This is a genomic window from Kitasatospora sp. NPDC040550 (genome assembly GCF_055594965.1).
Genome location: NZ_JBVIWC010000005.1, coordinates 120,031 through 234,095, shown reverse-complemented (window position 1 = coordinate 234,095; position 114,065 = coordinate 120,031). Strand labels below are relative to the sequence as shown.

Sequence of the window (114,065 nt, the reverse complement as noted above, 5' to 3'; positions counted from 1 at the left end):
CTGCCGCGCCAGGCCGAACGCCCAACCGTGCAGCGCCGCCTTCGCGGCCGCGTACGAGCCCGCCGAGTGCGGGCCCGCGCCACCGCGCTGGGCGGCCGCCGAACTGATCACCACCAGCCGCCCGCCGGGCCGGCGCAACACCCCCTGGAGCGCCGTGGTCAGTAGCACGGCGGTCAGCAGGTTGGTGTCCAGGTCCCGCCGCCAGGACGCGGCCAGCGCGGCCAGGCCGTCGTCCTCGGGCGGGGTGATGATCGCGCCCGCGTTGTTCACCAGCACGTCCACCGGGCCGAGTTCGGCGATCCGGGCGGCCACCCGCTCAACCGCCGCCGGATCCGCCAGGTCACCCGCCAGCGGCACCACCGACCCCGGCCCGGCCGTGCGCTCGATCGCCGCCCGGGCCTCCTCCAGCACGGCGGCCCGGCGCCCCAGGACCACCACCCGGCACCCGTCCCCGGCCAGCCGGGCGGCGATCGCCCGCCCGATCCCCGTCCCGCCGCCGGACACCACCGCGAGCCGCTGCCGGCGCTCCGTCACCGCTCACAGCTCCCCGTCGTAGTAGGCGCGCATCAGCTCGGTCGACCACGCGGGCTGCCGGAGCCCACCGCGCGGGCCGAACTCGGCCAGGTACGGCTTGATGTCGAGCACCGGCGTGCCGTCCACCGCGTCCAGGCCGGTGACGTGCAGGTCCAGCCCGTCCACCCGGACCAGCTCGCAGCGCGAGACCCCGAGCCGGTTGGGCCGGTTCTTCCCGCGCTGGGCGAAGATGCCCACCAGCGGCCAGTCCGTGTTGCCGCGCGGGTGCCGGGCGCCGGTCTCGACCCTCTCCTCCGGGACCCGGTCGAAGCGGTAGACCACCTCCAGGTGCGAGAAGTCCGCCAGCCCGTACAGCGCCTCCTCGGTGAACTGCCCGGCGTCCAGCCGGATCACCGCCGCGACACCGCCCCACCCGTCGTCCCGCACGTCCTTCCGGCCACCCACCACGTGGGCCACCGGACGCACCGTCATGTCCGCCATGCCGTCTCCCCTTCGACGTCGAACGCTCCACCCGGTACGGTAGCGAGCCGCACACGGGAACGATCAAGGGGGGCGGGGCCTGGGCGGGCCCTGTTCGCCGCGCCGGCCCCCCACCGGGGCCGTCCGACGCTCCGGGGCTCAGGCCGCCGGCCGCGCCGCCATCGCGATCAGGTCGTGCGCCCGCAGCACCCGCCCGCCGGAGCCCGGCAGGGGCACGTGCAGCGGCTCGGTCACGCCTGGCCCGGGGTGACCGGCAGGGCGCGCTTGTGCTCGGTGCGGCGGTAGTGGCCGAGGACGGTGTCGAAGACCTGCTCGCTGACCGGGCGGCCCTCCAGGAAGTCGTCCAGGTCGCCGTACTCGACACCGAGGGCGTCCTCGTCGGGCTTGCCGGGGGCGAGGTTCTCCAGGTCCGCGGTGGGGACCTTGCCGACCAGCTCCTCGGGCGCGCCCAAGTGGGCGGCCACCGCGCGGACCTGACGCTTCGTCAGACCGGAGAGCGGCATCACGTCGGCCGCTCCGTCACCGAACTTGGTGAAGAAGCCGACGGCCGCCTCGGCCGCGTGGTCGGTGCCGACCACCAGGCCGCCGCTCGCCCCCGCGGCCGCGTACTGGACGACCATCCGCTGGCGGGCCTTGACGTTGCCGCGCACGAAGTCCTCGTGGGCGTGGTCGCGGAAGGTGACGCCCGCCGTCAGCAGGGCGTCGAAGGCGGCGTCGGTCGCGGGCTTGACGTCGACCGTCAGCACCTCGTCGGCCCGGATGAAGTCGAGGGCCCGCTGGGCGTCCGCCTCGTCCGCCTGGACGCCGTACGGCAGCCGCATGGCCGTGAAGGCCACCTGGTGCCCCTCGGCGCGCAGCCGCTCGACGGCGAGCTGGCAGAGCCGCCCGGTGGTGGTGGAGTCCACGCCGCCGCTGATCCCCAGCACCAGGGTGCGGGCGCCCGAGGCCCGCAGCTGGTCGGCGAGGAAGGCGATCCGGCGCTCGGCCTCCTTCGCGGGGTCGGTGACGGGCACCACTCCGAGGGCCAGGGCGATCTCGCGCTGGACGGCCGCGGGCAGGGTTTCGGTCATGGTCGGGCTCCTTCGGGTCGGTACCACGCCATCATCCACCCCGGCCGCACCGCGCCCCGCCTCAGGGTGCCGTCCCGCCGCCCCCGCTCCCGTCCGCCCCGGGCGCCGGGTGCCGCAGGATGTCGAGCACCAGTTTGCCGTCGACCGTCTCCTGGGCGACCAGCAGGGCCGCCAACTCGTCCAGGTGGTGCCGGTGTTCGCGCAGCAGGCCGAGGGCCCGCCGCTCGGCGCCGCGGAGCAGCCCGGCCACCGCCTCGTCCACCGCGTGCTGGGTCTGCTCGGAGTACGGGCGGCGCAGCAGGTCGTCGGGGTGGTCGCCGAGGTACTGCGGGGAGCCGCTGGAGTAGCCGACCGGGCCGAGGTCCGGGGAGAGGCCGAACTCGCGGACCATCCGGGTGGCCACCGAGGTGGCGTTGGCGAGGTCGTTGGCGGCGCCGGTGGAGCCCTCGCCGAAGACGACCAGTTCGGCGGCGCGTCCGCCGAGCTGCACGGTGAGCAGGTCGTTCAGGTAGCTCTCGCTGTACAGGTGCCGTTCGGCCTCGGGGAGTTGCTCGGTGGCGCCGAGGGCGACCCCGGCGGGGAGGATGGTCACCTTGGCGACCGGGTCGGCGTGCTCGCACAGCGCGGCCATCAGCGCGTGCCCGGACTCGTGGACGGCGACGGAGTGCCGCTCCTCGGGCAGCAGCGCGTTGGAGGACTCCCGGCGGCCCAGCAGCACCCGGTCGCGGGCGTCGTCGAGGTCGGCGGCGGTGAGCGTGGACCGGTCGGCGCGCACGGCGTTGATGGCGGCCTCGTTGACCAGGTTGGCGAGGTCGGCCCCGGAGAAGCCGGGGGTGCCGCGGGCGATCCGGTCCAGGTCGGCGTCGGGGGCGAGGGTCTTGCCGCGGGTGTGCACGGCGAGGATGGCGGCCCGTTCGGCCTGGTTGGGCAGCGGCACGACGACCTGCCGGTCGAAGCGGCCGGGGCGCAGCAGGGCGGGGTCGAGGGCGTCCGGCCGATTGGTGGCGGCGATGACGACGATGCCGGTGCTCTGGTCGAAGCCGTCCATCTCGGAGAGCAGCTGGTTGAGGGTCTGCTCGCGTTCGTCGTTGCCGCCGATCCGGGTGCCGCCCGCGCGGCGTCCGCCGACGGCGTCGATCTCGTCGATGAAGACGATGGACGGCGCGCGCTTGCGCGCCTCGTCGAACAGGTCGCGGACCCGGGAGGCGCCGACGCCGACGAACATCTCGACGAAGCCGGAGCCGGTGACGGACAGGAAGGGCACCGAGGCCTCGCCGGCGACCGCCCGGGCGAGCAGCGTCTTGCCGGTGCCCGGCGGGCCGACCATGATCACTCCGCGTGGCCCCTTGGCCCCGGCGGCGGCGTAGCGCTCCGGGCTGCGCAGGTAGTCGACCACCTCGCTGACCTCCTGCTTCACCCCCTCGTAGCCGGCGACGTCGGCGAAGCCGGTGGCGGGCCGCTCGGCCTCGATGATCTTCGCCCGGGAGCGGCCGATGGCGCTGAGCCCGCCGCCGAGCGAGCGCGCGGCCAGCCGGCCGGACCAGAGGAACAGCCCGCCGAAGAGCAGCAGCGGCAGGAACAGCAGCAGGGTCGACCAGATGGAGCTGCCACCGGACCGGCTGCCGGTGACGTTCACGTGCTGGTCGGAGAGCGCCTTGCTGAGCTGGGAGGTGTCCAGGGCGGTGGGGATCTGGCTGGTGAACCGGGTGCCGTCCTTGAGGGTGCCGGACACGCCGCCGGTGTCGCTGACGTCCACGGTCTGCACCTGGCCGGTGTCGACCCGGTTGAGCAGGTCGGTGTAGCCGTAGCGGGGGCCGGTCGCGGCGGGCTTGGCGAGCAGCACCAGGAGCAGCAGGGTCAGCAGCACGGCGACCGGCAGCAGCCAGCGGCGCAGCGCGGGCGGGGGCGGCTTGGGCGGGGTGCCGCCGGGGCGCTGCCCCGGTCCGCGGCCGGGGCCGCCGGGGCCGCCCCAGCCGCCGGGGCCCGGGCCCTTGCCGCCGGGCGGGGTCGCGGCGTGGCGGGCGGCACCCGGGCGCATTCGGACGATCATCCACGCTCACCGCCTCTCGGGCGCCGCCGGGACTCAGCCGGGCCCCGGCTCGGCGCCCACCCCTCCATGGTCGACCCGTCCGGCCCCGGACGGGAGCCCGAGCAGGTACCGGCGGAACGCCGCCTGCCCGGCCGGCAGCCTGCCCGGCCGCGAGTTCACGCCGCCCACCCCCGTCCCGGAGCGTGGCCCGTGGCGGTGGTGGGGCGGCGGGAGCCGGTCAGGATCAGGAGAAGTCGAGCGAACCGGTCCTGGTCCGCTTGAGCTCGAAGAACTTCGGGTAGCCGGCCAGCAGCCGGACGCCCTCGAAGACCCGCAGCGCGTCCTCGCCGCGCGGGATGGCGCTCAGCACCGGGCCGAAGAAGGCCGTGCCGTCCACGTGGATGGTCGGGGTGCCGACCTCCTCGCCGACCGGGTCCATGCCCTCGTGGTGGCTCTTGCGCAGCGCGATGTCGTACGCGGTGCTGTTGGCCGCCTCAGCGAGCTCCTCGGGCAGCCCGGCGGCGACCAGGGCCTCGCGGATGACGGTGTCGTCGGCCTCACGGTCCTGGTCGTGGAAGCGGGTGCCGAGCTCGGTGTACAGGTCGCGCAGCACGTGCTCGCCGTGCTGTTCGGCGGCGGCGATGCAGACCCGGACCGGGCCCCAGCCGGTGGTCATCAGGCGCTGGTAGCGCTCCGGCAGGTCGGTGCGGCCCTCGTTGAGCACGGACAGGCTCATCACCCGGAAGGTGAGGTCGAGTTCGCGCTGGCGGGCGACCTCCAGGATCCACCGGGAGGTGATCCAGGCGAAGGGGCAGACGGGGTCGAAGTAGAAGTCGACCTTGGGGGCGTTCTCGTTCGCTCGCGTGTTCACACGGATGATCTTAGGGGGCGATTGGACCATTCCGCAGGGCCAATCGAATACTGCCGCAGTGGGCCACTTCTCAGCTGCAGGTGGTCCCGTCCGCAGGCACCGTACCGTCCAGCAGGTAGGCGTCAACAGTCTTCTTCAAGCACGGGTTGCCGGTGTTGTAGCCGCCGTGCCCCTCGCCGTTGAGCGTGACGGTGACGCCGACGCCCGCGCCCAGCTGCTGGGCCATGGTGCGGGCGCCCTCGACCGGGGTGGCCGGGTCCCCGGTGGTACCGACCACCAGGATCGGCGCGGCGCCGGGGGCGGCCACCTCCGGGTGGTCGGCCTTGCCCGGGACGGGCCAGCCGGTGCAGCCGGTCAGGCCCCAGGCCGTGAAGGCGCCGAAGACCGGGGAGGCGGCGCGGAACTGCGGCAGCTGCTGGGTCACGTCCTGGTCGGAGTAGCGCTGCCGCGCGTCCACGCAACTGATCGCCCGGTTGGCCGCGTTGAGGTTGTTGTAGTGGCCCTGCGGGTCGCGCCCGTTCAGCGAGTCGGCGAGCTGGAGGAGGGTGTCGCCGGTGCCCGCCTGCATCGCCTCGGTGAGCCCGGAGGCCAGCGCGGGCCAGGTCTGCTGGCTGTACAGGGCACCGGCGATGCCGGTCACGGCCAGGCCCTCGGTCAGCTTCCGGCCGCTGCTGGTCGGCAGCGGCGACTGGGCCAGCTTCTGCAGCAGGTCGGTGATCCGCGCGGTGCCCTCGGCGCCGCCGCCACCGGTCGGGCAGGCGGCCGCGTCCTGGGTGGCGCAGGCCTTCATGAAGTCGTCGAGGGCGAGCTGGAAGCCCTGGGCCTGGCCGAGCGCGCTCTGCTCCGGGTCCTTCGTCGGGTCGACCACCGAGTCCAGCACGACCCGGCCGACCTCCTGCGGGAACAGGTGCGCGTAGACGCCGCCGAGCTGGGTGCCGTAACTGATGCCGAAGTAGGAGAGCTTCTGGTCGCCGAGCACCTGGCGCATCAGGTCGAGGTCCCGGGCCGCGCTCTCGGTGTCCACGTAGGGCAGCACCGCGCCGGAGTTGCGCTCGCAGGCGGCGGCGAACCGGGCGTTGCTGTCGTCCAGGGCCTTGACCTCGGTGGGAGTGTCCGGGGTGCTGTCGACGGCGGCGTTGTCGTCCGCCGCCCGGTCGTCCAGGCACTTCACCCCGGCACTGTCGCCGACCCCGCGCGGGTCGAAACTCACCAGGTCGTAGCGGGTGTTGAGGGAGGCGTAGGCGGCGGCCAGCGCGGGCAGGGTGGCCACTCCCGAGGCACCGGGGCCGCCGAAGTTGAACAGCAGCGAGCCGAGCCGGTGCTGTTCGTCCTTGGCCTTGGTGCGGATCAGCGCCAGGTCGATGGTCCCCCCGTCGGGTTTGGCGTGGTCCAGCGGGGCCTTGAGGGTGCTGCACTCCCAGTCGCTCGCCGGCGCGGTGCCACCGCCCTGCGCGGCGCTCGGGGCCGGGCAGGCCCGCCAGTCCAGCCGCTGGGCGGCCAGGCCGCCGCCGCTCGCACCGCTGACCGGGGAGGTGGGCGCGGGCTCGGCGGCGGACGGGCCGCCGCCCTGGCAACCGGAGACGGGGGCGAGCAGCAGCGCGGCCAGGCCGAGCGCGCCGGCGCCGCGGACGACGGAGGGCATGGGACGGTCCACCTCTCGGGTTGGCCGGGCGGTACTGCCGGGTGCACCGGCGCGTGGCAGGACGGCGAAAGCCTGGTGCGCCGGGGAGGCGTGCGCCCCGGCGCCCGGCACCGTCGGCGCACCACAGACCCTAGGGGCCCGGGTGCGGCGACGCCCGTCGGAGTCTCCGGACGGGGGGCGTGCGCCGGACGGGCTGCCGTCGGCCGACCGGGTGAGGGTGCGGCGGGGCCGGTGCGGGCGCACTGCCCGGGTGCGGCGCGGAGGCGGCGCGGGTACGGCCCCGGTACGGCGTGGGTGCGGCGCGGGTGCGGCGTGGGTAGGCCGCGAGCAGCCGGGGAGTCCGCCGTCGCGGGACGGCGGGGACCCGGGGCACCGTCGAAACGGAGGGCGCGTTGAGCACCGACAGCGATTTCGCCAGCGTGGACGTCTTCATCACCACCGGCCGGCAGGAGGTCCTGCTCCAACTCCGGGACGACAGGCCGGACATCGCGTGGCCCGCCCACTGGGTGGTCCCCGGCGGCCACCGCGAGCCCGGCGAGACGCCGTACCGCACGGCGGTGCGCGAACTGCGCGAGGAGACCGGGCTGGACGTGCCCGGGCTGCTCCCCTTCCACCCGGTCCTGGCCGCCACCGACCCGGAGGGCCGGCGGCGCCGCGCCTTCCACGCCCTGGTCGACGTCGACCCGGCGGAGCTGGTCCTCGGGGAGGGCCAGGAGCTGCGGCTGGCCCCCTTCGCCGAGGCCCAGCGGATGAAGCTGCCGCCCGCGCTCAAGGGGTACCTGCGGCAGCTGGAGGCGCGGCTGGCGGTCGGGCGGACGCCGGAGTGGGCGGTGGTCGACGACATCCACCGCCACCTGTCCGACCACCGGGCGACCGTCGGCCTCCCGCTGCTGCCCCTCCAGGTGGTGAAGATCCAGGAGGAGGCCGGGGAGGTCGCCGAGGCCCTGCTCGGCGTGCTCGGCGCCAACCCGCGCAAGGGCGTCAGCCACACCGTGGCCGAGCTCCAGGGCGAGCTGTGCGACGTGATCACCGCCGCCATGGTCGCGCTGCGGGACACCACGGCCGACCCGGGCGCCGTCCTCGCCGAGCACCTGGCCGGCTGGCGGCCGGTGCGGCGGGAGGAGTAGCGCACCCGCAGGGCGCGCCTGCGGCTGGTCGCGACCGGCGACGGCTCGCGACCGGCGGCGGGTCGCGACCAGCGACGGCTCGCGACCGGCGGTGCTTCCGGTGCGGGACCCGGTGCTCGGGCCCGGACGGCGGAACCCGCTCCCCGACCCCGGGTTCCGCCGTCCGGGCGCGCCCCTGGCCGGTACCTTGCTTCGCCTGCTATCTTGCATTGCATGGTACCTGGCATCGCAAGCACCGACGGTGGCGACGAGCCCGGCCCGGTCGACGGTCCGGTCGCGACCCAGCTGCGCAAGGGCGTCCTGGAGTACTGCGTCCTCGCCCTGCTGCGCGACGGCCCCCGCTACGGGGTCGAGCTGCTCCAGGAGCTCGGCCGCCACCCGATGCTGGCGACCAGCCAGGGCACCATCTACCCGCTGCTGTCCCGGCTGCGCCGCGCCGGGCTCGCCGACACCTTCCTGCGCGACTCGGCCAGTGGCCCGTCCCGCCGGTACTACACCCTCACCGAGGCGGGGCGGAACGCCCTGGCGGAGTTCACCGCGCTCTGGCCCGCCTTCCGCGCCACCATCGACCACGTCCTCGCCCCGGGAGAGCACCCGTGAACAACCCCGTCGACCACCCCCTGGTCCGCGCTCACCTCGACGCCGTCGCCCGCGGTACCGCCACGCTGCCGCCCGAGCGCCGCCGCGAACTGCTGGCCGACCTGCGCGAGCACGTCGAGGTCTCGCTCGCCGACGTCCCGCTCGACGACGACGCCGTCCGCTCCGTCCTGGCACAGCTCGGCACCCCCCGGCAGATCGCCGACGCCGCCCTCGCCGAGGAGGGGCAGACGCCGCCCGCCCCGGAGTCGGCCCGCTGGACCAACGCCACCCTCGCTCTGGCCGTCCTCGCCCTGCCGGTCTCGCTGGTCCCGGTCGCCGGGCCCGTGCTCGGCTTCGCCGCGGCCGTCGTCGCGGCCGTCCGGGTGACCAGGTCCCGTCAGTGGACGCGCCGGGAGAAGCGGCAGGCCGCCGTGCTCATGGTCTCCCCGCTGCTGCTCGTCCCCGCGATCATGGTGGCGTTCACGCTGTTCTCCACCGGCCTCACCGCTGGCACCCTGCTCGTCGCCTGTGCCCTGGGCTTCTGCCCGAGCCCGGTCGCCGCGCTCCGACTGTCCCGCGCCGCCGCTCGCGTGCGGACGGCGGACCTCCCTGCCTGAGGGTCGGGCCTCGACCGGCGAGTGGGCCGATCGGCACCCGTGCAAGGGGGTTGCGCTCGGCGGAACCTCCCGATCGGCACATGTGCGGGCGACGGGTGGCGGGCGAGGATGACGGTCATCGGGGCCCCGCCGGTGGGGCCCCGGGAGGGAGTCCCACCATGACCGCCATGACCACCATGCCCACCGTCACCGTCACCGTCACCGTCACCGTCGCACCGCTGTCGTTCCCGCCGGCGCCCCTGCGGTCGTCCCCGCAGTCGGCGCAGCCGCCGTACTCGCCCCCGCCGTACTCGCCCCCGCCGCCGGGCTCAGTGCAGTTCCAGCCCCGGCCTGCCGCGCACCACGTACGCCGGCAGCCGCGCCTCGCCCAGGACGGCCCGGGGCAGGCACAGCCCGAAGCGCCGCCCGACCGCGCCGAGGGTCCGCCGCCGCGCTACGGCGTCGGGCGCGCGCCCGGGGGCGCAGGAGGTGACGCCGTCCGCTTCCAGGACGTTCGCGGCGATCAGCTCCGGTACGAGCAGATCGGGCTGCCGGCCCCAGCGCCACCGCTCCTCCCCCAGGCCGAAGCCGCACAGCACGGCGCCGTCCCGCGCGTAGTCGAGCAGGGCGGGCGGCTGCTCTGGCATCGGCCGGAAGTGCACCACCTCCGCGCCCTCGCGCGCTATCTCGGTGAGCAGTTCGCCGCCGGTGGAGTCCCCGTACTCGATCGCGAAGGACCAACCGTCCGCCTCGCCGACCCGGATCACGCCGTCGCCGTCGTCACCGGGCCGGTAGACCTCGATGTCCAGGTCCCAGATCTCCCGCCCGCTGATCGGCCCGGTGGCGGCAGCCGGGTCGGCCCCCATCCGGCGGGCGAGTTCCTGCGGCGGGATCCCCCGGGCGAACACCACTCCGCTCACCTCGCCACCGGCGTCCGCCAACCACTGGATGCCCTCACCACCCCGCTCCTCGACCCCGCGCGAACCCTCACCGATGACGCCGATCATGACGCCCCTCCCCTCGCGCCGGCCCTGAGATGGCCAGGCGCAGCCGGTCCGCACCCTAACCGAGATCGCCGACAGCCAACGGCGAACGGCCGGGCGGAGGGGCGGCCCGAGAGGAACGCACCTGGGGCCGAGCGCCGTTGGCGCAGCGCCGTCCGCCCGGCACCACCGCCGCCCACCGCCTGCTGTCCTGGCCTCGGCGATCCGGCTGCGGTCCGCTGCGGCCGGTGCGAGGGCGCGATTTCCGCTTGCACCGCGGCAGTTCCCCCGCCACGGTTGCCGGGTTACTGCACCAGACCTCGGTCGGGTCGAGCGCATCGGCAACACGGTGCACCGGCCGGTCGGACCATGGACCTCAGCGGTGCACGACCTGCTCCGCCATCTGGAGGCCGTCGGCTACGACCACGCGCCCCGCGTGCTCGGCTCCGACTGGCCGATCGCCCCCTACCCGCCGCTGGGTGTGATGGCGGGGGCGCGCCACCGGCGCCCCACCCGCGACCTCGGCCGGCCCCCGCACAACCCCCGCCAGGCCCTCACCGCCCTGGAGGCGCTGCGCGCGATGACCGTCAACCCGGCCTTCGCGGCGGGCGAGGAGCAGGTGGCGGGCCGGATCGCGGTCGGCCACCGGGCCGACCTCACCGTCCTCGCCGCCGATCCCCTCGCCACCCCCGCCACCGAGCTCGCCGAGGTCCCGGTCCTGCTCACCGTCCTGGACGGCCGCCCCACCCACCGCGCCGACCGGCTCTGCTGACCGGGAGCACGCTGAACATCCGACACACCCGACACACCCGGAACACCCAGCACACCCGGCACAAGGGCGGACCAGCCCCCTCCCACCGCCTACCAGCAGCCCGCCCATCCGTCCAGGTGGCCCCAGGGGAACCGTCCAGGTGCCCCCAGGGGGCCTGGGTGGGTGGGGGCTTCCCCCCGAGAAACCTGGCGGCCCTCCCCAGCGCGCCCCACCCCCTCCACGGCAGAGGATTCTCTCACCGGCCCACACCGCCGGACGAATTGAACCGACGAGCCGTGGAGTAGCCATCATGACCGTGACCCGGACCCCGATCGACCGACGGACCCTGCTGACCGCCACCACGGCGACGGCGACCGCCGCCCTGCTCATCCCGGCGACGGCCGCCACCGCAGCGGCAGCCACCACCGCAGCCACCGGCCCGACGGCCTCCCGGCCGGTCCCGCAGAGCGCGACGGTCTCCGCCGAACTCGACCGGATCGCCCACCCGTTGCGCTCCACCGAGCCCGACGCCCCGGCCGCCGGGCTGCGGGCGCTGGGCGCGATGATCGGCGACGCCCGGGTGGTCGGCCTGGGTGAGGCCACCCACGGCTCGCACGAGTTCTTCACCATGAAGCACCGGGTGTTCCGCTACCTGGTCGAGGAGAAGGGCTTCACCACCTTCGCCCTGGAGGCCAGTTGGTCGGCGGGCCTGCTGGTCGACGCGTTCGTGCAGGGCCAGGGCGACGGCGACGCCCGTACGCTGGTGCGCCGGGTGATGGCCGGATCGCCTTGGCAGCGGCGGGAGTTCGCCGACCTCATCAGCTGGATGCGGGCGTACAACCGGAGCGGCCCGCAGCACCCGGTCCACTTCGTGGGCACCGACCTCGGCTTCCCCGGGATCGGCGAGCAGCCCTTCGCCGAGGTCACCGCCTACCTGCGGAAGGCCGCCCCCGCCTCGCTGTCGAGCGTCGAGCAGTCCTACGCCGCCCTGCGGCCGTTCTCCGACGCCATCGGCTACGTCAGCCGCACCCCGCTGCCCGAGCGCCGGCGCAACGCGGACCTGGCGCAGCAGGCGCTGGACCTGGTCACCGCCGCCGGCCGGGACGGCGACGCGGACTACGAGTGGGCCGTCCAGCACGCCCGCAACATCGCCCGGACCTTCGCCTTCACCACCATCCAGGTCGACGACAGCGCCTCCGTCGTCGTCGCCCAGGTGCTCCGCGACCGGGCGATGGCCGACAACACCCTGTGGTGGCAGCGCCGCCACGGCGGCAAGGTGCTGCTCTCGGCGCACAACGGCCACGTCGGCTACCGGGCCAGCGACCCGGTCCACTACCCCACGCCGCAGGGCGCCCACCTGCGCGAGGCGCTCGGCGCCGGCTACGTCGGCATCGGCTTCACCTTCGGCAGCGGCTCCTTCCTCACCGAGGCCGACGCCTTCGCCGACGACTGGCGCAGCACCACCGTGCCGCCGGCCACGCTCGGCATGAACGAGTACCTGCTCGACCGGGTCCGCCCCCGCGACTACTACCTCGACCTGCGCCAGGCCCCGCCCACCGCCCGCGCCTGGCTGGACACCGCCCGCCCCACCTACGACGCCGGCACCACCTTCACCAGCACCCCGCTGCCCACCCTCGCCCTCGGCGCCAGCTACGACGTGCTGATCCACCTCCACCGGGTCCGCGCGGCCGACAAGCTCTGAGCGCCCCTCTCCCCCGGCCTCAGCCCGCGGCGTGCACCAACCGTTCCCCCGCGGCGGCCGCTCCGGCGGCGCTCCCGGTCCCCGGTTCCACCGAGGCCGAGGCGGTCTGACATGATCGGCCCCCCATCGCTCCCGGCGGCCCCACCCGGCCGGGGGCAACGCGACGGCAAGGAACAGCGGAACCGGTCATGAGCAGCAAGAAGAGGCCGGCCCGTGGCGCCCGGCAGTCCGCCGCCGCCCGACAGTCCGCCGCCTCCCGCCAGACCACCGCGTCCCGGCGGGCCCCCACCTCCCAGCAGGCCGCCGCCGCCCGGCCGCAACCGCAGAACCGGGGCGTGGGCTTCCTGGCCCTGTTCGTCCTCGGTACGGCGACCGTCGCCCTCGCCGTCCTGGGCGGCCGGGCCGCCGGCACCGCCTTCGCCTACGCGGCCCGCCTCAGCGGCCGACCGGGCGAGCTGACCGTGGAGCGCTGCTGGGGCGACAACCCGGCCAAGCCCGGGCTGATCACCTCCTGCGCCGGCGCGTTCCGCTCCGACGACGGCCGGACGGTGGTCGAGGGCTCGCCGATCAGCGGCGCCCACCGCATCGGCGCCGTCCTCCCCGTCGAGTACGGCGACGGCGGCTCCCACAGCACGGGCCTCGCCCACGCGACGGGCGACCTGGCCGGACTGCTCGCCGTGATCCCGGTCGCCGCGTTCGGCCTCTGGCTGCTCGGCCTGGCCATCGGCACCGTACCGGCCGGCGGCCGGCTCCCGGCCGGGCTGTTCCCGCAGAACAACAGGGCAGTGCGCGCCCTCCTGTGGGCCGGCCTCGGCTGCCTGCTGGCGGCCGGCGCCTGCCTGCTGGTCGGTGCCGTCGGCTGGGCCGCGACACCCTGACCCGCCCCGCACGGGGCCAGCGGGTCGACGGCCGTGCCGGAGGCGACCGCAGCGGAAGCGGCACCCGCGCCGTACGGCCGGTCGGCCCAGTGTGCGGCCGCACGCCGTGGGCCCGTACCGCCCGGGTGCCTATCGTGGGTTGGTGACCGATCATCGCGCTGCCGGTCCCGTCGTCGGCGGGGCCGGATATCTGCTCGCCGCCTTCGCCTTCGCGGTCTGCATGACCGGGACCACCCTGCCCACCCCGCTGTACGGGCTCTACCAGGAGCGGATCGGCTTCTCCGAACTGACGGTGACGGTGGTGTTCGCCGTGTACGCCTTCGGGGTGATCGGGGTGCTGCTGCTGGTCGGGAACGTGTCCGACGCCGTCGGGCGCCGGCCCGTGCTGCTGTGCGGGCTGGCCGCCGCGGCCCTGAGCGCCGTCGTGTTCCTGGCCGCGGACAGCGTGCTGCTGCTCTGCCTGGGGCGGCTGCTGTCGGGGTTGTCGGCGGGGGTGTTCACCGGCACCGCCACGGCGTACGTGCTGGAGCTGGCACCGCCGGGGCACCGGGGCCGCGCGGGCTTCGTCGCGACGGCCGCCAACATGGGCGGCCTGGGCTGCGGCCCGCTGCTGGCGGGGCTGCTCTCCCAGTACGCGCCGCGCCCCTTGGTGCTGCCCTTCGTGGCGCACCTGGTGCTGCTCGCCGCCGCCTTCGGCGTGCTGCTGCGGCTGCCGGAGACGGTGGTCGGCGCCCGTCCGCTGCGCACCGCCCGGCCGGTCCGGCCCAGCCTGCCGCCGGAGGTGCGGCGGGTGTTCCTGCCGGCCGGGATCGCGGCCTTCGCCGGGTTCTCCCTGCTGGGGCTGTTCACCTCGGTCGCGCCGGCCTTCCTCGCCGAGGGGCTGGACGTGCACAACCGCGCTCTGGTCGGCCTGATCGTCTCGTCGGCCTTCCTGGCCTCGACCCTCGGTCAGCTGCTCGTCCCCCGGCTGGGCACCGCGCGGGCCGTGCCGCTGGGCTGCCTGGTGCTGATCGCCGGTCTGGCGCTGCTGGCGGGTTCGCTGGCGTGGGCCGTCCTGGCGCTGCTGGTGTCGGCCGCGCTGGTGGGCGGCGCCGGGCAGGGCATGGGGCTGCGCGGCGCGGTGGGCGAGGTCGCCGCCGCGAGCCCGCCGGAGCACCGTGGCGGGGCGCTCTCGGCCCTCTTCGTGGTCGGCTACTTCGGCATCTCGATCCCGGTGATCGGCGTCGGGCTGCTCACCGGGCCGCTCGGCCTGGCCCATGCGGGCCTGGTGTTCGCCGCCTGCATGGGCGTGCTGGCCGCCGTCTCCGGCGCCTACCTGCTGCGCCTGGCACGGGCCGGCGCCGCGGTCTGACCCCGGCGCCGGCCCGCGCCCGCTGGGCCGGGCCCGCGCCTACTCGGCCGGGGTCCGCGCGGCGGCCCCGGCCCGCCCGGCCCGGAGCCGCTGGCGCAGGAAGAGGGCGGCGCGGTCGAGGGCCTCGTCCGCCTCGTCGAGGACACCGGCGAAGGCCTGGAACACGTGCGGCGCGTCGGCGGTGACGTCGAGGATGACGTCCACGCCCGCCTCGCGCGCCCGCGCGGCCAGGCGGGTGGAGTCGTCCAGCAGCAGTTCGTTGCCGCCGACCTGGATCAGCATCGGGGGGAAGCCGGTCAGGTCGGCGTGCAGGACCGGGCTGAGCAGCGGCTGCCGGGGGTCCGCCCCGCCGAGGTACATGGCCCCGGTGCGGTCGAGGGCGGCGCGGGTGAAGATCGGGTCGATGCCCTCCTTGGTCCGGATGCTCTCGCCGCTCCGGGTGGCGTCGAGGCCCGGGGAGAGGACCAGCAGGGCGGCGGGCAGCGGCAGGCCCGCGTCCCGGGCGGCGAGGCAGGTGGTGACGGCGAGTCCACCGCCGGCGGAGTCGCCCGCGAAGACGATGGCGGCCGGGTCCCCGCCCCGGTCGAGGAGGGCCCGGTAGGCGCTCAGGCAGTCCTCGACGGCAGCCGGGAAGGGGTGTTCGGGGGCCAGCCGGTAGTCCGGCGAGTACGCCCCGGCACCGGTCCTGGCCACCAGGTTCCCGGTCAGCGAGAGCGCGGTCTCGGGGGAGCCGAAGACCCAGCCGCCGCCGTGGAAGTACAGGATCGTCGCCTCCGACCCGCCCTCCGACCCGTCCTCCCGAGCACGATCCGGGCCGTCCGCCGAACCGCTCCCCTCCGGTCCCCTGGGCCGGACCCGCAGGGCCGGCCGGCCGCCGAGGGTGGTCGACTCGGTGCGGATGGCGTCGTGGGGCACGATCATTCCCGCCATCAGGGCCCGGAAGCCGGCCCGGATCTCCTCCACCGACCGGGGCCCGGTGGGCGACGACTGCCGTAGCATCGCGTCGACCTGGCCGCGCTGTTCCCTGCTCATGGGCACACTCCCGCCTAAGTAGCTTCCCGTACACTATATGCCGTGGAAGATACATTGAACGGCGCCCCCTCCGCATCCGGCCTCGCCGGGTTCTTCGCCGACCTGGTTCGGTGCGAGACGCGGCTGTACAACGCCCTCAACGACCGGCTCCGCGAGCGGCACGGGATCGTCACCTCGCAGTACGAGTTCCTGGGCCACCTGCACCGCCATCCCGGGTGCCGGGTGGCCGACCTCGCCGCCGAGTTCGCCATCGGCGTCGGGGCGACCAGCAAGGGCGTCGACCGCCTGGAGAAGCTGGGGTGGGCCGCCCGCCGGCCGAACCCGGCGGACCGCCGGTCCTCGCTGCTGGTCCTGACCGACGAGGGCACCCGGCTCGTCGAGGAGGCGGAGCGGACCGTCACCGAGGGCCTGGCCGAGCTGCTCGCGGACACCCTCGACCCCGCCGCGCTGTCCTCGGCGGCCGGGGCCCTGGCCACCCTGCGCGCCGCCCTCGAACGCGGCCAGGTCGGCATCCCCACGGGCTGAACCGGCGCGGCCGTCGGGCCGGAAACGGCGACCGCGCCGGTCGTGACGACGACCGGCGCGGCGCCCCCGGGTCAGCCCGTGATCGGGCGGGTGTCCAGCCGGATGTGGTCCACCGCCCAGTACCAGTTGTTGCCCGCGTCGTACATCCGGAACTTCACGGTCACCGACCGCGCGCCCGCCGGCACCGCGAACTGCCGGACGACCTGGACGTTCTGGGCGTCCTTGCCCGCGTTGTCGTTGCCGGTGGCGTCCGAGCTGTAGAAGACCAGCCGGGTCTCCGCCCCGTTGTCGAACACCGCGGTGACGGCGGCCTTCTGCGGTGCCTCCTGGCGGTAGTGGGAGTCGAAGGCCAGGTGGAGGGTGTCGGTGCCGGCCGGGATCGGGACGGCGGGCGAGACCAGGGTGGAGTCGAAGACGCCCTTGCGGGACGGCGAGCCGGTGTCGTCCCAGTCGTCCGGGTCGGCGACGGCGACGACGCCCAGGGCGCGGGCGAAGTTGCCGCGGTCCTGCCCGGCGGGGACGGTCCACTCGCGCTTGGTGTGGAAGGTCCAACCCTGGAGCCGGACGGTGCCCTGCGGCATGCCGGGGGCGTTGACCACCGACCAGCCCTCGGGCGCCCGGGCCGTCCAGCCGAGCACGCCGCCCTCCGGCCGGAGCGCGCCGGCCAGCGACTCGAAGTCCTCGTCCAGCAGGTGGCCGGTCATCACCGGGGCCGGGCGGGCCGCGAGTTCGCCGTCCGCGACGGTGAAGCGGCCGTCGGCCAGGGCGCGGGCGGTGACCAGCAGGCGGTGGGTGGCGCCGGCGGGCAGCCGGGCGGGCGGGGTGACCTCCCAGACCGCGGTCGCGGTGGCTCCGGCGGCGAGCGCGGCGGGCGGCGCGGTGACGGCGGTGGCCGTCCAGCCGGGCGGGAGCAGCGGCTGGGCCTCGAAGCGGGTGAGCGCCTCGGCGGCGGCGAAGGTCGCGGTGACCCTGGCCGGGCGGCCGGGCAGCAGCACCGGCTCGTCGATGGTGGCGGAGGGGGCGCCGAGGGCGACGTTCACGGTGAGCGGGTCGGCCAGGCCGAGGGCCGGGTCGGTGACGGTGCGGTCGTCCCACGGGAAGCGGCCGGCGATCCGGCGGCGGAAGCCCAGGTCGTCCAGGACGCCCACCGCGACGTCGTACCAACCCTCGGGCCCCACCGTGATGTTGACGGTCCGGTCGTCGCCGGCCGGGACCCGCACCTCGCGCAGTCCGTCGCCGTAGGCGAGGTCGCCGACCAGGAAGGTCCGGGCGGTGCGCGAGCGGTTGATGACGTCGACCTCCAGCACCGTGCCGCCGCGCTCCTCCGAGAGCGACACCTCGTACGCCGAGGCGGTGTCGCCGCGCAGGTGCCACAGGGCGCCATTGGGGCCGTGCACCCGCAGGTCGTAGCCCTGCGGACCGACCTTCCAGACGTCCGACAGCCGGCTCTTCGCCGCCACCGTGTAGTACCGGGGCGCCTCCCCGGGGGCCGGGTAGAGCGCGAACACCGCGCCCTGGCGGCCCTGGTTGACGAAGTCCAGGGTCAGTTCGTCGCCCTTGAGCCGCGGCTTGACCAGCAGGTCGTACGGCGCGGGGCGGGCGGAGCGGGTGCCGCGCTGCTGCTGCGGGAAGGTCTGCGGGCTGGGCACGGTGGGGGCGGGCAGCTTGCCGGTGTCGACCACCTTCTGCCGGTTGCCGCTGGTGTCGGGCAGCTGCGGCCAGGCGGGGTTGCGACCGGAGAAGTCGAAGACCTGGGTCAGGTCGCCGCAGACCGAGCGCCGCCAGGGGCTGATGTTGGGCTCCTGGACGCCGAAGCGCTGTTCCAGGAAGCGCAGGACGGAGGTGTGGTCGTAGACGGTGGAGTCGACCACGCCACCGCGGGTCCACGGTGAGACCACCACCATCGGCACCCGTACACCCAGGCCCATCGGGTAGGGGCCGGAGACCAGGGCCTCCCCGGCGGGCAGGGCGTCGGACCAGCCGAGCGTGCCGTCGGCGGCCTTCACCCGGTACCGGCCGTCCTGGCCGACCACCCGGTGGTAGGTCTTCCCGGCCTTGCTCACCCGGACCACGACCTCGCCGTCCACCGGCACGTTGGACCTGCCGCGGCCGGCCGCCAGCGGCGGGACGGGCGGCAGCTGGTGGTCGAAGAAGCCGCCGTGCTCGTCGTAGTTGAGGATGAAGACGGTCTTCTGGAACACCTCGGGCCTGGCGGCCAGCGCCGACAGCAGCCGGGCGGTGAGGTGCTCGCCGTTCGGCGGCGCGTAGTTGGCGTGCTCGGAGAGCGCGGCCGGGGCGACGATCCAGGACACCTGCGGCAGCCGGTCGGCCCTGACGTCGGCGGTGAAGGCCTCGACCAGGGCATCGCCCATCGCGAAGGGGTCGTCCTTCTTCGCCGGGTCGCCGACGGCCCGCATGCCGCGCTCGTACAGCGGCTCACCGGGCTTGGCCCTGACGAAGGGGGCGAACCAGGCGAGCGCGTTGTCGTCGAAGTTGTCGAGCGCCTGGTAGGTCTTCCAGCTGACGCCGGCCCGCTCCAGGCGCTCGGCGTAGGTGGTCCACTCGTAGCCGCCGGGGATCTCGGTGTTGTCGGTCACCGGGGTGTCCCGCACGGTGCCGCCGCTGGTCCCGGTCATCAGGTGTTCGCGGTTGGTGTTGGTGTTGCACTGCACGGACGCGTAGTAGGCGTCGCAGACCGTGAACACCGAGGCCAGCGCGTGGTAGAAGGGCATGTCCGCGGACTCGTAGTAGCCCTGGCCGAGCCAGCCGGCGGAGCGGCGGGTGACCGAGCCGTCGGCCCGGCCGTCGTTCCAGGCGTTCATCGAGTCGACGAAGCCGAAGGCGGGCGCGCCCTGCTGGTAGGCGCTGGTGTGGGCGGCGTTCATCGCGAAGGGCAGCAGGTGGCCCTCCTTGCGGCTCGGGTCCGGCTGGTGGAACACCGAGCGCCCGTCGACGCCGCGCACGGCGGTGCGGTCCCCGAAGCCCCGGACGCCCGCCAGGGTGCCGAAGTAGTGGTCGAACGCGCGGTTCTCCTGCATGAACACCACGACGTGCTCGATGTCGGCCAGCCGTCCGGGCCGGGCCGGCGCGGCGAGCGCCTGCTGGACGCTGAGCGGGAGGGCGGACAGCACCGCGGCCGCCGCCGTGCCGCCGAGGAGGCTGCGGCGCGACAGTTCGGGCTTCGGACTCATGGGGTGGGGCTCCTTGCTGACGGACCCTGGGCCTTCGGTACCGGCCCGGGACTGGCCGTTCGTGCCAGACCCGTCAGGTCTACGAGACCGAGGTGGACGCAGCGGCGGAGTCCGGTGGCCGGCCGGTGGCCGTCAAGAAACCCGGAGCTGTACAGACAACTTGACGCCCGATGATCAACGGCCCGGCGATCGTGCCGACGGCCGCCGCCGCACCGGCGGCATCCTCTACGCTGACGCCAGGCCCGGGCAGCAGGCCCCGGCCGCCGGACCGATGCGCACCGACACCGGGGGGAACCGCGTGATCCGCGTACAGCAGCGCAGCTACACCCTGATCCCGTGGCCGTGGCGGGTGATGTCCTGGGCCCAGGCCCCCGAGGGGCTGGAGTTCACCCTCTACGACATCGTCGACCCGGCCCTGCCGCCCGTGCGCGGCGTCGAGGTGCCGGGCACCGCGGAGGAGGCCGCGCGCTGGAAGGTCGGCCACGACGCCTACCTGAGCCTGCTGCGCGAGGCCGAGGAGACCGTCCGGCACGCCCACGGCGTGCGCTGCCGGCCCGGGTTCATGGTCGACATGCGCTCGGTGCGCCTGCGCCGCTACGGCCTGCTGCCCCACCGGAAGTCCCGTTCCCGGCGGCTGTTCGCCGAGTGCCTGGACCGGATGCACACCTACGAGGAGGCCTACCGGCCGATCCTGGCCGAGATCGAGGCCCGCATCGCGGCGACCACCGCCGACACCGCCTGACCGGCGGTCGGCCGGGCTCCGCCCGCTCGGCCCGCTCGGCCGGTCAGGGCGTAGTTCCGGATCATCCAGATCCGGTGCAGCTGCACCTCGCCGCGCCGGATCGTCCGGTAGGCCTGGGCCGCGGTGGACAGGAACCGGTCGGGTACGGCGGAACGAAGCCGGCCGCGATGCCGACCGCCGACACCGCCATCAGGCCCACAGGGACCACAGGGACCACCAGCGGCGGCGGACGGTCCGGGCAGCGACTGGGTCGGACATGGGTGGAGCTCCAATCCTGTGGCGGCGAAGGGGGGTTCGGGTATCCGGCCGACGCCGTCCCCGGGCTACGGGACGATGACGACCTTGCCCGCGACGGTGCGCGACTCGGCCAGGGCGAGCGCGGCCGCGGCCTCGTCGAGCGGGAACGCGGCGGCGATCTGGGCGGTGAGCGTGCCGTCGGCGAGCAGGGCCAGCACCTGGGTGAGGTCCTCGCGCAGACGGGCCCGGAAGGCCACCGGGCGGCGCTTGCCCGCCCAGAAGTTGTAGAAGTGCGCGGACCGGCCGTTGGGCAGGTTGTTCCACAGCGCGAGCCGGGCGAACAGCTTCAACACCGGGAGCTGCGAGTTGCCGGCCTCGTCCTTGGTGGCGGCGGTGCCGTAGGAGACCAGGACCCCGCCGCGGCGCAGCAGCGCCCAGGACTGCTCCAGCCCGGCGCCGCCGACGTGGTCGAACACCGCGTCGACGCCGTCCGGCGCGAGCTCCCGGATGCGCCGGTAGAGGTCGGGGTCGCGGTAGTCGACCGGGGTCGCACCCAGGGCGCGGACGGTGTCGTGGTGCCGCGCGGAGGCCGTGCCGATCACCGTGATCCCGGCGTGCCGGGCCAGTTGGACCAGGGTCGAGCCGACGCCGCCGTTGGCGCCGAGCACGACGATCGTGCCGCCCCGGCGCACCTTGGCGGTCCGGTGCAGCATCTGCCAGGCCGTCACGCCGTTGACCACGACGGTCTCCGCGTCGGCGGCCGTCACGCCGTCCGGCACCGGGACGACGTCGGCGGCGTCGAGCAGCAGGTGGCTGGCCCAGGCGCCGGTCTTGGTGACGGCGGCGAAGCGGCGCCCGACCATCGCGGGCTCGACGCCGGGGCCGGTCGCGACCACGGTGCCGACCACGTCGTAGCCGGGCACGAAGGGGAACGGCGGCTGGTCGTAGTACTTGCCGCGGCGCATCTGCTGCTCGGCGAAGGAGACCCCGGTGGCGTCCATCCGGAGCAGGACGTGGCCCGCGCTCGGCGGCGGGAGGTCGCGGGTGCGCAGCCGGAGGCCGCTCGGCTCGACCTCGCCCGGCAGGACGACCTCGGTGGCGTGGGTGACGACGGTGGTGTTCACGGTGTGCTCCGTTCGGCTCAGTGGTGACGGTGACGGTGACGGCGCCGATGGCAGTGGCGGTGGCAGCGACGGTGGCTACGGCCGTAAAGTTACACACGTAAGCTCACGGCTGACAAGAGCTGCCGCTCGTAAGTTTTCACCTGTAAGCTCACGCCATGGGAAACGAACCGAGCACAGCCCCCGTCCGCGCTCGCAACCGTCGTGGGGAAGGCGCCCGCTTGCGCGAGGACATCGTGGCCGCCGCGGTCGAACTGCTCGACGAGGCCGGTACCGAGACCGCCGTCACCCTGCGGTCGGTCGCCCGCCGGGTCGGGATCGCCGCCCCCTCGATCTACCGCCACTTCCCCGACCAGCCGGCCATCATGCTGGCTGTGGTGCGGCAGGCCTTCGAGCAGATGGAGGCCCGGCTGCGCACCGCCGTCGACGCGGCCGACGACGACCCCCGGCAGCGGCTCACCGCCCTCTGCCACGCCTATCTGGAGTACTCCCGGGAGCACCCCGAGCGCTACCGCACCATGTTCGGCGGCGTCTGGGTGCCCGCGCTCCAGGACACCACCGTGACGGCGGACGACATGGTCACCCTCGGCCAGGAGCTGCTGCACCTGTTCGTCGAGACCCTGGAGGCGTGCGTCGCCACCGGCGCGTCCACCAGCACCGACCCGTTCGCGGACACCGTGGCCCTCTGGCTGGGCCTGCACGGACTGGCCCACCAGCGCGCGGTCACGGTCGCCTTTCCATGGCCGGAGGGCATCGCCGACCGGCTGATCGTCACGCTGGCGCACCTCAAGGCCGAGTAGCCGGGCGGCCGGACAGGCGCGGCCGGCGGGGGCAGGAGCGGGATCGGCGGGGTCGACCGATCGGTCGACCCCGCCGTACGCCGTTCCGCTGCCCCGGTCCGCCCCACCCCGCCGATGCCACGGGGCACCCCGAGCCGCCAGGCTGGTGGCGAGCACCACCGCCCCCGCCCACGAGAAGGAGCCCCACCATGACCGACCGCCCGCTGTCCCCCGCCGACCGCGCCCTGCTGGACGCCGCCGAGCACGGCGACCTCGACGCGCTCCGCACGGCCCTGGCCGCCGGCGCGAACGTCGAGGCGCGGGACGCCGAGGGCCGCACCCCGCTGCTGCGGGCCGCCTTCGCCGACCGGGTCGCCGCCGCCCGGCTGCTGGTCGGGGCCGGCGCCGACGTCAACGCCCAGGACCAGCAGCTGAACAGCCCGTGGCTGGTCACCGGCGTCACCGGCAGCGTGCCGATGATGCGCGCCCTCCTCCCCGGCGGGCCCGACCTCACCCGCCGCAACCGCTACGGCGGCGTCTCGGTCATCCCGGCCGCCGAGCGCGGCCACGTCGCCTACGTACGGGCGGTGCTCGGCGAGACCGACATCGACGTGAACCACGTCAACGACCTCGGCTGGACGGCCCTCCTGGAGGCGGTCCTGCTCGGTGACGGCGGCCCCGCGCACCGCGAGATCGTCGAGGTCCTGCTCGCCCACGGCGCCGACCCCCACCTCCCCGACGCCGACGGCGCCACCGCCCGCACCCTGGCCGAACGGCGGGGCTTCCACGACCTGGCGGCCGTACTCCGGCAGGCGGAGGAGCACCCGCCCGCCTCCTGAGCGGACCTCACCCCCAACCGGGCACCGGTGGCAACGGCCAGACCGGCAGCACCTGCGGCGCCGGCAGCCCGTCGTCGACCCGCAGGCCCGCCAGCGGGCCGCGCCCGGCCAACCAGGCGAGCAGCGCGTGCCCGGGGCCGCTCACCACCGGGCCCGCCCCGCCGATCACCCAGCCGCAGCCGAGGTCCACGGCCTCCACCCGGGCCAGCGGCACCGCCCGTACGGCCTGCGCCGCGGCCGTCTCGGCCAGGGCCGCCCGGACGAACGGCGCGGGCCAGTCGGCCGGCCCGCGGCCGAGGCCCAGGTCGACCGCGTGCACCTCCAACTCCCGCCAGGCCCGCCACAGCAGGTACCAGGCCGGGTGCCGCCAGCCCGCCAGCGCCGGGACCAGGACGTCCCGACGCCCGGCGGGCAGCCGAGCCGCGTCCCGCAGCAGCCCGTCCAGACCGTCCCGCAGGTCGGCGACCAGCACCTCGGCGGCGCGCCCCGCGCCCTCGCGCAGCCGCCGGTCCAGCTCGGCGGCGTCGGCGCGCGGCCCGGGCTCGCTGCCGGTACGGGCCAGGGCGAGCATCCAGCGGTAGGCGTCGGCGCTCCGGGCGAGGTGGGTGAGCACATGGCCCCGGCTCCAGCCGGGGAGCAGCGAGGGCTCACGGGCCTGCCGGTCGGTCAGCGGCGCCAGCTCCGCGCACAGGCGCGCCGCCGACGCCCGGAGCTCGGCGAGCAGCCCGTCGAAGCCCACCGGGCGGTCGGGCTCGGCGAGCCCCGGCCAGTCGAGCCCGGAACGGTCCGGATCCGAGCGGACGAACTCGGTACGGTCGAGCTCCGAAAGGTCGAGCTCCGAAAGGTCGAGCTCAGTACAGTCGAGCTCCGTACAGTCGAGCTCCGAACGGTCGAGCTCCGGCACCTCAACCCACGCCCTCGGCCGTCGACTTGATGCCCTCCAGCGTCGCCGCCATCCCGGTCCGCAGCTCCCCCAGACGGAAGGCGACGATCTTCTCCTCCGCCTCCGGCCGGGCGTCGATGGCCCGGGTGACCCCGCTGCGGCCCGGGCCGAGCACCACCGAGTGCCGCACCCGGGTGCCGCCGTCCTCGGGGCGCAGCTCGAAGCGCCACCGGGCCAGCGCACCGGTCGGGTCCGCCACCGGGGCGCCGAAGCGGCCGTCCGTGTCCAGGACGGCCCAGGCGAAGGCGCGGTGCTCGACCAGCTCCACCACCTCGGAGACGGTCCGCCAATCGGGCATCCCCGCCCGCCGGTTGTACCCCTCGAAGTGGGCGCCCAGCGCCGGGCCGTCCGCGCCGTCCGCGCCGTCCAGCCAGGCGACGCGCTGGAGCTCCGGGCTGTGCCGGGCGGGCAGGGCGATGTCGGTCACCAGCGCCCAGACCCGCTCCACCGCCGCCCGGACGAACACCTCGCACTCCGCGCCGGGACCATCGGCGTACCGCATTCCGTTCCCCCTCCACTGCCCGACGTGCCCGTGCGCACGGGCACGCGCGGATACCTACGGGTCGGCACCCGCCCCGCCCCCGCCTCTACGCGTCCGGAGCGCCGCGAAGGCAGCGGGCGGGTTGCCGCCCTCCTGCGGGCCCTGCCATCGATGATCGAGGCTGCCGGACTTCCAAGTCAATCCGCTGATTTCCTGGGGAACTTCCAAGGTCTGGCTTGGGTCGGGCCCCGTCTCGAACCGCCCCGGATCCGGCAGTACCCTGGGCGTCCGTGACCCTCGACGACCTCCGCGTCTTCGCCGCCGTCTGCCGGGCCGGCTCGCTCAGCGCCGTCGCCCGCGACCTGGCGTGCAGCCAGTCCGCCGTCAGCCAGCACGTGAAGCGGCTGGAGCGCGAACTGGGCCTCACCCTGATCGAGCGGCACCCGCGCGGCGTGGTGCCCACCCAGGCCGGACGCCAGCTGCAGACCGCCGTGGCCAACGGACTGGGCGGCATCGACCACGCGCTGCGCACCATCGCCGAACTCGCGCGCGGCGAGGGCGGATCGGTGCGGATCACCACCGGCGCCACCAGCATCCGGCACTTCATGTCCGCCGCCGTGGTCGACTTCCGCGAACGGTTCCCGCAGGTCAGCCTGGAGTTCCAGACCGGTGTCTCCAGCCGCAGCTGTCTGGACGCGCTCACCGCCGGGCAGGTCGACCTCGCCTGGATCACCCTGGGCACGCCCGTCCGCGGCATCGAGCAACGTCCCGTCGCCGACCTGCCGTGGGTGCTCGCCGTGGCGGCCGCCGACCCGCTCGCCGCCCGGGAGCGCATCGAACCCGTCGACCTCCAGGACGCCCGGCTGATCGGACTGCCGCAGAACTCGGTCTCCCGTTCCCAACTGGACGACTGGCTCGGCAAGTCGGGCATCCGACCGGTCTTCGACACCAGCGTCACCGACTGGGACACCGCGATCCTGCTCGCCGAACTCGGCCTCGGGCACGCCGTCGTGCCCGCGCTCCCCGAGTGGCAGGGCCCCGGCCACCCCGGGCTGCGGCTGGTCCCGCTGCCCGACCTCCCGGGCCTCACCGTCGGCTGGGCCGCGCGCGAGTGGCTCACCCTGGGCCCGCTCGCCCGGGCCTTCGCCGACACCGTCGCCGACCACTGCGGGCGGGCGGCGGCCGGGCCGGTCAGCCCCGCAGCCCCTCGTCGAACTCCGGCTGCTCCCCGGCCGAGTACTCCCTGACCGACCGCAGCCCGCCGCCGCCCAGGAGCCGGGCCACCGGCAGGCCCTCGTCCCGGGACGTCACCGCCGTCAGCCGCTCGAACTCCTCGGACAGGACGTCCAGCAGGCTCAGCACCTGCTCGCCGGTCCGCAGCTCCAGCACCAGTTCGCAGCGCAACTGGGCTGGCAGCTCCGGACGGTGGGACAGCCCGTGCCACAGCACCGCCCGCAGGTAGTGCCGCCCCTCGGGCGCCGCGTGCGCCGTCAGCCACGCCGGGTCCAGCCGCTGGGGGAGGCCGAGGCCGGCGGCCCGCTCCTCCAGTCGCAGCAGCGCCGGGGTGTCGACGGCCATCAGGTCACCGGGCAGGGCCCGTTCCGTGTTCATGCCCCCATCCTGGCGCACCCGTACGACCGCCGACGCCCGGGCCGTCAAAGGGCTGTCGGCGGGCCGTCAGCTCGTCTGGAACGACAGGCTGCGGCCGATCTCGACGAAGCCCCGGCGCGCGTACCAGGTGCGCGGCCAGTCGACCGCGTCCGCGAGCAGGAACAGCTGCGGGATCCCGGCCGCCGCCGCCAGGGCCAGGCCGCTGGCCAGCAGGGTGTCACCGTGACCGGCCCCACGGTGCGGGATCGCGGTGACCAGGTCCTCCAACTGGGCCAGCCCGGCGGCCGGTTCGAGGTAGAGGTCGACCCAGGCGGCGACCTCGCCGTCCGCCGCCCGGGCGGCCAGGAAGTGTACCTGCTCGGCACCGCGCCGCCTGGCCGGCCGGCGGTCGGTGAGCTGCCGGAGCAGTTCCGCGTCCTCGTACCACTCCCGCTGCTGCCGCAGGACGGTCTCCCGCAGTTCGGCGAACTCCGTCGGCAGGGCGGCCGGTTCGGGCAGCGAACAGCCCGCCGTGTCCCTGGCCATGACCACCACGGCGCTGCGTTCGTACCCGGCCCCGGCCAGTACCGGCGCGGCCCGCTCGCCCCACGCCTCGTCCAGCACGGTGATCGCGTACTGCCGGCGCTGCCCGAGCCAGCGCGCCGCCAGCCCCGGCAGGGCCGCCGGGTCGGTGCCCGGTCCGGTGACGACCAGATGGTTGTGCTCGTGGGAGAGCGCGAACTCCGGGTTCCGCACGGCGAAGACCCCCGGGAACTCGGGCAGTTCGACGACCTCGGCCGCCTGACGGCGGGCGAAGGCGACATGGAAGGCGGCTACCCGCTCGAGCAGATCGGACATCCTGCCATGATCGCCCGGCCCGTCGCCGTCGGCCAAGCGAATATCCGGCCTCAGGTACCTCCGGTACCTGAGGTACGGTCGAGGAACCGCCGGGGGCATCCTCATCGCCACCGCCGACGCCTTCGCCACCGGCCCCCACCACCCCAACGCCATCCGCCTCGCCCTCGCCAACCCGCCTCTCCCCGAACTCCCAGCCGTACTGTGGTGCCTGCGCCCCACCATCGAGTCCATCGCCCCGTGAAGCCCACCGGACGCAAGAGCCGTCGGCGCTACGGGCTCGGCGCCAAGGGTTCTCCGCTACGGGCTCGCTCTTACGGGCTCGGCGGCGCCTCGTGCAGATAGCCCGGGTCGAACCGGTCCACCGAAGGCAGCAGGCGGGCGTCCGGGCCCGCCGACTCACACCCGTCCTGCGCACGCCCGTCCTGCCGGGCCAGCTGGGCCTTGGCCATGCGCAGGACGTCGGACGGATCGGGATCGTCGTCACGCCTGCCCAGGTACCAGTACCGGTCCTGGGTCAGCTTCTCGGCCTTCCGCACGCACGACCGCAGCCTCGCACGGGCCAGGACGGGCTTCCCGATCCGGAGGAAGTGCTGGGCCAGCCACAGCTGGCGCAGGTCCGGCCGGTCCACCCGCAACCGCACCATCGCCTCCACATCCGGCTCCGCACCGGCGAGGACGGCCCGGCAGTCCAGGTAGAACAACTGCTCGTGGTCGAGGGCGGGATGCAGCTCACGGGCCGTCCTGAGGGCATCGCGCACCTGCACCCGGTCGCCGACCTCCGCCACCCGCAGCAGCACGAGGTACACAACCCACTTCCGCACGTGCTGACAGCCGAGGTCGCGCGACCGGGTGAAGTGCCGGTCGGCCAGCTCCAGATCACCGTCCTCGATCGCCCGGTAGCCGAGGTCGCACCACCAGTCCGCCGCCGAACCCAGCGGGCCTACCGCCATCAGCAGCTCCATCGGCGGGTGCTCCGGGTGGTACTCCATCAGCATGTCGCGCACCTCCGGGGCCCTGTGGTGCTCCCGCAGCCCCGGCTCCCCCCGGTACAGGTCGGTCAGCCGCACGACCAGGGACCGGCCGGTCGTGGCCAGGGCCTCCCGCAACCGCTCGTAGGTGTCCCGCTCCAAGCGGCCCCGCGGACCGGAACGGATCCACCGGGCCAGCGCCGCGTCGACGAACTCGCCGGTCGCCACGTCCAGTCCGTTCAGCACCGCGTCAGCGAGCGCCGTCAGCGCCAGGTCCGGATCCTCCTCCACCGCCCGCAGCCACTGGGCACGCGCGAGCCGCAGCCTCCGAGCCCGACGCCGCCCCGGCAGGGCGAGGAGTCGAGCCACCCCCTCCAGCCTCAGGTCCGCCCCCCGGTACCTGCGGTCCGCCTCCCGAAACAGCCCCTTGATCCGCCACACCCTGACGAGTGCCACACCCACCCCCATCCGCCCTCCGGCCGGCGTAACGACCCTACGAAGCCCGGCCGTTCCGGCTCCACCCCATACGCCGCCCGCCACTTCTCCCGCCACCAACCCACCAGAGCCGGGCCCACAACGATCACACATCGCCGAACCGCCACAGCAACACCCCCACACCAGAAGTCGACCCGACCGACTTCCTACACCGCGCAGCTCAACGGTCCGCCCAGCCTTCGGCATTCGAGAACGACTCGTAGCTGTGGCGAGTGGAGTGCTCCCACTCGCGCCCGGTGAGGCGCCGGTGGGCCCGGTCCGGGACGTACAGCAGGGCTTCGGCCCGGACGAGGTCGCGGGCGTACGGACGGAACCGGGCCGGATCGCCGAGCACGGCCCCGTACTCGGCCCGGCCCGCTGCGACGACGGCCGCGCGGGTGTAAAGGAATGCGTCCCCCGACAGGTCGGCACCGAACTCCCAGCGGTCGAGCCGGCACAGGGCGGTGGCCGGCTGTTCGGCGAACCCGATGACAGCGGGCAGCCCGGCGGCCGTCAGTCGCGCCGCCGGAGCGGCGGCGAGCCGTTCCGCATCGGGGTCCGGGTCGGGCCCGGCCCATCGGCACTCCTCGATGAGCCGCCAGAAATCGTCCTCGTTCATGCCCGGCAGCATGGACCACCACGCCGACAACCCCACCCCGCACCGGAAGTCGGCCAGGCCGACTTCCTACTCCTCCGGGCCGCCTTCCGCCGCCCGGCCGAAGCGGGTGGACCACTCCGCGATCAGTGCCCGCAGTTCCGGCGGGTGGACGATCCGGAACTCGGCGCCGAGGGAGCCGAGGGCCATGGCGGGCCAGTCCAGGGAGTCGGCGGTCATCCGCAGGCGGCAGCGGGTGGTGTCCACCGCGTCGACGTCACCCCAGCGGCCGACGTGGGCGCGGACGTGCTCGGCGGGGGCCTCCACCAGGGCCTCGACGCGGTGGGGGCGGGGCATGGCGTTGAGGCCGGCGCGGACGAACTCGGCGGCGTCGGCGGCCGGGAGGGTGCGGGGCGCGAAGCGGGCGCCGGTGGCCTCGGCGGCGGTGAGGCGGTCCAGGCGGAAGGTGCGCCAGTCGCCGCGGTCGAGGTCGTAGGCGACCAGGTACCAGCGCCGGTCGAGGCTGACCAGCCGGTGCGGTTCGACGTGCCGCTCGGTGCGCCGCGCGGAGGCGGCGGTGTACGAGAAGCGGAGCCGTTCGTCGTCCCGGCAGGCCAGGGCGACGGCGGTGAGCGCGTCGGGGTCGACGCGGGAGGCGGGGGCGGTGCCCCAGTCGACGGGGACGGTGACGGCGCGCAGCGCCTCGACCCGGCGGCGCAGCCGGCCCGGCATCACCTGCACGACCTTGGCCAGGACCCGGACGGAGGCCTCGGCGACCCCCTCCACCGGGCTGTCGGCCGCCGCCTGGAGCCCGACCGCGAGGGCGACCGCCTCCTCGTCGTCGATGACCAGCGGGGGCAGGGCCGCACCGGCGGCCAGCTGGTAGCCGCCGTCGACGCCGCGTTGGGCCTCGACGGGGTAGCCGAGGTCGCGCAGCCGGTCGATGTCGCGGCGCAGGGTGCGGACGGAGACGCCGAGCCGGTCGGCGAGTTCCTCGCCGGGCCAGTACCGGTGGGTCTGGAGCAGGGAGAGCAGTCGCAGGGTGCGGGTGCTGGTGTTCGCCATGTCCCGATTCTGGGCGCTATTCAGGACAGGAAGTGGCCGCAATGCTCCGTAACGTGGTTCTCGTCAGGGGGAGCGAGCCCCCCGGGCACCACTGAGCAGCCATCGAGCAGCCACCGAGCAGGACCCGAACGGAAGGCCGGAGCCATGACCGCGACCACCACCCCCAGCACCCCCGCCACCGCCACCACTACCGCCACCACCGCCGTCACCACCGCCGTCACCGGCGAGCGCGCCGACCTCCTGGTCGCCCTGGAGAAGCAGCGGCACTTCCTGCGCTTCACCACGCGCGGCCTCACCGACGAGCAGGCCGGCCTGCGGACCTGTGCGAGCGAGCTGTGCCTGGGCGGCCTGGTCAAGCACGTGACCACGGTGGAGCGGCTGTGGGCGAACTTCATCGTGGAGGGCCCGTCCGCGATGCCCGACTTCTCCGCCATGACCGAGGCCGACTTCGCCCGCCGCGCCGACGAGTTCCGGCTGCTGCCGGGCGAGACGCTGGCCGGGGTGCTCGCCGAGTACGCCGAGGTGGCCGGCCGGACGGACGAGCTGGTGGCCGCCCTGCCGGACCTGGACGCGACCCAGCCGCTGCCGAAGGCGCCCTGGTTCGAGGCGGACGCCGAGTGGTCGGCCCGCCGGGTGCTGCTGCACGTCATCGCCGAGACCGCCCAGCACGCGGGCCACGCCGACATCGTCCGCGAGTCCCTGGACGGCGCGAAGAGCATGGGCTGAGCCGGGTGGGGCCCGCCGTACCGGGGCGGCGGGCCCCCGGCCCGTCCGGGGTCAGATCTCGTCGACGAGGGTGAAGCCGGCCCCGTCGACGGCGCTGCGGACCGCGGCGGTCTCCAACGGCTGGGCGGAGGCCACGGTGACCCGCCCGCTGGGCGCGTCCGCGACGACCTCGGTGACCCCGGGGAGGGCGGCGATCCCCGCGCTGACGGTCCTCTCGCAGTGGCCGCAGCTCATGCCGTCGACGGTGAGGACGGTGGTGATGGACATGACGGTGCCTCCGGTTACGGGTCGTGGTGCGGGGTGCAGCGCGGGCCGCACTGCGGATCGCGGTGCGGGTCGTCGTGATCGACCCGCACCACAACAGCCGATTCCGGCGGCGATCCCCAGGAACACGCCGCACGGGTGGCACCTTCGAGTGGTTCCGGGAACCGGCGGCGCCGCCCGCCCGACGGGAGCCGCCGCCGCCTGGCGTTCCGGGTGCCCGTCGGCCGACACTGGGTGCTCCGGCCCCCGCACGGAAGGCGGAAGCACCTCATGCCTCTCGGACTCGCCCTCCCCCAGTACGGCCGATTCGCCGACCCCGCCCTGACCGTCCGGGTCGCCGCCGCGGCCGAGGCGCTCGGCTACGACCGGCTCTGGACGGCCGACCGGCTCCTGGTCGCCAACGCCCCGCGGACCCCGTACCCCGGCGGCGACAGCGCCGTTCCGGAGAGCCACCGGACCTTCCTCGACCCGCTCACCCTGCTGACCGCCGCCGCCGGCGCGACGAGTCGGGCCCGGCTGGGCACCAGCACCCTCAACGCGCCCTGGTACCCCCCGGCCCTGCTCGCCCGCACCCTGACGACGATCGACCTGCTCAGCGCCGGCCGCCTCGACGTCGGCTTCGGGCTCGGCTGGTCCGAGGACGAGTACCGGGCGGTCGGCGTCCCGTGGCGGGGCCGGGCGGCCCGGCTGGAGGAGACCCTGGACGTGCTGGAGGCGTTCTGGACCGGGGGCACCGACGTCCGGCACAGCGGTGAGCTCTGGACCGTCCCGCCGTCGACCGTCCTGGCCCGCCCGACCCAACGGCCGCGCCCGCCCGTCCTGTTGGGCGGGGTGAGCCCGGCCGCGCTGGAGCGGGTCGGGCGGCGCGCCGACGGCTGGCTGGGCGTCGGCCTGCCGCTGCCGGCCCTGCGCCCGCTCTGGGAGCGCGTCCGGGACTCCGCCCGGGCCGTCGGCCGCGATCCGGGGGCGCTGCGCCTGGTACTGCGGGTGAACCCGGTGGTCACCGCCGCCCCGGTGCCCGACGGCGACGTCCCCCAGCGCGGCACGGTCGCCCAGATCGCCGACTACCTGGCCGCCGCCGTACGGGAGTTGGGTGCGGAGCCGCTGATCGACCTGCACCACGCGGCGCAATCCCCGGACGAACTCCTGGCCCTCGCCCAGGAGTTCCGCGACGCCCTGGCCCCCGGGGCCCTGCCGCCGACCCCGGCTCCCGGCGGCGGACTGAACCCCCCGCCACAGCCGGACCGTTCCTCCTGATGTACCCCGTTTTGAGCCCGCCCAGGAGTTGCACCACCGCCATGGCCGACACCACCGCCTCCGCGACCCACCGAATACGCCGAACGCACGGCCGTGCGGCGGCGGGCAGCGGCCGATGACGGCGGCCGCCGCCCGCCCGCGCCGCTGGCGGCCCTGGCACGCCGTGCTCGCCCTGGCCCTGGTCACGGCGGTGACCGCCGGCCTGCTGTGGTGGCAGCCCTGGCGCAGCGAGCCCGCGCCACTGGCCTTCACCACCGCCCCCGGCGGCTCCGCCCGCTTCGGCACCGGGGAGCACCTGTACCGCTACAAGGTGCGGGTGGAGGACGGCATCGCGGAGAGCCCGGCGCAGTTCGCCGCCGAGGTGGACGCCGTCCTCGGCAACACCCGGCGCGGCTGGGCGGCCGGTAACACGGCGTCGTTCCAGCGGATGGCCGCCGACCCGGTGGACTTCACGGTCTACCTGGCGACCCCGGGCTCCACCGACCGGATCTGCGGCCAGTACGGGCTGGACACCGGCGGCTGGGTCAACTGCGGCGTCCAGCACCAGGTGGTGATCAATCTCAAGCGCTGGACCGAGCTGTCCGATTTCTACCGGAACCAACCGGAGCTGTACCACGCGCTGGCGATCAACCACGAGGTCGGGCACATCCTCGGCAACGGCCACGTCGACTGCCCGGGCCCGGGCGCCCCGGCGCCGGTGATGATGCAGCAGATCAAGGGCCTGCACGGCTGCGTCCCGAACGGCTGGCCCTACACGGACTCCGGCACCCTGCTGACCGGCCCGCCGGTCCAGGCCCCGACCGACGCGCCGTAGGGCCCGTCTTCAAACCCCCGTCGTCGCCCCGCAGGCGGGGGTTTGCAGACGGGCCCTACGGCCGGCCTCCCCCGCCTGGCGCACAGCACTCCCCCGAACACGGATAATCACAGGTCGGACCGGGTGCCGCCGCAGGGCGGCCCCCGGCCGGATCGTGTCCGTACCGTCCGTGCGTGGAGTGAAGAACCGTGTTCGATGTGGAGAACCTGGACTACCCGGTCCTGCTGGCCGCCTCCGAGGCGGCCGCCCGGGCGACCACGGGCCGGGGCCACGTCGCCGACTACATCCCTGCTCTCGCCGAGGCCGACCCGGAGTCCTTCGGCATGGCCGTGGCCACCGTCGACGGCGAGCTGCACGGTGTCGGCGACTGGGAGCAGCCGTTCTCGATCCAGAGCGTCTCCAAGCTGTTCTCGCTCGCGCTCGCCCTCGCCTACAGCACCGACGGCGGCGAGGACCTCTGGCGGGGCGTCGGCCGGGAGCCCTCCGGCAACCCCTTCAACTCGCTGGTCCAGCTGGAGACCGAGCACGGCATCCCGCGCAACCCGTTCATCAACGCGGGCGCCCTGGTGGTCACCGACCGCCTGCAGTCCCTGACCGGTGACGCCTCCGGCGCCGTACGGCAGTTCCTGCGCCGCGAGTCCGGCAACCGGCTGCTGGACACCGACCCGGTGGTCGCCGTCTCCGAGGCCGAGCACGGCCACCGCAACGCGGCGCTCGCCCACTTCATCGCCAGCCACGGCAACCTGCGGAACCCGGTGGACACCGTGCTGGACCACTACTACGCGCACTGCGCCATCGCCGCCAGCTGCCGCGACCTCGTGCTCGCCGGCGCCTTCCTCGCCCGCTACGGCGTGCGCACCGACGGCACCCGCCTGATGAGCCGCAGCGAGGCCAAGCGCCTCAACGCCGTCCTGCTCACCTGCGGCACCTACGACGCCGCCGGCGAGTTCGCCTTCCGCGTCGGCCTGCCCGGCAAGAGCGGCGTCGGCGGCGGCGTCCTCGCCATACTTCCCGGCCGCGCGGCCGTCTGCGCCTGGGGCCCCCGCCTCGACCAGGCCGGCAACTCGGTCGCCGCCGTGACCGCCCTGGACACCCTCACCACGCTCTCCGGCTGCTCGGTGTTCTGACCGGTAGCGGCCGGCCCGCCCCGACCCCGCCGCTCCGGCGGGGTCCACGGGCCGGACGGACGCTTGTGCGACAAAGTGTCAGTGGTCCATGCTGGCCGCATGAACCGCCACACGCACCTGAGCCGTCGACTCGCCGTCGACCTCGGGCACGCGTGCTCGGCGATCTGTCACCGCGCGCTCTGACGCGGTGATCAGCCCGGCGCCCCCGGCGCCGTCGGGAACCCCCATCCGGGCGATCACGTGCACCACCACGCCGCCCGCTCCTCCTCCCGATGGGGACTCCCATGCGCCTCGCGCTGCCCGCACTCGTGACCGCCGCCCTGCTCGCCCTCGCCGTCCCGGCCCACGCCGCCGGCCCGTCCGGCGACAGCCCGTTCGGCCCGCTCCCGCCGCACAACCCGTACGCGGGGCCCGACGGCACCGCCACCATGCACGGCGACACCGGCTCCTCCGACGCCACCCCGCTGCCCGGCCCGAAGCCCGGCCCGCTCGACTCCGAGCGGGTGGCCCTCCGGTCCGCCTGCCCGACGGTGCTGGTCGGCTCGGACGGACGCCCGGTCGCGCTCTGCACCACGATCTTCGGCCTCGTCCCGACGGTCCACCTGCTCGACCCGGCCGACGGTGGTTCCGTCGCCGAACTCCCGCTCACCAAGGGCTCGTTGCTCGGCGGCGTGTACGCCTACCTGGACCAGGACGACCGCCTGGTCGTGGTGGACGGCAACCGTGACCTGCTGCGGATCGGCCACCACCGCACCGCCACCGGCGCCTGGGCGCTGACCGTGGACAGCCGGCTGTCGCTGGCCGGCGCCGTGCCCGAGGGCGACGCCGTGACCGGCCTGTCCCCGGACTGGCAGGGCCGGGTCTGGTTCGCCACCGGCGGCGGGGTGGTCGGCACCGCCGACGACCGCACCGGCACCGTCCGCACCCTCGCCCTCCCGGCCGGGGAGAAGGTCGCCAACTCCATCTCCACCGCCCCGGCCGGCACCCTGGTGGCCACCACCCACGCCACCTACCTGCTGACCGCCGAGGCCGACGGCACTCCGCGGATCGCCTGGCGCCGGCCGTACGACCGCGGACCGGGCCGCAAGCCCGGACAGCTCAGCTGGGGCACCGGCTCCACGCCGACCTTCTTCGGCCCGCGCACCGGCACCGACTACGTCACCGTCGTCGACAACGCCGCGCCGACCGTACACCTGCTGGTCTACCGCACCGCCGACGGCTCCGAGGTCTGCTCCGTCCCCGTCCTCGAAGCGGGCGGCAGCGGCAGCGAGAACTCCCCGGTCGGCGCCGGGAACGCCGTCTTCGTCGCCGGCACCTACGGCTACCCGTACCCCGAGCTGCCCGCCGACGCCGGCCCCAGCGTGCCCGCCTCCGGCCGCTTCTCCGGCGGCCTCAGCCGGGTCGACGTCCGCACCGACGGCTCCGGCTGCGACCTCGTCTGGGACACCACCGTGCGCTCCGCCGCCGTGCCGCGGCTGTCCACCGGTGACGGCCTGATCCACACCGTGCTGCGCCGGCCGGTCATCCCGGGCACCGACGCCACCTCGATCCTCGATCCGTACTTCTACGCCGAGGTCGACCCCCGCACCGGCGCCGTCACCCGCACCCACTACCTCGGCGCGGGCTTCCTCTTCGACACCCTCCAGATGGTCGGCTCCATCGCCCCCGGCGGCGTGGTCTACCAGGGCACCACCACCGGCGTCCTGCGGATCAGCAGCGCCGGCTGACCGGCCCGCCGCCACCGTTCGGCCGCGCGGCCGCGCGGGAGTCCGCTACCGCGCGCCGCGCAGCGTGAGCACGTACCCCGCCGTGAGCGCGACCACCCGGTCGGCGTCCCGCGCCAGCCCGGCGAGCGCGCCCGTCGCCGTGCTCCCCGGGATGTCCGCGAGCGCCTGGGTCAGCCGCCGCCGGGCGGGCTGGTCGACCCCGTCCCGGGCCAGGCGCTCGACGAGCCGCCCGGCGATCCGGTCCGCCAGGGCGGGTTCACCGGCGTCGGCGGCGCCGTTCGCCAGCGCGGCCAGCGCATCGGCCGCGTCGGCGTCGTTGCGCTCCTCGACGATCATGTCGATGAGCGTCGGGACGGCGTCGGCCACCCGCCTGGCCCCGAGCGCCAGGGCCGCGTACCGGCGGACCACCGGATCGGGGCCGGCCAGGGCGTCCCGCAGCAGCGCGGTGGCCGCGTCGGCCGGAATCTCGGCGACGGAGCGGACGGCGCGTTCCCGCACCTCGGCCGAGGGCGAGCCGAGGCCCGGCGCCAGCAGGGCCACCGCCGCCTCGCCGGCCTGCGCCAACGCCCATCGCAGGGCCCCGGCGGCGTTCGGGTCCGACTCGGCCAGCACCGCCTCGGCCAGCGCCTCCAACGGGACGGGGGCGTCCTCGGTCGCGGCCAGGGCCGCGCGCTGCCGCGCCCCCGCGCTCTTCGACTCCAGCCCGTGGAGCAGCGCGACGGTCCGCAGGACGTCCTCCCAGCCGGCGGGCTCCGCCGCACCGATCCGGCGCAGCCGCGTCAGCAGTTCGGTCTCCGCCGCGATGCGCTCCAGCGTGCGGGCGACGAGGTCCTCGACCAGCCCCGAGGGCGCGAAGCCCGGGTCGTCGAGCGCCCGCCCGACGTCGTGCAGCGACAGGCCGAGCGAGCGCAGGCTCTCGATGTGGAAGATCCGCCGGATGTCCGCGTCGGAGTACTCCCGGTAGCCGGAGCCGGTGCGGCCCGAGGGCCGCACCAGGCCGAGTGACTCGTAGTGCCGGAGCATCCGGGCACTGACCCCGGACCGCCGGGCGACCTCACCGATCAACACCGTCCACCACCGATCGACACTCCTGCTACCCCTCCCGGTCGGTCCCGAGGACGGCGACGCGCTTCGCCTCCTCGATCGCCGCCTCGAAGCCGGCGTCCGGGTCGCGCCGCAGCGCCTGGGTGGCGAGCGCGTGGGCGCGCACCCGGGGGTCGGGATCCGCCGTCGCGGCCGTCAGGACCGGCGCCGCCGCCTCCCCGAGCGCGACCAGCGCCCGGCTGAGGCTCAGCTGCGCCTCCCGGCCGCCGCGCCCGAGCTGCGTCGCCAACCCTACGGCCAGGGCGGGCCGCTCGTCCTCGGGCGCCAGTACGACCGCGGCCCGCCAGGCGCTGCGGGCCACCTCCTCGTCGGGGTCCGACAGCAGCGCCGGGGTGACGGCCGGCCACGCCCGCCGGTCGCCGATCTTGGACAGCGTGTGCAGCGCCTGGCTCCGCGCCTGTGCGCGCTCCGAGCGGACCTCGTCGAGCAACGGCGGGACGGTCGCCGCCGCCGGGTGGCGGGTGAGCGCCCAGGTGAGCATCTCCCGCACCGGGAAGTCGGGCTCGACGGCGCACCGCTCGACCAGCCCGTCGACGAACCCGGGGTCAGGGTTCGTACCGACGGCCAGCGCGGCCCGCAGCCGCACCGACGGGTCGTCGTGCGCCAGCCCCCGCAGCACCCGCACCGTGTTCGCGTCCTCGGTCGACGACGTCGTCATCAGGACCACCTCCTGGACGCCAGTGAAGGGCTTGTCACCGTGGCAAGGTCAAGCCGGCGCGGTCGGCGGGCGCAACTGCACGACCGGAGCCGAGCGGCCGGGGTCGAGCGGGCGCCGAGCCGGGAGGCCGCCGGGAACCTAGGGTGGGTGTCCGGGGAGTGACCGAGGGGGGTGTGCCGGCGGCCGGGCGTACGGAGGTGGGCGAGGTGATCCGCGGTGTCCACCTGGAGGCGCAGTGGCGGCGCGAGGCGCTGCGGACCAACCTGTGGGTCGTCCCGGTGCTGGAGGTCGGGTTCGCGGCGGCCCTGTTCGCGGTCACGGTCTCGCTGGACCGGGGGGCCTACGACGGGACGCTGGGCCTGCCGTCCTGGGTGATCAGCGGGACGGCCGACTCGGCGCGACAGGTCCTGGCGGCGATCGCGGCGGCGCTGATCACCGTGGTCGGCGTGGTGTTCTCGATCATGATCGTGACGCTCACCCTGGCCTCCACCCAGTTCGGGCCGCGGATGCTGCGCACCTTCATCCGGGACCGGACCACCCAGATGACCCTGGGCACCTTCGTCGGGACGTTCGTCTTCGCGATCCTCTCGCTGGTGGTCATCGGGCCGGGTCCGAGGGGCGACTTCGTCCCCCACCTGTCGATCACCGCGTGCATGGTGCTGGTCATGCTCGACCTCGCCGTACTGATCTTCTTCATCCACCACATCGCCACCTCCATCCAGCTTCCCCGGGTGATCGCGAGCATCGCGGCGGAGCTGTCGGAGGCGATCGAGGCGGGCGCGGGCGAGCCGGACCGGCCGGCCGGGGGCGGCACGGGGCCGACGGCCGCGGAGCTGAACGTCCGGCTGGACACCTCGGGGGCGACGGTCCCGGCCCCCGCCAGCGGCTACCTCCAGTTCGTCCGGCACCGCACGCTCGTCCGGATGGCCGCGGAGCTCGACGCCGTCATCCGGCTGGACCACCGGCCGGGGCACTTCCTCGTCCAGGGCCACCAGCTGGCCACCGTCTGGCCGCCCTCGGCCGCGCCCGAGGTGGCCCGCAGCTTCGCCCGCGCCCATGTCGTCGGTTCGACCCGCACCCTCGCCCAGGACATCGCCTTCGCCGTCGACCAGTTGGTGGAGATCGCCATCCGGGCCCTGTCCACCGCGGTCAACGACACCTTCACCGCCCTGACCTGCATCGACTGGCTGGGCGAGGGCCTGTGCCGGATCGCCGCCCGCTGGGACCCGGACCCCGTCCACCGCGACGAGGCCGGATTCATCCGGGTGATGACCGTCCCGGTGAGCTACGAGCGGCTGGTCCAGCGGTCGTTCGAGAAGATCCGCCAGGCCGCCCACGGCATGCCCGCCGTGCTGATCCGCCAGCTGGACGCGCTGGCCGAGATCATGGCGGAGACCCGGACCGAACGGCAGCGCCGGGTCCTGCTCGAACAGGCGGAGATGATCGAACGCCTGAACGTGGAGTCCGTCCCGGAGGCCGCCGACCGCGACGACGTCCGACGGCGCTACCTCTCGGTCCTGGCCGCCTACGCCCGGGCCGGCCGGTCGGGCTGACCCCCGAACCGGGGCCCGCCCGGGGGCCCGGAAACGGAAGAACGGAACTCGGTAGCGCTACGTGGATATGACATGTACTCTGCGTATCGCTGGTTGAACACGCTGCGGGCCTGGTCGCCACTCCGTGGGGGGAGTCACGCCCAGGCCCGATCGCCGGCCCGGGGCCCGGTTGCGCTCGTGGGGGAGCGTCAGCCGGGCCCTTCGGTGGGTCCACGTCGTTATGCCCAGCCCGACGGTGTTTCAGTCATGACAACCCGTCGGCATCTCGAAACCGCAGCACCACCCGCGCGAACCGGGCCCCGGCCGTCCGCACAGCGACCGGGACCCGGGGGTCGAACGCCTGACGGCTACTCCACCGTCACGCTCTTCGCCAGGTTGCGCGGCTTGTCCACGTCCCGGCCGAGGGCGACCGCCGCGTGGTAGGCGAGCAGCTGGAGCGGGATGTTGAGGAGCAGCGGGTCCAGCTCCGGCTCGCTCTTGGGGACCAGGATGCAGTGGTCGGCCAGCTTCTCCTCGGGCCGGCGGTGGGCGACCGCGATGACCCGGCCGGAGCGGGCCTTGATCTCGCCGAGGGTGGTGAGGTTCTTGTCGAGCAGCTCGTCGTCCGGAACGAGGGCCACGGTCGGCAGCTCGGGGCTGATCAGGGCCAGCGGCCCGTGCTTGAGCTCGCTCGCCGGGTAGGCCTCGGCGTGGACGTAGGAGATCTCCTTGAGCTTCTGCGCGCCCTCCCGGGCCACCGGGTAGCCGCGGACCCGGCCGATGAACATCATGCCGGCGGAGTCGGCGTACTCGGCCGCCAGCTTCGCGATCGCGTCGGACCGGTCGAGCACCTCGCGGATCTGGTCGGGCAGCGCCTTGAGGGCGGAGACGATCCGGCGGCCGTCGGCCGGCGAGAGGTCGTGGATCCGGCCGAAGTGCAGGGCGAGCAGGGCGAAGGCGACCACGGTGGAGGTGAAGGCCTTGGTGGAGGCGACGGACACCTCGGGCCCGGCGTGCAGGTAGATGCCGCCGTCGCACTCGCGGGCGATCGCGCTGCCCACGGTGTTCACGACGCCGAGGACCCGGCCGCCCTTGCGCTTGATCTCCTGGACGGCGGCCAGCGTGTCGTAGGTCTCGCCGGACTGGCTGACCGCGACGTACAGGGTGTCGGCCTCGATCACCGGGTTGCGGTAGCGGAACTCCGAGGCGGGCTCGCTGTGGGCGGGGATGCGGGCCAGCTCCTCGATCAGCTGGGCGCCCATCTCGCCCGCGTAGTAGGCGGATCCGCAGCCGAGGATCTTCACCCGGCGGATCTCGCGCAGTTCGCGGGCGTCCAGGTTGAGGCCGCCGAGGTGAGCGGTGCTGAACCGCTCGTCGAGCCGGCCGCTGAGGGTGCGCTCGACGGAGGTGGGCTGCTCGTGGATCTCCTTGAGCAGGTAGTGCTCGTAGCCGGCGGTGTCGAAGGAGTCGATCTCCCAGTCGACGGTGGACGGCTGACGGTGGGTGGTGCGGGCGTCCGCGGTGAAGGTGCGGAAGCCGTCGGCGCGGACGGTGGCGAGCTCGCCGTCCTCCAGGTGCACCACCTGGCGGGTGTAGCGGACCAGGGCGGAGACATCGGAGGCGGCGAACATCTCCTTCTCGCCGATGCCGAGCACGATCGGGCTGCCGTTGCGGGCGACCACGATGCGGTCGGGCTGCTCGGCGTCGAGCACCGCGATGCCGTAGGTGCCGACGACCCGGCCGAGCGCGGCGCGGACGGCGTCCTCCAGTTCGACGCCCTCGGCGGTGTGCGCGGCGATCAGGTGGGAGAGCACCTCGGTGTCGGTCTCGGAGCGGAAGACCGCGCCGTCGGCGGCGAGCTTGGCGCGCAGTTCGTCGGCGTTCTCGATGATGCCGTTGTGCACGACGGCGATCCGCTCGGCGTTGTCCAGGTGCGGGTGCGCGTTGGCGTCGCTGGGCACGCCGTGGGTGGCCCAGCGGGTGTGGCCGATTCCGGTGCCGCCCTTGAAGCGGGCCGGCACGGCGGCGGCGAGGTCGGCGACCCGGCCCTTCACCTTGCGGAGCTTGATGCCGCCGGTGCGACCGGCGACGGCGACGCCGGCCGAGTCGTAGCCGCGGTACTCCAGCCGGGCCAGGCCTTCCAGCAGGAAGGGGGTCGCGTCCTTGGGGCCGATGTAGGCCACGATTCCGCACATGCGTGGACTCCTCCAGTAGTGGCGAATGAACCCGGGGCTCAGCCGTAGACGATCCGGCGCAGCTGACGGGTCGAGAGCTCCGGCGCCGCGACGCGGCGGGCGGGCAGCTCCTCGGCGAGCTGGGCGAAGATCCGTTCGTTGGTGAGGCCGCGTGCCTGCAGCTCGCCGTGGCGGCGACGGACGTACTCCTCGGTGGTCTCGGAGAAGTACGCCAGCACCTCCGCCACGACCCGCGCCGCTTCCCGGGGCCCGAGCGGGCTGGTCCGGGAGAGGTGGGCGAGGAGGTCTTCGTGAGGGTGGGGTGAGCTCGGCACGAATGAGAACTCTAGGTGGACCGGCTCGCCGAAGCCAAAGATCTTGCCCGAATTCGGGCAGGCTTCGCGGTTTTCGGCCCGGGTAACCGCGCGGACCCCCTGCCGTCACCTTCCGGACAGGCTCTTGATGCCGCGCCGAGGGCGCCCGTAGCGTGACCCCCGCCACACGTACCCGAAGACCGGAGGGCTTGCTGATGTGCGGGATCACCGGATGGGTCGCCTTCGACCGCGACCTCACCGCCGAGCGGGACGTCCTCGAAGCCATGACGGCCACCCAGGTCTGCCGCGGCCCGGAGGCCGGCGGCGTCCACCTGGAGCCGCACGCCGCGCTCGGCCACCGCCGCCCCGGAGCGACCGGCCCCGACGGCGGGGCGCAGCCGCTGTCCGTCGAGCACGACGGCCGCCCGCTGGCCGTGCTCGCCTTCGGCGGCGAGGTCCACAACCACCGCGAACTGCGCGCGGAACTGGAGGCGGCCGGCCACCGCTTCCGCACCCGGGACGCCACCGAGGTCGTACTGCTCGGCTACCTGGAGTGGGGCGAGGGCCTGGCCGAACGGCTCAACGGCGCGTACGCCTTCGCGATCTGGGACTCCCGGCACGAGGAGCTGCTGCTGGTCCGCGACCGGATGGGCGTCAAACCGCTGCACTACCACCCCACCCCGGACGGCGTGGTGTTCGGCTCCGGTGCCGGAGCGGTGCTGGCCCACCCCGCGGTCCGGGCGGTGGTCGACCTGGACGGGCTGCGCGAACTGCTCTCGCTCACCCGCACGCCCGGCACCACCCCGTACCGGGGCGTCCACGAGGTCCGGCCCGGGCACCTGGTCCGGGTGCGCCGGGGCGGCGTCACGGAGCGCCGCTACTGGGGGCTGGAGGCCCGCGAGCACGTCGACTCCCTGGAGTCCACGATCGCCACCGTCCGGGCCCTGCTGGAGGACATCGTCCACCGCCAGCTCGACTCCGACCTGCCGCTCTGCTCGCTGCTCTCCGGCGGCCTGGACTCCAGCGCCCTCACCGCGCTGGCCGCGGCGACGCTGCGCCGGTCGGGGGCCGGCCCGCTGCGCACCCTCGCGGTGGACTTCACCGGCCGGGACGAGGACCTCCACCCCGACCCGGCCCGCTCGACCCCGGACGGCCCGTACGCCCGGATGCTCGCCCGGCACGTCGGCGCCGAGCACGACGTGATCGCGCTGGACGCCGCCGAGCTCACCGAGCTGCGCCGCGGTCACGCCGTGCTGCGCGCCCGGGACCTCCCGGGCGGGCTCGCCGACCTGGACGCCGCCCTGCTGCTGCTCTTCCGCCGCGTCCGGGAGCGGGCCGCCGTCGCCCTGTCCGGCGAGGCCGCGGACGAGCTGTTCGGCGGCTACCCCTGGTTCCACGACCCGGCCGCGATCGCCGCCGACGACTTCCCCTGGGCCGCCCGGCTCGACGGCGGCCTGGCCGGCCCGGGCTCCGCCCCGCGCGAGCAGCTCCTCGACGCCGACCTGGTGCGGAAGCTCGACCTGGCCGGCCACCGCCGGGCCCAGTACCGGGAGGCGCTCGCCGAGGTCCCGCACCTGCCCTCGGCCGACCCGGTGGAACGGCGGATGCGCGAGGTCTCCTACCTCAACCTCACCCGCTTCTCCGGCGTGCTGCTCGACCGCAACGAACGGATGAGCCGGGCCAGCGGACTGGAGGTGCGGGTGCCGTTCTGCGACCACCGGCTGGTCCAGTACGTCTTCAACACGCCGTGGGCGATGAAGACCTTCGACGGGCGGCAGAAGAGCCTGCTGCGCGCCGCCGTCCGGGACCTGCTGCCGGCCGAGGTCGCCGACCGGGTGAAGAGCGCGTACCCGATCACCGCCGACCCGCGCTACCCGCAGCTGCTGCGCGCCGACCTCGCCCGGCTCGCCGCCGAACGGACCTCCCCGGCGCTGGAGCTGCTGGACCGGCGGCGGCTGGCCGACGCGCTCGCCCCCGACACCGATCCCGGGTCGGTGCGGCTGGGCGTCGACCTGGCGCTGGACCTCGACGTCTGGCTGACGGAGTACCGGGTGACGCTGGAGCTCTGACGCACCGTCCCCCCGCACGGAGGGCGCGACGCGCACCCGGCCCACGGCCCACCACCCCGAACGGGTGGTCCGTCGCGGGCCCCGCCCGCCGGGAGCCGTCCCGGCCCGCCGGGGCCTCCCGGCGATGCGGTAGCGTCGCCGACACCTCCCGAATGGCGGGCGAAAACGCGGGATCGCGCTCCCGGTGCCGTCAGGATGGGAGCGAACCGTTCACCTCGATCCGCCGGGGGATCCCGTCATGCAGCCGCGAGTCTTCGCGATTCTCACCGCCGTGCTCCTGGGCGTCCTGGGCCTGGGCTCGGTGGCCGTCACCGACTGGAAGCCCGCCGCGGCCTCCGCCGCCCCGGCCTCCGCCGGTCCGGGCACGGGTGCCGGTGCCGGTGCCCAGCCGGTCACGGCCGGCGCCGCGAGCGCCACCCCCACCGGCGACCCGGCGGTGTGGACCCGCTCGACGCTGCGCAACAAGATGATGGCCGAGATGGACGCCACCGACCCCGGTGTCGCCCTCGCCGACCTCGACCGGATCACCAAGGAGAAGCCGTACACCGTGCGCTTCTGCCACCCGATCGCGCACGAGCTCGGCCACGCGGCGGTCAAGCGCTTCAACGCCGACTTCCAGAAGGTCATCTCCTTCCCGCACGAGACCTGCGCGGCCGGCTACCTGCACGGCGCGGTCGAGGAGATGCTCAACGCCTCCACCCAGCCCGAGGTGGACCTGCTCAAGCTGTGCGCCCCCAAGAACAGCGGCCCCTGCATCCACGGCGTCGGCCACGGCACCATGTTCGTCGCCAAGCAGGACGTCGCCAAGGCGCGCGACCTGTGCAACAAGTTCACCTCCGACCAGAACCGGATCCGCTGCTCCGAGGGCCTGTTCATGCAGCTCTTCGGCCCGGACGAGGAGGACGAGCAGGCCAAGGCCAACCTGCCCGCCGACAAGCTCGCCCAGGACCCGCTGTACCCGTGCAAGGACCAGCCCTCGCTGTTCCAGTCCGCCTGCTTCTTCTACGCCCCGACCTTCTACCTGTCCTCGCACGACTACCCGAACCACCCCGAGGTCTACGCCGACGCCCTCAAGTGGTGCCTCAACGGCAAGGCCAGCGGCGGGGCGGTGGACTGCAGCCGCGGGGTCGGCTCCCGGACCATGAAGTACAACCTGGACCGCGAGGACTGGGCCGCCCAGCAGTGCGCCACCGCCGCCGACGGCTGGCAGCGCAAGGCCTGCGCGGAGGGGCTGGTCAGCTACTACACGGTCAACTACACCGACGGCGGCGCGGCCGGGCGGCTCTGCGCGAAGATCACCAACAAGGAGATGCAGGGCTACTGCCGCTCCGCGGGCGGGCTGTCCTCCTCCCTCGACTGACCTCGACCGACCTCGCTTGACCTCGGCCGACCTCGACCGACCGCCCCCGTCCCGCTCCCCGGGCCCGCGCCGCACGGCGCGGGCCCGTTCCGTACCATCGGCTGATCACCCGGTGCGCCGAGGACGCCGCGCCTCCCCCACACCGCCGGAGCACGCCCGATGGACCACCCCAGGACCGACTTCCGCGCCGCCGCCCACGCCACCGCCGACCTCGTCTCCGACTACCTCGCCGAACTCCCCGGCCGTCCCGTCTGGCAGCCCATGGACGACGCGGCGCGCAACGCCCTGCTGGACGCCCCGCTGCCCGCCGAGGGCCGCCCGCTCGCCGAGCTCGTCGAGGCCATCGGCCGGGACGTCCTGCCCCACCCCATGGGCAACGGCAATCCGCGCTTCTTCGGCTGGGTGAACTCCGCGCCCGCCCCCGCCGGGGTGCTCGCCACCCTCGCCGCCGCCGCGATGAACCCCAGCTCGGCCGGCGGCGACCATGCCGACGTCCACCTTGAGCGCGCCGTGGTCCGCTGGATCGCCGAACTGGTCGGCTTCCCGCACCCGGCCGGCGGCGGACTGCTCACCTCCGGCACCTCGATGGCGACCATCGTCTGCCTGGCCGCCGCCCGCAACCGGGCCGCCCGCCGGGCCGGCCACGACGTCCGCGAGGAGGGCCTGGCCGGGCTGCCGCCGCTGGTCGGCTACGTCACCGGCGAGACCCACTCCTGCGTCCGCAAGGCCGCCGAGCTCCTCGGCCTCGGCAGCCGCCACCTGCGCACCGTCGCCACCGGCCCCGACGGACTGCTCGACCCCGCCGGACTGCGCGCCGCCGTCGAACACGACCGCGCCGCCGGGCTGCTGCCCTTCCTGGTGGTCGCCTCGGCCGGCACCGTCGGCACCGGCGCGGTGGACGCCTTCGACCCGATCGCCGACCTCTGCCAGGAGCAGGGCCTGTGGCTGCACGTCGACGGCGCGTACGGCGCCTTCGGCCGACTCGACCCCGCCGTCGCCCACCGCTACGCGGGCCTGGAGCGCGCCGACTCGCTCGCCCTCGACCCGCACAAGTGGCTCGGCGTCCCGGTGGACTGCGGCTGCGCCCTGGTCCGGGACACCGACGAACTGCGCGGCACGTTCAGCCTCGTCCCGTCCTACCTGCGCGACGAGGCGGCCGGGGAGCTCGGCTGGTTCTCCGAGTACGGCACCGAGCAGACCCGCCCGTTCCGCGCCCTCAAGGTCTGGGCCACCATCGCCCACCGCGGCCGCACCGGCCTCGCCCAGGACATCGCCCGGTGCACCGCGCTCGCCCGCCGGCTCGGCGAACTCGTCGAGGCCGACGAGGAGTTGGAGCTGCTCGCGCAGGTGCAGACGTCCATCGTGGCGTTCCGCCACCGGGCGCCCGGGCTGGACGCGGCGGCCCGCGACGCCCTCAACCGCGAGCTGCCGGTCGCCGTCCAGCGGCGCGGCCGGGTCTTCGTCACCGGCGCCCGGCTCGGCGGGCACGAGATGCTCCGCGCCTGCCTGCTCAACGCCGCGACCACCGAGGAGGACCTGCTCCTGCTGCTCGACGAGGTCCGGGCGGCCGCCCGCACGCTGCTGCCGTAACACACCGGCGCCGACCTTAACCACCGAGTCACGGACGGGTCGCGATCAGGAAACACCGGTCGGGCACGGTGGAGGCCATGGAGCACTCGCAGCCTTCCGCCCACCGTGCCCGCCGCTGGCGCCGCGACACCGTCGAGCTCGCCGCCGCCTTCCTCTCCGTCACCGCCGCCGACCTGATCGCCAAGGTCGTCCTCCACGGCTCCGACGGCGCGCTCGTCCTCGCCACCTCGGCCCTCGCGCTGCTCGCCGTCACCCTGCTGCACGCCTGGTGGTCCCCACACGCCCCGCCCCCGACGACGGTCTGGCGGGTCCGCACCACCACCCTCGCCCACACCCACAGCACGCTCGCCGACCACCGGATCGTCCTGCTCTCGCTCCACCGCCACCCCACGGCCGACGAGCTCTTCCTCCAAACCCCCCACTCCCTGGACCCGGCGGCCCTCACCGCCCTGCTCACCACCACCGGCCACACCGTCGAGGACATCCCGACCCGGATCGCCTGAGCGGCACGGATCCGCTCAGTCCTCGACCTCGACGGCGGTCCGGATCTCCAGGGCCCGCTTCGCCAGGTCGTCCGGCCGGGCCGTGCCCTTCTCGTCCACGACGATGCCCACCGTGTCGCCGTCCGCCCAGACACAGGTGCTCTGGGTGGCGGTCGCGGAGTTGAGCGTCGCGCACCGCAGCACACCGCCGAGCGGCCCGGCCGGGTACTCCTGCAGCCCTTGCACCGAGTCGTCCCGGAACACGTCGGAGCGCGCCAGGTCGTCGAAGTAGAAGGCCACCTTCGCCCCGGGGTTCGGGTAGCTGCCGGTCAGCCCGATCACCGTCAGCGTGGTCCCGGGCGCCCCGGCGGGGCCGTAGCTGCCGGCCGTGAGGCCCCGGTGCTTGAACGCCTTCGTCCGTTCCTCATAACTGGCCCGCAGCGCCGACGAGTCGTCGCCCGGCAGCCGCACCTGCTCGCCGATCCGGTCCGGGAGCACGATCCGGTGCCCGGTCGGACCGCTGCCGGCCACGGTCGGGGCGCCCGCGCCCCCGGTCGGACCGTCGTCCCGGGTGACGGCGGCCACGGTCAGGCCGGCACCCAGGACGACGGCCGCCGCCCCCGCGATCCAGACCCTTCCGGACACCGTCCGGTACCAAGGCACTGCCGGATCCGCCATCCCGCCCCCCTACCCGTGAACACTCTCGACAGATCGCCGGATGATACGTCAGCACGCGAAGGTCCCGCACTCGCCCTTCGGATCCGGCCAACGTTCACCGGGGCTTCCGCGCCGGGTCGCCCGGCGGACGCGCGGCCCCGGTCGGATGGGCCGACCGGACGACGGAACAGGGAGCGGGTGCGCAGCATGGATCGGCGGAGGTTCGCCGCGGCGGTGGCGGCGGGTGTGGTGGTGCCGGTGGTGGCCGGGGCCGGGCAGGCGGAGGCCGAGGGGACGGGCGGTCAGGAAGGCCTGCGGCGGCAGATGGTGAAGGCACTGACCGGTGCGCTGGGCGACCGGGCCGCCGCCGAGGCCGAGGTGCCGCGGATCCTGGACGTCTGCTTCGACTGGGCGCCGCCGACGGTGGAGCCGGCGAAGGTCGACTTCCTGCTCGCCTACGCCTTCGGCAACCGCGCCCCGGCCGGCGGCGGCGACCCGGCCAAGGTGCGCTACGAACCGGGCCCGGTGAACCGGGAGTTGGCGGACACCGTGGCCAGGATCCACCGCCGCCGCAAGGTGCCGGTGTACGCCCAGTGGGAGATCGCCCACTTCCTGACCACCGTCCACGGGCTGACCGACGTCACCTCGATCGAACCGGTGGTCGCCCCGGACGGGACGATCACCTACCTGAGCACCTACGGCGTGGCCGCCCAGGTCGCCGCCACCCGCAAGAACCTGCCCGGCGGGATCGGCACCGCCGGGGTGGTCGGCTTCCGGGACCACGTCAAGCGCTGTGTGCTCACCACCCGGCTGGCCGGGATCGCCTCGGCGGGCGCCCCGGCCGGGACGGCGATGCCGGGGACGTACGACCCGCAGTCCGGCCAGGCCTGGACCCGCAGCCGCGAGCTCTACCTGGTGCACGACATGGCGGCGCAGTGGCAGCTGCTGGAGCAGCGGCTGGTGGCGGCGGCGGGCGCCTGATCGGGCGCCCGCCGGTCCTCCGGCCGGGGGTCAGCCCTGGTCGGGCTGGACCACGCACACCGCGTTGCCCAGCATGCTGCCGAAGCCGCCGAGCAGCGCACCGGTGACGCTCTTGCAGGCGGCCGCCTCCTGGGGGGTCTTCGGACCGTTGTTGCTGCTGGTGTTGATGCTGGTGTTGTTGTTGTTGCTGCCGGCGGCGGCCGCCGTCTGGGCGAGGGCGAGCGGCACGGCCAGCAGCAGGGCGCAACAGGCCGCGGCCAGTGCGGAGTTCTTCGCGAGCATGGGGGAGCCCCTTCGGATCGAGACGGGTTCGGCGGAAAGCCGAGCCATCCCTATCCGAAGGGGCTCCCGCGGTCACGGATCCTGGGCCATCCGTGAGCGTGTCCGCGTCAGCGCCCGGGTGTCACGGGGTGAGCCGCTCCACCGCCCGGATGGCGGCCGCGAGTTCGAGCACCCCGTGCTCCTTGAGCACCCCGTAGTGGTCCCCGGCCAGCTCCACCACGGTGGGCGGGGCGGCCGACCAGCCGGTGCTGCCCTCGATGAAGGAGTAGTCGTCGCCCGAGGCCTTGAAGACGGTCACCGGAGCCGCCAGCCGCCGCTCGGCCAGCTCGCGGAAGCTGTACTCGAACTCGTAGGTCTCCCCGACGATCCGGGTGATCCGGCGGATCACCTCCTCGTCCAGCGCGGGCAGCATCCGGTGCACCCCGGCGACGAACGAGGACTCGTCGACCGTCCCGGCCAGGCAGCGCTCCAGCTCGGGCCCGCTGATCGCCCCGGCGAACACCGAGAAGAGGATGGTCACGTACGCCGGATCGGCGTACGAGGACTCCCGGCCGTGCTCCCGGCCGTCGGCCTGCCGGAGCTCCGGGTTGCCCGGGCAGATCAGCAGCAGCCGCTCCACCCGCTCGCCGGCCTGCTCCAGCTGCCAGGCCGCCTCGAAGGCGACCCGGGCGCCGAAGGAGTAGCCCCACAGGGTGTACGGGCCCTCGGGCTGCACCCGGCGCAGCTCGGCGAGGTCGGCGGCGGCCGTCTCCCGGATGGTGGCGTACGGGGTCTCGCCCGCGTTGATGCCGTGCGCCTGGACGCCGTAGAAGGCGCGGCCGTCGCTCGCCTCCCGGCCGAGCAGCCGCAGGTTCATCGGGTAGCCGCCCAGCCCGGGCCAGCAGAACACCGGCCGGCGCCGCTGCCCCTGCTCCTCCTGCTCCCCCGGTTGCAGCGGCACCAGCCGGGAGGCCGGCGCGCCGTCCGAGGCCGAGATCCGGGCCGCCAGGTCCGCCAGCGTCGGGCACTCGAACACCACCTGGAGCGGCAGCGAGGTCCCGAACTCCCGGTTGATCCGGTGGACCAGCGCCACCGCGGTCAGCGAGTTGCCGCCGGCGGCGAAGAACTCGTCGGTCACCGACACCTCCTCGTACCTGAGCGCCTGCCCCCAGGCCTCGGCCAGCCACCGTTCCCGCGCGGTGCGCGGGGCGACGAACTCGCCGCGCGCGCCGTCCGCGCGGACGGCCTCGGAGCCGGCCAGCGCCTTGAGGTCGACCTTGCCGTTCGCGGTGAGCGGCAGGGCGTCGACGATCAGCACCCGGTTGGGCAGCATGTAGTCGGGCAGCAGGGTGGCGAGTTCGTCCTTGATGATCTCGGCCGGGCCCTTCATGTGCACGGTGTCCTCGTGCATGCCCTCGCTGCCGATCTGCTCCTCGCTGACCTTCCCGCCGAGGAAGAAGTACGACGCGCCGGTGGCGATGCCCGCCGCGTCGAGGATCTCGTCGATCCGGCGTGAAGCGGGCAGCGGGTGGCCGGACTTGGAGCTGTAGCCGGAGGACATGAGGCCCAGGCCCAGGCCGTTGCGCTGGAGGCGGTGCAACTCGGTGCCGAGCACGATGTACTCCAGCCAGTCCTCGGCGGCGCGGCTGACCGCGGTGATGCCGAACGCGGCCCGGGCGTACACGGCCTGGTTGATCGCGATCACCTGCCGGGACTCCACCACCTCGTCCGCGACCCTGGTCAACTCGCCGTCGGCGTAGCGGTGGAGGCCGGCCGGCAGGCCGTCCACCCGGTCGGCGTGGGCCTGGACGTACAGCTCGGTGTGCTCCTCGGGGGCGAGGCCGCGGTTGCGGTCGACGGTGAAGCTGCCCAGGTAGTGGTCCTCCTCGGCGACGTCCAGCCGCCGCCGGACGGCCGGGTCGAAGCCCTGCGGGCGCACCTCCAACCCGTACTCGGGCAGCACCTCCTCCAGCACGCCCAGCATGTGGCCGGTCTCGAACTCCAGCACCTCGCGGATGTTGTTCTTGTACACCGGCTCGATCGCCCCGTTCCTCCCGGAGAAGTGCAGCGTCAGGTACGGCTCCGGGCGGGCGTCGGCGGCGCCGACCCTGATCAGGGTGTGCTCGACCGGGTGGTAGTAGTACAGCCCGGCGGCCAGCCCGTCCAGGCCGCCGGTCTCCAGGTACAGCTGGGTCGCGTAGAGCGCGCCGGGCGAGGCGTAGGCGTACTTGGGCAGCAGCCGCTCCTCGCTGTGGAACTGGCCGAACCAGCGCAGGATCCGGCCGAGTTCGGGGAAGCTCAGCAGGCCGAGCTCGCGGCCGAAGGGGCCGGCCGGGCGGGGGGCGAGCAGCGCGGTGAGGTCGTCCCGGGTGACCGGGCCGCCGTCGTAGAAGCGGTAGGTCTTGCGGGCGAAGACGGCCCGCCGCTGGGTCTCGCTCTCGCGCCGGCCCGGCAGTTCCACCTTCTCCCGGCCGGCCAGCTGCGCCGGGGTCCGCACCCCGGGGTCGGAGAGCTGGGCCCGGACCTGGAGCCGGCTGGCCTTGGACCGGTGGTGGCCGCCGTGGCTGCCCTGGTCCATCAGGGCGGCCTCGCGCGGGTTCAGTTCGACGCAGGCGACCAGGTTCTGGTGGCCGGTGCGCCCGTCGGCGGTGACCACGGCGGCCGAGCGGCGGACCCAGGTGTGCTCCTCGATCGCCCGGGCGATCTCGTCCAGCTCGACCCGGTAGCCGCGCAGCTTGACCTGGTTGTCGACCCGGCCGGCGAACTGGAGGGTGCCGTCCGGGTTCCAGTGCACCAGGTCGCCGGTGCGGTAGAGCTTCTCGGCCGGGGCGAACGGGGAGGGCACGAACCGCTCGGCGGTCAGCTCCGGCCGGTGCAGGTAGCCGCGGGCCAGCTGGACGCCGCCGATGTACAGCTCGCCGACGTCCCCGAGGCCGACCGGGGCCAGCCGTTCGTCCAGGACGAAGCACTGGGTGTTGTCGACCGGCCGGCCGATCGGCACCGAGCCGGCGCCGTCGCCCAGCGCGGCCGGGTCGACCAGGTGGGCGGTGGCGTTGATGGTGCACTCGGTCGGGCCGTACAGGTTGACCAGCGCGGCCCCCGGCAGGGCGGCGGCCAGGTCGCGGGCCAGCCGCAGCGAGAGCGCCTCGCCGCCGGAGAACAGGCCGGTCAGGCCGGTGCAGTCGGTGAAGCCCTCGGTGTCCAGCAGGGCCTGCAGAAGGGTCGGCACGCACTGCAGGGCGGTCACGCCGTACCGGCGCACGGCGGCGACCAGCGCCTCCGGGTCCCGGTACAGCCCGGGCGTGCCGGCCACCACCCGGGCGCCGACGGCCGGGGCGAGGATCTCCCACTGGGCGGCGTCGAAGCTCATCGGGGTCTTCTGCAGCACCGTGACCGCGGGATCGAGGTGCCCGGCGGTGTGCAGCCAGCGCAGCTGGGAGACCACCGCCCGGTGCTCGATCTGCACGCCCTTGGGGCGGCCGGTGCTCCCGGAGGTGTAGATCACGTAGGCCGTCGACTCCGGCCGCGCCCACTCCTCGGACCGCCCGTCCGCCGACGCCTGCCCGTGAGCCGCCGCCTGCCCGTACGCCGCCGGCGCCTCCTCGACGGTGAGGACCGCGGTGCCGGGCGGCAGCAGCCCGGCCAGCCGCTCGCGCAGGTGCTCCTGGGTGAGGACGATCCGGGTGCCGCTGTCCTCGATCATGTAGCGGAGCCGGTCCTCCGGGTACTCGGGCGACAGCGGCAGGTAGCCGGCCCCGGCGTAGAGGACGCCCCAGGCCCCGGCGACCAGCTCCACCGAGGGCTCGACGTACAGGCCCACGCAGTCGTCCGGGCCCGCGCCCAGCGCACGCAGCCGCGCGGCCAGCCCACGGGCGCGTTCGGACAGCTCCAGGAAGGTGAGGCGGCCGTGCTCGCCGACGACGGCCGGGTCGGCGGGCCGGGTGCGGGCCTGCCGCTCCAGCAGGCCGGTGAGGGAGGTGCCGACCGGCGCCCGGCGGGCGTGCGGGAGGCGGGTGACGGAGGTGACGGAGGTGCCCCCGGTGGTGGTGGCGGTGGTGGCGGCGGCGGCGGCGGCGAGGTCGGTGTTGCGCATGGTAGAGCCTTCGGTGCGTGGACGTACGGACCCCGGCGGCCCTGCTCACCAGGAGCGCCGGGTACGGACTCCACCGTCGGCCGCCCGCCGTCCCGACCGCATGAGGCACCGGTCTGGACCTGTGCCGGATCCGTCCCGGCGGGGGCCCGGCCGCGGTCGGGCATTCGTGCGTTCACGATCACGTAACCGGCCGGAAGCGAGCCGTCGGTAGCGTCGGACCCATGACGGCACCCCGCACCCGCCTCGAACGGCTCTGGCACCGGCCCTTCCGCAGGTCGAACCGCAGGTGCGCGGTGCCCGACGCCCAGACCACCCGGCCGCCCGCGCACCCCGGCGGCCCGCACCGGCCGACCCGCGGCCACCCCGCCCCGGTCGCCCCGCCCCCGGAGACGTCCCGGCTGTCCCTGCCGGACGGGACCGAGCTGCTGCTGCGCCCGGCCGGCCCGGCCGACAAGGCGGCGGCCCTGGCGATGCACGAGCGCTGCTCCCCCGCCGCGCTGCGGCTGCGGTACCACGGGCCGGTCCGCGACGCCGACCGCTACCTGGAGCACCTGCTGGACCCCCGGCACGGCCGCAGCCTGGTGGTGGCCGCCCCCGACGGGCGGGTCCTCGCCCTCGGACACCTGATGTGGGACGAGGACGAGGCGGAGCTGGCCGTGCTGGTCGAGGACGCCTGGCAGCGGCACGGGCTCGGCCTGGCGCTGCTCCGCCGGCTGACCGCGGTGGCCCGGGCGGCCGGGATCGGCACGGTGTACGCGGTGACCCAGGCCGCCAACACCGGGCTGATCACCGCGATGCGCCGGCTGGCGGCGCCGCTGGACTTCCACTGCGAGGACGGCACCCTGGTGATCACCGCGACCCTGGCCGCCGGAGCCGCGCCCGCCGCCGCCTCCGCACCCGCTCCGGGCCGCTGATCATTTCTTCACCACATCCTTACCGGCTGCCCCGGGAACCCGGGGCAGCCGACGGGGCGTCCTTCCCCGCAGCAGGGGTCCCTCCGTACACCGCCCTCCTTGACGGGCCGTCAGCAGCCCCGGCAGCGGCGTCGCAGCTGGCGGCATGGGGTCCGGATCGTCCGGCCGGGCTACGGAGTCGGTAGGCTGGCCCCGTCCCCGCCGCCCGACGGCCCGTTATCCGGCCGGCAGGCGGTGCCGCAGCAAGGAGGAACCACTGAGCATGGCAGGCACCGAATCGGAGCCCACAGGCGCACGCGACGCCTCGCTGCCGGCCCGCGCCAAGATCGCGGTCACGGCCGGCAAGGTCGCCGCCGCCGTGTCCCGCAAGGCCGGTCGCGGGAGCGGCTCGGTGATCGGCGGCAAGGTCGCCCTCAGGCTCGACCCCGACCTGCTCGCCACCCTCGCCGACCACCTCGACGTCGTCCTGGTCAGCGCCACCAACGGCAAGACCACCACCACCCGCCTGATCGCCGAGGCGCTGCGCGCCGCCGGCCCGGTGGTCTCCAACGCCCTGGGCGCCAACATGCCGGCCGGCATCACCTCCGCCCTGGCCGGTGGCACGGAGGCCCGCTTCGGCGTGATCGAGGTCGACGAGAAGTACCTGGCGACGGTCGCCCGCGACACCCACCCCAAGGCGATCGCCCTGCTCAACCTCTCCCGCGACCAGCTCGACCGCGCCGCCGAGACCCGCATGATGGCGGAGAAGTGGCGCGAGGGCCTCCAGGACACCGAGGCCGTGGTCATCGCCAACGCCGACGACCCGCTGGTGACCTGGGCCGCCTCCTCCTGCAAGAAGGTGGTCTGGGTGGCCGCCGGACAGGCCTGGAAGGAGGACGCCTGGTCCTGCCCCGCGTGCGGCGGCGTGATGCAGCGCCCCGGCGACGACTGGTTCTGCCAGGACTGCGGCTTCCGGCGCCCCAACCCGCACTGGGCGCTCCAGGGCACCCACGTGATCGACCCGCAGCGCGGCGCCTGGCCGATCCAGCTGCAGCTGCCCGGCCGGGCCAACCTGGCCAACGCCACCAGCTCGGCCGCCGTCGCCGCCGTCTTCGGCGTCTCCCCGCAGGTCGCCCTGGAGCGGATGCGCTCGGTGTCCGCCGTGGCCGGCCGCTACGACGTGGTGCAGTACCAGGGCCGGGACATCCGGCTGCTGCTCGCCAAGAACCCGGCCGGCTGGCTGGAGACCTTCTCGCTGATCGACGGCCCGCCGGCCCCGGTGATCCTCTCGGTCAACGCCCTCGACGCCGACGGCACCGACACCTCCTGGCTGTGGGACGTCGACTACGAGCGCCTCGCCGGGCACCCGATCTTCGTGATGGGCCAGCGCAAGCTGGACCTGGCCGTCCGCCTGGAGGTCGCCGGGCTGCAGTTCCACGTCGTGGACACCCTGGAGCAGGCCGTCCGGATGGCCCCGCCCGGCCGGATCGAGGCCATCGCCAACTACACCGCCTTCCAGCAGCTGCGGAAGGTCGTGGCCGGCTGATGCCGCGCCCGCACACCAGTCTTTTCGTGACGGAAGGCCTTCGAGGATGAGTGAGAGCAGCCTGCGCGTGGTCTGGGTCTACCCGGACCTGCTCAGCACCTACGGCGACCGCGGCAACGCCCTGGTCGTGGAGCGCCGGGCCCGCCAGCGCCATCTCAACGTGACCCGGATCGACGTCCGCTCCGACCAGGCGATCCCCACCAGCGGGGACATCTACCTGATCGGCGGCGGCGAGGACCGCCCGCAGCGACTGGCCGCCGAGCGGCTGCGCGCCGACAGCGGCCTGGTGCGGGCCGCCGAGAACGGCGCGATCATCTTCGGCGTCTGCGCCGGCTTCCAGATCATGGGCCACGAGTTCGTCAACGACCTCGGCGAGCGCGAGCCGGGCCTCGGCCTGCTGGACGTCTGGACCACCCGGGGCGAGGGCGCCCGCTGCGTCGGCGACGTGCTCGCCGACGTGGACCCGCGGCTCGGCCTGCCGCAGCTGACCGGCTTCGAGAACCACCAGGGCGTCACCCACCTCGGCCAGGGCGTCCAGCCGTTCGCGAACGTCACCGTCGGCCGCGGCAACGGCACCGGCGACGGCACCGAGGGCGCCTGGCGGGACACCGTCTTCGGCACCTACCTGCACGGCCCGGTGCTGGCCCGCAACCCCGCCGTCGCCGACATGCTGATCAGGCTGGCCCTGGACGTCAACGCCCTGCCGCCGGCCGACACCACCTGGTACGACGCGCTGCGCGCCGAGCGCATCGCCGCCACGGCGCGCCCCGCGTAGTACCCCCGTAGTGCCCACGTAGTACCCACCCTCACGACGCACCCCGTGTCGTGCGACCGAACGCCCCGCCCGGGTGCCCGCGATGCGGTCACCCGGCCCGCGGGCGGCCCCGGTCGTACGACAATGGGGCTGCCGGCTGCACACCCTCCTCGGCAGCAGGCTGCAATTCCGCGCGGGGGCGCCGACGGCGCCGCTCCCGCGTCGGCTCCTGCCCGGCCGGACCAGGGGCCGTATGCTCGACTTCACGGCCGTTTTCGGATGCTCTGTCCGGATCCGGCCGGTGCTTCACCCCGAGGCAACCTCCCCGTCACCCCGGTGGGGAAGGCCTCGTCGCGGTGACGGCTCGTCGTCCCAGCCTGTAGTCCGGCCGTTTCCTCGGTTCTGCTCGGGAGTTGCAAAGCTAATGCGTATCGGAGTGCTGACCAGCGGCGGTGACTGCCCCGGCCTGAACGCGGTGATCCGTTCCGTGGTCCACCGGGGGGTGGTCGACCACGGCGACGAGATCATCGGGTTCGAGGACGGTTGGCGCGGTTTCCTGGAAGGGCACCACCGCCCCCTGACCCTCGACTCGGTGAGCGGCATCCTGGCCCAGGGCGGCACCATCCTCGGGTCCTCCCGGGTGCAGCCGAGCCACCTGCGGGACGGCGTCGAGCGGGCCAAGAAGTACTGCTCCGACCTCGGCCTGGACGCCGTGATCCCGATCGGCGGCGAGGGCACCCTCAAGGCCGCCAAGCTGATGAGCGACGCGGGCCTGCCGATCGTCGGCGTGCCCAAGACCATCGACAACGACATCGCCGCCACCGACGTGACCTTCGGCTTCGACACCGCCGTCTCGGTCGCCACCGAGGCCCTGGACCGGTTGAAGACCACCGCCGAGTCCCACCAGCGGGTCATGGTCGTCGAGGTCATGGGCCGGCACACCGGCTGGATCGCGCTGAACGCGGGCATGGCGGCCGGCGCGCACGCCATCGTCGTCCCGGAACGCCCGTTCCACATCGAGAAGCTCACCGCCGTGGTCCGCGAGCGCTTCGACCGGCAGAAGAAGTTCGCCATCGTGGTCTGCGCCGAGGGCGCCAAGCCCGAGCCCGGCACCATGCACTGGGAGGAGGGCACCAAGGACATCTACGGCCACGAGCGCTTCACCGGCATCGCCACCCAGCTCTCCCGCGAGCTGGAGCACCGCCTCGGCAAGGAGGCCCGCCCGGTCATCCTCGGCCACACCCAGCGCGGCGGCACCCCCACCGCCTACGACCGGGTGCTCGCCACCCGCTTCGGCTGGCACGCCGTCGAGGCCGTCCACAAGGGCGCCTTCGGGCACATCACCGCGCTCCAGGGCACCAACATCAACCTGGTGCCGCTGGCCGAGGCCGTCGCCGAGCTCAAGACCGTCCCGCAGGAGCGCTACCAGGAGGCCGAGACGGTCCTCTGACCGCCGCCCCTCCCCCGGACCGCCACCCCGGCCCCCGGACCGCACCCCGCGGTCCGGGGGCCGTCGTGCGGCTGGCGTGCGGCCGTCGTGCGGCTGGCGGGCACATCCGCGGCCGCCCCGTTAGCGTGGGCCGCAGGAGCCCTCCCCGGAAGGACGTCGCATGGAGATCCTGGCGTACGGAGTGCAGGCCGACGAACGGCCGCTGCTGGAACGGGCCTTCGCCGGCCGGCACAAACTGCGCTGCCTGAACCTGTTCCTCGACCGCGACACCGCCCCGCTCGCCGCCGGCCACCCCGCCGTCAGCAGCAGCGTCAACGCCGTCCTCGACGCCGAGACCCTGGCCGTCCTGGCCGCCGGCGGCACCCAGCTGATCGCCCAGCGCTCCACCGGCTTCAACAACATCGACCTCGACGCCGCCGCCGACCTCGGCCTCACCGTCGCCCGGGTCTCCCACTACAGCCCGTACGCCGTCGCCGAACACGCCTGGGCCCTGGCGATGGCCGTCAACCGGCGGATCGTCCGCGCCGCCAGCCGCTCCCGGGAGTTCGACTTCCGCCTCGACGGGCTGCTCGGCCGGGACGTCCACGGCATGACCGTCGGTGTGATCGGCACCGGCAAGATCGGCGAGTGCTTCGCCCGGATCGCGGCCGGCTTCGGCACCGAACTCCTCGGCTGGGACATCGCCGAGAACCCGGCCTGCCGCGAACTCGGCATGCACTACACCGAGTTGCCCGAACTCCTCACCCGCGCCGACCTGATCAGCCTGCACGTCCCGCTGCTCCCGGCCACCCACCACCTGATCGACACCGCCGCCCTGGCCCGGATGAAGGACGACGCCATCCTCGTCAACTCCAGCCGCGGCGGCCTCGTCGACAGCGCCGCCCTGGTCGAGACCCTGCGCGCCGGACGCCTCTCCGGCGTCGGCCTGGACGTCTACGAGGAGGAGACCGGCGTCTTCTTCACCGACCGCTCCATCCAGGGCATCACCGACGACGTCCTCGCCCGCCTCGTCACCTTCCCCCAGGTCCTGGTCACCAGCCACCAGGCCTACTTCACCCGCACCGCCGTCGGCCAGATCATCGACGCCACCGCCCGCAACGTCGACGACTTCGCCGCCGGCCGCACCAACGAGAACATCCTCGTCCCCAGGACCTGACCCAGCGGCCCGGCCGCCCGCGACAGCGGCGACCGGGCTCCGGCACAGCGGGAGTCGGCGACGGGTCGGCCGCGCGGCCTCGGCTCAGGGAAGAAGCAGGACCTGGTACGTGCCGTCGCTGCGGGTGACGGTGGACGTGATCCGCCAGCCGGCCGGGACGGGGTAGCCGAGAATCCGGCCACCCGGCTCCAGGATCACCACGTAGGCCATCGCCGTCGTACCGTGCGGGGCGCCGCCGAGGTAGCTCACCACCGCGGTCTGTCCGTCGAGCAGGCCACCGACGAGCACCCAGCCGGCCGGCAGGCCCTGGTTGGCGAGCAGGGCGACCCTGGCTCCGAAAGGGGCCCCGCCGAGGTACTCGATGAGCTTGTCCTGGTTCGCGGCGTTCCGGCTGATCACTGCCCAACCGGCCGGGACGGGGTTGTACAGCGGGATCCGCATCTGGGTCCCGAAGGCCGGAGTGGCAGCGGGGTGCGCGGCGGGGGCGGGGCGCGCGGCCGGGGCGGCGCCGGCGGTGCCCGCGCACCCCAGGAGCAGGGCGAGGGCGCAGACGGCCAGGACGGAGGTTCTTCGACGCATGGCGGTTCCTCTTCCGTTCGGACGGACGGGATGGCACGTGCCGGCCTCCACGCTCCGCCCCGTCGGCACCGGGCGTCAACGCCGTCCGTCGCTCTGCCGGGGGCGCAGTGAGGCACCGGCGGCGGTCGGTGGTCCCGAACTCTGCGCCCGCACCCGACCGGTGGGTCTGCTAACGTCCCGCGCATGATCAAGACCGTGCCGTTCACCGGCGGCGAGAAGGAAAGCCTGCACACGGCCCTGGACCGGCACCGGGACGCGGTGGTGTGGAAGGTCCAGGGCCTGGACGACGAGCAGTTGCGGCGGCCGATGACGCCCTCGGGGACGAGTCTGCTGGGCCTGGTCAAGCACCTGGCCGGCGCCGAACTCGGCTGGTTCCGGGAGACCTTCGGCCGGGAGACCGGGCCGCTGCCGTTCGACCTCGACGCGGACGAGAGCTCCGACATGCGGATCGAGCCGCACGAGTCGACGGCGGAGGTGCTGGCCTTCTACGCCCGCGCCCGGGCCGCCGCCGACGAGGTGATCGGGGAACTCGACCTGGAGTCCACCGGCACCTCCTGGTCGGGCCGGACGGTCTCGCTGCGCTGGGTGCTCATCCACATGACCACCGAGACCGCCCGGCACGCCGGGCACCTGGACATCCTGCGCGAACTCACCGACGGCGCCACCGGGGACCACGACCGCAGCTGACCCGGCCGCTCCTCGGCCAGCGGCTACTCGGCCGGGGCCAACTCCGCTGCCAGCTGCCGCAGTTCGTGCCCGTACTCCGGGTTGGCGAGGGCCGCCGCGAACTGCGCCCGCAGGTAGGCGGCGGGGTTGCCGGTGTCGTACCAGGTGCCGGCGATGACCTGCCCGTAGACGGCCCGGCGGGCCGCGTAGGCGTTGATGGCGTCGGTCAGGTAGACCTCGTCCTCGGGCTTCTCGTGCCAGCGGCGGGTGAGTTCACGCAGCTCGTCGACGATGCCGGGGGTGATCACGTACCCGCCGATGGCGGCGTACCCGGAGGGGGCGTCGACCGGCTTGGGCTTCTCGACCAGGCCGGTGATCCGCAGCGACCCGCCGCCGAGGTCCTCCTTCACCACCGGGACGCCGTAGCGGTAGGAGTCCTCGGGCGCCATCGGCATCAGCGCGAGCACCGGCGCGTTGGTCTGCTCGAACGCCCGGATCAGCTGCTGCGCGCGCGGCACCTCGGCGACGAACACGTCGTCCGGCCACAGCACCAGGCAGGGCTCGTCCCCGAACTGCCGGGCGGCGTTGAGCACCGGGGTGCCGTTGCCGTACGGGCCGTGCTGGTAGAGGTAGCTGATGTGCCCCTTGCGGGACAGCTCCCCGACCTCCTCGACCGCGTCCGCGAACGCCGCCTTGCCGTCCCGGCGCAGCTGCTCGACCAGCACCGGGTTGGGGCGGAAGTGCTCCTGGATCAGGCCCTTGTCGCCGTTGACGACGATGGTGATGTCGGTGATGCCGCTCTCGATCAGCTCGCGCACGGTGTGCTCGATCACCGGCTTGTCGCCGACCGGCAGCATCTCCTTCGGGGTGGCCTTGGTCAGCGGCAGCAGGCGGGAGCCCAGCCCGGCGGCGGGGATGACGGCACGGCGGATGGTCCTGGGGGCCATGTGATGCTCTCTCATGTCGACGGTGCTGAGCCGCAGTTGAGCGGCACCGCGACCGACGCTACCAAGGATCACCCCATGATCATTACCGCCCGCCGGAGGGGCGGCGGAAGCCACCGCCACCCCCGCACCGTCCGTTCACCCGGGCCGGGTATCGGCCGCCGCTCCGGTCGCTCTGACGACCGTCCCCTCGGCCGTTCCCCCCGCCGACCGCACCGCCAGGGTCAGCAGTGCGAGCCCGGCGAACAGCGCGGCGGCGATCAGCCCGTTGACGTGCAGCGCGGCCGTGAGCGCCGAGCGCGCACCGCGCAGCAGTGCGGCGCCCTGCTCGGCGGGCAGGTGCCGTGCCGCCTCGGCCGCGGCGGCCGGCGAGTCGGAGCCGCCGCCCGCACGGTCGCGGTAGACCGCCGCGGCGACGGTGCCGAGCACGGCGAAGCCGAGCGAGCCCCCGAAGTAGTTGCCGGTCTCCGACATCGCCGCCGCCGAGCCCGCCCGCTCCGGCGGCACCGCGTCGAGGACCAGCCCGGTGCCCAGGGCGAACAGCGGCCCGGTGCCCAGCGCCAGCACCGCGATGCCCGTCATCACCAGCGGCAGCGAGCCCGCATCCCCGTCCACGGCGATCAGTAGCAACGCGCCCAGCGCCGAGACCGCCAGCCCGCCGGCGATCGCCCTGGTCGGCCGCACCCGGCCGACCAGCCGCGGCGCGGCCAGGGTACCGGCCGCCACCGCCAGGCCCATCGGCGCGAACAGCACGGCCGAGGCGAACGGCGAGCGGCCCAGCACGCTCTGCAGGTACTGGGTGACCAGCAGCCCGGTGCCGGCCATCGCCGTCCCGGCCAGGACCAGCGAGACCAGCACCGCCGCGAACAGCCGGTTGCGCAGCAGCATCAGGTCCAACAGTGGTTGCTCCAGAGCAAGTTGACGCCGGATGAAGAGGTGGCCGACGCCGGTGCCGAGCAGCAGGGCGGCCACCGGGACGACCGTCTCGCCCCCGACCGGCAACTGCTTGACCCCGTACAGCACCAGCAGCACCGCCACCAGCGACAACCCGGCCCCGGCCGGGTCCGACCGCCCGGACGCCCTGCCGCGGAACTCGGGCAGCAGCAACGGCCCGGCGGCCAGCAGTAAGGCCATCGCCGGGACGGCCGCCAGGAACACCGACCCCCACCAGAAGTGCTGGAGCAGCAGCCCGGCCAGCACGGGCCCCAGCGCGCCGCCGGCGAACTGGCAGGTCGCCCAGACGGCGACGGCCCGCCCGCGCTCACGCTCGTCCCGGAACATGGTGGTGATCAGCGCCAGCGTGGACGGCGCCAGCGTCGCCCCGGCCACGCCCAGCAGAGCCCGGACCACGATCAGCATCAGCGGGTCGACCGCGAGGGCCGCGACCACCGACAGCACCGCGAAGGCCGCCGCGCCGGTCAGCAGCAGGCGTCGGCGGCCGATCCGGTCACCCAGCGCACCCATGGTGATCACCAGCCCGGCCACCATCAGCCCATATCCGTCGCTGATCCACAGCTGTTCGACGGCGGAGGCGCCCAGGTCGGCGCTCAGCTGCGGCAGGGCGAGCAGCAGCGCCGTCATGTCCATCGCGACCACCAGGGTCGGAAGCATCAGCAGGGCCAGCCCCAGCCGGGCCCGGTTCGCTCTCATCGCGTGCTCCTCGTCGTCTCGGGTTCCTCGCAGCGGTCGGTCGGAGCGGCCCGGGACTTCTTGACGCCGGAGCACCGAGGGACGGGCGGGAACCCGAGGGCCGCGACGAAACCCGTGGGAGATTTCTCCGTCAGGGATGTCAAGACGGCGGCCCCGGCTCCCGACCGGATGGTCGAGGGGCCCGCACGGGGCCCGCCCACGACGAGGAGTACGCGATGAAGTTCCTGATCAGCCTGCACATCAACCCGGCCGTGCTGGACGCGCTGACCGACGAGGAGAAGGCGGCGATCGGCGCCGGGCACGGCGCGTTCATCGAGGAGGTGAAGGCCTCCGGCGAACTGATCCTCACCCAGGCGCTGGTCGACCCGTCGCAGGCCGCCGTGGTCACCGTCCGGGACGGCCGGCCGGCGGTGACCGACGGCCCGTTCCTGGAGGCCAAGGAGTTCCTGGGCGGCTTCTACCTGCTCGACTGCGAGAACAAGGAGCGGGCCGTCGAACTGGCCGCGCGGATCCCGGACGCCGCGGTCGAGGGGCTGGGCGTCGAGGTGCGCCAGGTGATGTTCTCCGACGGACACTTGGAGGCATGACAGCACCGGACTTCGAGGACCTGCTGCGTGAGCTCACGCCGCAGGTCCTCGGCACCTTGGTACGACGGTACGACCGCTTCGAGGGCTGCGAGGACGCCGTCCAGGAGGCCGTCTTCGCCGCCGCCGTGCAGTGGCCCGAGGAGGGCGTACCGGACAACCCGCGCGGCTGGCTGGTGACGGTCGCCTCCCGGCGGCTGGTCGACCGGATCCGCAGCGACCGCGCCCGCCGCGAGCGGGAGCACGCGACCACGGCCGCCGAGGTGCTGCCCGAGGACGTGCCGGACACCGACGACACCCTGGTCCTGCTGTTCCTGTGCTGCCACCCCGCGCTCACCGCCGCCTCCCGGACCGCGCTCACCCTGCGCGCCGTCGGCGGCCTGACCACCGCCGAGATCGCTCGTGCCTTCCTGGTGCCGGAGGCCACCATGGCGGCCCGGATCAGCCGGGCCAAACAGCGGATCCGGGCCGCCGGCAGCACCTTCGCGCTCCCCGAGGGCGCCGAGCGCGAGGAACGGCTACGGGTCGTCCTGCACGTGCTCTACCTGATCTTCAACGAGGGCTACACCGCCTCCTCGGGCAGCGAACTGCATCGCCCCGACCTCGCCCAGGAGGCCGTCCGGCTGACCCGGATCGTGCACGCCCAGCTGCCCGGGGACCCCGAGGTGACCGGGCTGCTCGCCCTGATGCTGCTCACCCACGCCCGCCGGGCCGCCCGCACCACCGCCACCGGCGACCTGGTCCCGCTGGCCGAACAGGACCGCACCGCCTGGGACCGCGCCCTGCTCGACGAGGGCACCGCCCTGGCCAAGGCCGCCCTGGCCGGCCCCGCCCTGGGTCCGTACCAGCTCCAGGCCGCCATCGCCGCCACCCACGCCGACGCCGCCACCACGGACCGGACCGACTGGGCCCAGGTGCACGCGCTCTACCTGATCCTGGAGCGGATCGCCCCCAACCCGATGGTCACCCTCAACCGCGCCGTCGCCCTCGCCGAGCTGAACGGCCCGCGGGCCGGCCTCGACCTGCTCGCCACTCTGGACGCCGACCGGCGCCTGGCCGACCACCACCGGCTGCTCTCCGTCCGGGCCCACCTGCTGGAACGCTCCGGCGACCGGACGGCCGCGTACGACCACTACCGCCGCGCGGCCAGGGCCACCGTGAGCCTCGCCGAGCAGCGCTTCCTGGACGCCCGGGCCCGCCGGTTGCAGCCCTGAGCACTCCTAGAGCCCTACAGCCCTACAGCCCCAGCGCCGTCCGGTACCAGGGCGCCGCCCCGGCGAGGCGGGCCAGCGGGCCCGGGCCGGGCGGACAGGCGGCGAGGCGCCAGATCGCGTCGCTGCGGTACCAGTGGTCCCGGGCGACCATGGCGAACTGGCGCTCGGAGACCAGGCCCGGCGCGGCGGCGAGCCGTCGGCGGCACTCCGCCCACGGCAGCGCCGGGCCGTCCTGGGCGGGCAGCAGGCCGAGCCCGGCGAGGGTGTCGAGCAGGTCGCCGCCGAGGACCGGTTCCGGGTGGGCCGCGTGGTGGACGCCGGTCACCCGGTCCGGGGCGTCCAGGGCGAGCCCGGTGATCAGCCGGGCCAGGTCGGCGCGGTCCACCAGGGAGAGCCGGGCCGCGCCGCCCGCCCAGCGGCCCGGGACCCTGCGGGCCAGCTCGGCCAGGGCGGGCACCACCCAGCGGTCGCCCGTCCCGGTGACCAGGGCCGGGCGCAGCACCGCGGCACCGGCGGCCAGGGCGTGCCCCTCGCCGAGCAGCCGGGTGCGACTGGCCGCCGACAGCGGCGCGGCCGGCACCCCGCCGACCCCGAGGTCCGTGTGCGGGCCTTCGCCGTACACCGCCGTGGTCGACAGGTGCACGATCCGCCCGATCCCGGCCCGGGTGGCCGCCGCCATCACGGCCGCCGTGCCCCGGTCGTTCACGGCCGCGCACGCCTCCTCGCCGCCGGCGACCCTGGAGGCGAGGTGGAGCAGCACCCCCGCACCCGCGCACAGCCCGTCCAGTGCGGAGCGGTCGGCGAGGTCGCCGGGCACCCAGGCGGTGTGCCCGTCCGCGACGGGCTCTCCGCGCACCAGGGCCCGCACCGGCACGCCGCGGGCCGCGAGGGCCTCCCGTACGGCCGATCCGATGAACCCGGTGGCCCCGGTGAGCGCGACCACGGGCCGCTCCCCGGGCCGCTGTGCCGCCGCCATGCCTGGTTCCTCCCTGCCGACCGGCCGGTCAGTCTAGCGACGTCCCGCGCATCACCGCCCCGCCCACCGCCTGCCCCGCCCACCGCCCGGGGCGCCCACCTGCCGGGCCACCCGTACGGAGGGGGCGGCGGCACGCCCGGGGTAAGGCCCACCTAGGCTGTATGCCAAGCAAAACGGGCGAACCGGACCCCCAGCGGGGACCACAATGACGGAAAGCGGGACCCGCCGATGGGCGACGGAATGTCAGGAATGCACCACCACGGCGGGATGACCCCACTAGGCCCGTTCACCCTCTCCAACGTCTGGACCTGGTCCCCCGACTGGGTGTTCCTGCTCGGCGGCCTGGTCGCGCTGGCGCTGTACCTGACCGGCGTGGTCCGGCTGTACCGGCGCGGCGACCGCTGGCCGGTCGGCCGGGTCGTCGGCTGGGTCGCGGGCGTCGCCAGCCTGCTGCTGGTCACCTGCAGCGGGCTGAACGACTACGGCATGGTGCTGTTCAGCGCGCACATGATCCAGCACATGGTGCTGTCCATGCTGACGCCGATCCTGCTGCTGCTCGGCGCCCCGATCACGCTCGCGCTGCGCGCGCTGCGCCCGACGGGCAAGGGCCGGCCGCGCGGTCCGCGCGAGCTGCTGGTGGCGCTGCTGCACAGCCGGTACGTCCGGGTGATCTCGCACCCGGCGTTCACCATCCCGATGTTCATCGCCAGCCTGTACGGGGTCTACTTCACCCCCGCGTTCGACTTCCTGATGCAGTACCGCCTCGGGCACATCTTCATGATGGTGCACTTCCTCATGACCGGTCTGACCTTCTTCTGGCCGATCATGGGCGTCGACCCGGGCCCGCACCGCCCCGGCCACGTGATGCGGATCATCGAACTGTTCATGGGGATGCCCTTCCACGCCTTCTTCGGCGTGGCGGTGATGATGGCCGGCCACCCGCTGGTGACCACCTTCACCGTCCAGGGCGCGCCACCCGGGACGGACCTGTTGGAGGACCAGAAGCTGGCCGGCGGGATCACCTGGGCGTTCGGCGAGATCCCGACCGCGATCGTGCTGATCGCGCTGGTCTACCAGTGGATGGGCTCCGAGCAGCGGCAGGCCCGCCGCCGGGACCGCTCCGAGGAGCGCACCGGTGACGCCGAGCTGGAGGCGTACAACGCCTACCTGGCCTCGCTGCACCGCAAGGGCCAGCGCCCGGCCGCCGCCCCGGCCGCCGCGCCCACCGCCACCCCGGCGGCCGACGCCGGCTGAGCCCCGGCCCGCCCGCCCGGAGCACCCGGAGCCCACGCCCTCCCCGACGCCCACGCCCCCGGAGGACGTGGGCTCCGTCATGTCCTGGAACGGTCGTTCCACCGGGCGCGTTCGAGGGGTATGCACGCCCTGTTCCTCCCCGCCGTCCTGCTCGGCGGGTACGTCCTGCTCTGGCTGCTCGGCTTCCTCGGCTGCGCGCTGTTCCAGCGCCGCCGGCCGGTGCCCGCCGGGGCCGACTACCTGGTGGTCCTGGGGGCCGCGCTGAACGGCTGCGAGCCCGCGCCGACCCTGGCGGCCCGGCTGGACGCCGCGCTGGAACGATTCGCCGCCGAGGAGGCCGCCGGGCACACGCCGCTGCTGCTGGTGACCGGTGGCAAGGGCCCGCACGAGGAGTGCACCGAGGCCGGCGCGATGGCCCGCTACCTGCTCGCCCGGGGCGTCCCGGCCGAGCGGATCCGGCGCGAGGAACGGGCCGTGAACACCGCCGAGAACCTGCGGTTCAGCGCCGCCCTGATGGCCGCCGAGCGCCCCGGCTACCGCTGCGCCGTCATCACCAGCGGCTTCCACACCGTCCGCTCCGCCCTGGCCGCGCACCGGGCCGGCGCCCCCGCCCGGGTGCTCGGCGCGGACGGCCCGCTCGCCCACGGCCCGTACCAGCTGCTGCGCGAGGCCGTCGGCACCGCACTCGCCCTGCCGCGGGCCAACGGCGCCGCCCTGCTGCTGCTGACCGGGGCGGGAGTGGTGCTCGGCCTGGCCTGAGACACGAGGAGGCCCCCGGGTCCGCCGCAGCGGTCCCGGGGGCCTCCCGGTGCGTCGATCCGACCGGTGGTGTCAGCCGAGGTTGGCGATCGCCTCGTTGAAGGTCTTCGACGGGCGCATCACGGCCGCGGCCTTGGCCGGGTCCGGCTGGTAGTAGCCACCGAGGTCGACGGCCGAGCCCTGGACGGCGATCAGCTCGTCCACGATGGCCTTCTCCTGCTCGGTCAGCGCCTTGGCCAGCGCGTCGAAGGCCTGGGCCAGCTCGGCGTCGGCGGTCTGCTTGGCCAGCTCCTGGGCCCAGTACATGGCCAGGTAGAAGTGGCTGCCGCGGTTGTCGATGCCACCGAGGCGGCGGCTCGGCGACTTGTCCTCGTTGAGGAAGGTGCCGGTGGCGCGGTCCAGGGTGTCGGCCAGCACCTGGGCGCGGGCGTTGCCGGTGCTGGTGGCGAGCTGCTCGAAGCTGGCGGCCAGCGCGAAGAACTCGCCCAGGCTGTCCCAGCGCAGGTAGTTCTCCTTGACCAGCTGCTGGACGTGCTTCGGGGCGGAGCCGCCGGCGCCGGTCTCGAACAGGCCGCCGCCCGCCATCAGCGGGACGACGGACAGCATCTTGGCGCTGGTGCCCAGCTCCAGGATCGGGAACAGGTCGGTCAGGTAGTCGCGCAGCACGTTGCCGGTGACCGAGATGGTGTTCTCGCCGCGGCGGATGCGCTCCAGCGAGTACTTGGTGGCCTCGACCGGGGACTTGATCTCGATCTGCAGGCCGGTGGTGTCGTGCTGCGGCAGGTACGCCTTGACCTTCTCGATCAGCACGGCGTCGTGGGCGCGCTCGGCGTCCAGCCAGAACACGGCCGGGTCGCCGGTGGCGCGGGCGCGGGTGACGGCCAGCTTGACCCAGTCCTGGATCGGCAGGTCCTTGGTCTGGCAGGCGCGGAAGATGTCGCCGGGCTGGACGGCCTGCTCCAGCACCACGTTGCCCTCGGCGTCGACCAGGCGGACGGTGCCGGCGGCCGCGATCTCGAAGGTCTTGTCGTGGGAGCCGTACTCCTCGGCCTTCTGGGCCATCAGGCCGACGTTCGGGACCGAGCCGATGGTGGCCGGGTCCAGGGCGCCGTGGGCGCGGCAGTCGTCGAGGACGGCCTGGTACACGCCGGAGTAGCTGCTGTCCGGCAGCACCGCGAGGGTGTCGGCCTCCTGGCCGTCCGGGCCCCACATGTGGCCGGAGGTGCGGATCATGGCCGGCATCGAGGCGTCGACGATGACGTCGCTCGGCACGTGCAGGTTGGTGATGCCCTTGTCGGAGTCGACCATGGCCAGGGCCGGGCCCTCGGCCAGCTCGGCCTCGAAGGAGGCCTTGATCTCGGCGCCGTTCTCCAGCGCGTCCAGGCCGGCCAGGATGCCGCCGAGGCCGTTGTTCGGGTTCAGACCGGCGGCGGCCAGCGCGTCGCCGAAGCGGGCGAAGGTCTGCGGGAAGAAGGTGCGCACGACGTGGCCGAAGATGATCGGGTCGGAGACCTTCATCATGGTGGCCTTGAGGTGCACCGAGAACAGCACACCCTCGGCCTTGGCACGGGCGACCTGGGCGGCCAGGAAGTCGTTCAGGGCGGCGGCGCGCATCACCGAGGCGTCGACGACCTCGCCGGCCAGCACCGGGACCTTCTCGCGCAGCACGGTGGTGGTGCCGTCCTGGCCGACCAGCTCGATGCGCAGGGCGCCGTCGGCGGCGATCACGGTGGACTTCTCGGTGGAGCGGAAGTCGTTCTCGCCCATGGTGGCGACGTTGGTCTTGGACTCGGCGGTCCAGGCGCCCATCCGGTGCGGGTGGGTCTTGGCGTAGTTCTTGACCGACAGCGGGGCCCGGCGGTCCGAGTTGCCCTCGCGCAGGACCGGGTTGACGGCGCTGCCCTTGACCTTGTCGTAGCGGGCGCGGACGTCCTCGTCCTCGGCCGTGCGCGGCTCGTCCGGGTAGTCCGGCAGGGCGTAGCCCTGGGCCTGGAGCTCGGCGATGGCGGCCTTGAGCTGCGGCACCGAGGCCGAGATGTTCGGCAGCTTGATGATGTTGGCGCTCGGGGTCTTGGCGAGCTCGCCGAGCTCGGCCAGGGCGTCGCCGATCCGCTGGGCCTCGGTCAGACGCTCCGGGAAGCTGGCGATGATCCGCCCGGCCAGGGAGATGTCACGGGTCTCCACCCGGACGCCCGCCGTCGAGGCGTACGCCTGGACCACCGGCAGGAACGAGTAGGTCGCCAGGGCCGGAGCCTCGTCGGTGTGCGTATAGATGATGGTCGAGTCAGTCATCGAAACTCCGCTTCACGTCTCCAACGTCTTGACGTCAAGATATCTCGTCCCGGGCCCCACTCTCCACCTCCCCCCGCCCCGGAGCGCGCGCCGGTCGGATCCGGGAGCCCGCACGGGGCGCGACCGGCGGCCGGATCCACGGTGGTCCGGTGCGCGGCGCACGGCAAGCGGAGCGCTCCGGAGCCGTACGGGACGGGCGGGGTTGGGGCGGTTGTACGACACCGTTCGGGCCGGCGCGGAACTGGTGTAGTCCAATCGGGTGAGCCGGGTGTCAGGAGTGCGTCAACGCACCACCCCATTCGGTCAACGCTGCGTCAGGACCGGCGCGGTCCGGCAGGACCCGGCCTAGCGTCGGGACGAGCAGTTCCGGCAGCCACCACCACCCCACTCGGGAGCATCCGCATGGCCTGCGTCGTCTGGCACGTTCCGGTCACCACCACCGGCACCGGAAGCACCGCCGCCCTCCGCCTCTTCCGCATGCGCAACGGCGTCCGCTGCGCCGTCGGCTTCTCCAGCCCCGAGGCCCTCGCCGCCCTCCTGGGGCCGGACCAGGCCTACACCGAACTCGGTGAGGCCGCGCTGCGCAACCTCACCCGGCCGCTCGGCGTCGACACCCTGGTGCTCGACCCGGGACTGGTCGCCCCGCCGGTCACCACCCCCGCCACCGTCGGGGCCGCCCCCGGCACGGCCCCGACCACGACCCCGACCGCCCGCCTCCAGCACCGGTGACGGCCCCGCTCCAGCTCGTCCCGGACGGCTTCGAACCCCCTCCGGGCCGCCCCGAGCCGGCCCGGGCGCTGCACGCCATCGCCCGGGTCAGCCACGGGCCGGTGCCGCTGGACTTCGACCGGCTGGCGGCGGAGTTCCCGGCGGTCCAGAGCGGCCTCGCCCTCGCCGGGGACGCCGACCTGGAGCTGCGGCTCGCCTGCACGGGGCCGGAGGAGCTGCGGACGGTCGCCGCCGCCCTGCACCGGGCGGGCGCCGCCAAAGTCCGGATCGACCTGGTGCTGCGGTCACTGACCCCGGCACCGGTGACGCTCCGACCGGTGCCCCAGATCCGGCCGGTGCCCTAGGTGCGGCCGGTACCCCAGAGGTGCCCCGGCGGCGGGCCGGCTCACTCGAACCCGGGGCGCGGGTTCGGGTTGACCGCCTGGCCGTCGATCTCCGCCCCCCAGGCGTCCAGCCCGCCGGCGTCCACGCAGTAGCCGCTGCCCTCGACGTGCCCGCCCGCGGCCCGACAGGTGGCGGCGGTGACGTCGCGCCGGGCGGCCCCCGCCGCCGAGGCGGTGGGGGCCGCGGCCCCGGCGGCGAGCAGGACGGCGGTCGCGGTCGTGACGGCCACCCGGGCCGCGCGTGAGGTCATCATGCGGCCCACGACAGCACGGCGGCGCGCCCCCGGCGACCACAGCTCGCCCGCCCGGGTGCACGCCGCCGCCCCGCTACGTCCGGGCCAGGGCCGCGATCGCGGCCAGCAGCAGCGCCGAACCGGCCACCAGGCCCGCGGTGACCGGCTCGCCGAGGAACAGCACGCCGATCACCGCCGCCGTGGCCGGCTCCAGCAGCACCAGCACCGAGGCGGTGGCGCCCGGTACGGCCGTCAGCCCGGAGAAGTACCACCGGTAGGCGAGCAGCGTGGGCACCGTCCCGAGGAAGAGCAGCGCTCCCCCGGTCAGCGCCGGCTGCCCGGTACTGGGCAGCACGCCCTGGAGCGCCGCGAACGGCAGCAGGCAGAGCAGGCCGGTGACGAAGGCGCCCCGGCCGGCCCGGGCCGAACCGCCGGCCCGGGCCCAGAGGGTCAGCCCGCTCTGGCCCGCGCCCGCGAGCACCGCCAGGCCGACGCCCAGCACCGGCCGCGGCCCGGCGGCCGGGGCCGCCACCAGCAGGGCCAGCCCGCCGAGGGCGAGCGCGACGGCGGCCACCGCCCGCCCGGTGAGGCGTTCGCCGAGCAGCAGGTGCCCGCCGAGGCCGGTGAGCACCGGCCCCGCCCCGATGGTGACCAGGGTGCCGAGCCCCAGCCCCGCGTAGTGCACGGAGGCGAAGTAGGCGCACTGGCTGACGGCCAGCCCGATGCCGGTCAGCACGGCGGCGCCGCGCCCGCCGCCGCGGGCCCGCCCGGCCCCCGAGGGGAGCAGGGCCAGGCAGAGCGCCGCGACGCCGAAGCGCCAGCAGGAGACGGCGGCGGCGGAAATGGACAACAGGCCGTGCCGGAACGGCACGGCGGCGTAGGAGGTCATGCGTCGGTGCTCCACGATGGCTCGCCGGTTCAGGTCCGCGGGGTACGCGGGCGGCGGTCATCGCCCCGGCGCCGGGGGCTCTCCCTCCGGGCCGGGTCCGATCGGTGTGCCGCCCGCTAGCGGACCGGCGGCGGCAGGATCACGAAACGCACGGAACCAGCCTACGCCGCGCCTCCGGCAGCATGGCTATGCGGTTCACATCATTCCCATAAATGAGTGGGCGATCCATATTGCCGGACCGGACGGCGAAGCTCAATTGCCGCTCAAATACTGAACCTACTCGCGAGTCACGTAACACGCCCATGAACAGACGGCCCCCTACCTGCACGGATATCTGGCAAAGAAAGTAAACATTCAGCAATGGAATCTGTGCAGAGGTCTATGAATAGCCCTACTGTGTGGCAACTCTCCGCGCTCCGCCCACCCCGGAGCCCCCACACACAGAGAGATCATCCATGGCTTCCCTCAACCAGATCTCGCCGCCCGGCCAGAGCTCCGGCACCACCGGGACCGCCCACCGGTCGCTCAAGCGCCACGTCGGACTCGTCGGCCTCATGTGGGCCTCGGTCGGCTCGATCATCGGCTCCGGCTGGCTCTTCGGCGCGAAGAGCGCCGTCACCGCCGCCGGACCGGCGGCCGTCATCTCCTGGGGCATCGGCGCCGTCGGGATCGTGCTGCTCGCGCTCGTGCACGCCGAGCTCGGCGGGCTCTTCCCGGTCTCGGGCGGCACCGCGCGCTACCCGCACTACGCCTTCGGCGGCCTGGCCGGCATGTCCTTCGGCTGGTTCTCCTGGCTCCAGGCGGCCACCGTGGCACCGATCGAGGTCGAGGCCATGATCGGGTACGCCAAGGACGTACCCTGGGCCAGCGGACTGCAGAACGCCAACGGGACCCTGACCACCAGCGGATTCATCGTCGCGACCCTGCTGATGGCGGTATTCGTCGCGGTCAACTTCCTCGGCGTGAAGGTCCTCGCCCGGACCAACAGCATCGCCACCTGGTTGAAGATCTTCGTTCCTCTGCTCACGATCTTCATGCTGGCGATCACCAGCTTCCACGCCTCCAACTTCACCTCGCACGGATTCGCCCCGTTCGGCGCCAAGGGCGTGCTCGCCGCGATCAGCACCAGCGGCATCATCTTCGCCCTGCTCGGCTTCGAGCAGGCCATCCAGATCGCCGGTGAGAGCCGCAACCCCAAGCGCGACATCCCCCGCGCCGTGCTCGGCTCGGTCGCCATCGGCACCCTGATCTACACCCTGCTGCAGGTCGTCTTCATCGGCGCACTGCCGGTCACCGCCTTCGCCAACGGTTGGGCGAAGCTGGACTTCCCCGGCATCGACGGCCCGTTCGCCGGCCTGGCCACCCTGATCGGCCTCGGCTGGCTCTACTACGTGCTCAAGGTCGACGCGGTGATCTCCCCCGCCGGCACCGGCCTGATCTACACGACCTCCACCTCGCGCATCTCCTACGGCCTGAGCCGCAACGGCTACGCGCCGCAGAAGTTCGAGCAGCTGGACCGGAACGGCGTGCCCTGGTTCGGCCTGATCCTGTCCTTCGTGACCGGCGTGATCTGCTTCCTGCCCTTCCCGAGCTGGCAGCAGCTGGTCGGCTTCATCACCTCCGCCAGCGTGCTGATGTACGCCGGCGCACCGCTGGCCTTCGGCGCCCTGCGCCGCCGGCTGCCCGACCGCGAGCGTTCCTACCGGCTGCCGCTGGGCGGCGTGATCTCCCCGGCCTCCTTCGTGGTCGCCAGCCTGATCATCTACTGGGCCGGCTGGCAGACCCTGTCCCGCCTGGGCATCGCCATCGTGCTCGGCTACGCCCTGCTCGGCGGCTACGCGGCGTACGCGATCAAGAACCGCCTGCCCAACGCCCCGCGGCTCAACTGGAAGGCCGCCCAGTGGCTGCCGGTCTACCTGCTGGGCCTCGGCCTGATCTCCTGGCAGGGCGGCTTCGGCAACGGCACCGGCCTGATCCCGCTCTGGTACGACATGGCGCTGGTCTCGGTGTTCGCGCTGGCGATCTACTACTGGGCGATCCGGGTGGCGCTGCCCGCCGAGGAGATCGAGCGGGAGGTGGCCGACGTCGAGGTGGTCGACGCGGGCGGTCACTGACCCCCTGAGCACCCCCTGACCCCCGAGACTCCTGACACATGACACCTGGGACCTGACAGGACGGGCCCGCCGGTCGCGACGACCGGCGGGCCCGTCCGCGTGCGTCAGAGGTCCAGCACCGCCCGCAGCGCGGCCTCCACCTCGGCCTCCGGGTCCTCCGCCGGCCCCGGCGAGCGCCAGGCCACGAAGCCGTCCGGGCGCACCAGCAGGGCGCCGCCCGGGCCCACCCCGTGCAGGGCGGCGAAGTCGCTGCCCGGCTCCGGCGCCAGGTCGTCCTCGGCGCCGTCGCCGATCCGGTAGGCGTCCAGCGGGACGGCCAGCCGGTCCGCGGCCCGCCGGGCGCCCTGCTGCCAGGCCGCGCCCTCGGGGTCGGTGAGCAGCACCATCGCCTGCTCGTACAGGTCCAGCGTGGACAGCCGCACGCCCGCGCACAGCAGCCACTGGTGCGGGGCCCGGCTGCCCGGCTCGCCCGCCGACTCGAACTGCTCCGGGACGACCGCGCCCTGCGGGTCGGTGCCGACCACCGCGCCCCGCGGGTAGCGGTAGCCGAGCGCCACCGCCAGCACCCCGGCCTGCCGCCCGACGCCGGGGACGACCGCGTAGCCGGGGTGGCTGTGCTCGGCGGAGCGGGCCGAGGCGCGCTCGCCGGTGACCTCGGCGACCGGGCGGCGCTCCTGCCCGTACGTCTCCAGCAGGCCCGGCCCGGCCCAGCCGCAGAGCACCGCGGCCAGCTTCCAGGACAGGTTGTGGGCGTCCTGGATGCCGGTGTTGGAGCCGAACGCACCGGTCGGCGACATCTCGTGGGCGGCGTCCCCGGCGAGCAGGACCCGGCCGACGCCGTACCGCTCGGCGACCCGTTCGGCGGCGTGCCAGGGCGCCTTGCCGGTCACCTCGACGTCCAGCTCGGGCAGGCCGACGGCGGTGCGGATGTGCCGCTCGCAGCGCTCGTCGGTGAAGGACTCCAGGGGCTCGCCGTGCTCGGGGTGCCAGGGCGCGTGGAAGACCCACTCGGACTGGTTGTCCACCGGCAGCAGCGCGCCGTCCGCCTCCGGGTCGGTCAGGTAGCACGCGATGAAGTGCCGGTCGCCGACCACGTCGGCCAGCCGCTTGGAGCGGAAGGTGATGCTGACGTTGTGGAACAGCTCGCCCTTGCCGCCCTGGCCGATGCCCAGGCCGGTCCGGACCGGGCTGCGCGGGCCGTCCGCGGCGACCAGGTACTCCGAGCGCACCACCCGCTCCTCGCCGGTCTCCCGGCTGCGCAGCACCGAGGTGACGCCGTCGGCGTCCTGCTCGAAGGAGATCAGCTCGGTGCTGAACCGCAGGTCCGCGCCGAGGTCGCGGGCCGAACGCAGCAGCACCGGCTCCAGGTCGTTCTGGCTGCACAGGCACCAGGAGCTGGGGCTGAACCGGGCCAGCCGCCCGCCCGGGTCGATCTCCCGGAACAGCCACTCCTGCTCCTCGCCGGTCAGCGAGGGCGCTTGCAGGATGCCGTGGTTCGGGGCCAGCACCGAGGCCGCCTCACGGATCGCCGGCTCGATCCCGGCCACCCGGTACAGCTCCATCGTGCGGACGTTGTTGCCGCGTCCGCGCGGGTGATGCGAGGTGTCGGCGTGCTTCTCGACCAGCAGGTGCCGGACACCCAGCCGACCGAGGAACAGCGAGGCCGACAGCCCGACCAGGGAGCCGCCCACGATCAGGACCGGCACCCGTTCGTCCACCTTCGGTTTCATCAATTGCTCCACCCTGTAAGGGGATTCCGCGGCCCGGCGACTGGACTCGGCACCGCCCTCGACGGGCCCGCTCAGCCGGGGCCCCGCTCTTCCATCCCCCGCCCGAGGGGGGCTGTGCCGCCCCTTCGCCCGGATGGCCCGCAAATCTCGCGCCGCGCCCGGTCGGCCGCTCACGATCGACCTCAGGCCTGGCGCCGAACGCCCGGGCCGCCCGCCACCGCACCGCCCTCCCCAGCCGGGAGCACCCGCCGGACGCGGCCGCCACGGCCCGCCGCGTGCGGCCGAGAGCAGAAAGTGGATCATGACGACTCTGTCCGAACCGCAGCCGAAGCAGCACGAGGAATCCGACACCCGGCTGAGGGTGGTGCTGATGCTGGAGATCCAGGACGGCGCCCAGCAGCGTTTCCTCGACGTCTACGAGCAACTGCGCCACCAGGTGGCCTCGGTGCCAGGCCATGTCAGCGACCAGCTGTGCCAGTCCATCAACGACCCCCGCCAGTGGCTGATCACCAGCGAGTGGCAGGACCAGGAGACCTTCCTCCAGTGGGTGGACAGCCCCGCCCACCGCGAGATGGTCAAGCCGATGCACGGCTGCGTCAGCGACAACTTCCGCTCGCTGCGCTACGCGGTGCTGCGCGAGACCTCGGCGGCCGGGTCCACCGGCACCAGGGCCCCGATGGAGGTGCCGCCCGGCCTGCCGCGCAGCGAGCCCGCCGGGCACGTCGGCCCGCCGCGCGCCGACCCGGGCCCGGACGGCGTGGTGCGCCACGCGCTGACCTTCACCGTCAAGCCCGGCAGCGAGGCCGAGGTGGCCCGCATCCTGTCCGGCTACGCCTCGCCCCGGGCCGAGGTGGACGAGCACACCCGGCTGCACCGCACCTCGCTGTTCATGCACGGCAACCGGGTGGTGCGCGCGGTCGAGGTGGTCGGCAACCTCGGCGACGCGCTGCGCCACGTGGCGATGCAGCCCGAGGTGCGGGCGGTCGAGGAGGAGCTCAACCCGTACCTGGAGGAGGCCCGGCAGCTGGGCGACCCGCAGTCGGCCCGGGCGTTCTTCGCCAAGGCCGCGCTGCCCGCCCGGCACCAGGCGATCGCCAGCTCCCCCTCCTCCGGGCGGCTGCACCGGCACGCCGTGCTCTACCCGGTGCGCCCGGGCCGGGGACCGGCCCTCGCCGAGCTGCTGTTCGACCACGACAACCTCGCCACCGCCGACCCGACCGGCCCGGTCGCCGCGGCCACCGTCTTCCAGCGCGAGGACACCGTGGTGCGGCTGGTCGACCTGCGGGTGCCGGCCGAGGCCGAGCCCGCCGCCGCGCTCGGCGTGGCCGGCGACCGGGAGGCCGCCGAGCTGGCCGCCCTGCTGGACCTCGGCCCCGCCGGGGACCTGCGCACCGCCGCGGGCCTGGGCGCGTTCCTCGCCGCCCGCGCCATGAGCCCGGTCACCGACCGCAGCTCGCAGAACGACTGACACCCGGCCACCCCTCCCGGAGGAAAGCCATCATGACCACGCAGTTCCCGCCGATCATCAACGTCGACGAGGCCCCGGAGAACCGCCGCCACGGCGCCCTGTTGCGCACCATGCTCACCCCTCCCAGCTGCGGGGCGACCAGCGGCTTCATGGGCCTGGCAATCATCGAGCCCGGGGAGCGGATCAACGAGCACTACCACCCGTACTCCGAGGAGTTCGTGTTCGTCGTCTCCGGCGACCTGGAGGTCGACCTGGACGGGGAGACCCGCCCGCTCAAGCCCGACCAGGGCCTGATGATCCCGATCAACATGCGCCACCGCTTCCGCAACGTCGGCGACACCGAGGCCCGGATGGTCTTCCACTGCGGCCCGCTCGCGCCCCGCCCCGACCTGGGCCACGTGAGCACCGAGGAGACCGCCGGCGCCGGGGAGTCCGCCGCCGCCGGCCCCCCGGAACACGCCAAGGTGGCCTCGTGACACGGCGCGTCGCCGTCACGGGGATCGGTGTGGTCGCGCCCGGAGGGATCGGGATCCCCGCGTTCTGGGACCTCCTGACGGCCGGCCGCACCGCCACCCGGGGCATCACGCTCTTCGACCCGGCCGGGTTCCGCTCCCGGATCGCGGCCGAGTGCGACTTCGACCCGGCCGCCCACGGGCTCAGCCCCGAGGAGGTCCAACGGGCCGACCGCTACGTGCAGTTCGCGATGGTCGCGGCCGCCGAGGCGGTCGCCGACGCCGGGCTGGACCTGGCCGCCGAGGACCCGTGGCGGATCGCCGTCTCGCTCGGCACCGCCGTCGGCGGCACCACCCGGCTGGAGCACGACTACGCCCTGGTCAGCGCCTCCGGCGCGCGCTGGGACGTGGACCACCGGCACGCCGAGCCCCAGCTGCACCGGGCCTTCGCGCCCAGCACGCTGGCCTCCGCGGTGGCCGAGCGGGTCGGCGCGCACGGCCCGGTGCAGACCGTCTCGACCGGCTGCACCTCCGGCCTGGACGCGATCGGCTACGGCTTCCAGGCGGTCGAGGAGGGACGCGCCGACATCTGCGTCGCCGGCGCCTCCGACTCCCCCATCTCGCCGATCACCGTCGCCTGCTTCGACGCCATCAAGGCCACCAGCGAGCGCAACGACGACCCGGAGCACGCCTCCCGCCCCTTCGACGCCCACCGGGACGGCTTCGTCCTCGGCGAGGGCGGCGCCGTCCTGGTGCTGGAGGAGCTGAAGCACGCCCGCCGCCGCGGCGCCCGGATCTACGGCGAGATCGGCGGCTTCGCCACCTTCGGCAACGCCTACCACATGACCGGCCTCACCAAGGAGGGGCTGGAGATGTCCCGGGCGATCGACCACGCGCTCGACCACGCCAAGGTCGACCGCGGCGACGTCGACTACGTCAACGCGCACGGTTCGGGCACCAAGCAGAACGACCGGCACGAGACCGCCGCGGTCAAGCGCTCGCTGGGCGGCCACGCCTTCGAGACGCCGATGAGCTCGATCAAGTCGATGGTCGGCCACTCGCTGGGCGCGATCGGCGCGATCGAGGTGGTCGCCTGCACCCTGGCGCTGGCCCACGGCGTGGTGCCGCCGACCGCCAACTACGAGACTCCGGACCCGGAGTGCGACCTCGACTACGTGCCGCGCACCGCGCGCGAGCTGCCGCTGAGCCACATCCTCTCGGTCGGCAGCGGATTCGGCGGATTCCAGTCCGCCGTCGTGCTCAACAGAACGGGGTGAGTTCCATGACGTCACGTCAGCAGGGCCGCCGGGCGGTCGTCACCGGTCTCGGCGTGGTGGCGCCGAACGGTGTCGGGGCCGACGCCTTCTGGAAGGCCACCAGGCAGGGCGTGAGCGTCCTCGACCGGATATCCCGCGAGGGCTGCACCGGGCTGCCGCTCAGGGTCGCGGGCGAGGTGCGGGAGTTCGAGCCGCAGTCGGTGATCGACAGCCGCTACCTCGTGCAGACCGACCGCTTCACCCACTACGCGATGGCCGCCGCCGACCTGGCGGTGGCCGACGCGGGGTTCCGGCCCGACCCCGAACGGCCCTTCGCGGTCGGCGTGGTGACCGCGGCCGGCTCCGGCGGCGGCGAGTTCGGCCAGCGCGAACTCCAGCAACTCTGGGGCCAGGGGCCGCGGTTCGTCGGACCGTACCAGTCCATCGCCTGGTTCTACGCGGCCAGCACCGGCCAGATCTCGATCCGCGGCGGCTACAAGGGCCCGTGCGGGGTGGTCGCCAGCGACGAGGCCGGCGGCCTGGACGCGCTCGCGCACGCCGCCCGCTCGGTCGAGCGCGGCACCGACGCCGTGGTGGTCGGCGCCGCCGAGGCCCCGCTCGCGCCGTACTCCATGGTCTGCCAGCTCGGCTACCCCGAGCTGAGCCTGGCCGACCGGCCGGACGCCGCCTACCTGCCGTTCACCGCGCAGGCCTGCGGCTTCTCCCCCGCCGAGGGCGGCGCCATGCTGCTACTGGAGGACGAGTCGGCGGCCCGCCGGCGCGGCGCCGCCGTCCGGGCCCACCTGGCCGGACACGGCGCCACCTTCACCGGGGCCTCCCGCTGGGAGGAGTCCCGGGAGGGACTGGCCGCGGCGATCCGGATCGCGCTGGACGAGGCCCGGATCGCGCCCGAGGAGGTCGACGTGGTCTTCGCGGACGCGCTCGGCGTCCCCGCCGCCGACCGGGCCGAGGCCCTGGCCCTGGCCGACGCGCTCGGCCCGGCCGCCGAACGCGTCCCGGTCACCGCCCCCAAGGCCGGCACCGGGCGGGCCTACTGCGGCGCCCCGATGCTGGACGTCACGGCCGCCGTGCTCGCCATGGAGGACGGCGTGCTGCCGCCCACCCCCAACGTCACCGAGGTCTGCCACGACCTCGCCCTGGTGACCGGCCGCGCCCGCCCGGCCGAACTGCGCACCGCGCTGGTGCTCAGCCGCGGGCTGATGGGCTCCAACTCCGCGCTGGTGCTCCGCCGCGGGGAGCCGACCTGACCCCCGCACCCCCGATCCACTGGACCTCCCCGAAGGGAACCCCGTGAGCAACACCCTCAGCTATCCCGAACTCGCCGCCCTGCTCCAGGCCCGGGCCGGCGTCACCGTCGCCCCGGGCGACCTGGAGCAGCCGGGCGCGCAGTTCGACGACTTCGGCGTCGACTCGCTCGGACTCCTCGGCGTCGTCGGCGAGTTGGAGAACCGGCACAGCCTCAAGGTCACCTCCGGCGCCGAGTCCGCCAAGACCCCGGCCGAGTTCCTGGAGCTGGTCAACACCTCCCTCTCCGCGAAGGCCGGTGCCTGAGATGCCCGGACACACCGACAACGAGATCGTCATCAACGCCCCGCTCGACCTGGTCTGGGAGATGACCAACGACCTGGAGAACTGGCCGGACCTGTTCAGCGAGTACGCCTCGGTCGAGGTGCTGGAGCGCGACGGCGACCGGGTGCAGTTCCGGCTCACCATGCACCCGGACGAGAACGGCCAGGTGTGGAGCTGGGTCTCCGAGCGCACCACCGACCGGTCGTCGCTGGAGGTCAACGCCCGCCGGGTCGAGCCCGGACCGTTCGAGTTCATGCAGATCCGCTGGGAGTACGCCGAGGTCCCGGCCGGCACCCGGATGCGCTGGATCCAGGACTTCGCGATGAAGCCCACCGCGCCGGTGGACGACAACGGCATGGTCAACCACATCAACAAGAACTCCCGGATCCAGCTGCAGCTGATCCGCGAGAAGGTCGAGAAGCGGGCGGCCGAGCGGTGACCGGCGCCCACCGCGCGCTGATCGTCGCGCGGATGAAGCCCGAGGCCGCCCCGGACATCGCCGAGGTGTTCGCCGACTCCGACCGCGGCGAGCTGCCGCACCTGATCGGCGTCACCGGGCGCAGCCTCTTCCAGTTCGGCGACGTCTACCTGCACCTGATCGAGGCCGACCGCCCGCCGGGCCCGGCCGTCGCCAAGGTCCTCGGCCACCCGGAGTTCCGGACCGTCAGCGACCGCCTGACCGCCTTCGTCCAGGCCTACGACCCGGCCACCTGGCGCGAGCCGAAGGACGCCATGGCACGCGAGTTCTACCGCTGGGACCGCTGAGCCGCGTCCCCGCTCCGCTCTGGGCCCGCCCCCGGCACCGCGCCGGGGGCGGGCCCATGCGCGCGCCGGGGACGGTCCCTACCACCCCGCCCCGAATCCGAATCACCCGGATCGCCGGGCCACCCGGGTGAACACGCCCCGGACTCCACCCGAAGGGCGCACTCTCCGTACCGACGCTGCCACGCTCGGGTGGCAGGCGGCCCCACCGTGGTTGACGGTGGATCAGGCGCCACTTGTTCGCGAGTCCCCTGACCGGCACCGTGCCGGCGGTCGCGGCCCGCGCGCCGGAAGGATCATCCTCATGCGTTCTGCACGCACGCTGCTCGCCGGAGCGGCCGTCGCCGCCGTCCTCACCGTCGGCACCCCCATGGCCTTCGCCGACGGCTCCTCCTCGGACCAGGGCAAGAACCTGACCTGGCAGGAGAAGCAGCCCGAGAAGGGCGGCTCCGACAGCTCGAAGGGCTACGACGACAAGAAGTCCGACAGCAAGGGCTCCGGCGAGCACAAGGGCTCCGAGAGCAAGGGCTCCGACGAGCACAAGGGCTCCGAGAGCAAGGGCTCCGACGGCCGGGAGGAGGAGCACACCCCGCACGGCGGCGTGCACACCGGCGGCGGCGGCCTGGCCCTGTCCGGCGGCGGCCTCGCCTCCGGCGCGGTGCTGCTGCTCGGCGGTCTCGGGGCCGGCGCGATCGCGCTGCGCCGCGGCCGTCGCACCTCCGGCGCCGCAGCCGTCTGACGTCCGCCACCGCCGCCTCTGGGCGCTCCCCCCTCCCGGGCGGGGGCGCACGGGGGCGGCGGGCCGTCGCGGAACAGGCTCCCGACGAAGGACTTCGAGCGGAGGACAGGAATGACCGGCGGTCCCGGGTCCGGAATGCCCCGGCTGCTGCGCGGCGGGATGGGCGCGGCAGCGGTCGGCCTGCTGCTGATCTACAACTCGGTGGACACCGGACCCACCGAGGACCAGGCCGCCGGCCAGGCCGCTCCCCCGGCTGCGGCCGCCCCCGCCGTCCCCGGCCCGGCGGCGGCCACCAGCGGCGCCACGGCACCGCCCGCCGCGCCCGCCGCGCCCGGCGCGCCGGTGCTCAAGCGGTCCAAGCCGACCCGGCTGCGGATCCCGCAGATCGCCGTCGACGCCCCGTTCACCGAACTCACCCTGGGCCCGGCGGGACAGCTCAACGCGCCCCCACCGGACGACAAGAACCTGGTCGGCTGGTACCGCGACGGCGTCACCCCGGGCGAACGCGGCAGCTCGGTCGTCGCCGGCCACGTCGACACCACCAAGGGCCCGGCGGTCTTCCTGCTGCTGAGCCTGCTGCTGCCCGGCAACAAGGTCGAGGTGAGCCGCGCCGACGGCACCGTCGCCGTCTTCTCGGTCGACAACGTGGAGACCTTCGCCAAGAACGCCTTCCCCGACCAGAAGGTCTACGGCAGGACGCCGGACGCCCAGCTCCGCCTGATCACCTGCGGCGGCACCTACGACAAGAAGCGCCGGGACTACCTGGACAACGTGGTGGTCTTCGCCCACCTGGAGTCCTCCCACAAGGCCTGAACACCACAGAGCCTGAACACTATGGGGCCTGAACACCCCGACGGCCGCTGCTCCCCCGGACCGGGGAGCAGCGGCCGTCGGGCGCCTGCGGCGGGTCAGCCGCGGACGGTGGACTCGAAGGCGTGGAGGTAGGGGTTGACGGGGCGGACGGCGGCGACGTCGAGGCCGGCCTCCTGCATGAGGTGGACCATGCTCTCCTCGGAGTGCTTGGCTCCGCCGACGTTGAGCATCAGCATCAGGTCCATCGCGGTGGTGAAGCGCATCGAGGGGCTGTTGTCGACGAGGTTCTCGACCACCACGACGCGGGCGCCGGGGCGGGCCACGGCGACCACGTTGGCGAGGGTGCGGCGGGTGCTGTCGTCGTCCCACTCCAGGATGTTCTTGATGATGTAGAGGTCGGCGCGCACCGGGATCTCCACCCGGCAGTCGCCGGGGACGAGGCGGGCGCGGGCCGAGAAGGCGCCGCCGTCCTGGAGGCGGGGGTCGGCGCCGGCGACCACCTTGGGCAGGTCGAGCAGGGTGCCGTGCAGGGCCGGGTGCTTCTCCAGCAGGCTGGCGAGGACGTGGCCCTGGCCGCCGCCGATGTCGGCGACCGAGTCGATGCCGGTGAGGTCCAGGTAGTCGGCGAAGTCCCGGGCGGACTGCCGGCTGGAGGTGGTCATCGCCTTGTCGAAGACCTTCGCCGAGTCGCCGGCGTCGCTGTGCAGGTAGTCGAAGAACTCCTTGCCGAACAGCTCGGGGAAGACGTTGCGGCCGGAGCGCACCGCCTCGTCGAGCTTGGGCCAGGCCTCCCAGGTCCACGGCTCGGTGCACCAGAGGGCGATGTGGCGCAGGGAGTTGGGGGCGTCGTCGCGCAGCAGGCGGGACATCTCGGTGTGCTCGAAGCGGTCGTCGCCGGTCTCCGCGAAGATCCCGTAGCAGGTGAGCGCGCGCAGCAGGCGGCGCAACTGGCGGGGTTCGGTGTCGAGCCGCGCGGCGAGTTCGGTGACGGCGGTCGGGGTGTCGCCGAGCACGTCGGCGACGCCGAGCCGGGCGGCGGCGCGGACGGCGGCGGCGCAGGCGGCGCCGAAGACGAGTTCGCGCAGGCGCATCGCCGGCTGGGGGGTGGGGTTGACGGGGGCGGTGGTCATGGGCTGGTCCTTGTCGGTCGGGGCTCGGCGGGAGGTCGGCGGGCGGTGGCCGGGCGGGTCAGCAGCGGCCGGAGGGCACGGAGACCGCGCAGGTGTTGCGGGTGAAGGAGTTGTCGGTGCCGGTGTCGCGGTCGGCGAGGTCGGCCGGGCCGTTGCCGCTCAGCCGGTTGTCGGTGACGGTGGCCCGGGTGTTGGGGATGCCGACGACGCTCTTGAACAGCACGATGCCGCCGGAGAAGTCGGTGGATCCGACGTTGTCGCGGACCTCGTTGTCGGTCACCCGGGTGTCCTCGGTGCCGGTGAGCACGATGCCCGCGCCCTGGATGGCGCCGAGGCGCGGATTGGCCGGGCAGAACTTGTTGTTGGCGACCACCCGGTTCCGCCGGACGTCGAGGTCCCCGGCCCGGGGCACGCCCTCGTCCCCGACCACGAAGACGCCGCTGCAGTTGCCGCTGACCTCGTTGCCCTGGACGGTGAGCACGCGCAGCCGGCGCACGGTGACGCCGACCCGGTTCCCGGTGAGCACGTTGCCGTCGACGAGGGTGCCCCCGGTGTCGGGCGCGCCGCCCTCGCGGTAGGCGTAGTTGGCGAGGAAGACACCGGACTGGCCGTTGTCGACGGAGCGGTTGCCCACGATGGTGGCCTTGGTGGAGATCTCCTGGCTGATGCCCTGCTGGGCGTTGTCGTGGACGTAGGTGGCGCGGACGGTCAGGCCCGTGGTGCCACTGGCGTCGATGCCGTTCTTGCGGAAGCCGGTGACGGCGAGGGCCTCGACGGTGACCCCGGACAGCGGGGCCTGCTCGGTGCCGACCACGCAGACGCCGTGCCCGGCGGTGGCGCAGGCGTTCTCGGTGCCGTCCCCGGGGGTGATCTCGGTGGCCGCTCCGGCGCCGCGCAGGGTGAGGTGGGGGGTGGTGATGCGGACGCTGCCGCGGTAGCTGCCGGGCAGCACCTGGACCGTGTCGCCGGGGGCGGCGGCGTCGACGGCCCGCTGGATCGATTCTCCGGGGTGGACGAGGTGGAGGGCGCCGTCGGCGGCGTGGGCCGCGGGTGCGGCGGCCAGGGTGGCGAGGACGGTGGTCAGGGCGGTGGTCAGGGCGGTGGCGGCGGCGGTGGCCGCGGCGAGGTGGTGGACCCGGCGCGTGGGCATGAGTGGTGACCTGTCTTTCGGCGCGCGCGGTGGGGCGGTGGGCGCGCTGGTCGGCTGCGGGAGGGCGGAGGGGACGGTCCGACCCGGCGTGTGCGGGTGGTGACGTTCGGTGAGTACGGCCGAGTCGACGGTACGGTCGCCCCCGGGGGCCCGCCACCAGGGCTGGGCTGCCGGACTGACGGGCCGTCGGCCATTGGGACGGCCCCGACGGTTCCCGCCGGGCGCGCCCCGGCGTGGCGCGCGCACCCGGCGCGGGGACGGGCCCGCGCGCCGTCGCCGTCCGGGCCCGTGACATCCTCGGGGACATGAGCACCGCGACCGGACCGACCCCCGCCGCCCGCCGGAACCCGATCGGCGCCCACGTCCCGGTGGCCGGCCGGGGCCTGGCCGGGACGGGCCTGGCGTACGCGAGCCGGGTCGGTGCCGAGACGGTGCAGGTGTTCGTGGCCAACCCGCGCGGCTGGGCCACGCCCGCAGGGAACCCGGCCCAGGACGAGGAGTTCCGTACGGCCTGCGCCGAGCAGGGCATCCCGGCCTGGGTGCACGCGCCGTACCTGATCAACTTCGGCTCGGACAACCCGGCCACCCGGGAGCGCTCGGCCGACTCACTGCGGCACTCGCTGCACCGCGGCCACGCGATCGGCGCGCTCGGCGTCGTGCTGCACACCGGCTCGGCCGTCGGCACCGCGCCCGGCGGCGGTTCGCGCCGGGCCGAGGCGATGGCGCAGGTGCGCGCCGACGTCCGGCCGCTGCTGGACGAGCTGGACGCGCTCGGCGACGACGCGCCCTGGCTGCTGCTGGAGCCGACCGCCGGCCAGGGCAGCTCGCTCTGCTCGCGGCTGGAGCAGCTGGCCGAGTACGTGGAGGCGCTGGACGGGCACCCCAAGGTCGGCGTCTGCCTGGACACCTGCCACGCCTTCGCCGCCGGGCACGACCTGGCCGTCCCCGGCGGGGTGACGGCCGCACTGGACGCGCTGGCCTCGGCCGCCGGTCCGGGCCGGCTGCGGCTGATCCACGCCAACGACTCGGAGGACGTGGTCGGCGCCCGCAAGGACCGGCACGCCAACATCGGCGCCGGGATGATCGGCGCGGAGCCGTTCCGCGAGCTGTTCGAGCACCCGGAGACGGCCGGGGTGCCGCTCCTGGTGGAGACCCCGGACCGCAAGCACGGCGGGGACGGCACCGGGCACGCGATGGACATCGCGGTGCTGCGGGAGCTGCGCGAGCGGGCGGCCGTGCCCGTCTGACCGTCCGGCCGCCCGGGCGCCCGGCCGTCGCCCCGCCAGGCCGTCGCCCGCCGGCACTGCCTCCGGAGCTGCCGGTCGGGCGGGGCGGTGGCAGGCTGGAACGAGTCACTGCCACCTGGGGACGGATGCATGTCCACGACTCGGAGGCTGGTCGCGCTGCCCTGCGGGCGCCGGAGCAAGTGGGTGGTGCTGGCCCTGTGGCTGGTGCTGCTGATCGCGCTGGGCCCGCTGGCCGGGAAGCTGACGGGCGCCGAGGACAACCAGGCGTCCAGCTGGCTGCCGGGCAGCGCCGAGTCCACCCAGGTGCTGAACGAGCAGCGGGCCTTCCGGCCGGTGGACACCGCCCAGGCCGTCGTCGTCTACCAGCGGACCACCGGCATCACCCCGGCCGACCGGGCCGCGGCGGCCCGGCAGGCCGTCGGGTTCGCCGCCGTCCCGCACGTGGTCGGGCCGGTGATCGGCCCGGTGGTGTCCGCCGACGGGCAGGCGATGCAGACCATCGTGCCGATCGACGTCGGCACCAACGGCTGGAACGACCTCAAGCCCGCCGTGGACACCCTGCGGCAGACCGCGGCCGCCGACAGCCCCGGCATGACCACCCACGTCACCGGCCCCGGCGGGATCGCCGCCGACCAGGCCAAGGCCTTCGCGGGCATCGACGGCTCCCTGCTCGCCGTCACGGTGAGCGTGGTGATCGTCCTGCTGCTGCTCACCTACCGCAGCCCGGTGCTGTGGCTGCTGCCGCTGCTCTCCGCCGCCGGTGCGCTGACCGTCTCCCAGGCCTTCATCTACCTGCTGGCGAAGCACGCCGGGCTGACCGTCAACGCGCAGAGCGCCGGGATCCTGATCGTCCTGGTGCTGGGCGCGGGCACCGACTACGCCCTGCTGCTCACCGCCCGCTACCGGGAGGAGCTGCGTCGGCACGAGGACCGGCACGAGGCGATGGCGTACGCCCTGCACCGGGCCGGGCCCGCCGTACTGGCCTCCTCGGCCACCGTGGTCGCCTCGATGCTGTGCCTGCTGATCGCCCGGATGAACTCCACCCGCGGCCTCGGCCCGGTCCTGGCGATCGGTGTCGTGGTCGCCCTGGCCGCGATGCTGACCCTGCTGCCCGCGCTGCTGGTGATCGTCGGCCGCTGGGTGTTCTGGCCGGTCAGACCGGCCTACGGCACCCCGGAGCCGACCCGGACCGGCCGCTGGGCGCACGTCGGCGCCTGGATCGGACGGCGGCCGCGCAAGGTGTGGGTCGGGACGGCGCTGGCGCTCGCGGCCTGCTGCGTGGGGCTGGTCTCGCTGAACGCCAACGGGCTCAGCACGGCCGCCTCCTTCACCGGCACACCGGACTCGGTGGTCGGCCAGCAGGTGCTGGAGCAGCACTTCCCGGGCGGGACGGGCGCACCGCTCACCGTGATCTCCGACGCGGCCGCCGCCCCGGCCGTACGGGCCGCCGCGCAGTCCACCGCCGGGGTCTCCGCCACCTCGCCACCGGTGGTGCGGGACGGGCGGGCGCTGTTCCAGGCCACCCTGGCCGACCCGCCGGACAGCCAGGCCGCCAAGGCCACCGTCGACCGGGTGCGCGCCGCGGTGCACGCCGTACCGGGGGCGGACGCCAAGGTCGGCGGGAACACCGCCGTCGTCCTGGACGCCGGGCGGGCCGCCGGGGACGACAACCGGGCGATCATCCCGCTGGTGCTCGGCGTGGTGCTGCTGATCCTGGCCGTGCTGCTGCGGGCCGTCACCGCGCCGCTGGTGCTGATCGCGACCGTGGTGCTGTCGTACGCGGCGGCGCTCGGGATCAGCTCGCTGTTCTTCGCGCACGTCTTCCACTTCCAGGGCGAGGACAACGCGTTCCCGCTGTTCGTCTTCGTCTTCCTGGTCGCGCTGGGGATCGACTACAACATCTTCCTGATGACCCGGGTGCGGGAGGAGTCCGCCCACCACGGCACCCGGCAGGGCGCGCTGATCGGGCTGTCCGCAACCGGCGGGGTGATCACCTCGGCCGGGCTGATCCTGGCCAGCACCTTCGCCGTGCTCGGGACGCTGCCGGTGGTGGGGCTGGCCGAGATCGGGTTCGCGGTGGCACTGGGGGTACTGCTGGACACCCTGGTGGTGCGCTCGGTGCTGGTCACCGCGCTGACCATGGACCTGGACCGGCACCTGTGGTGGCCGGGGCGGCTGTCCCGCGCGCCGGCTGCGCCCTCGGTGTCCGGACGGCCGTGAGCCCGGGGGCCGGACGGCCGTGAGCCCGGGGGCCGGACGGCCGTGAGCCCGGGGGCCGCTGTGCGCGGTCCCCGGGCTCAGCTGCGGGTCAGCCGGATCAGCAGTCGCCGATGCAGGCGTCCTCCATGTGCGAGTGGGCGTTCAGCCAGCTGGCGTGCGGGCCGAAGAGGCCGACACCGGCCGAGCCCGACTCCAGGCTCGCGCTGGACGAGGAGTCCGACGCGTGCCACGCCGCCATCGCCGGAGCCGGCGCGGCGAGGGCGGCAGCGCCCGTCACGACGGTGATCACGGCGAACTTGCGGATGTTCCCACGAAGCGACATCTGATGTCCTCTTGGTTGGTCTCTGGTCGTCAACCCGCGCCCCCGAACGGCCAGTTCGAGCCGGTCCGAAAGGCCGGGCGGCGCTCCACCGGGGAGCGCCGGGCCAAGGTTGGCACACGAACCCGCAGGCGGCGCGCGCGCCGCAGCCGCGCTGAGTCATTCGGGTGACACATCTCCCCCGGCCGGACGAACCCGGTCGTACACCCGCGTTCCGGGTCGAACGCCCTCACGGGGCGCACCGGACGAGTGCCGGTCCGACGGGCGTGCGACCGCAAGTCTTGCGGTGTTCCGTCGGGTGAAATGAACAAATACCGTCGATTTGGTGCAAGGTGCCACCCAGTCCGAGCATGAACGGTCGCTCCACCGAGCGCAGGCAGGACCACGAAAGGCGCACCACCCTCATGCAGACCAGCCCCGCCGCGACCCGGCAGGCGAGCCCGCAGGCGACCCCGCAGGCGACTCGACCGAGCAGCCCGGAGGCCCCGGACCAGGCTCCGGCTCCGGCTCCGGCTCCGGCTCCGGCGAAGAGCGGCCGCTTCGGGCTGCCCGTCGCCACCGCCCTGGTGATGGGCAACATCATCGGCGGCGGCATCTTCATGATCCCGGCCGCCGTGGCTCCCTTCGGGACGGTCAGCCTGCTCGCCTTCGCCGTCATCACCGTGGGCTCGATCGCGCTGGCGCTGGTCTTCGGACAGCTGGCCCGCCGCACCCCGCGCACCGGAGGGCCGTACGTCTACGCCCGCGAGGCCTTCGGCGACTTCGCCGGCTTCCTGTCGGCGTGGTCGTACTGGATCACCGCCGTGGTCAGCAACGCCGCGCTCGCCGTGGCCGCCGTCGGCTACCTGGACGTGCTGCTGCCGATCCACCACGACATCACGCTGGAGATCACCGCCGCGCTGGCCCTGCAGTGGCTGCCCGCACTGGCCAACCTGGCCGGCACCCGGTACGTCGGGGCGGTCCAACTCGTCTCCACCGTCCTGAAGTTCATCCCGCTGCTGCTGATCTCGGTGGGCGGGCTGTTCTTCTTCGACCCGAAGAACGTCGGGCCCTTCGAGGCCGGCGGCCAGGGCTGGATGGGCGGCATGACCGCTGCCGCGGCGATCCTGATGTTCAGCTACGTCGGCGTCGAGTCGGCCGCGATGAGCGCCGGCCAGGTCCGCGACCCGGAGCGCAACGTCGGCCGGGCCAGCGTGCTCGGCACCAGCGGCGCCGCGGTGGTCTACCTGCTCGGCACCCTCGCGGTGTTCGGCACCGTCGCGCACCAGCAACTGGTCAACTCCAGCGCGCCGTTCTCGGACGCCGTGAACGCCATGTTCGGCGGCACCTGGGGCGGCACGGTGATCGCCGTCGCCGCGCTGGTCTCGATGACCGGCGCGCTCAACGGCTGGACCCTGCTGGCCGCCCAAGCACCGTACGCGGCCGCCGGGGACGGCCTGTTCCCGGCCGCCTTCGGCAAGGAGAAGCGCGGCGTGCCGACCTTCGGCGTGCTGGTCAGCGTGGCGCTCGCCTCGGTGCTGACCGTCGTCAACTTCGCCAGCGGCGCCAAGGGCGCGTTCGACGTGCTGGTCCTGATCACCACCTTCACCGCCGTCGTGCCCTATCTGCTGTCCACCGCCGCCCAGTTGTACTGGCTGGTCCGCGGCGCCACCGACAAGGTCGACGGCACCCGCCTGGTCCGCGACGCGGTGCTCGGCATCGGGGCCTTCGCCTTCTCGATCTGGCTGCTGGCCGGGGCCGGCTACGCCGCCGTCTACCAGGGCGTGTTGTTCCTGTTCGCCGGCATCCTGGTCTACGTCTGGCTGGCCGGCCGCCGCCACCGCCAGGCGCAGGCGCAGGGGCAGGGGCAGGCGCGGGTGAACTGACCGCCGGCCTCGGCGAGGTCCGCAGGACGAACGGCCGAGGGGTCCGGGACGCACAGCCGCGTCCCGGGCCCCGTCGTATCCGGGCCGGGTGCCAACGGCCCCCGGGGCCGCCGGAGTTGTCCGTACCCGTCCGATGTCCACGAGGATTTCACTTCCGGGGTCTACCCGCGTAGCCGCGGAGCCGACACACTGGCGCACGCAACTCATCAGTCAATCCGATCTTCTGATGGAGCGTTCGCCATGGCCCCCACCGGATCCATACGCCGGTTCCTGTCCTGCCTGCCGGCCGCCGCCGCCCTCGTCGCCGCGACCGTGGTCGCCGGCGGCAGCCCGGCCCAGGCCGCACTGCCGACCCCGATCTCCGCCGCCACCGCCCGGCTCTACCTCGACGGGATGACCGCGACCCCCGAGACCCACGCGGACAGCTACGACAGAACCCTCTTCCCCACCTGGATCAAGATCAGCGGCAGCTGCGACACCCGCAAGTGGATCGTCAAGCGGGACGGCACCGACGTCACCACCGACACCTCCTGCAAGGCCACCAGCGGCAGTTGGACCTCGCCGTACGACGGCGCCACCACCACCAACCCGTCCACCTTCGACGTGGACCACCTGGTGCCGCTCTCCGAGGCCTGGGCCTCCGGCGCCTGGGCCTGGACCACCCCCCAGCGCCAGGCCTTCGCCAACGACGTCACCCGTCCCCAGCTGATCCTGGTCTCCGCCGGCAGCAACCGCTCCAAGGGCGACCGCGACCCGGCCGAGTGGCTCCCCCAGGCGTCCTACCGCTGCACCTACGCCCGCGCCTGGGTGCAGGTGAAGCAGTACTACGGGCTCAGCGTGGACAGCACCGAGAAGACCGCGCTCACCGGCATCCTCGACAACTGCTGAGACCGCGCCCACTCCCCGGCCCGGCGCGGACCCCGCGCCGGACCGGGACGCCCCGCACTCCCCACCGCCCCGCACCGTCCGGCCGGGGTTCAGCGCCCGGAGTCCGGCGGGAAGGCGACCGGGTAGGGCTCGGTGAAGTCGGCCGAGCGGGAGACCTCGCGCCACCTGGTGTCCTCCTCCAGGAGCCGGCGGTCCTGCGCGATCGAGGCCTCGGCCGCGTTGACCCCGAGGGGCAGGTGATCGGGGACGTCGCGGCGCTTGGCCATCCGCACCAGGATCCCGGCGGCCCGGACCGGGTCCCCGGCGGCGCCGTCGCCCCCCTGCCGCAGCCGCTCGTTGATCGCGCCGACCGTCTCCGCGTAGGCCTCCGGGATGTCGTGGACGACCATCGAGGCGCCGGCCCAGTCGGTGCGGAAGCCGCTGGGCTCGACGACCAGCACCTTGACGCCGAACGGCGCGAGCTCGGACCGCAGGACGCGGCTGAACCCGTCGATGGCGAACTTCGCCGCCTGGTACGAGGCGATGCCCGGCGAACCGCCGACCCTGCCGCCCACCGAGGAGAACTGCATCACCAGGCCGCCCTTCTGCTCGCGCAGCAACGGCAGCGCGGCCTTGGTGACGTGGTAGACGCCCCAGAAGTTGGTCTCGAACTGGGCCCGGAAGTCGGCGTCCTCGGTGGTCTCGATCGGCGAGACGTTGGCGTACCCGGCATTGTTGACCAGTACGTCGATCCGGCCGAAGGCGGCCCGCGCCTGCGCGACGGCCGACCGGGCCGCCGCCGGATCGGTGACGTCGAGCGCCACCGGGCGGACGCTCTCGCCGAACTCCTCGACGAGGTCGGCCAGCTGCTCCGGCCGCCGGGCCGTCGCGACCACCAGGTCACCGGCCTCCAGCGCCGCGCGCACCAGGCTCCGGCCGAAGCCGCGCGAGCTGCCGGTGATGAACCAGACCTGCTCCTTGCGGTGCTCCACGGTCTCCACGGCCTCCGCGCTCTCCGTGTCGCCCATGTGGTTCATGTCGTTCATGTCGCTCACGCCGCCCTCCGTCGCGTTCCGCTCGATGCCATGAGTAGAACACCGTTGCGCTAATAGTGCAACGCCGTTGCGGTATTACGGCAACACCGTTGCTCTACCATGGGTGGATGGCAGAAGCACCGGAGTTCCAGCGCGCACGCTCGCCCGAGGCCAAGCGCCGACGCGAGGCCTCGATCCTGGAGGCGGCCGCGGCACTCGGCCGTGAGCGCGGCATCAGGGAGATCACCCTGACCGACATCGCCGCCGCCGTCGGGATGCACAAGTCGGCGCTGCTGCGGTACTTCGAGACGCGCGAGGAGATCTTCCTGCGCCTGACCGCCGAGGGCTGGGCCGAGTGGTCGCAGGCCCTCACCGCGCGGCTGCGGGAGACCCCGGACCCGAGCCCGGCGACCGTCGCCCGGGCGTTCGCGGGCACCCTCGCGGACCGCGGGAGCTTCTGCGACCTGCTCGCCCACGCGCCGCTCAACCTCGAACGCCACGTCTCCGTCGCCACCGTCCGCGACTTCAAACTCGCCACCGTCGCCGCCCGCGAGCCGATCACCGCGGCGGTCCAGGAGCAGCTGCCCGCCCTGGACGACCAGGACGTCCTCGACCTGATCGCCACCGCCGTCTCCCTCGCCGGCGCCATGTGGCAGATCGCCAACCCGGGCCCCGAGGTCGCCGCCCTCTACCGCAGCGACCCCCGCCTCGCCCACGCCGTCGTCGAGGTCGAACCCCGGCTCGCCCGCGTCCTCACCGCGACGATCACCGGCCTGGCCGGGAAGTCCGGGGTTTAGTGGGCGTTTCGTTCCTGCTTGTCGAGGTCAGGTTCCGCGCCAGGTCGGGGTGGATTCGCCGGTGAGGCGGCGGGTCATGAGGCTGATCATCGCGACGTGGATCATGGCTTCGGAGCGCACGGGGAGGGCTTCGTAGTCGCGGGCCAGGCGACGGTGGTTCATCAGCCAGCCCAGGGTGCGTTCGACGACCCAGCGGCGGGGCTGGACGGAGAATCCCCTGGTCGTGGGGTCGCGGAGGACGATCTCGACGTCGATGCCGAGGGTTGCGCCGTGTTCGATGACGGCGTTCTTGTAGCCCATGTCGGCCCAGGCCTTGTGAACGGTGGGGTGGTCGGTGGCCACCCGGGTCAGCAGCTGCCGGCCGGCCGTGCCGTCGTGCACGCTCGCGGCGGTGACCAGCACGGCGAGCAGGAGGCCGAGGGTGTCGGTGACGATGCTCCGCTTCCTGCCGACGATCTTCTTCCCGACGTCGATGCCCTGGGTCGCGGCGGGGACCGTGGTTGCGGTCTTCACGCTCTGGGAGTCGAGGATGCAGGCCGTCGGGTCCGGGCTGCGGCCCTCGGCCGTGCGGACGAGGCGCCGGAGCAGGCCGTTGAGCTGCTCGAACACCCCGTCGCGCTGCCAGCGGGCGAAGTAGGCGTAGACGGTCTGGTGCGGCGGGTAGTCGTGCGGGAGGTAGCGCCAGGGGATGCCGGTGCGGTCGACGTAGAGGATCGCGTCCAGCAGGTCACGCAGCTCGTGCTCGGGTGGTCGCCCGAAGGCCAGGGCCCGTGCGGCACGTTCCTCGCGCCAGGCGGTGAGGGTGGGTTCGACCAGGGCCCAGCGGGCGTCGGACAGGTCGCTCGGATACGGTCGGCGGGCCGTCATGATGACGGAATACTGCGGGATCGCTGCTCTGGCCAGAGGCCGCGGCAGTCGCGGGACAAGTGCCATCGGGCCCGGCCTCCTGGGACGAGACAGGACGAGCCACACGGTTCGGACAGGCTATCCAGCACCAGCGGCACTCCAGCCACCCCGGCCTCGGGAGTCGCGCCGGACGGGCCCGCAGATCTTCCCAAGAGCCGGGATCAACTGGCATGTTCCTAGCTGAAACGCCCACTAAGGCGTGTCCGGCGGCTCGGGCCGGGACGGGAAGGCCCGCAGCGTCCGGAGGTCCGCGGTCGCGATCAGGGGCAGGCAGGACAGCAGGCCGATCCCGGCGATCGTCCACAGCGTGGGGCGGGTGCCGAGGACCGAACCGAGGTAGCCGCCGGCCAGCGCCCCGAGCGGGCGGGTGCCCCAGATGGCGAACCGGACGGAGGCGTTCATCCGGCCCTGCAGACCGGTGGGGGTGATGGCCTGGCGCAGGCTCACCTGGCCGATGTTGTAGACGGTGATGCCGCAGGCCATGATGCCGGTCGCGACGCCCAGGGTCGGCACGGCACGGGCCGGCGCCGCGGTCGCGAGCACCAGCACGGCGATCCCCGACATCGACTTGGCCGCGACCAGGACGGGGCCGAGGCCGACGCGCCTGATGACCCGGCCGCTGAGCGCGGCCCCCAGCAGCGCACCGCAGTTGCCCACGCTCAGGGCCAGCCCGAGCTCCCCCGGCGAGAGCCGCAGGTCGCGCAGCGCGTACGCGGTCAGGACGGCCCCCAGCGCGCCGCTCAGGCCGACGAGGTTGCTGATGCCCGTGGCCAGGGTCAGCGAGCGCAGGGTCCGGTGGCCGAAGACGAACCGCAGCCCCTCGGCGATCCGGGTGCGCATCCTGGTGCTCGTCCGCGGCACCGGCACCCGGGGCGTCCGGATGAGGCAGAGGAACAGCGCGGACACCAGGTAGCTCACCGAGTTGACGACCAGGACCAGGGGCGCGGCGACGGCCTGCAACAGCAGGCCGCCGATGCTGGGGCCCGCCAGCTCCGCCGTCGAGCGGGAGAACTCGAGCCGGCTGTTGCCGTCCGGGGTCTGCTCCCGCGCCACGACCGTCGGCAGGAACGCCTGGTCGGCGATGTCGAAGAACACCGTGCACAGCCCGATGGCGAACCCGACCGCACAGAGCAGCGGCACGCTCAGCACCCCCGCGAGGTGGGCGACCGGCAGCAGGGCGATGGTCACGGCCCGGCCGACGTCCGCCACGACCATCACCCGCCGGCGGTCCCACCGGTCGAGCAGCGCGCCCGCCGGCAGGCCGACCAGCAGGAACGGCAGGGACTCCATCGCCGAGACGAGTCCCAGCTGGCCGGTCGAGGCCGACAGGGTCGTCAGGGCGAGCACGGGAATGACGAAGAACGTGATCCGCGTCCCGAACTCGCTGACGGTGTGCGCCGACCACAGGACCTGGAAGTTCCGTTGCCGCCAGACGCTGACCGGCGGGCGGGGCAGGGGCCGGGGCCGGTCGGGAGCAGCCGCCCCCGGCCCCGGATCGGCCCCCACGGTCGCCAGGTCCGGGCCCGGGCCCAGGTCCAGGTCCACATCCAGGTCGGGGCCTGTGTCGACGTCCTCGGTCCCTCGCCTCCGGTCGGTCACCGAGCGCCCCGGCGCGGGGCGCTCGCGCTGCGATCCCGGGGGCGACGCCACCTCGCCCGGCCGGTTCACAGGTACAGCGGGTGCGGCCGTCCGGAGCCCGCGACGTTGTGGCGCTCCCCGTGGCCGGCGCGGGAGAAGGCCGAGACCAGACGGCCGTCGACGGCGCCCAGGGCCACGTCGTGGCGGGGAGCCGGCCCGTCCACGACACCGAGGAGGTGGGGGCTGGTCACGTACTCCTGGACGAGCCAGCCCTCGGTGCCCGCGAGCTCGACGGCGGCCTCCCAGGTCGGCGCGTCGGCGGCCTCCCGGCCGATCACCACGCCGTTGCCGCGGGTGTCCAGCGGGCGCTTGAGGACGTAGCGGTCGCGGTCGCGGAGGACGGCGCGCAGCGTCGCGGCGTCGCAGTGCGCGAGGTTGCGCGACCACGGGATCGTCGGCCGGACCCGGCGGTAGTCGGCGGCGTCGAAGAGGTGGGCGAAGCGCGGGTCGGAGAGCACGGCCAGGCACAGCTTGTTGTCGCCGATCAGGCGTCCGCGCAGCCCGTTCTGCACGAACAGCCGGCCCTCACGCACGGCCTCCAGGTAGGGCGCCGCGTCGTCGCCCATCCGCAGCAGGTCCTGGATGCCGACCTTGGCGAACGCGTGCCGCACCGGCTCCCCGCGTACGGCGATGCCCTGACGCCCGTCGAGCGAGAGTTCGCGCGGGTCCGCGTGCAGGACCCGGACGCCCAGGGCCGTCAGCGCGGTGTCGTAGTCGCGGGTGTCGGCGCGGTAGCTTCCGTCCGGGCAGAGCAGGGCCACCGTCTCCGGGCGGGTCCCGGTGTGCTGCTCCGCCAGGCGCAGCAGCCAACTCCCCGGCCAGAGCGGGTCGTCGGCCGGCAGCGGGGGCGGCACCTCGACGCCGTGCCGGGCCAGCAGCGGCCGCCAGGCCGACCGGCCCCGGCCGGCCCCGGGCAGGCCCCCGGGGCAGTTGGCGTTGGTCTCCAGCACCCGGAGCGTGCCGTCGGCCTGGGGCAGCAGGTCGATCCGCAGCAGGTGCACCCGGGTGTCGCGGGCGGCGGCCACGTGCTCGCGCAGCACCTGGGGAAGCGTCAGCACCTCGCGCAGGTGGCGGTCGTGCTCCCAGGCGGCCACCACCGCCTCGATCACCCGGTGGTACGAGGCGACGAACGCGTCCAGCTCGCGGCGCAGCTGCGGGCGCACCCGCAGCGGCAGTCCCTGCGGTTGCGGCTGCGCCCGGACGATCTCGAAGACCTGCGACTCGGCCAGTTCGCGCCCTGCGGCCGTCCGCGCGATCGCGACGACTTCCCGGGTGAACTCCTCGTCCAGCCCGGGCCAGGTGTACCCGCCGGTCCTGGGCCCGTCCGGGGACGGCACGTGGGGGCGGGCCGGCATGACCGTGGTCGTGCCGGTCGGCCCGCCGACCGTGCCCTGTTCGCCGCCGGGGCCGCCGGGGCCGGGAATCGACTGCATGATCCGGTGTCCTTCCGCAGATGGGAGGCGTGCGCCCGCGCCCCGCCACGGCCGGTGCACACACGTGATCCCGGAGTATCCAGCCACCTGCGGACGACTCGGTGGACCGCAGCGCGCGGTTCGTCAGATCGAGTGAGGGGCCGAACGCGCACGGGATCGCCTGCACCGGTCCGTCCGCACCGGTCCGTCCGCGTCGCCCCGCCCGCCGACGTGGACGGTCACCGGGGTCACTGGACGCTCGCCGCGGGGCGGACGACCAGCTCGTTGACGTCGACCTGGCGGGGCTGGGACACGGCGTAGGCGATCGCCTCCGCCACCGCGGCGGCGGGAATGGCCACCGCACGGTACGCCCTCATGGCCTCCCTGGCGGCGGGGTCGGAGATGCCTTCGGCGAGTTCGGACTCGGTCACGCCGGGAGAGACGAGGGTGACCCGGACGTCTCCGGCCGACTCCTGGCGCAGCCCCTCGGAGATCGCGCGGACGGCGAACTTGGTGGCGCAGTAGACGGCGGCGGTGGGAGAGACCTCGTACGCGCCCACGGACGCGATGTTCACGACGTGCCCGCCGCCCTGGGCCCGCATCACGGGCAGCGCGGCGGCGATGCCGTGCAGGACTCCCCGCAGGTTCACGTCGATCATGCGGTCCCACTCGTCCGTCCTCAGCGCCTCCAGGGGCGAGAGCGGCATCACGCCGGCGTTGTTGACCAGGACGTCGACCCGGCCGTAGCGCTCCCGGGCGGCGGCCACGAAGGCCCGGACGTCGGCGGCGTCCGTGACGTCGAGACGCCGGAACGCCGCGGTGCCGCCCGCGCCGGTGAGCTCGCCGGTGAGCGCGTCGAGGCGGTCGGTGCGCCGGGCCCCGAGGAACAGGCGGTGGCCGTCGGCGGCGAGCCGGCGGGCGGTGGCCTCCCCGATCCCGCTGCTCGCCCCGGTGACCAGTACGACCTTGGCTGTCTGCGTCATGCCTGCTTCTCCTCTTCGCGGAACACGGGGTGCTCGTGGTGGAACAGGACCCGAGTCTGGGCGGGGCGCGGGCGGCCGACCAGGACGTGCCCTGGCTGGGTGCGCTACACCCAGGCGGGGCACGTCCGGCGCGGCCTAGGCTGAGGACGTGACCGACAACCACCTGGGAGAGTTCCTGCGCGCACGGCGCGCGGCCCTGCTGCCGCAGGACGCCGGCGTGGCGAGCCACGGGGTCCGCAGGGTCGCCGGACTGCGCCGGGAGGAGGTCGCCGTCCTGGCCGGGGTGAACGCGGACTACTACACCCGGCTGGAACAGGGGCGCGAACGCCACCCGTCGGCCCAGGTCCTCGACGCGCTCGGCCGCGCCCTGCGGCTCGACCCGGACGGGCACGCGCACCTGCACCAGCTGGCGGGGACGGTGCCGGGCAGCCGGTTCGCCCACACCACCGACCTGGTCGGCCCCGCCCTGCGCCGGCTGCTGGACGGCTACCCGATCGCCCCCGCGTTCGTCATCAACCGGACGTTGGACGTCCTGGCGGCCAACATCCTGGCCGAGGCCCTGCACTCGCCCTTCGAGCGGATGGACAACCTCGCCCGGATGGCCTTCCTCGACCCGGCGGGCCGGCAGTTCCACGAACGGTGGGGCCACACGGCCGAAGCCGTCGTCGGCCACCTGCGGCAGGCCGCCGGGCTCGACCCGGACAGCCCCCGGCTGCGGGAGCTCGTCCGCGCCCTCACCGCCGGCAGCACCGACTTCACCCGGCTGTGGAACGCCCACGCGGTGCGCGGCAAGACCCAGGAGGCCAAGCACTTCCTCCACCCGGACGTCGGCCGACTGACCCTCACCTACCAGGCCTTCGACGTGCGCGACGCCCCCGGCCAGCAGCTGGTCGTCTACCAGGCGAAGCCCGGCAGCTCCAGCGCGCAGGCCCTCAGCCTGCTCGGGTCCCTGCGCGCCACCGCGAACCGGGGCGCCGAGTAGGCCGGGGGCCGCCTCCCTCGGCAGCTCGTCCGGCTCCTTCGGCGGCCGGCAGGCACCCGGCTCCGCGACTCGAACGGCCACCACCCGGCTGGGTCAACTGGCGAGCGCACCAATGGATTTGGGGCTACGGTGCGGTCCCAGGGGGTCATCGAGCGAAAGGCTGTTGACGGCATGGCTGGGAAGTTCGAGCTCTCACCACGCTTCCGAATCAGGCCTCTTGTGCCTTCGAAGCCATTGCGTTTTCGCCAGTGACAGGTGCGTCTCCACCGGCCAGGCATAGCACCGACACCCCGTCGGCTGGAGCGAGGTGTCGTGTCGCCTGCTCGATGGAGGCACCGAATTGCCGTCGCCGATGGAGCTGCTGGAGGAGGGCGAGCGTACTACCCGGCAGCGAGTGGGGGTCCTACAAGCTCACCTACGCCGGTACCGAAAAGATCCAGCCGATCCTCTCGCGCTCGGTCGCTCCCTCACGAACCGCTCCACGCCGGAGTGGACACGCACCATCGGCGGCTACTGCTTCGGCGCCCCCACCAGGTGCCGCCCTGGTAGTAGACGCTGTTCCAGCCCTCGTCGGAGGCACCGGCGGGGACCGGTACGAGCATCGAGCGCGTCGCCGCGTGAACCTGGTCGACCTGGGCCGAGGTCAGCAGGCGGCAGTTCCACACCAGCCCTGCCATCTCGGCTGCCAACGGGTCATCGGGCCAGCGTGGTTCAGGGAGTCCAACACCCACGACGGCGGCCAGGTCGCCCTCAGGGAGGCCGAGGGTACGCGCGAAGCCCGCGACCATGTCCGGGGTCAGGGGAACGCCGCCCCGGGCCAGGGCGGCGATCGTGGTCTCGGCCAGGCACAGGTGGCCGTTGGTCAGCATGAACAGCAGCTTGGCCGCAGCGCGCAGGGACCTCAGGTTCCGGCTGCCGAACAGCAGGTTGACGAGGGCGGCTCCGAAGCCCCCCTCCTGCTGGTCCGCCATCCGTGGTGGGTCGAGCGGACATTCGGGGGACTCCTGGCGCAGTTCGTCGACCAGCCGGTGCACGCGGTCCCGCTGGTCCGGCGGCAGCGCGAGCGCGTAGTGGACGAGGTCCGCGAGCCGAGGCCCGGGGGCCGGCTCCCGAGGAGTCAGGGCCTGCGGCACCGGGAGGGCCGCGATCAGGTAGAGGTCGGCCGTGTGGAAACCGAGCGCGGGCGCGAGCTCCTCCAACTGCTCGGGCAACGGTGCCGTACCCGCGAGCACCCCACGGAGTTCGGGCGCCGGAACGCCGGACTCCGCGGACAGCCAATCGGCGTCCACCCCCGCAGTGGCTCAGCAGCCGGGCCAATATCGTGCCGAACTCCGGAAAACCCGCCATGGATGGCCCCTCTCCCGCTCGGGAATTGTTCGGCCCGATAGATGCGCTGCCCCCTGTCGAAATACCCTCTCACGATCGAAGGGGGACAGCAGATTCAGCGAACCCAGCTCTCAAAGCCAACCAGGCGAGCTTCTCGCCTCATGACGTCGAGCACCGTTCGGAGCCTGTCCACTGCGACCTGAAATGATCGCGTCGTCTCTGGACCTAGCGACGGAGACAGCCATGCACTCCCATCACCCGGAACGCCACCATCAATCTCAGCGGCAAACCGCTGCCACGCGGTTCTATAGAGGCGCATACAACCCTCAAGTTCGGTGGAGCAGTCCGACCATACATCACCCGCCAGCCTCCCCTTAGTGCGCGCCAGGAGGTGGTTCAATTCCGAATAAGTGGCGATCAAATCTCCGGTGAGGGCACGCCGATGTGCACCTGAGTGCCGATGGGCCAGCACATCAATAAATATCTGATATGGATTCACAAACTCGCCCACGCCTGCTAGTCCTCTCGCCTGCCGTACAACTCGGACGGGATGCGGCCGCGAAGCAGGGACGTCCCTGCCTCACCCGGCAAGAACTCGCCCAGGCCACCTTCCCTGAGAATATCAGAGCAATATGTGATACAGCTATTGGTCTCCTTGTCCCACTCGCCGAACATGTAGCTTTGTTTTTCAAACAGTCCATCGATATAAGCGAGCGCCCCCTCGGGGTTCGGAAGTGTAAAATCTAGTGCGAATGCCCCTTCCGCAGGGGGCTGAACTATACGAGGAAGGTTCAGACTTTCAATGCCACCCCATGGCGGCTCCACATAGTCGGGAAATGCATCAGTCGTCACCGTGCGGGCCCCGGACCTCACAGTAATTGAGGCGTGCTGACTCTTAGGGTCCCAATGGAACGTGGCATTGGGAGTCGACCCTGTCTCGCATTTGTTATGGACCAGAATCGGCGTGCCGCCTGCCACAACATAGTATGTGTGAAGCTGAGCAACAGTGAGGTTGTACATCTGTTTGGTGCCGGCTGCGGGGTGGACGGCGGTGATGTGTACGGGCCGACCGGTGACGGTCTTGAGGGCGTGGCCCTCCGAGAGGTGGCCCGCGGGCACCCAGGTGTGGGTGGTGTCGTCCCAGAAGGGGTGCTCGGCCGTGGTGTGGACTGTGCTCTCGGTGCCGCTGTCGGTCTGGACTGTCAGGTCGATCAGGTCGTTGTCGGTGTGGACGAGAGTCGCGGTGACCGCACGGGCACCCTGGTCGGTCGCGGTTTCCTGATCAGCGGACTGGACGAGATCGCCGAGCTTGATGTCTCCGATCGCCTTGGTGGTGCCGTCGCCCATCAGAACCTGTGTGTCCGGTGTGAAACTGCAGTTGGTGCGGGCAGGTGACGTCGGCTCGGCTGGGGCAGCGGGTCTGGCCTTCGGGGTGGCCGGGGCTGCTGGGTCGATCGGCCCGCCGCTGCGGATGTGCGGTTCTGCGGGGGGCTCTGCAGAACCCCCGCCGCCACCGCCCTTCGACTTGGGGCCGTCTCCGAAGAGGCGTCGCAGGGCGTTGCGGATGCCGCCGGATTCGGCGGCGGCCTCGGTCAGGAGTTTGGCCGCCTTGATCCCCGCCTTGATGAGGCCGTAGCCGTCGACCGCGACTTCCAGCACCGTCTCGGTGACCTCGCCGGCGACGTATGCGGTGTCGTTGTGGGGGATCCCGAAGATGTCCGCCATGGGGTGTTCGCTGGGCTCGATGTAGTGCAGGTCACCGGTGACCGACACCCGGGCACCGACGTCACGGCTGATCGCTTTGTCGACCTCGACACCGAAGTTGTTCATGGCCACGTAAGGGCTGTTCTTGGCCAGCCAGCCCACCCCGCTGTCGACCGCACCCGCGACGAAGTGCCCCACCGCCGAGCACCAGCCGCAGTCCCACAGGCCGTTCGGATCGCTCAGCGTCGTGGGGTTGTCGCCGGCATACGTGTAGCCGCCCATCTGGTTGGGGTCGCCCGCCTCGAAGACTGGGTCGACGGTGAGGAAGCGGCCGATGGCGGGGTCGTAGTTTCGGGCGCCGAGGAGGTTGAGGCCGCTGCCGGCGTCCACGGGCTTGCCGAGGTAGCCGTGGTTGTCGGCCCATGAAGCGGGGGCCGCGCCGCGGGGGTTGCCGTAGGGGTCGAAGGCACGGCGGGTCACAGCCCGAGTGGTGCCGTCGACCTGGAGGCTGGAGGTGCCCTGGGGGTTGGTCGGCTGGTAGGTCAGCCCGCCGCTGCCGGACCGGATGACGACCGTGCCGTCGGGTTGCGGGTAGTACCGCGTGCCCGTCACGTTGGTGCCGTCGGCGGAGAGGGTGAGTTGTTCGGCGCCGCCGAACAGGTAGAGGACAGTGCCGTCGGAGCCGCGCTGGATCAGCAGCTTGCCGCCGGCGTCGTAGAGGTACCGGGAGGTGCTGGTGCCGGCCCCGTTCGGGGTGGTGACGCTTTCGGTGCGGCCCTCGGCGTTGTAGGTGAAGGCCTGGGTGCCGCCGCCGGTGGGCTGGGTGCCGCCCGGGCCCCACTTCTGGTTGGGGCCTCGGTTGCAGGTCCACAGTGCGACGCGGGTGCCCGGATCGGTGTTGCCTCCGGGCAGGTCCACGCAGAGGCCGGAGGTCTTGTGGACGAGGGAGCCGTCGGTACCGGTGCGCCACAGCTGGCTGCTGTCGTTCGGGTCGCAGGCCCACAGTTCGATCTGGGCGCCGGCTCCGGCGGTGCCGCCGACGGGGCGGGCGCAGGCGCCGAGGACCCTCAGGGTGCCGTCGGTGCCGATGGTCCAGTCCTGCGCCGCGCTGCGGTTGCAGGTCCAGCTCCAGACGGCCGTGCCGTTGGCGTTCTTGGCCCCGTAGGCGTCCAGGCACAGCGGGGTGGCGCCGGTCGGTACGGCGGAGGGCAGGGTGGTGGTCGTGGTGGTGGCGCGGGAGGTGGTGTCGCCGGCTGCGTCGTACTGCGGTGTCAGCGTCGCCGTGGCCGAGGGGCCGCTCGGCGGGTTGACGGTGGCAGGCCACTGCTGGGCGCCGGTGCCGTTGCAGGTCCACAGTGCGACCGCAGTGCCCGGCTTCGGGTTGGCGCCCGGCAGGTCGAGGCAGAGGGTCGAGGCGGTGTTGACCAGGGCGCCGTTGGCGCCGTCCTGCCACTGTTGGGCGGCGCTGCCGTCGCAGGTCCAGAGCTGGATCGGGGCGCCGGGCCACGTGCCGGTCGCGGCCGCACACTTGCCGAGGGCGCGCAGGGTGCCGTCGGCGTTGCGGGTCCACTTCTGGGCGCCGTTGCCGTTGCACGTCCAGGACTGGATCGCGGTGCCGTTGGCCGTGCGGGCGCCGCTGACGTCCAGGCAGTTCGGCGTCCCGCCGGTGCCGACCGCGGAGGTGAGCGCGGAGGTGGCGGGCCCGGTCGTGGTGGTGACGGCGGTGAGGGCGTTGGCCGCGATTGCGGGCTTGCCGCCCGCGCCCGGGTAGGTGCTGGTCTGGACGAGGTCGCGAGAGGTGTCTCCGGTGACATCGTGCTTGATCTGTTGGGTCCGGTCGCCGAGCAGGTTGTACTGGAAGCTCTGCCAGTACGGCGCCGGGCCGCCGATGGCGATCGGTGCCGGGTCGGGGTTGTTGCAGTGGGAGACCTGGCCGGCCGTCGGGGTGCTGACACCGGAGGTGTCGGTCCAGGCTTCGGCCAGGCGGTCCAGCCCGTCGTACCGGAAGCACTGGACGTCGAAGGTCTGGTCCGTGCCTCCGGAGGACTGAAGTTCGGCGACGCTGGTGATGTTGCCGGCCTGGTCGTAGCCGTAGGTGGTCCCCGAGACGGGGTTGGTGTCGTTCCCCTGGAGGCTGACCCGGTTGGTCGTCAGGCGCCCCGTCGCGTCGTCGTAGGTCTGCGCGGTGCGCAGCAGGCTTCCGGCCTTGCCGTAGGTGGACACGAGGAGTTGGCCGCGTGCGTTGTAGTTGGCCATGTCGAGCAGCGGCGTGTCGGCCGTGCCCGCCTGGATGAGCTCGCCCTGGAGGTCGTAGCCGAAGCCGAGGGTCTCGGCGGGCAGTCCGCCCTCGGCGTTGTAGCCGATGGAGGCGGCCAGGCCGACGTTGTTGGAGTAGGTCTCGGAGGTGGTGTAGTCGCCGGCGAGTTTGCCCTCGGCGGCCGGGATCGTGGTGGTGGTGCCTGTGGGCTGGTAGGCGGTGTTGTAGCCGTTGACCTTCTGGACGTAGGCGCTGCCCTGCACGCCGCCGACGTAGCGGGTGGCGGAGGTCGGGTAGCCCTTCGCAAGGGTGTCGTACTGGAAGGAGGCCATCAGTTTGGTGCTGTCGGAGGTGTTGGTGCCGTCGTAGCGGCCCGTCACCCGGCCGATGGCGTCGTAGGTGAGCGAGATCGATTGGCCGCGGGCGTCCGTCGTCGTCGTGACGCGTCCGAGGTCGTCGTAGCCGGTCGTGGAGGTGCCGCTGTCGGGGTCGGTCTGCGAGACGCGCTTGCCCTGGATGTCGTACGAGTACGACCAGGTGTTGCCTGCGGTGTCTGTGACGGACTGTCGGCGGCCGCCGCGGTCGTAGCCGTAGGTGGTCGTGACGTCGCCGATTCCGGAGCCGCCGTGCATCACGGACGAGGTGACCTGGCCCAGCGCGTTGGTGAACGCCGTCGTCGGGGCGCTGCCCGAGGGCGGGGTGGTGTCGACCCGTTCGGCGCCGGGGTAGGCGCGAGTCGACTGCCAGAGCAGACCGCCCTTGGCCAGCATCTGCTGCGCCACGGGGCGGCTCAGTCCGTCGAAGACGGTCACCTGCTCCGAGGCGAGGCTGTTCTCGACTTCGTCGAACAGGGTCGTGCCGGGGGCGGTCGTCGGGTCCGACCAGGTCGGGATACTGATGACGGGCTGGCCGTGGGTGTCGTACCTGGTCGAAGTGACCAGCCGGCCGTCGGTGTTGTTGGCCGTGGAGGTCTGGGTCTGGCGTGGTTGGAGGAAGCCGTCGTAGATGGTGACCGAGGTGCTGTAGGTCTCGTTCTCACGGAGCGTCTGTGTGCTCACGCTCGACGGATCGGGGGTGTCCCCCGAACCGTGGACCAGGTAGGCGAACGTTCGGTCGGGTGACTTGCCGTCGTCCTTGTTCCGTCCGGGGAGCCAAACCTTGGTCCGCCGTCCGAGGGCGTCGTAGGTGGAGTCGGTGATCCGGCCGTTCGCGTCGACGGCGCGGGTGACCAAACCACGGGCGGGCGCGATGGTGCTCTTGGAGGTCCACTGCAGGGGGTTCGTGGTCGACATCTCGGTGGGGAGGGTGTCCCCTGCCGGGGAGTAGGCGGTCGACTGGACGTTGCCCGTGGGATCGACGCTCCGGGTGACGCGGCCGTAGGTGTCGAAGCTCTGGGCGTTCGCCGTCTGGTAGACCGGCTGGCCCTGCCCGTCGTAGGACTTCAGGACCTGTGTCGCCGTGACGTACCCGTTTCCGGATCCGTTCTGCCCGAGCAGGCCGACGGCGCCCGGGTTGGCCGGGTCGGGGGCGCCGTCGTAGATCAGGCGGCGGTCCCTGACGGTGGTGTCCGGACCTGCCTTGGTGCCGCAGGGGCCCGAGACCGTGAGGTTCTCGCTCGGGTAGGCGAGCATCATCGGGTTGGCCGCGGGAGGTACGGCGTAGCTGACGGTGGTGCAGGTCCGGAGCCCGGGGTTCGCGCTGTCCGGGTCGTTGTTCGTCTGGGAGGGACGGCCGAGTTCGTCGTACTGCGTGCTGGTCCGGCTGGTGCGCCAGGTCTTGCCGTCGGAGAGGAGGTCGAGTTTGCGACCGCCTGCGGCCGCGGTCCTGCGTGCCACCAGGGGTGGCAGTGTGGAGAGCTTCGGGGTCCCACCGGTCGGGGAGGTCCAGGCGGTTCGCGGTCGAGATGCCGTGTCCTTGAGGTCCGGCACGTCCGACAGGGACTTCGAGACGGCGTCGCCGCCGGCGGCCGTGTAGACGGTGGTCTCCTGTGGCATGCCGGCCAGCCACGGGCTGTCCGGGACCTGTTCGCCCAGGGAGTTCGTCAGCTTCGGCGCGCTGTGCGGTACCTGGTCGGCCTTGTAGTCGCCGTCCATGCCCTGGAAATAGCGGACAGTCGCCTGGCCGATGGGGTACGGGGAGGAGCCGGAGGTGGTGGTGACGGTGCGGTAGCCGCGGAAGTCGTTCCAGGTGCGGTACTGGTCGTCGGTGAGTTCGGAGTCGTCCCGGTGCCAGGCGGCGCCGTCGCTGTAGGTGTACGCGGTGGTCTGTGCGGGTGAGGCGGCCTTGGTGGAGTCGGAGACGGTCACCTTGGCGACCAGGGTCTTGTGGAACCAGTCCGCGATCGGCTTCGCCGCGCCCGGGGTGGTCCACCACACCGGGTAGCAGGCCATCGTGTTGCTGTCGGGTGAGGGCGGCATCGTCCCCTTCACGCGCGAGCACTCCGGGTCCCGGTAGGCGACAGCGATGAACGAGCCGGTTTCCGTCTGGATGCCGGAGATCCGTGGCCGGTAGAGCGGTGGTGCGGCGGGTGTGGAGCCGTCGACGCGGTTGTCGACCTCGATGCCCTTGAACGTCACCGGGTCCAGCGCGGCGGTCGAGCCCTCACCGGCCGACTTGTCCAGACCGGTGTGCCGGATCTCCGACAGCCACATCACGGACTGAAGCGCGCCCGTGTTCTTCGGGTCGACGGTGTTGCCGGTCACCGGGTCGAGGGTGCCGCCGGCGTCCGAGAAGACGTGCTTGAGGTCGTACCGGTCGACGCCGTTCCAGCCGGCGGTGGTCCGGAGCTCGGTGAGGATGCCGCGCAGCCGCACGGTCGACCAGAAGGTGCCCGCACTGGTCCGGCAGACGTTGGGACCGGTTCCGCTGGTGGGCCAACCCGACTGGCAGGTCAGGTCGTACGGGACGTCCGGCCAGTTGGTCGCCGTGGCGGAGGAGAGGTTGGACGCCTGGCAGACGCTGTCGGAGACGACGCAGCGCTGGGCGGTGTCGAAGGTGACGCGGGCGGAGGGCTCGCGGCCCGCGACGGCGTCGTCGAGCTTGTAGCCGTAGGAGATCTTGGTCAGGTAGCCGCCCCGGATGTACGGGGTCAGCTTGCCGCTCCCGCCGGCGGCCGCGGCCTGGCCGGCGCCCATGCTGTAGTAGTTGGTCTCGGTCGCCCAGTCGTACCGCTGGAGGCCGCCGTGCGGATCGACCACGAAGTCGAGGGAGAAGCGGTAGCCGAGCGGGCTGTCGCACTGTGACGTCTTCCCGCCGGCTGCGGAGTAACACGGGTCACCGCTGTTCGGGTGGTAGACGGGGATGCCCCACGCGCTGTTGGTGGCCGGGTCGGAGGTCGTCCCGGGCGCGTGGTTCAGGCCCAGGTAGTAGGCGGTGCCGTCGGTCGTGGTGACCTTGAAGTACTCGCCCTGCCACAGGCCGTTGGCCGCGCCCGTCAGACGCTCGACCTTGGTGCCGTCGTCGCTCTGGAGGTGGTAGGCGCCGTTCGCGTCCCGGACCAGTTCACCCGAGTGGGAGCCGAGCGACAGAGTGGCGTTCCACCCCGCCCAGCATCGGTCCGCCGAACCGGGGATGCCCGCGTCCTTGCAGGTCTTGTAGGAGCGTTCGATGAAGCCGGGGCTGTACGACCAGCCGTCGCCGATCCAGGAGGCCTGGGAGTTGCGGGCCGAGGTCTCGCCGTCGATGGCCTGCGAGTTGTAGGACAGTGCGACCGAGGGCGCCGATCCCGTCAGTGACGGCGGCGTCGCCACCGGGTAGTTGTAGGTGAACGCGCCCGAGGCGGTCTGGGACCAGCTGCCGGAGGCGGACAGCGAGGTGGCGGCGTAGGAGCCCTGCGAACCACCGCTCTCGCCGCCGACGGCGGCGATCGCAAGCGCGGCGGGTGCCGCCGCTGCGGACTCCCGGTCGGCTGGGGCGGCGGAGCCGGCCGCGTGAGCGGGTGTACCGGCGGCCGTCAGGGCGACGGTGCCGGTCAGCAGTCCGGCAGCGGGATCGTTGTGGTGCTCCAGCGGGGTCTGACTGCGGCAGGCCTCGACCTCGGGGGTCGTCAGCGCGCAGGCGGGCATGGCCACCAGGCGGAGCCTGGACGCCCAGGCTCCGCCGTACGCGGGGGCGATGGCGTTGTAGTCCAGGCTCACCGAGACGCTGCCCGCCCCGGTCTTCCCGGCGTCCGCACGGGTGAGGCCGACGAGCAGGCCGTCGACCCCGGCGGCCTGGGCCTTGCCCCGGTCCGCGACCTTGACCTGGACCGCGGACGGTGTTTCGGCCAGTGCTTCACCCGCCGGCGTCTCAGCTGCCGCCGAGTACTTCGCGCTCGTCCCGGGTCCGACCTGGCCCGCCGCACCGATCAGCACCGGTGTACTGCCGGCCCGCACCGGGGCGTCGGCAGCCGCCGCTTCGGCCAAGGCCGTCCGGGGCTTCCCGGCAGAATTGCCGAGGTTGACCGTGACAGTGCTTTCGGCAGGCCACTGGACGGATTTCGCATGGTGTTCCGACAGCTCGCGGGCACCGGCCTGTGGCCTGGCCTCGATCTTTCCACCGCCCTTGGCGGGGTGGCCGTCGACTTTCGGCAGGGCCGGTAATGGGCCGGTCGGCCAGGCCTTTTCGTCATAGGCATAGTGGTATCCGCCGACCACCTCCGCGGATACCGTCGGAGCCAGGAGGGACATCACGGCGACGACCGCGGATACCGTCACAGCGCGATGCCGCCGGCGGCGGCCGGCCGCGCCCGAACCGAACCATTGCAGCTTAGAGCTCACGGCCAACCCCCCATTGGACAAGTGTCTCTGACGTGATGTCATCTTGTTTCGGGCCGAACCCGGGATGGCCGGGCCGAGCCGCCGGAACCGTATTGCCACGGGTGCGAACGACGCAATAGCCTTCCCGCGGCCCGCCGGTTCCGGTGCGTTCTTCTGCAGCCGCCTTTGGCTGGTCAAAGCCCCGGAATTGCCGGTTCACCTGCACCGCGACCCACTGGCGTGAGATGCGTCACAGTGGAGTCTTTCCGGTTCAATGCATCCGAAAGGGACCATCCGTGGGGGAAACACGTCGTGTCCGGCATGGCCGAACACGCAAATTGGCACATTACGCTGCCTTGATATCCGCAATCGGCGGACTGGTAGCAGGCGGTACCCAAACGGCATTCGCGGCCGATCGCCCGTTCAACGCGCATCCCGCGCAAACCGCCCGACCCGCCGCCGGCCCGGGCAGCGCCGTACAGGCGGCCCGTCTCAAGGCCAGGACCAGCGGCATACCCGTCACCGTCGACGACCTGACCACCGAGTCCTCCCTCACGGTCGCCCAACCCGACGGCAGGCTCACCCTGACCACCCACCTCCGCCCCGCCCGAGTGCAGAAGGACGGCACCTGGACACCGGTCGACGCCACGCTGACCCGCTCCAAGGACGGCGGCTGGTCCCCCAAGGCCAGCCCCTCCGGAGTGGTCCTCTCCGACGGCGGCGCCGGCCCGCTCGCCACGCTCACCGACAAGTCGGGCCGCAGCCTGGCCCTCGCCTTCCCGTTCCCCCTGCCCAGCCCGGTCATCACCGGCGCGGGCGCCCGCTACCCCGACGTCCTGCCCGGCGTCGACCTCCAGGCCAACGTCACCGACCAGGGCGCCGTACGCGAGGTACTGGTCGTCAAGGACGCCAAGGCCGCGGCCAACCCGAAGCTCGCGACGCTGCGCCTGGGCACCACTACCAAGGGCCTCGCCCTCGCCACCGACCAGACCGGAAACCTCACAGCTACATCCAGCGACGGCCAGCCGGTCTTCACCGCTCCGGCACCCCTCATGTGGGACTCCTCCGCCCCTGGCCCCACCGCGACCTCCGCGGCCAAGTCCAACGGTCCCGCCGACCTCGGCTCGACCCAGACCTCCTCCACATCGGCCGGCGCGCCGTCGTCCTCCTCCGACGGCCCCGGGGACGGTGCGAAGGTCCGCCCGATCGCCGTCAAAGCTGACGGCGACTCGCTCACCCTCACCCCTGACGCCGCCCTACTCTCCGGAGAGGGCACCGTCTGGCCGCTGTTCATCGACCCGACCTTCCAGCCCGCCACCCTGACCAGGAGCCACTACGCGCAGGTCATGGAGGGCTGCGCCGGCACCCCGCAGTACGACGTCGCTCAGGACAACGGGCAGGGTGTGGGCTACCAGCACTACCGGACCAACTGCTACGGCATGGAGCGCTCGTTCTACGAGTTCGGTACCGGCGCCCTGACCCCGCAGATGAACATCGACCACGCCCAGGCGTACTTCTACGAGACCTACGGCGCCGCCCACGGCTGCGACACCACCGCCCCGGTCACCCTCAAGTGGACCTGGGGATTCGACGGCGGAACCAACTGGAACAACCAGCCCGGCGTGCGCCAGGACGGCGAGACCAAATGGCCCAAGAGCGCCTACGGTCCGTGCGGCTACCAGCCCGTCAACTTCGACGTCACCGGCGCGGTGCGCCAGGTCGTCCAGGAGGGCCGGCCGCTGACTGTCGGCCTGTTCGGCGACGAGACCCGCTCCACCGGCATCGACCACTTCATGCGGTTCAACAACGACCCGTACGTCGTCGCCAGCTACAGCATCGCGCCGAACACGCCCGACGCCCTCTACACCAGCCCCGACTCCCAGAACCCCGGCGGCCCGGCGTGCAACAACTGGGGCAACGCAGGATGGATCGGCATGACCTCCCTGGCCGGTGACGCCTCGAACATCACGCTCAACGCCTACGCGTCCACCGGAATGCCCGGCGCCAACCTGAACGTCAACTTCCACGTGTGGGACAGCATGGCGGACGACGGCCACGGCGGCCCCGCGGGGGTGGGCGACCCGACCAGCGCCCAGTTCGGGTCATCCGGCTGGGGCCGCGCCAACATCGGTCTGAGGGTGTCAGACGGACACCAGTACGGCTGGAACGCCACCGCCTCGGACACCGGGCTGAGCGGTCCGACCTCGGTGGCCTGCTACTTCAACGTCGACCTCGCTCCACCGACGCAGGCACAGTTCGGCGCCCTCCAGGCCTTCCCGCCACTCGGCAGCGGTCTCGTCCCCACCGCCCACGCCGGTGACCAGGGCGTCAGCATCAAGGTCAGCAGCACCGACCCGACCCCGGGCGGCTGCACCCGCGGCTCATGCGTCAAGAGCGGCGTGAGGGCCTTCCAGTACAACCTGGACGACAACATCCCGCCCGTCGGGGCCAACGCCGTCCAGGTGACGCCCGACGCGGACGGTTCCGCCTCCGCCGACATCCCGGTCAAGCTCAACCCCGATCAATGGGGCACGCACCGCCTCTACGCCCGGGCCGTCGACGGCGCCGGGAACACCCAGCCCCAGGCCTCTGTCTACGACTTCTACGCCCCCTGGAACCCGGCCACCAAGGTCGTCCCCGGCGACGTCGACTTCGACGGCACCCCCGACTTCCTGGCCCCCGCGTCCAACGGCAGCCTGACCCTCGTCTCCGGAAACCGCGACCTCACCGCCACCCCGGCCCTCGCCTCGGCCCAGAGCCAGAGCCCCGAGAAGGACAGCTGGAACAACTACCTGATCGCCCACCGGGGCTCGCTCACCCAGTCCAGCGTCGACGACCTCTTCGCCTACAACAAAGGCAGTCACAAGCTCTACGCCTACCTCAACGACGCCACCGCCACCCCCGCCGGAACGCCCGGCCACTTCAGCATCGGAAGCAGGATCACCGAACTCGGCACGTCCTCGACCTGCGCGGCCGGGATCGACGGCACCTGGGCCAATCTCACCCAGCTGGTAGCCCCCGGAACCTACGGCAACCCGAGCGGCCTGGCCGACCTGATCACCGTCGAGAAGGGCCGACTGCGGCTCTACCCCGGCACCTATACGGGCGGCTGCCGGCTCGGTGCCGGAACCGACCTCGGCGACGGCGACTGGTCGACGGTGACCCTGCTCGCCCCGGGGGCCGTCGGCGGGACGCCGGCCCTGTGGGCACGCGACAACGTCACCGGCGCCCTGTACACCTACTCGCTCTCCTTCGCCGCCGACGGCAAGCCCGCGACGACACTGCATGCTCCCGTGCACCAGGCACTGGCCTCCGCCGTCAAGAACACCGCCGGCGCCGGCATGTGCACCGACATCAACGGCGGCTACACCGACAACGGCACCCCGGCCCAGCTCTGGGACTGCAACGGCACCGGCGCCCAGGCGTTCACCCGCGGCAGCGACGGCACCCTCCACGTGCTCGGCAAGTGCCTGGACGTCAAGAACGGCGACACCGCCAACGGCACCAGCATCCAGCTCTGGGACTGCAACAACAGCAGTGCCCAGAAGTGGACCGACGGCCCCTACCCCGGCACTCTGCAGAACCCCCAGTCCACCCGCTGCCTCGCGGTCCCCGGCGCCAAGAACACTCCCGGCAACCAGCTCATCCTCTGGGACTGCCTCAGCAACATCAGCCAGCAGTGGACCGGCCCGACCGCGGCCGCGGTACTGCCGGTGTCCTTCGGCACCGCCGCCTACCCCTCCGTCGACTCGCCGGGCGACGTCAACGGCGACGGCAACCCGGATCTGTTCGTCACCGGAGCCGACGGTACGATCAGCCAGGTCCCGGGCACTGCGCCGGTCGGCGGAATCGCCCAGTTCACCACCGCCGTCTCCCGCGGCACACCCGGCAAGCCCGCCGGCTACACCATCCGCTCGGCCGTCGACAGTGGCAAGTGCCTCGACAACTTCGGCCCGGCGGTCGGAAAGAACCTGGTCGTGTGGGACTGCTGGAACGGCATCACCCAGAAGTTCACCTTCGCCCCGGACGGCACCCTGCGCACCGGCACCTGGTGCGTCAGCGTCCGCGACAACGCCACCGGCAACGGCTCCCCCATCGGCATCCTCGACTGCGTCGGCGACCCCGGCCAGCAATGGACCCTCCGCAGCGACGGCAGCCTCTACAACCCCGCCTCCAACCGCTGCATGGACATCCACGGCTGGGACACCACCAACGGCAGGACCCTGGACATCTGGGACTGCGCCGGCGGCCGCAACCAACTCTGGACCCTCTCCCCCAACACCGCCTGACCGACAACCCGCAGGACCGGGGCCCGGGGGGGGGGGGGGGGGGGGGGGGGGAACCATACTATGTCGTGTTGGTTCCAAACCCCCAAAAAAAGTCGGGGTACCAAA

Annotated in this window: 95 protein-coding genes and 1 pseudogene (1 of these 96 running past the window's edge); 52 read left to right on the top strand and 44 right to left on the bottom strand. The window is 73.6% G+C overall.

The genetic code is table 11. The features are described from left to right. The 6 genes from ACZ58X_RS10660 to ACZ58X_RS10635 form a co-directional block, all read right to left on the bottom strand. A protein-coding gene (locus ACZ58X_RS10660; protein ID WP_470333286.1) for an SDR family NAD(P)-dependent oxidoreductase crosses the window boundary here: on the bottom strand, positions 1–534 show its 5' portion. 240 nt of this gene lie to the left of the window's left edge; only the first 534 of its 774 coding nucleotides appear in the window; the start codon lies at positions 532–534; the stop codon falls past the left edge of the window. A gap of 3 nt (positions 535–537) precedes the next feature. Continuing rightward, entirely contained in the window at positions 538–1,005 is a 468-nt protein-coding gene (locus ACZ58X_RS10655; RefSeq protein WP_470333395.1) for an SAM-dependent methyltransferase, read from the bottom strand. Positions 1,006–1,244: 239 nt separating this feature from the next. Further along, positions 1,245–2,084 (bottom strand): ammonia-dependent NAD(+) synthetase, encoded by an 840-nt coding sequence (gene nadE / locus ACZ58X_RS10650; protein WP_470333285.1) that lies wholly within the window; start codon positions 2,082–2,084, stop codon positions 1,245–1,247. A 61-nt stretch (positions 2,085–2,145) separates the two neighbouring features. Then, on the bottom strand, positions 2,146–4,134 hold the full coding sequence (ftsH, locus tag ACZ58X_RS10645; protein ID WP_470333284.1) for an ATP-dependent zinc metalloprotease FtsH: 1,989 nt from the start codon (positions 4,132–4,134) through the stop codon (positions 2,146–2,148). 223 nt (positions 4,135–4,357) lie between these two features. Beyond that, positions 4,358–5,014 carry a mycothiol-dependent nitroreductase Rv2466c family protein gene (locus ACZ58X_RS10640; RefSeq protein ID WP_470333283.1) on the bottom strand — a complete coding sequence of 219 codons (657 nt, stop codon included), beginning with the start codon at positions 5,012–5,014 and terminating at the stop codon, positions 4,358–4,360. A 40-nt stretch (positions 5,015–5,054) separates the two neighbouring features. Continuing rightward, positions 5,055–6,626 (bottom strand): alpha/beta hydrolase, encoded by a 1,572-nt coding sequence (locus ACZ58X_RS10635; protein WP_470333282.1) that lies wholly within the window; start codon positions 6,624–6,626, stop codon positions 5,055–5,057. Between the two features lie 392 nt (positions 6,627–7,018). Between ACZ58X_RS10635 and ACZ58X_RS10630 the strand changes: the two genes are divergently transcribed. From ACZ58X_RS10630 to ACZ58X_RS10620, 3 genes are all read left to right on the top strand, one after another. Beyond that, positions 7,019–7,753 (top strand): NUDIX domain-containing protein, encoded by a 735-nt coding sequence (locus ACZ58X_RS10630; protein WP_470333281.1) that lies wholly within the window; start codon positions 7,019–7,021, stop codon positions 7,751–7,753. A 213-nt stretch (positions 7,754–7,966) separates the two neighbouring features. Further along, a complete protein-coding gene (locus ACZ58X_RS10625; protein WP_470333280.1) occupies positions 7,967–8,353 on the top strand; it encodes a PadR family transcriptional regulator in 387 nt (128 codons plus the stop codon). Beyond that, positions 8,350–8,949 (top strand): HAAS signaling domain-containing protein, encoded by a 600-nt coding sequence (locus ACZ58X_RS10620; RefSeq protein ID WP_470333279.1) that lies wholly within the window; start codon positions 8,350–8,352, stop codon positions 8,947–8,949. Before ACZ58X_RS10625 ends, ACZ58X_RS10620 begins: the two co-directional genes overlap by 4 nt. A gap of 308 nt (positions 8,950–9,257) precedes the next feature. On the opposite strand, the gene ACZ58X_RS10615 is transcribed toward ACZ58X_RS10620, so the two are convergent. Further along, positions 9,258–9,935, bottom strand: coding sequence for a DUF6461 domain-containing protein (locus ACZ58X_RS10615; protein WP_470333278.1), 678 nt, complete (start codon positions 9,933–9,935; stop codon positions 9,258–9,260). 412 nt (positions 9,936–10,347) lie between these two features. On the opposite strand from ACZ58X_RS10615, the pseudogene ACZ58X_RS10610 reads away from it, so the two are divergent. From ACZ58X_RS10610 to ACZ58X_RS10595, 4 genes and pseudogenes are all read left to right on the top strand, one after another. After that, a pseudogene (locus tag ACZ58X_RS10610) lies at positions 10,348–10,683 on the top strand (amidohydrolase family protein); the annotation flags it as partial. Between the two features lie 289 nt (positions 10,684–10,972). Then, positions 10,973–12,364: an erythromycin esterase family protein gene (locus ACZ58X_RS10605; protein WP_470333277.1), complete on the top strand. Its 1,392-nt coding sequence runs from the start codon at positions 10,973–10,975 to the stop codon at positions 12,362–12,364. Between the two features lie 188 nt (positions 12,365–12,552). Further along, complete coding sequence (locus ACZ58X_RS10600) at positions 12,553–13,242, top strand: hypothetical protein (protein ID WP_470333276.1); 690 nt, start codon at positions 12,553–12,555, stop codon at positions 13,240–13,242. Positions 13,243–13,381: 139 nt separating this feature from the next. Then, a complete protein-coding gene (locus tag ACZ58X_RS10595) occupies positions 13,382–14,593 on the top strand; it encodes an MFS transporter (protein WP_470333275.1) in 1,212 nt (403 codons plus the stop codon). A 39-nt stretch (positions 14,594–14,632) separates the two neighbouring features. Here ACZ58X_RS10595 and ACZ58X_RS10590 read toward each other — a convergent pair whose 3' ends face one another. Then, positions 14,633–15,625, bottom strand: a complete 993-nt coding sequence (locus ACZ58X_RS10590) for an alpha/beta hydrolase (RefSeq protein ID WP_470333274.1) — start codon at positions 15,623–15,625, stop codon at positions 14,633–14,635. A 42-nt stretch (positions 15,626–15,667) separates the two neighbouring features. Between ACZ58X_RS10590 and ACZ58X_RS10585 the strand changes: the two genes are divergently transcribed. Beyond that, complete coding sequence (locus tag ACZ58X_RS10585; RefSeq protein ID WP_470333273.1) at positions 15,668–16,150, top strand: MarR family winged helix-turn-helix transcriptional regulator; 483 nt, start codon at positions 15,668–15,670, stop codon at positions 16,148–16,150. 71 nt (positions 16,151–16,221) lie between these two features. Here ACZ58X_RS10585 and ACZ58X_RS10580 read toward each other — a convergent pair whose 3' ends face one another. Then, positions 16,222–19,341 (bottom strand): phosphocholine-specific phospholipase C, encoded by a 3,120-nt coding sequence (locus ACZ58X_RS10580; RefSeq protein ID WP_470333272.1) that lies wholly within the window; start codon positions 19,339–19,341, stop codon positions 16,222–16,224. A 298-nt stretch (positions 19,342–19,639) separates the two neighbouring features. Between ACZ58X_RS10580 and ACZ58X_RS10575 the strand changes: the two genes are divergently transcribed. Next, entirely contained in the window at positions 19,640–20,083 is a 444-nt protein-coding gene (locus tag ACZ58X_RS10575; RefSeq protein WP_470333271.1) for a hypothetical protein, read from the top strand. A gap of 323 nt (positions 20,084–20,406) precedes the next feature. Here the strand turns inward: ACZ58X_RS10575 and ACZ58X_RS10570 are convergent, their stop codons facing one another. Next, positions 20,407–21,444 carry a medium chain dehydrogenase/reductase family protein gene (locus tag ACZ58X_RS10570; protein ID WP_470333270.1) on the bottom strand — a complete coding sequence of 346 codons (1,038 nt, stop codon included), beginning with the start codon at positions 21,442–21,444 and terminating at the stop codon, positions 20,407–20,409. A 218-nt stretch (positions 21,445–21,662) separates the two neighbouring features. Between ACZ58X_RS10570 and ACZ58X_RS10565 the strand changes: the two genes are divergently transcribed. Next, on the top strand, positions 21,663–22,241 hold the full coding sequence (locus ACZ58X_RS10565; protein ID WP_470333269.1) for a TetR/AcrR family transcriptional regulator: 579 nt from the start codon (positions 21,663–21,665) through the stop codon (positions 22,239–22,241). Positions 22,242–22,429: 188 nt separating this feature from the next. Continuing rightward, positions 22,430–23,059, top strand: coding sequence for an ankyrin repeat domain-containing protein (locus ACZ58X_RS10560; protein WP_470333268.1), 630 nt, complete (start codon positions 22,430–22,432; stop codon positions 23,057–23,059). A 7-nt stretch (positions 23,060–23,066) separates the two neighbouring features. Here the strand turns inward: ACZ58X_RS10560 and ACZ58X_RS10555 are convergent, their stop codons facing one another. Then, positions 23,067–23,963: a maleylpyruvate isomerase family mycothiol-dependent enzyme gene (locus tag ACZ58X_RS10555; protein WP_470333267.1), complete on the bottom strand. Its 897-nt coding sequence runs from the start codon at positions 23,961–23,963 to the stop codon at positions 23,067–23,069. 1 nt (position 23,964) lies between these two features. Then, positions 23,965–24,504: an SRPBCC family protein gene (locus ACZ58X_RS10550; protein ID WP_470333266.1), complete on the bottom strand. Its 540-nt coding sequence runs from the start codon at positions 24,502–24,504 to the stop codon at positions 23,965–23,967. Between the two features lie 269 nt (positions 24,505–24,773). Between ACZ58X_RS10550 and ACZ58X_RS10545 the strand changes: the two genes are divergently transcribed. Continuing rightward, on the top strand, positions 24,774–25,730 hold the full coding sequence (locus tag ACZ58X_RS10545; protein ID WP_470333265.1) for a LysR family transcriptional regulator: 957 nt from the start codon (positions 24,774–24,776) through the stop codon (positions 25,728–25,730). Here ACZ58X_RS10545 and ACZ58X_RS10540 read toward each other — a convergent pair. From ACZ58X_RS10540 to ACZ58X_RS10520, 5 genes are all read right to left on the bottom strand, one after another. Further along, complete coding sequence (locus tag ACZ58X_RS10540) at positions 25,675–26,094, bottom strand: hypothetical protein (RefSeq protein ID WP_470333264.1); 420 nt, start codon at positions 26,092–26,094, stop codon at positions 25,675–25,677. The genes ACZ58X_RS10545 and ACZ58X_RS10540 overlap by 56 nt on opposite strands. 66 nt (positions 26,095–26,160) lie before the next feature. Next, positions 26,161–26,931 (bottom strand): GNAT family N-acetyltransferase, encoded by a 771-nt coding sequence (locus ACZ58X_RS10535; RefSeq protein ID WP_470333263.1) that lies wholly within the window; start codon positions 26,929–26,931, stop codon positions 26,161–26,163. Between the two features lie 311 nt (positions 26,932–27,242). Beyond that, a complete protein-coding gene (locus tag ACZ58X_RS10530; protein ID WP_470333262.1) occupies positions 27,243–28,268 on the bottom strand; it encodes a hypothetical protein in 1,026 nt (341 codons plus the stop codon). Between the two features lie 286 nt (positions 28,269–28,554). Next, positions 28,555–28,992, bottom strand: coding sequence for a DUF4240 domain-containing protein (locus ACZ58X_RS10525; protein ID WP_470333261.1), 438 nt, complete (start codon positions 28,990–28,992; stop codon positions 28,555–28,557). Between the two features lie 66 nt (positions 28,993–29,058). Next, positions 29,059–30,033, bottom strand: a complete 975-nt coding sequence (locus tag ACZ58X_RS10520) for a helix-turn-helix transcriptional regulator (protein ID WP_470333260.1) — start codon at positions 30,031–30,033, stop codon at positions 29,059–29,061. Between the two features lie 144 nt (positions 30,034–30,177). Between ACZ58X_RS10520 and ACZ58X_RS10515 the strand changes: the two genes are divergently transcribed. Then, positions 30,178–30,759 carry a DinB family protein gene (locus ACZ58X_RS10515; RefSeq protein ID WP_470333259.1) on the top strand — a complete coding sequence of 194 codons (582 nt, stop codon included), beginning with the start codon at positions 30,178–30,180 and terminating at the stop codon, positions 30,757–30,759. Positions 30,760–30,810: 51 nt separating this feature from the next. Here the strand turns inward: ACZ58X_RS10515 and ACZ58X_RS10510 are convergent, their stop codons facing one another. Further along, entirely contained in the window at positions 30,811–31,026 is a 216-nt protein-coding gene (locus ACZ58X_RS10510; protein ID WP_470333258.1) for a heavy-metal-associated domain-containing protein, read from the bottom strand. Between the two features lie 267 nt (positions 31,027–31,293). Between ACZ58X_RS10510 and ACZ58X_RS10505 the strand changes: the two genes are divergently transcribed. From ACZ58X_RS10505 to ACZ58X_RS10495, 3 genes are all read left to right on the top strand, one after another. Next, the gene (locus ACZ58X_RS10505) at positions 31,294–32,280 is read left to right on the top strand and encodes a TIGR03619 family F420-dependent LLM class oxidoreductase (protein WP_470333257.1); all 987 of its coding nucleotides are present in this window, start codon (positions 31,294–31,296) and stop codon (positions 32,278–32,280) included. 115 nt (positions 32,281–32,395) lie between these two features. Continuing rightward, positions 32,396–33,094: a DUF3152 domain-containing protein gene (locus ACZ58X_RS10500; protein WP_470333256.1), complete on the top strand. Its 699-nt coding sequence runs from the start codon at positions 32,396–32,398 to the stop codon at positions 33,092–33,094. Positions 33,095–33,300: 206 nt separating this feature from the next. Continuing rightward, a complete protein-coding gene (locus ACZ58X_RS10495; protein ID WP_470333394.1) occupies positions 33,301–34,221 on the top strand; it encodes a glutaminase in 921 nt (306 codons plus the stop codon). A gap of 78 nt (positions 34,222–34,299) precedes the next feature. Here the strand turns inward: ACZ58X_RS10495 and ACZ58X_RS10490 are convergent, their stop codons facing one another. Then, positions 34,300–34,473, bottom strand: coding sequence for a hypothetical protein (locus ACZ58X_RS10490; protein ID WP_470333255.1), 174 nt, complete (start codon positions 34,471–34,473; stop codon positions 34,300–34,302). Positions 34,474–34,505: 32 nt separating this feature from the next. Here ACZ58X_RS10490 and ACZ58X_RS10485 point away from each other — a divergent pair, with 32 nt between their 5' ends. Next, on the top strand, positions 34,506–35,948 hold the full coding sequence (locus tag ACZ58X_RS10485) for an NHL repeat-containing protein (protein ID WP_470333254.1): 1,443 nt from the start codon (positions 34,506–34,508) through the stop codon (positions 35,946–35,948). Positions 35,949–35,993: 45 nt separating this feature from the next. Here the strand turns inward: ACZ58X_RS10485 and ACZ58X_RS10480 are convergent, their stop codons facing one another. Continuing rightward, a complete protein-coding gene (locus tag ACZ58X_RS10480) occupies positions 35,994–37,016 on the bottom strand; it encodes a MerR family transcriptional regulator (RefSeq protein ID WP_470333253.1) in 1,023 nt (340 codons plus the stop codon). Between the two features lie 25 nt (positions 37,017–37,041). Further along, a complete protein-coding gene (locus tag ACZ58X_RS10475) occupies positions 37,042–37,710 on the bottom strand; it encodes a HEAT repeat domain-containing protein (protein WP_470333252.1) in 669 nt (222 codons plus the stop codon). A gap of 206 nt (positions 37,711–37,916) precedes the next feature. Between ACZ58X_RS10475 and ACZ58X_RS10470 the strand changes: the two genes are divergently transcribed. Continuing rightward, on the top strand, positions 37,917–39,263 hold the full coding sequence (locus ACZ58X_RS10470; RefSeq protein ID WP_470333251.1) for a DUF2254 domain-containing protein: 1,347 nt from the start codon (positions 37,917–37,919) through the stop codon (positions 39,261–39,263). A 347-nt stretch (positions 39,264–39,610) separates the two neighbouring features. Here ACZ58X_RS10470 and glmS read toward each other — a convergent pair whose 3' ends face one another. Both glmS and ACZ58X_RS10460 read right to left on the bottom strand, forming a co-directional pair. Continuing rightward, positions 39,611–41,437, bottom strand: a complete 1,827-nt coding sequence (gene glmS / locus ACZ58X_RS10465) for a glutamine--fructose-6-phosphate transaminase (isomerizing) (protein ID WP_470333250.1) — start codon at positions 41,435–41,437, stop codon at positions 39,611–39,613. A 38-nt stretch (positions 41,438–41,475) separates the two neighbouring features. Then, the gene (locus tag ACZ58X_RS10460; protein ID WP_470333249.1) at positions 41,476–41,751 is read right to left on the bottom strand and encodes a hypothetical protein; all 276 of its coding nucleotides are present in this window, start codon (positions 41,749–41,751) and stop codon (positions 41,476–41,478) included. 194 nt (positions 41,752–41,945) lie between these two features. On the opposite strand from ACZ58X_RS10460, the gene asnB reads away from it, so the two are divergent. The 4 genes from asnB to ACZ58X_RS10440 all read left to right on the top strand — a co-directional run bounded on the left by asnB (position 41,946) and on the right by ACZ58X_RS10440 (position 47,252). Beyond that, entirely contained in the window at positions 41,946–43,799 is a 1,854-nt protein-coding gene (asnB, locus tag ACZ58X_RS10455; RefSeq protein WP_470333248.1) for an asparagine synthase (glutamine-hydrolyzing), read from the top strand. Between the two features lie 238 nt (positions 43,800–44,037). Beyond that, positions 44,038–45,159 carry a hypothetical protein gene (locus ACZ58X_RS10450; RefSeq protein ID WP_470333247.1) on the top strand — a complete coding sequence of 374 codons (1,122 nt, stop codon included), beginning with the start codon at positions 44,038–44,040 and terminating at the stop codon, positions 45,157–45,159. A gap of 159 nt (positions 45,160–45,318) precedes the next feature. Then, on the top strand, positions 45,319–46,749 hold the full coding sequence (locus tag ACZ58X_RS10445; RefSeq protein WP_470333246.1) for a pyridoxal phosphate-dependent decarboxylase family protein: 1,431 nt from the start codon (positions 45,319–45,321) through the stop codon (positions 46,747–46,749). Between the two features lie 77 nt (positions 46,750–46,826). Further along, positions 46,827–47,252, top strand: a complete 426-nt coding sequence (locus tag ACZ58X_RS10440; protein ID WP_470333245.1) for a hypothetical protein — start codon at positions 46,827–46,829, stop codon at positions 47,250–47,252. Positions 47,253–47,267: 15 nt separating this feature from the next. Here ACZ58X_RS10440 and ACZ58X_RS10435 read toward each other — a convergent pair whose 3' ends face one another. Then, on the bottom strand, positions 47,268–47,876 hold the full coding sequence (locus ACZ58X_RS10435) for a hypothetical protein (RefSeq protein WP_470333244.1): 609 nt from the start codon (positions 47,874–47,876) through the stop codon (positions 47,268–47,270). A 219-nt stretch (positions 47,877–48,095) separates the two neighbouring features. Between ACZ58X_RS10435 and ACZ58X_RS10430 the strand changes: the two genes are divergently transcribed. Continuing rightward, positions 48,096–48,869, top strand: a complete 774-nt coding sequence (locus ACZ58X_RS10430; RefSeq protein ID WP_470333243.1) for a hypothetical protein — start codon at positions 48,096–48,098, stop codon at positions 48,867–48,869. 30 nt (positions 48,870–48,899) lie between these two features. Here the strand turns inward: ACZ58X_RS10430 and ACZ58X_RS10425 are convergent, their stop codons facing one another. Together ACZ58X_RS10425 and ACZ58X_RS10420 are read right to left on the bottom strand one after the other, a co-directional pair. Beyond that, positions 48,900–49,151, bottom strand: a complete 252-nt coding sequence (locus ACZ58X_RS10425; protein ID WP_470333242.1) for a hypothetical protein — start codon at positions 49,149–49,151, stop codon at positions 48,900–48,902. A gap of 121 nt (positions 49,152–49,272) precedes the next feature. Further along, positions 49,273–53,223, bottom strand: a complete 3,951-nt coding sequence (locus tag ACZ58X_RS10420; RefSeq protein ID WP_470333241.1) for a non-ribosomal peptide synthetase family protein — start codon at positions 53,221–53,223, stop codon at positions 49,273–49,275. A 221-nt stretch (positions 53,224–53,444) separates the two neighbouring features. Between ACZ58X_RS10420 and ACZ58X_RS10415 the strand changes: the two genes are divergently transcribed. The 5 genes from ACZ58X_RS10415 to ACZ58X_RS10395 all read left to right on the top strand — a co-directional run bounded on the left by ACZ58X_RS10415 (position 53,445) and on the right by ACZ58X_RS10395 (position 59,022). After that, positions 53,445–54,137 carry a GNAT family N-acetyltransferase gene (locus tag ACZ58X_RS10415; RefSeq protein WP_470333240.1) on the top strand — a complete coding sequence of 231 codons (693 nt, stop codon included), beginning with the start codon at positions 53,445–53,447 and terminating at the stop codon, positions 54,135–54,137. A 262-nt stretch (positions 54,138–54,399) separates the two neighbouring features. Beyond that, positions 54,400–55,662: a MurT ligase domain-containing protein gene (locus ACZ58X_RS10410; protein ID WP_360237043.1), complete on the top strand. Its 1,263-nt coding sequence runs from the start codon at positions 54,400–54,402 to the stop codon at positions 55,660–55,662. Between the two features lie 46 nt (positions 55,663–55,708). Next, positions 55,709–56,437, top strand: a complete 729-nt coding sequence (locus ACZ58X_RS10405) for a type 1 glutamine amidotransferase (protein ID WP_375885976.1) — start codon at positions 55,709–55,711, stop codon at positions 56,435–56,437. A gap of 403 nt (positions 56,438–56,840) precedes the next feature. Next, positions 56,841–57,866 carry a 6-phosphofructokinase gene (locus tag ACZ58X_RS10400; protein WP_360237049.1) on the top strand — a complete coding sequence of 342 codons (1,026 nt, stop codon included), beginning with the start codon at positions 56,841–56,843 and terminating at the stop codon, positions 57,864–57,866. A 160-nt stretch (positions 57,867–58,026) separates the two neighbouring features. Then, entirely contained in the window at positions 58,027–59,022 is a 996-nt protein-coding gene (locus ACZ58X_RS10395) for a 2-hydroxyacid dehydrogenase (protein ID WP_470333239.1), read from the top strand. Between the two features lie 84 nt (positions 59,023–59,106). Here the strand turns inward: ACZ58X_RS10395 and ACZ58X_RS10390 are convergent, their stop codons facing one another. Then, a complete protein-coding gene (locus ACZ58X_RS10390) occupies positions 59,107–59,601 on the bottom strand; it encodes a hypothetical protein (protein WP_470333238.1) in 495 nt (164 codons plus the stop codon). 183 nt (positions 59,602–59,784) lie between these two features. On the opposite strand from ACZ58X_RS10390, the gene ACZ58X_RS10385 reads away from it, so the two are divergent. Next, complete coding sequence (locus tag ACZ58X_RS10385) at positions 59,785–60,288, top strand: DinB family protein (RefSeq protein WP_470333237.1); 504 nt, start codon at positions 59,785–59,787, stop codon at positions 60,286–60,288. A gap of 23 nt (positions 60,289–60,311) precedes the next feature. On the opposite strand, the gene ACZ58X_RS10380 is transcribed toward ACZ58X_RS10385, so the two are convergent. Both ACZ58X_RS10380 and ACZ58X_RS10375 read right to left on the bottom strand, forming a co-directional pair. Continuing rightward, on the bottom strand, positions 60,312–61,214 hold the full coding sequence (locus ACZ58X_RS10380) for a UTP--glucose-1-phosphate uridylyltransferase (RefSeq protein ID WP_470333236.1): 903 nt from the start codon (positions 61,212–61,214) through the stop codon (positions 60,312–60,314). A gap of 135 nt (positions 61,215–61,349) precedes the next feature. Continuing rightward, on the bottom strand, positions 61,350–62,861 hold the full coding sequence (locus ACZ58X_RS10375; protein ID WP_470333235.1) for an MFS transporter: 1,512 nt from the start codon (positions 62,859–62,861) through the stop codon (positions 61,350–61,352). A gap of 215 nt (positions 62,862–63,076) precedes the next feature. On the opposite strand from ACZ58X_RS10375, the gene ACZ58X_RS10370 reads away from it, so the two are divergent. Continuing rightward, entirely contained in the window at positions 63,077–63,448 is a 372-nt protein-coding gene (locus tag ACZ58X_RS10370; protein WP_470333234.1) for a YciI family protein, read from the top strand. After that, a complete protein-coding gene (locus tag ACZ58X_RS10365) occupies positions 63,445–64,659 on the top strand; it encodes an RNA polymerase sigma factor (protein WP_470333233.1) in 1,215 nt (404 codons plus the stop codon). The genes ACZ58X_RS10370 and ACZ58X_RS10365 overlap by 4 nt, the downstream gene beginning before the upstream one ends. Positions 64,660–64,681: 22 nt before the next feature. On the opposite strand, the gene ACZ58X_RS10360 is transcribed toward ACZ58X_RS10365, so the two are convergent. Further along, positions 64,682–65,635 carry an NAD-dependent epimerase/dehydratase family protein gene (locus tag ACZ58X_RS10360; RefSeq protein ID WP_470333232.1) on the bottom strand — a complete coding sequence of 318 codons (954 nt, stop codon included), beginning with the start codon at positions 65,633–65,635 and terminating at the stop codon, positions 64,682–64,684. A 249-nt stretch (positions 65,636–65,884) separates the two neighbouring features. On the opposite strand from ACZ58X_RS10360, the gene ACZ58X_RS10355 reads away from it, so the two are divergent. Beyond that, positions 65,885–66,889: a cytochrome c oxidase assembly protein gene (locus tag ACZ58X_RS10355; RefSeq protein WP_470333231.1), complete on the top strand. Its 1,005-nt coding sequence runs from the start codon at positions 65,885–65,887 to the stop codon at positions 66,887–66,889. A 120-nt stretch (positions 66,890–67,009) separates the two neighbouring features. After that, entirely contained in the window at positions 67,010–67,648 is a 639-nt protein-coding gene (locus ACZ58X_RS10350; protein ID WP_470333230.1) for a YdcF family protein, read from the top strand. A gap of 72 nt (positions 67,649–67,720) precedes the next feature. On the opposite strand, the gene ACZ58X_RS10345 is transcribed toward ACZ58X_RS10350, so the two are convergent. After that, entirely contained in the window at positions 67,721–69,940 is a 2,220-nt protein-coding gene (locus tag ACZ58X_RS10345; protein WP_470333229.1) for an NADP-dependent isocitrate dehydrogenase, read from the bottom strand. A gap of 402 nt (positions 69,941–70,342) precedes the next feature. Here ACZ58X_RS10345 and ACZ58X_RS10340 point away from each other — a divergent pair, with 402 nt between their 5' ends. Both ACZ58X_RS10340 and ACZ58X_RS10335 read left to right on the top strand, forming a co-directional pair. Further along, the gene (locus tag ACZ58X_RS10340) at positions 70,343–70,669 is read left to right on the top strand and encodes an SAV_915 family protein (RefSeq protein WP_470333228.1); all 327 of its coding nucleotides are present in this window, start codon (positions 70,343–70,345) and stop codon (positions 70,667–70,669) included. Next, positions 70,666–71,013: a hypothetical protein gene (locus ACZ58X_RS10335; RefSeq protein ID WP_470333227.1), complete on the top strand. Its 348-nt coding sequence runs from the start codon at positions 70,666–70,668 to the stop codon at positions 71,011–71,013. The genes ACZ58X_RS10340 and ACZ58X_RS10335 overlap by 4 nt, the downstream gene beginning before the upstream one ends. A gap of 41 nt (positions 71,014–71,054) precedes the next feature. Here the strand turns inward: ACZ58X_RS10335 and ACZ58X_RS10330 are convergent, their stop codons facing one another. Both ACZ58X_RS10330 and ACZ58X_RS10325 read right to left on the bottom strand, forming a co-directional pair. Further along, positions 71,055–71,306 carry a hypothetical protein gene (locus tag ACZ58X_RS10330; protein WP_470333226.1) on the bottom strand — a complete coding sequence of 84 codons (252 nt, stop codon included), beginning with the start codon at positions 71,304–71,306 and terminating at the stop codon, positions 71,055–71,057. A 73-nt stretch (positions 71,307–71,379) separates the two neighbouring features. Then, positions 71,380–72,174 (bottom strand): EamA family transporter, encoded by a 795-nt coding sequence (locus ACZ58X_RS10325; RefSeq protein ID WP_470333225.1) that lies wholly within the window; start codon positions 72,172–72,174, stop codon positions 71,380–71,382. Positions 72,175–72,629: 455 nt separating this feature from the next. Here ACZ58X_RS10325 and ACZ58X_RS10320 point away from each other — a divergent pair, with 455 nt between their 5' ends. After that, positions 72,630–74,288, top strand: coding sequence for an APC family permease (locus tag ACZ58X_RS10320; protein ID WP_470333224.1), 1,659 nt, complete (start codon positions 72,630–72,632; stop codon positions 74,286–74,288). Between the two features lie 104 nt (positions 74,289–74,392). Here ACZ58X_RS10320 and ACZ58X_RS10315 read toward each other — a convergent pair whose 3' ends face one another. Next, on the bottom strand, positions 74,393–76,018 hold the full coding sequence (locus ACZ58X_RS10315; RefSeq protein WP_470333223.1) for an FAD-dependent oxidoreductase: 1,626 nt from the start codon (positions 76,016–76,018) through the stop codon (positions 74,393–74,395). A 301-nt stretch (positions 76,019–76,319) separates the two neighbouring features. On the opposite strand from ACZ58X_RS10315, the gene ACZ58X_RS10310 reads away from it, so the two are divergent. From ACZ58X_RS10310 to ACZ58X_RS10270, 9 genes are all read left to right on the top strand, one after another. Beyond that, complete coding sequence (locus ACZ58X_RS10310; RefSeq protein ID WP_470333222.1) at positions 76,320–77,486, top strand: SchA/CurD-like domain-containing protein; 1,167 nt, start codon at positions 76,320–76,322, stop codon at positions 77,484–77,486. Positions 77,487–77,518: 32 nt separating this feature from the next. Then, positions 77,519–77,962, top strand: coding sequence for a cupin domain-containing protein (locus ACZ58X_RS10305; protein WP_470333221.1), 444 nt, complete (start codon positions 77,519–77,521; stop codon positions 77,960–77,962). Then, positions 77,959–79,215, top strand: a complete 1,257-nt coding sequence (locus tag ACZ58X_RS10300) for a beta-ketoacyl-[acyl-carrier-protein] synthase family protein (protein WP_470333220.1) — start codon at positions 77,959–77,961, stop codon at positions 79,213–79,215. The genes ACZ58X_RS10305 and ACZ58X_RS10300 overlap by 4 nt, the downstream gene beginning before the upstream one ends. A gap of 5 nt (positions 79,216–79,220) precedes the next feature. Then, positions 79,221–80,462, top strand: a complete 1,242-nt coding sequence (locus ACZ58X_RS10295; protein WP_470333219.1) for a beta-ketoacyl synthase N-terminal-like domain-containing protein — start codon at positions 79,221–79,223, stop codon at positions 80,460–80,462. Between the two features lie 43 nt (positions 80,463–80,505). Beyond that, on the top strand, positions 80,506–80,766 hold the full coding sequence (locus ACZ58X_RS10290) for an acyl carrier protein (protein ID WP_350505640.1): 261 nt from the start codon (positions 80,506–80,508) through the stop codon (positions 80,764–80,766). Position 80,767: 1 nt separating this feature from the next. Further along, positions 80,768–81,223 carry an SRPBCC family protein gene (locus ACZ58X_RS10285; RefSeq protein ID WP_470333218.1) on the top strand — a complete coding sequence of 152 codons (456 nt, stop codon included), beginning with the start codon at positions 80,768–80,770 and terminating at the stop codon, positions 81,221–81,223. Next, the gene (locus ACZ58X_RS10280; protein ID WP_470333217.1) at positions 81,220–81,549 is read left to right on the top strand and encodes a TcmI family type II polyketide cyclase; all 330 of its coding nucleotides are present in this window, start codon (positions 81,220–81,222) and stop codon (positions 81,547–81,549) included. The genes ACZ58X_RS10285 and ACZ58X_RS10280 overlap by 4 nt, the downstream gene beginning before the upstream one ends. 301 nt (positions 81,550–81,850) lie before the next feature. Beyond that, complete coding sequence (locus ACZ58X_RS10275) at positions 81,851–82,285, top strand: hypothetical protein (RefSeq protein ID WP_470333216.1); 435 nt, start codon at positions 81,851–81,853, stop codon at positions 82,283–82,285. Positions 82,286–82,396: 111 nt separating this feature from the next. Continuing rightward, on the top strand, positions 82,397–83,098 hold the full coding sequence (locus tag ACZ58X_RS10270) for a class F sortase (RefSeq protein WP_470333215.1): 702 nt from the start codon (positions 82,397–82,399) through the stop codon (positions 83,096–83,098). A gap of 95 nt (positions 83,099–83,193) precedes the next feature. On the opposite strand, the gene ACZ58X_RS10265 is transcribed toward ACZ58X_RS10270, so the two are convergent. Both ACZ58X_RS10265 and ACZ58X_RS10260 read right to left on the bottom strand, forming a co-directional pair. Next, complete coding sequence (locus ACZ58X_RS10265) at positions 83,194–84,228, bottom strand: methyltransferase (RefSeq protein ID WP_470333214.1); 1,035 nt, start codon at positions 84,226–84,228, stop codon at positions 83,194–83,196. Between the two features lie 58 nt (positions 84,229–84,286). After that, entirely contained in the window at positions 84,287–85,378 is a 1,092-nt protein-coding gene (locus tag ACZ58X_RS10260) for a right-handed parallel beta-helix repeat-containing protein (RefSeq protein ID WP_470333213.1), read from the bottom strand. A 305-nt stretch (positions 85,379–85,683) separates the two neighbouring features. Here ACZ58X_RS10260 and ACZ58X_RS10255 point away from each other — a divergent pair, with 305 nt between their 5' ends. Next, positions 85,684–86,625, top strand: coding sequence for a deoxyribonuclease IV (locus ACZ58X_RS10255; protein ID WP_470333212.1), 942 nt, complete (start codon positions 85,684–85,686; stop codon positions 86,623–86,625). A 129-nt stretch (positions 86,626–86,754) separates the two neighbouring features. Then, entirely contained in the window at positions 86,755–88,845 is a 2,091-nt protein-coding gene (locus ACZ58X_RS10250) for an MMPL family transporter (RefSeq protein WP_470333211.1), read from the top strand. Positions 88,846–88,942: 97 nt separating this feature from the next. Here the strand turns inward: ACZ58X_RS10250 and ACZ58X_RS10245 are convergent, their stop codons facing one another. Next, complete coding sequence (locus ACZ58X_RS10245; RefSeq protein ID WP_402484201.1) at positions 88,943–89,167, bottom strand: hypothetical protein; 225 nt, start codon at positions 89,165–89,167, stop codon at positions 88,943–88,945. A gap of 401 nt (positions 89,168–89,568) precedes the next feature. On the opposite strand from ACZ58X_RS10245, the gene ACZ58X_RS10240 reads away from it, so the two are divergent. Then, positions 89,569–91,029: an amino acid permease gene (locus ACZ58X_RS10240; protein ID WP_470333393.1), complete on the top strand. Its 1,461-nt coding sequence runs from the start codon at positions 89,569–89,571 to the stop codon at positions 91,027–91,029. A gap of 240 nt (positions 91,030–91,269) precedes the next feature. Continuing rightward, positions 91,270–91,917, top strand: a complete 648-nt coding sequence (locus ACZ58X_RS10235) for an HNH endonuclease family protein (RefSeq protein WP_470333210.1) — start codon at positions 91,270–91,272, stop codon at positions 91,915–91,917. A gap of 89 nt (positions 91,918–92,006) precedes the next feature. On the opposite strand, the gene ACZ58X_RS10230 is transcribed toward ACZ58X_RS10235, so the two are convergent. Continuing rightward, on the bottom strand, positions 92,007–92,924 hold the full coding sequence (locus ACZ58X_RS10230) for an SDR family NAD(P)-dependent oxidoreductase (RefSeq protein WP_470333392.1): 918 nt from the start codon (positions 92,922–92,924) through the stop codon (positions 92,007–92,009). Between the two features lie 134 nt (positions 92,925–93,058). Here ACZ58X_RS10230 and ACZ58X_RS10225 point away from each other — a divergent pair, with 134 nt between their 5' ends. Continuing rightward, positions 93,059–93,727, top strand: coding sequence for a TetR/AcrR family transcriptional regulator (locus tag ACZ58X_RS10225; protein WP_470333209.1), 669 nt, complete (start codon positions 93,059–93,061; stop codon positions 93,725–93,727). Between the two features lie 27 nt (positions 93,728–93,754). Here the strand turns inward: ACZ58X_RS10225 and ACZ58X_RS10220 are convergent, their stop codons facing one another. The 4 genes from ACZ58X_RS10220 to ACZ58X_RS10205 all read right to left on the bottom strand — a co-directional run bounded on the left by ACZ58X_RS10220 (position 93,755) and on the right by ACZ58X_RS10205 (position 98,666). Further along, a complete protein-coding gene (locus tag ACZ58X_RS10220) occupies positions 93,755–94,594 on the bottom strand; it encodes an IS5 family transposase (protein WP_470333208.1) in 840 nt (279 codons plus the stop codon). Between the two features lie 231 nt (positions 94,595–94,825). After that, positions 94,826–96,232, bottom strand: a complete 1,407-nt coding sequence (locus tag ACZ58X_RS10215; RefSeq protein WP_470333207.1) for an MFS transporter — start codon at positions 96,230–96,232, stop codon at positions 94,826–94,828. A 65-nt stretch (positions 96,233–96,297) separates the two neighbouring features. Next, entirely contained in the window at positions 96,298–97,704 is a 1,407-nt protein-coding gene (locus tag ACZ58X_RS10210) for a hypothetical protein (protein WP_470333206.1), read from the bottom strand. 227 nt (positions 97,705–97,931) lie between these two features. Further along, complete coding sequence (locus ACZ58X_RS10205; protein WP_470333205.1) at positions 97,932–98,666, bottom strand: SDR family oxidoreductase; 735 nt, start codon at positions 98,664–98,666, stop codon at positions 97,932–97,934. Between the two features lie 148 nt (positions 98,667–98,814). On the opposite strand from ACZ58X_RS10205, the gene ACZ58X_RS10200 reads away from it, so the two are divergent. Next, positions 98,815–99,648, top strand: coding sequence for a helix-turn-helix transcriptional regulator (locus ACZ58X_RS10200; RefSeq protein WP_470333204.1), 834 nt, complete (start codon positions 98,815–98,817; stop codon positions 99,646–99,648). Positions 99,649–100,115: 467 nt separating this feature from the next. Here the strand turns inward: ACZ58X_RS10200 and ACZ58X_RS10195 are convergent, their stop codons facing one another. Then, positions 100,116–100,937: a hypothetical protein gene (locus ACZ58X_RS10195; RefSeq protein ID WP_470333203.1), complete on the bottom strand. Its 822-nt coding sequence runs from the start codon at positions 100,935–100,937 to the stop codon at positions 100,116–100,118. A gap of 553 nt (positions 100,938–101,490) precedes the next feature. Further along, a complete protein-coding gene (locus tag ACZ58X_RS10190) occupies positions 101,491–109,338 on the bottom strand; it encodes a ricin-type beta-trefoil lectin domain protein (protein ID WP_470333202.1) in 7,848 nt (2,615 codons plus the stop codon). A 689-nt stretch (positions 109,339–110,027) separates the two neighbouring features. On the opposite strand from ACZ58X_RS10190, the gene ACZ58X_RS10185 reads away from it, so the two are divergent. Continuing rightward, positions 110,028–113,960, top strand: coding sequence for a ricin-type beta-trefoil lectin domain protein (locus ACZ58X_RS10185; protein WP_470333201.1), 3,933 nt, complete (start codon positions 110,028–110,030; stop codon positions 113,958–113,960). The last annotated feature ends 105 nt before the right edge of the window (positions 113,961–114,065 follow it).

Coding starts and splice junctions, on each gene's coding strand:
- ACZ58X_RS10655 (WP_470333395.1), bottom strand. CDS start 1,005: ATGACGGTGCGTCCGGTGGCCCACGTGGTGGGTGGCCGGAAGGACGTG.
- nadE (WP_470333285.1), bottom strand. CDS start 2,084: ATGACCGAAACCCTGCCCGCGGCCGTCCAGCGCGAGATCGCCCTGGCC.
- ftsH (WP_470333284.1), bottom strand. CDS start 4,134: ATGATCGTCCGAATGCGCCCGGGTGCCGCCCGCCACGCCGCGACCCCG.
- ACZ58X_RS10640 (WP_470333283.1), bottom strand. CDS start 5,014: ATGGTCCAATCGCCCCCTAAGATCATCCGTGTGAACACGCGAGCGAAC.
- ACZ58X_RS10635 (WP_470333282.1), bottom strand. CDS start 6,626: ATGCCCTCCGTCGTCCGCGGCGCCGGCGCGCTCGGCCTGGCCGCGCTG.
- ACZ58X_RS10625 (WP_470333280.1), top strand. CDS start 7,967: ATGGTACCTGGCATCGCAAGCACCGACGGTGGCGACGAGCCCGGCCCG.
- ACZ58X_RS10615 (WP_470333278.1), bottom strand. CDS start 9,935: ATGATCGGCGTCATCGGTGAGGGTTCGCGCGGGGTCGAGGAGCGGGGT.
- ACZ58X_RS10605 (WP_470333277.1), top strand. CDS start 10,973: ATGACCGTGACCCGGACCCCGATCGACCGACGGACCCTGCTGACCGCC.
- ACZ58X_RS10600 (WP_470333276.1), top strand. CDS start 12,553: ATGAGCAGCAAGAAGAGGCCGGCCCGTGGCGCCCGGCAGTCCGCCGCC.
- ACZ58X_RS10590 (WP_470333274.1), bottom strand. CDS start 15,625: ATGAGCAGGGAACAGCGCGGCCAGGTCGACGCGATGCTACGGCAGTCG.
- ACZ58X_RS10580 (WP_470333272.1), bottom strand. CDS start 19,341: ATGAGTCCGAAGCCCGAACTGTCGCGCCGCAGCCTCCTCGGCGGCACG.
- ACZ58X_RS10560 (WP_470333268.1), top strand. CDS start 22,430: ATGACCGACCGCCCGCTGTCCCCCGCCGACCGCGCCCTGCTGGACGCC.
- ACZ58X_RS10550 (WP_470333266.1), bottom strand. CDS start 24,504: ATGCGGTACGCCGATGGTCCCGGCGCGGAGTGCGAGGTGTTCGTCCGG.
- ACZ58X_RS10540 (WP_470333264.1), bottom strand. CDS start 26,094: ATGAACACGGAACGGGCCCTGCCCGGTGACCTGATGGCCGTCGACACC.
- ACZ58X_RS10535 (WP_470333263.1), bottom strand. CDS start 26,931: ATGTCCGATCTGCTCGAGCGGGTAGCCGCCTTCCATGTCGCCTTCGCC.
- ACZ58X_RS10525 (WP_470333261.1), bottom strand. CDS start 28,992: ATGAACGAGGACGATTTCTGGCGGCTCATCGAGGAGTGCCGATGGGCC.
- ACZ58X_RS10520 (WP_470333260.1), bottom strand. CDS start 30,033: ATGGCGAACACCAGCACCCGCACCCTGCGACTGCTCTCCCTGCTCCAG.
- ACZ58X_RS10515 (WP_470333259.1), top strand. CDS start 30,178: ATGACCGCGACCACCACCCCCAGCACCCCCGCCACCGCCACCACTACC.
- ACZ58X_RS10510 (WP_470333258.1), bottom strand. CDS start 31,026: ATGTCCATCACCACCGTCCTCACCGTCGACGGCATGAGCTGCGGCCAC.
- ACZ58X_RS10505 (WP_470333257.1), top strand. CDS start 31,294: ATGCCTCTCGGACTCGCCCTCCCCCAGTACGGCCGATTCGCCGACCCC.
- ACZ58X_RS10500 (WP_470333256.1), top strand. CDS start 32,396: ATGACGGCGGCCGCCGCCCGCCCGCGCCGCTGGCGGCCCTGGCACGCC.
- ACZ58X_RS10485 (WP_470333254.1), top strand. CDS start 34,506: ATGCGCCTCGCGCTGCCCGCACTCGTGACCGCCGCCCTGCTCGCCCTC.
- ACZ58X_RS10475 (WP_470333252.1), bottom strand. CDS start 37,710: ATGACGACGTCGTCGACCGAGGACGCGAACACGGTGCGGGTGCTGCGG.
- glmS (WP_470333250.1), bottom strand. CDS start 41,437: ATGTGCGGAATCGTGGCCTACATCGGCCCCAAGGACGCGACCCCCTTC.
- asnB (WP_470333248.1), top strand. CDS start 41,946: ATGTGCGGGATCACCGGATGGGTCGCCTTCGACCGCGACCTCACCGCC.
- ACZ58X_RS10450 (WP_470333247.1), top strand. CDS start 44,038: ATGCAGCCGCGAGTCTTCGCGATTCTCACCGCCGTGCTCCTGGGCGTC.
- ACZ58X_RS10445 (WP_470333246.1), top strand. CDS start 45,319: ATGGACCACCCCAGGACCGACTTCCGCGCCGCCGCCCACGCCACCGCC.
- ACZ58X_RS10440 (WP_470333245.1), top strand. CDS start 46,827: ATGGAGCACTCGCAGCCTTCCGCCCACCGTGCCCGCCGCTGGCGCCGC.
- ACZ58X_RS10430 (WP_470333243.1), top strand. CDS start 48,096: ATGGATCGGCGGAGGTTCGCCGCGGCGGTGGCGGCGGGTGTGGTGGTG.
- ACZ58X_RS10425 (WP_470333242.1), bottom strand. CDS start 49,151: ATGCTCGCGAAGAACTCCGCACTGGCCGCGGCCTGTTGCGCCCTGCTG.
- ACZ58X_RS10420 (WP_470333241.1), bottom strand. CDS start 53,223: ATGCGCAACACCGACCTCGCCGCCGCCGCCGCCGCCACCACCGCCACC.
- ACZ58X_RS10415 (WP_470333240.1), top strand. CDS start 53,445: ATGACGGCACCCCGCACCCGCCTCGAACGGCTCTGGCACCGGCCCTTC.
- ACZ58X_RS10410 (WP_360237043.1), top strand. CDS start 54,400: ATGGCAGGCACCGAATCGGAGCCCACAGGCGCACGCGACGCCTCGCTG.
- ACZ58X_RS10405 (WP_375885976.1), top strand. CDS start 55,709: ATGAGTGAGAGCAGCCTGCGCGTGGTCTGGGTCTACCCGGACCTGCTC.
- ACZ58X_RS10400 (WP_360237049.1), top strand. CDS start 56,841: ATGCGTATCGGAGTGCTGACCAGCGGCGGTGACTGCCCCGGCCTGAAC.
- ACZ58X_RS10395 (WP_470333239.1), top strand. CDS start 58,027: ATGGAGATCCTGGCGTACGGAGTGCAGGCCGACGAACGGCCGCTGCTG.
- ACZ58X_RS10390 (WP_470333238.1), bottom strand. CDS start 59,601: ATGCGTCGAAGAACCTCCGTCCTGGCCGTCTGCGCCCTCGCCCTGCTC.
- ACZ58X_RS10385 (WP_470333237.1), top strand. CDS start 59,785: ATGATCAAGACCGTGCCGTTCACCGGCGGCGAGAAGGAAAGCCTGCAC.
- ACZ58X_RS10380 (WP_470333236.1), bottom strand. CDS start 61,214: ATGGCCCCCAGGACCATCCGCCGTGCCGTCATCCCCGCCGCCGGGCTG.
- ACZ58X_RS10375 (WP_470333235.1), bottom strand. CDS start 62,861: ATGAGAGCGAACCGGGCCCGGCTGGGGCTGGCCCTGCTGATGCTTCCG.
- ACZ58X_RS10370 (WP_470333234.1), top strand. CDS start 63,077: ATGAAGTTCCTGATCAGCCTGCACATCAACCCGGCCGTGCTGGACGCG.
- ACZ58X_RS10365 (WP_470333233.1), top strand. CDS start 63,445: ATGACAGCACCGGACTTCGAGGACCTGCTGCGTGAGCTCACGCCGCAG.
- ACZ58X_RS10360 (WP_470333232.1), bottom strand. CDS start 65,635: ATGGCGGCGGCACAGCGGCCCGGGGAGCGGCCCGTGGTCGCGCTCACC.
- ACZ58X_RS10355 (WP_470333231.1), top strand. CDS start 65,885: ATGCACCACCACGGCGGGATGACCCCACTAGGCCCGTTCACCCTCTCC.
- ACZ58X_RS10350 (WP_470333230.1), top strand. CDS start 67,010: ATGCACGCCCTGTTCCTCCCCGCCGTCCTGCTCGGCGGGTACGTCCTG.
- ACZ58X_RS10345 (WP_470333229.1), bottom strand. CDS start 69,940: ATGACTGACTCGACCATCATCTATACGCACACCGACGAGGCTCCGGCC.
- ACZ58X_RS10340 (WP_470333228.1), top strand. CDS start 70,343: ATGGCCTGCGTCGTCTGGCACGTTCCGGTCACCACCACCGGCACCGGA.
- ACZ58X_RS10330 (WP_470333226.1), bottom strand. CDS start 71,306: ATGATGACCTCACGCGCGGCCCGGGTGGCCGTCACGACCGCGACCGCC.
- ACZ58X_RS10325 (WP_470333225.1), bottom strand. CDS start 72,174: ATGACCTCCTACGCCGCCGTGCCGTTCCGGCACGGCCTGTTGTCCATT.
- ACZ58X_RS10320 (WP_470333224.1), top strand. CDS start 72,630: ATGGCTTCCCTCAACCAGATCTCGCCGCCCGGCCAGAGCTCCGGCACC.
- ACZ58X_RS10315 (WP_470333223.1), bottom strand. CDS start 76,018: ATGAAACCGAAGGTGGACGAACGGGTGCCGGTCCTGATCGTGGGCGGC.
- ACZ58X_RS10310 (WP_470333222.1), top strand. CDS start 76,320: ATGACGACTCTGTCCGAACCGCAGCCGAAGCAGCACGAGGAATCCGAC.
- ACZ58X_RS10305 (WP_470333221.1), top strand. CDS start 77,519: ATGACCACGCAGTTCCCGCCGATCATCAACGTCGACGAGGCCCCGGAG.
- ACZ58X_RS10295 (WP_470333219.1), top strand. CDS start 79,221: ATGACGTCACGTCAGCAGGGCCGCCGGGCGGTCGTCACCGGTCTCGGC.
- ACZ58X_RS10285 (WP_470333218.1), top strand. CDS start 80,768: ATGCCCGGACACACCGACAACGAGATCGTCATCAACGCCCCGCTCGAC.
- ACZ58X_RS10275 (WP_470333216.1), top strand. CDS start 81,851: ATGCGTTCTGCACGCACGCTGCTCGCCGGAGCGGCCGTCGCCGCCGTC.
- ACZ58X_RS10270 (WP_470333215.1), top strand. CDS start 82,397: ATGACCGGCGGTCCCGGGTCCGGAATGCCCCGGCTGCTGCGCGGCGGG.
- ACZ58X_RS10265 (WP_470333214.1), bottom strand. CDS start 84,228: ATGACCACCGCCCCCGTCAACCCCACCCCCCAGCCGGCGATGCGCCTG.
- ACZ58X_RS10260 (WP_470333213.1), bottom strand. CDS start 85,378: ATGCCCACGCGCCGGGTCCACCACCTCGCCGCGGCCACCGCCGCCGCC.
- ACZ58X_RS10255 (WP_470333212.1), top strand. CDS start 85,684: ATGAGCACCGCGACCGGACCGACCCCCGCCGCCCGCCGGAACCCGATC.
- ACZ58X_RS10250 (WP_470333211.1), top strand. CDS start 86,755: ATGTCCACGACTCGGAGGCTGGTCGCGCTGCCCTGCGGGCGCCGGAGC.
- ACZ58X_RS10245 (WP_402484201.1), bottom strand. CDS start 89,167: ATGTCGCTTCGTGGGAACATCCGCAAGTTCGCCGTGATCACCGTCGTG.
- ACZ58X_RS10240 (WP_470333393.1), top strand. CDS start 89,569: ATGCAGACCAGCCCCGCCGCGACCCGGCAGGCGAGCCCGCAGGCGACC.
- ACZ58X_RS10235 (WP_470333210.1), top strand. CDS start 91,270: ATGGCCCCCACCGGATCCATACGCCGGTTCCTGTCCTGCCTGCCGGCC.
- ACZ58X_RS10230 (WP_470333392.1), bottom strand. CDS start 92,924: ATGGGCGACACGGAGAGCGCGGAGGCCGTGGAGACCGTGGAGCACCGC.
- ACZ58X_RS10225 (WP_470333209.1), top strand. CDS start 93,059: ATGGCAGAAGCACCGGAGTTCCAGCGCGCACGCTCGCCCGAGGCCAAG.
- ACZ58X_RS10220 (WP_470333208.1), bottom strand. CDS start 94,594: ATGACGGCCCGCCGACCGTATCCGAGCGACCTGTCCGACGCCCGCTGG.
- ACZ58X_RS10210 (WP_470333206.1), bottom strand. CDS start 97,704: ATGCAGTCGATTCCCGGCCCCGGCGGCCCCGGCGGCGAACAGGGCACG.
- ACZ58X_RS10205 (WP_470333205.1), bottom strand. CDS start 98,666: ATGACGCAGACAGCCAAGGTCGTACTGGTCACCGGGGCGAGCAGCGGG.